At 50.4% G+C, this 115,343-nt stretch carries 100 protein-coding genes, 1 tRNA gene and 2 CRISPR repeat arrays (2 of these 103 only partly in view); of the genes, 53 read left to right on the forward strand and 48 right to left on the reverse strand.

The genetic code is table 11. The features are described from left to right. The 6 genes from ybiO to rhtA form a co-directional block, all read right to left on the reverse strand. Positions 1-496: the 5' end (the start) of a mechanosensitive channel protein gene (gene ybiO / locus FEM44_RS18545; RefSeq protein ID WP_135522964.1), read on the reverse strand. The gene continues 1,730 nt to the left of window position 1, outside the view; only the first 496 of its 2,226 coding nucleotides appear in the window; its start codon is at positions 494-496; its stop codon lies beyond the left edge, outside the window. Between the two features lie 259 nt (positions 497-755). Then, positions 756-1,478 (reverse strand): glutamine ABC transporter ATP-binding protein GlnQ, encoded by a 723-nt coding sequence (glnQ, locus tag FEM44_RS18550; protein ID WP_032302757.1) that lies wholly within the window; start codon positions 1,476-1,478, stop codon positions 756-758. Next, positions 1,475-2,134, reverse strand: a complete 660-nt coding sequence (glnP, locus tag FEM44_RS18555) for a glutamine ABC transporter permease GlnP (protein ID WP_061090926.1) — start codon at positions 2,132-2,134, stop codon at positions 1,475-1,477. The genes glnQ and glnP overlap by 4 nt, the downstream gene beginning before the upstream one ends. 107 nt (positions 2,135-2,241) lie before the next feature. Beyond that, positions 2,242-2,988: a glutamine ABC transporter substrate-binding protein GlnH gene (gene glnH / locus FEM44_RS18560; protein WP_130205139.1), complete on the reverse strand. Its 747-nt coding sequence runs from the start codon at positions 2,986-2,988 to the stop codon at positions 2,242-2,244. A 403-nt stretch (positions 2,989-3,391) separates the two neighbouring features. Next, positions 3,392-3,895: a DNA starvation/stationary phase protection protein Dps gene (gene dps / locus FEM44_RS18570; RefSeq protein ID WP_064530112.1), complete on the reverse strand. Its 504-nt coding sequence runs from the start codon at positions 3,893-3,895 to the stop codon at positions 3,392-3,394. A gap of 298 nt (positions 3,896-4,193) precedes the next feature. Next, entirely contained in the window at positions 4,194-5,081 is an 888-nt protein-coding gene (gene rhtA, locus FEM44_RS18575; RefSeq protein ID WP_135522963.1) for a threonine/homoserine exporter RhtA, read from the reverse strand. A gap of 233 nt (positions 5,082-5,314) precedes the next feature. On the opposite strand from rhtA, the gene FEM44_RS18580 reads away from it, so the two are divergent. Then, positions 5,315-5,380: a protein YliM gene (locus tag FEM44_RS18580; RefSeq protein ID WP_120795379.1), complete on the forward strand. Its 66-nt coding sequence runs from the start codon at positions 5,315-5,317 to the stop codon at positions 5,378-5,380. A 52-nt stretch (positions 5,381-5,432) separates the two neighbouring features. Continuing rightward, positions 5,433-5,948, forward strand: a complete 516-nt coding sequence (gene ompX, locus FEM44_RS18585; protein WP_024212356.1) for an outer membrane protein OmpX — start codon at positions 5,433-5,435, stop codon at positions 5,946-5,948. Positions 5,949-5,997: 49 nt separating this feature from the next. Here the strand turns inward: ompX and opgE are convergent, their stop codons facing one another. Together opgE and mntS are read right to left on the reverse strand one after the other, a co-directional pair. Then, entirely contained in the window at positions 5,998-7,581 is a 1,584-nt protein-coding gene (opgE, locus tag FEM44_RS18590) for a phosphoethanolamine transferase (protein WP_135522962.1), read from the reverse strand. A gap of 270 nt (positions 7,582-7,851) precedes the next feature. Beyond that, positions 7,852-7,980, reverse strand: a complete 129-nt coding sequence (mntS, locus tag FEM44_RS18595; RefSeq protein WP_001001761.1) for a manganase accumulation protein MntS — start codon at positions 7,978-7,980, stop codon at positions 7,852-7,854. Between the two features lie 185 nt (positions 7,981-8,165). Here mntS and mntR point away from each other — a divergent pair, with 185 nt between their 5' ends. After that, positions 8,166-8,633 carry a manganese-binding transcriptional regulator MntR gene (mntR, locus tag FEM44_RS18600; RefSeq protein WP_130214798.1) on the forward strand — a complete coding sequence of 156 codons (468 nt, stop codon included), beginning with the start codon at positions 8,166-8,168 and terminating at the stop codon, positions 8,631-8,633. Beyond that, the gene (locus FEM44_RS18605) at positions 8,630-9,748 is read left to right on the forward strand and encodes an anion transporter (protein ID WP_135522961.1); all 1,119 of its coding nucleotides are present in this window, start codon (positions 8,630-8,632) and stop codon (positions 9,746-9,748) included. Before mntR ends, FEM44_RS18605 begins: the two co-directional genes overlap by 4 nt. Positions 9,749-9,940: 192 nt before the next feature. Here the strand turns inward: FEM44_RS18605 and ldtB are convergent, their stop codons facing one another. Next, on the reverse strand, positions 9,941-10,861 hold the full coding sequence (ldtB, locus tag FEM44_RS18610; protein ID WP_001056379.1) for a L,D-transpeptidase: 921 nt from the start codon (positions 10,859-10,861) through the stop codon (positions 9,941-9,943). A 218-nt stretch (positions 10,862-11,079) separates the two neighbouring features. On the opposite strand from ldtB, the gene FEM44_RS18615 reads away from it, so the two are divergent. Then, positions 11,080-12,672, forward strand: a complete 1,593-nt coding sequence (locus FEM44_RS18615) for an ABC-F family ATPase (RefSeq protein ID WP_130205149.1) — start codon at positions 11,080-11,082, stop codon at positions 12,670-12,672. A gap of 213 nt (positions 12,673-12,885) precedes the next feature. Here the strand turns inward: FEM44_RS18615 and FEM44_RS18620 are convergent, their stop codons facing one another. The 4 genes from FEM44_RS18620 to FEM44_RS18635 all read right to left on the reverse strand — a co-directional run bounded on the left by FEM44_RS18620 (position 12,886) and on the right by FEM44_RS18635 (position 18,594). Then, the gene (locus FEM44_RS18620; protein WP_135522960.1) at positions 12,886-14,145 is read right to left on the reverse strand and encodes a DUF1479 domain-containing protein; all 1,260 of its coding nucleotides are present in this window, start codon (positions 14,143-14,145) and stop codon (positions 12,886-12,888) included. Between the two features lie 151 nt (positions 14,146-14,296). Next, the gene (ybiV, locus tag FEM44_RS18625) at positions 14,297-15,112 is read right to left on the reverse strand and encodes a sugar-phosphatase YbiV (protein WP_135522959.1); all 816 of its coding nucleotides are present in this window, start codon (positions 15,110-15,112) and stop codon (positions 14,297-14,299) included. 144 nt (positions 15,113-15,256) lie between these two features. After that, positions 15,257-17,689, reverse strand: coding sequence for a glycyl radical protein (locus tag FEM44_RS18630; RefSeq protein WP_135522958.1), 2,433 nt, complete (start codon positions 17,687-17,689; stop codon positions 15,257-15,259). Positions 17,690-17,694: 5 nt separating this feature from the next. After that, on the reverse strand, positions 17,695-18,594 hold the full coding sequence (locus tag FEM44_RS18635) for a glycyl-radical enzyme activating protein (RefSeq protein ID WP_135522957.1): 900 nt from the start codon (positions 18,592-18,594) through the stop codon (positions 17,695-17,697). 129 nt (positions 18,595-18,723) lie between these two features. Between FEM44_RS18635 and fsa the strand changes: the two genes are divergently transcribed. Next, the gene (gene fsa, locus FEM44_RS18640) at positions 18,724-19,386 is read left to right on the forward strand and encodes a fructose-6-phosphate aldolase (protein WP_135522956.1); all 663 of its coding nucleotides are present in this window, start codon (positions 18,724-18,726) and stop codon (positions 19,384-19,386) included. A gap of 188 nt (positions 19,387-19,574) precedes the next feature. Here the strand turns inward: fsa and moeB are convergent, their stop codons facing one another. Together moeB and moeA are read right to left on the reverse strand one after the other, a co-directional pair. Continuing rightward, positions 19,575-20,324, reverse strand: coding sequence for a molybdopterin-synthase adenylyltransferase MoeB (moeB, locus tag FEM44_RS18645; RefSeq protein WP_135522955.1), 750 nt, complete (start codon positions 20,322-20,324; stop codon positions 19,575-19,577). After that, positions 20,324-21,559 (reverse strand): molybdopterin molybdotransferase MoeA, encoded by a 1,236-nt coding sequence (gene moeA, locus FEM44_RS18650; protein ID WP_135522954.1) that lies wholly within the window; start codon positions 21,557-21,559, stop codon positions 20,324-20,326. The genes moeB and moeA overlap by 1 nt, the downstream gene beginning before the upstream one ends. Positions 21,560-21,762: 203 nt before the next feature. On the opposite strand from moeA, the gene iaaA reads away from it, so the two are divergent. From iaaA to FEM44_RS18685, 7 genes are all read left to right on the forward strand, one after another. After that, entirely contained in the window at positions 21,763-22,728 is a 966-nt protein-coding gene (gene iaaA / locus FEM44_RS18655) for a beta-aspartyl-peptidase (RefSeq protein ID WP_135522953.1), read from the forward strand. Next, entirely contained in the window at positions 22,715-24,586 is a 1,872-nt protein-coding gene (gsiA, locus tag FEM44_RS18660; RefSeq protein WP_135522952.1) for a glutathione ABC transporter ATP-binding protein GsiA, read from the forward strand. The genes iaaA and gsiA overlap by 14 nt, the downstream gene beginning before the upstream one ends. A gap of 19 nt (positions 24,587-24,605) precedes the next feature. Further along, entirely contained in the window at positions 24,606-26,144 is a 1,539-nt protein-coding gene (gene gsiB, locus FEM44_RS18665) for a glutathione ABC transporter substrate-binding protein GsiB (protein WP_135522951.1), read from the forward strand. Between the two features lie 17 nt (positions 26,145-26,161). Next, positions 26,162-27,082, forward strand: coding sequence for a glutathione ABC transporter permease GsiC (gene gsiC, locus FEM44_RS18670; RefSeq protein ID WP_135522950.1), 921 nt, complete (start codon positions 26,162-26,164; stop codon positions 27,080-27,082). A 2-nt stretch (positions 27,083-27,084) separates the two neighbouring features. Next, positions 27,085-27,996 (forward strand): glutathione ABC transporter permease GsiD, encoded by a 912-nt coding sequence (gsiD, locus tag FEM44_RS18675; RefSeq protein WP_135522949.1) that lies wholly within the window; start codon positions 27,085-27,087, stop codon positions 27,994-27,996. Positions 27,997-28,173: 177 nt separating this feature from the next. Next, on the forward strand, positions 28,174-30,522 hold the full coding sequence (locus tag FEM44_RS18680) for a sensor domain-containing phosphodiesterase (protein ID WP_135522948.1): 2,349 nt from the start codon (positions 28,174-28,176) through the stop codon (positions 30,520-30,522). A 7-nt stretch (positions 30,523-30,529) separates the two neighbouring features. After that, the gene (locus FEM44_RS18685) at positions 30,530-31,858 is read left to right on the forward strand and encodes a GGDEF domain-containing protein (RefSeq protein WP_135522947.1); all 1,329 of its coding nucleotides are present in this window, start codon (positions 30,530-30,532) and stop codon (positions 31,856-31,858) included. 47 nt (positions 31,859-31,905) lie between these two features. On the opposite strand, the gene rimO is transcribed toward FEM44_RS18685, so the two are convergent. The 3 genes from rimO to FEM44_RS18700 all read right to left on the reverse strand — a co-directional run bounded on the left by rimO (position 31,906) and on the right by FEM44_RS18700 (position 35,930). Beyond that, positions 31,906-33,231 (reverse strand): 30S ribosomal protein S12 methylthiotransferase RimO, encoded by a 1,326-nt coding sequence (gene rimO, locus FEM44_RS18690; RefSeq protein ID WP_001558886.1) that lies wholly within the window; start codon positions 33,229-33,231, stop codon positions 31,906-31,908. A 127-nt stretch (positions 33,232-33,358) separates the two neighbouring features. Further along, on the reverse strand, positions 33,359-34,594 hold the full coding sequence (locus FEM44_RS18695) for an oligosaccharide MFS transporter (RefSeq protein WP_135523000.1): 1,236 nt from the start codon (positions 34,592-34,594) through the stop codon (positions 33,359-33,361). Positions 34,595-34,847: 253 nt separating this feature from the next. Continuing rightward, complete coding sequence (locus FEM44_RS18700) at positions 34,848-35,930, reverse strand: LacI family DNA-binding transcriptional regulator (protein ID WP_000849772.1); 1,083 nt, start codon at positions 35,928-35,930, stop codon at positions 34,848-34,850. Positions 35,931-36,164: 234 nt separating this feature from the next. On the opposite strand from FEM44_RS18700, the gene FEM44_RS18705 reads away from it, so the two are divergent. The 3 genes from FEM44_RS18705 to FEM44_RS18715 all read left to right on the forward strand — a co-directional run bounded on the left by FEM44_RS18705 (position 36,165) and on the right by FEM44_RS18715 (position 39,936). Continuing rightward, a complete protein-coding gene (locus FEM44_RS18705; protein WP_135522946.1) occupies positions 36,165-38,219 on the forward strand; it encodes a beta-galactosidase in 2,055 nt (684 codons plus the stop codon). A gap of 104 nt (positions 38,220-38,323) precedes the next feature. Beyond that, a complete protein-coding gene (gene bssR / locus FEM44_RS18710; protein ID WP_135522945.1) occupies positions 38,324-38,707 on the forward strand; it encodes a biofilm formation regulator BssR in 384 nt (127 codons plus the stop codon). A 110-nt stretch (positions 38,708-38,817) separates the two neighbouring features. Beyond that, complete coding sequence (locus FEM44_RS18715; RefSeq protein WP_138159132.1) at positions 38,818-39,936, forward strand: PQQ-dependent sugar dehydrogenase; 1,119 nt, start codon at positions 38,818-38,820, stop codon at positions 39,934-39,936. On the opposite strand, the gene gstB is transcribed toward FEM44_RS18715, so the two are convergent. Continuing rightward, positions 39,933-40,559, reverse strand: coding sequence for a glutathione S-transferase GstB (gene gstB, locus FEM44_RS18720; RefSeq protein ID WP_135522944.1), 627 nt, complete (start codon positions 40,557-40,559; stop codon positions 39,933-39,935). The genes FEM44_RS18715 and gstB overlap by 4 nt on opposite strands. Before the next feature lie 246 nt (positions 40,560-40,805). Here gstB and dacC point away from each other — a divergent pair, with 246 nt between their 5' ends. After that, positions 40,806-42,008 (forward strand): serine-type D-Ala-D-Ala carboxypeptidase, encoded by a 1,203-nt coding sequence (gene dacC / locus FEM44_RS18725; protein WP_135522943.1) that lies wholly within the window; start codon positions 40,806-40,808, stop codon positions 42,006-42,008. Positions 42,009-42,055: 47 nt separating this feature from the next. On the opposite strand, the gene deoR is transcribed toward dacC, so the two are convergent. Then, entirely contained in the window at positions 42,056-42,814 is a 759-nt protein-coding gene (gene deoR / locus FEM44_RS18730; protein ID WP_135522942.1) for a DNA-binding transcriptional repressor DeoR, read from the reverse strand. Between the two features lie 57 nt (positions 42,815-42,871). Continuing rightward, positions 42,872-43,468 carry an undecaprenyl-diphosphate phosphatase gene (gene ybjG, locus FEM44_RS18735; RefSeq protein ID WP_135522999.1) on the reverse strand — a complete coding sequence of 199 codons (597 nt, stop codon included), beginning with the start codon at positions 43,466-43,468 and terminating at the stop codon, positions 42,872-42,874. 274 nt (positions 43,469-43,742) lie between these two features. Between ybjG and mdfA the strand changes: the two genes are divergently transcribed. Further along, positions 43,743-44,975 (forward strand): multidrug efflux MFS transporter MdfA, encoded by a 1,233-nt coding sequence (gene mdfA / locus FEM44_RS18740; RefSeq protein ID WP_130205191.1) that lies wholly within the window; start codon positions 43,743-43,745, stop codon positions 44,973-44,975. Positions 44,976-45,015: 40 nt separating this feature from the next. On the opposite strand, the gene ybjH is transcribed toward mdfA, so the two are convergent. The 3 genes from ybjH to FEM44_RS18755 form a co-directional block, all read right to left on the reverse strand. Then, a complete protein-coding gene (gene ybjH / locus FEM44_RS18745) occupies positions 45,016-45,294 on the reverse strand; it encodes a protein YbjH (RefSeq protein ID WP_135492078.1) in 279 nt (92 codons plus the stop codon). Positions 45,295-45,378: 84 nt separating this feature from the next. Next, positions 45,379-46,194: a 5-amino-6-(5-phospho-D-ribitylamino)uracil phosphatase gene (ybjI, locus tag FEM44_RS18750; protein ID WP_135522941.1), complete on the reverse strand. Its 816-nt coding sequence runs from the start codon at positions 46,192-46,194 to the stop codon at positions 45,379-45,381. After that, the gene (locus tag FEM44_RS18755) at positions 46,194-47,402 is read right to left on the reverse strand and encodes an MFS transporter (protein ID WP_135522940.1); all 1,209 of its coding nucleotides are present in this window, start codon (positions 47,400-47,402) and stop codon (positions 46,194-46,196) included. The genes ybjI and FEM44_RS18755 overlap by 1 nt, the downstream gene beginning before the upstream one ends. 83 nt (positions 47,403-47,485) lie before the next feature. Between FEM44_RS18755 and rcdA the strand changes: the two genes are divergently transcribed. Next, positions 47,486-48,061, forward strand: a complete 576-nt coding sequence (gene rcdA, locus FEM44_RS18760; protein WP_135522939.1) for a DNA-binding transcriptional regulator RcdA — start codon at positions 47,486-47,488, stop codon at positions 48,059-48,061. A gap of 135 nt (positions 48,062-48,196) precedes the next feature. Here rcdA and FEM44_RS18765 read toward each other — a convergent pair whose 3' ends face one another. Further along, the gene (locus FEM44_RS18765) at positions 48,197-49,882 is read right to left on the reverse strand and encodes an aspartate:alanine antiporter (protein WP_130214743.1); all 1,686 of its coding nucleotides are present in this window, start codon (positions 49,880-49,882) and stop codon (positions 48,197-48,199) included. 267 nt (positions 49,883-50,149) lie between these two features. Here FEM44_RS18765 and FEM44_RS18770 point away from each other — a divergent pair, with 267 nt between their 5' ends. After that, positions 50,150-50,527, forward strand: a complete 378-nt coding sequence (locus FEM44_RS18770; RefSeq protein ID WP_130205203.1) for an inner membrane protein YbjM — start codon at positions 50,150-50,152, stop codon at positions 50,525-50,527. 31 nt (positions 50,528-50,558) lie between these two features. On the opposite strand, the gene FEM44_RS18775 is transcribed toward FEM44_RS18770, so the two are convergent. Continuing rightward, positions 50,559-50,816 carry a GrxA family glutaredoxin gene (locus tag FEM44_RS18775; RefSeq protein WP_130205205.1) on the reverse strand — a complete coding sequence of 86 codons (258 nt, stop codon included), beginning with the start codon at positions 50,814-50,816 and terminating at the stop codon, positions 50,559-50,561. Positions 50,817-50,975: 159 nt separating this feature from the next. Here FEM44_RS18775 and FEM44_RS18780 point away from each other — a divergent pair, with 159 nt between their 5' ends. From FEM44_RS18780 to rlmC, 10 genes are all read left to right on the forward strand, one after another. Then, complete coding sequence (locus FEM44_RS18780; RefSeq protein ID WP_135522938.1) at positions 50,976-51,263, forward strand: DUF1418 family protein; 288 nt, start codon at positions 50,976-50,978, stop codon at positions 51,261-51,263. Further along, positions 51,247-51,969 (forward strand): nitroreductase NfsA, encoded by a 723-nt coding sequence (nfsA, locus tag FEM44_RS18785; protein ID WP_130222147.1) that lies wholly within the window; start codon positions 51,247-51,249, stop codon positions 51,967-51,969. The genes FEM44_RS18780 and nfsA overlap by 17 nt, the downstream gene beginning before the upstream one ends. Before the next feature lie 60 nt (positions 51,970-52,029). Then, positions 52,030-52,932, forward strand: coding sequence for a 30S ribosomal protein S6--L-glutamate ligase (gene rimK, locus FEM44_RS18790; RefSeq protein WP_135522937.1), 903 nt, complete (start codon positions 52,030-52,032; stop codon positions 52,930-52,932). 87 nt (positions 52,933-53,019) lie between these two features. Further along, a complete protein-coding gene (locus FEM44_RS18795; RefSeq protein ID WP_000203025.1) occupies positions 53,020-53,496 on the forward strand; it encodes a YbjN domain-containing protein in 477 nt (158 codons plus the stop codon). A gap of 350 nt (positions 53,497-53,846) precedes the next feature. Then, positions 53,847-54,959 (forward strand): spermidine/putrescine ABC transporter substrate-binding protein PotF, encoded by a 1,113-nt coding sequence (gene potF, locus FEM44_RS18800; RefSeq protein ID WP_130205213.1) that lies wholly within the window; start codon positions 53,847-53,849, stop codon positions 54,957-54,959. A 94-nt stretch (positions 54,960-55,053) separates the two neighbouring features. Further along, complete coding sequence (gene potG, locus FEM44_RS18805; RefSeq protein ID WP_130214734.1) at positions 55,054-56,187, forward strand: putrescine ABC transporter ATP-binding subunit PotG; 1,134 nt, start codon at positions 55,054-55,056, stop codon at positions 56,185-56,187. A gap of 9 nt (positions 56,188-56,196) precedes the next feature. Continuing rightward, positions 56,197-57,141: a putrescine ABC transporter permease PotH gene (gene potH, locus FEM44_RS18810; protein WP_130205217.1), complete on the forward strand. Its 945-nt coding sequence runs from the start codon at positions 56,197-56,199 to the stop codon at positions 57,139-57,141. Continuing rightward, positions 57,138-57,983, forward strand: coding sequence for a putrescine ABC transporter permease PotI (gene potI, locus FEM44_RS18815; protein ID WP_001061658.1), 846 nt, complete (start codon positions 57,138-57,140; stop codon positions 57,981-57,983). Before potH ends, potI begins: the two co-directional genes overlap by 4 nt. Positions 57,984-58,042: 59 nt before the next feature. Then, positions 58,043-58,531, forward strand: a complete 489-nt coding sequence (locus tag FEM44_RS18820) for a YbjO family protein (protein ID WP_130205221.1) — start codon at positions 58,043-58,045, stop codon at positions 58,529-58,531. Between the two features lie 40 nt (positions 58,532-58,571). Beyond that, entirely contained in the window at positions 58,572-59,699 is a 1,128-nt protein-coding gene (gene rlmC / locus FEM44_RS18825; RefSeq protein WP_135522936.1) for a 23S rRNA (uracil(747)-C(5))-methyltransferase RlmC, read from the forward strand. A gap of 162 nt (positions 59,700-59,861) precedes the next feature. Here rlmC and artJ read toward each other — a convergent pair whose 3' ends face one another. The 6 genes from artJ to FEM44_RS18855 all read right to left on the reverse strand — a co-directional run bounded on the left by artJ (position 59,862) and on the right by FEM44_RS18855 (position 64,489). Continuing rightward, positions 59,862-60,593 carry an arginine ABC transporter substrate-binding protein ArtJ gene (artJ, locus tag FEM44_RS18830; protein ID WP_135522935.1) on the reverse strand — a complete coding sequence of 244 codons (732 nt, stop codon included), beginning with the start codon at positions 60,591-60,593 and terminating at the stop codon, positions 59,862-59,864. 294 nt (positions 60,594-60,887) lie between these two features. Continuing rightward, complete coding sequence (artM, locus tag FEM44_RS18835; protein WP_000464491.1) at positions 60,888-61,556, reverse strand: arginine ABC transporter permease ArtM; 669 nt, start codon at positions 61,554-61,556, stop codon at positions 60,888-60,890. Next, positions 61,556-62,272: an arginine ABC transporter permease ArtQ gene (artQ, locus tag FEM44_RS18840; protein WP_001612717.1), complete on the reverse strand. Its 717-nt coding sequence runs from the start codon at positions 62,270-62,272 to the stop codon at positions 61,556-61,558. Before artQ ends, artM begins: the two co-directional genes overlap by 1 nt. A 6-nt stretch (positions 62,273-62,278) precedes the next feature. Then, positions 62,279-63,010: an arginine ABC transporter substrate-binding protein ArtI gene (gene artI, locus FEM44_RS18845; RefSeq protein WP_105273391.1), complete on the reverse strand. Its 732-nt coding sequence runs from the start codon at positions 63,008-63,010 to the stop codon at positions 62,279-62,281. A gap of 17 nt (positions 63,011-63,027) precedes the next feature. Next, positions 63,028-63,756, reverse strand: a complete 729-nt coding sequence (artP, locus tag FEM44_RS18850; protein ID WP_000027211.1) for an arginine ABC transporter ATP-binding protein ArtP — start codon at positions 63,754-63,756, stop codon at positions 63,028-63,030. Positions 63,757-63,973: 217 nt separating this feature from the next. Further along, positions 63,974-64,489 carry a lipoprotein gene (locus FEM44_RS18855; protein ID WP_130205231.1) on the reverse strand — a complete coding sequence of 172 codons (516 nt, stop codon included), beginning with the start codon at positions 64,487-64,489 and terminating at the stop codon, positions 63,974-63,976. A gap of 125 nt (positions 64,490-64,614) precedes the next feature. Here FEM44_RS18855 and FEM44_RS18860 point away from each other — a divergent pair, with 125 nt between their 5' ends. Beyond that, positions 64,615-64,938: a heavy metal-binding domain-containing protein gene (locus FEM44_RS18860; protein ID WP_001160732.1), complete on the forward strand. Its 324-nt coding sequence runs from the start codon at positions 64,615-64,617 to the stop codon at positions 64,936-64,938. Then, a complete protein-coding gene (locus tag FEM44_RS18865) occupies positions 64,935-65,765 on the forward strand; it encodes an N-acetylmuramoyl-L-alanine amidase (RefSeq protein WP_130258192.1) in 831 nt (276 codons plus the stop codon). Before FEM44_RS18860 ends, FEM44_RS18865 begins: the two co-directional genes overlap by 4 nt. Here FEM44_RS18865 and FEM44_RS18870 read toward each other — a convergent pair. From FEM44_RS18870 to aqpZ, 8 genes are all read right to left on the reverse strand, one after another. Beyond that, a complete protein-coding gene (locus FEM44_RS18870) occupies positions 65,762-66,775 on the reverse strand; it encodes an NAD-dependent epimerase/dehydratase family protein (protein WP_130260063.1) in 1,014 nt (337 codons plus the stop codon). The two genes, FEM44_RS18865 and FEM44_RS18870, sit on opposite strands and share 4 nt — an antisense overlap. Positions 66,776-66,874: 99 nt before the next feature. Continuing rightward, a complete protein-coding gene (locus FEM44_RS18875; protein ID WP_135522934.1) occupies positions 66,875-68,305 on the reverse strand; it encodes an SDR family oxidoreductase in 1,431 nt (476 codons plus the stop codon). Between the two features lie 10 nt (positions 68,306-68,315). After that, on the reverse strand, positions 68,316-69,317 hold the full coding sequence (gene ltaE / locus FEM44_RS18880; protein WP_135522933.1) for a low-specificity L-threonine aldolase: 1,002 nt from the start codon (positions 69,315-69,317) through the stop codon (positions 68,316-68,318). A gap of 36 nt (positions 69,318-69,353) precedes the next feature. Next, positions 69,354-71,072 (reverse strand): ubiquinone-dependent pyruvate dehydrogenase, encoded by a 1,719-nt coding sequence (gene poxB / locus FEM44_RS18885; protein ID WP_138159134.1) that lies wholly within the window; start codon positions 71,070-71,072, stop codon positions 69,354-69,356. A 132-nt stretch (positions 71,073-71,204) separates the two neighbouring features. Then, positions 71,205-72,173 (reverse strand): NADH oxidoreductase, encoded by a 969-nt coding sequence (gene hcr / locus FEM44_RS18890; protein WP_135522932.1) that lies wholly within the window; start codon positions 72,171-72,173, stop codon positions 71,205-71,207. Positions 72,174-72,184: 11 nt separating this feature from the next. Continuing rightward, positions 72,185-73,837 carry a hydroxylamine reductase gene (hcp, locus tag FEM44_RS18895; protein ID WP_135522931.1) on the reverse strand — a complete coding sequence of 551 codons (1,653 nt, stop codon included), beginning with the start codon at positions 73,835-73,837 and terminating at the stop codon, positions 72,185-72,187. A gap of 143 nt (positions 73,838-73,980) precedes the next feature. Next, positions 73,981-74,880 (reverse strand): L-lysine exporter LysO, encoded by a 900-nt coding sequence (gene lysO, locus FEM44_RS18900; protein WP_138159136.1) that lies wholly within the window; start codon positions 74,878-74,880, stop codon positions 73,981-73,983. A 494-nt stretch (positions 74,881-75,374) separates the two neighbouring features. Further along, positions 75,375-76,070 (reverse strand): aquaporin Z, encoded by a 696-nt coding sequence (gene aqpZ, locus FEM44_RS18905; RefSeq protein ID WP_130215654.1) that lies wholly within the window; start codon positions 76,068-76,070, stop codon positions 75,375-75,377. A 423-nt stretch (positions 76,071-76,493) separates the two neighbouring features. On the opposite strand from aqpZ, the gene FEM44_RS18910 reads away from it, so the two are divergent. After that, positions 76,494-78,152 (forward strand): ATP-dependent endonuclease, encoded by a 1,659-nt coding sequence (locus FEM44_RS18910; RefSeq protein WP_130215656.1) that lies wholly within the window; start codon positions 76,494-76,496, stop codon positions 78,150-78,152. Here FEM44_RS18910 and FEM44_RS18915 read toward each other — a convergent pair. Beyond that, the gene (locus FEM44_RS18915; protein ID WP_135522930.1) at positions 78,149-79,105 is read right to left on the reverse strand and encodes a VirK/YbjX family protein; all 957 of its coding nucleotides are present in this window, start codon (positions 79,103-79,105) and stop codon (positions 78,149-78,151) included. The two genes, FEM44_RS18910 and FEM44_RS18915, sit on opposite strands and share 4 nt — an antisense overlap. Before the next feature lie 150 nt (positions 79,106-79,255). On the opposite strand from FEM44_RS18915, the gene macA reads away from it, so the two are divergent. Both macA and macB read left to right on the forward strand, forming a co-directional pair. Further along, complete coding sequence (macA, locus tag FEM44_RS18920; protein WP_135522929.1) at positions 79,256-80,371, forward strand: macrolide transporter subunit MacA; 1,116 nt, start codon at positions 79,256-79,258, stop codon at positions 80,369-80,371. After that, a complete protein-coding gene (gene macB / locus FEM44_RS18925) occupies positions 80,368-82,314 on the forward strand; it encodes a macrolide ABC transporter ATP-binding protein/permease MacB (protein WP_135522928.1) in 1,947 nt (648 codons plus the stop codon). Before macA ends, macB begins: the two co-directional genes overlap by 4 nt. A gap of 72 nt (positions 82,315-82,386) precedes the next feature. Here macB and cspD read toward each other — a convergent pair whose 3' ends face one another. Beyond that, entirely contained in the window at positions 82,387-82,611 is a 225-nt protein-coding gene (gene cspD / locus FEM44_RS18930; protein ID WP_064530179.1) for a cold shock-like protein CspD, read from the reverse strand. Between the two features lie 149 nt (positions 82,612-82,760). On the opposite strand from cspD, the gene FEM44_RS25315 reads away from it, so the two are divergent. The 13 genes from FEM44_RS25315 to FEM44_RS18995 all read left to right on the forward strand — a co-directional run bounded on the left by FEM44_RS25315 (position 82,761) and on the right by FEM44_RS18995 (position 99,799). Then, positions 82,761-82,835, forward strand: coding sequence for a hypothetical protein (locus FEM44_RS25315; protein WP_214251107.1), 75 nt, complete (start codon positions 82,761-82,763; stop codon positions 82,833-82,835). Between the two features lie 98 nt (positions 82,836-82,933). After that, entirely contained in the window at positions 82,934-83,254 is a 321-nt protein-coding gene (gene clpS, locus FEM44_RS18935; protein ID WP_000520781.1) for an ATP-dependent Clp protease adapter ClpS, read from the forward strand. Between the two features lie 30 nt (positions 83,255-83,284). Then, entirely contained in the window at positions 83,285-85,561 is a 2,277-nt protein-coding gene (gene clpA / locus FEM44_RS18940; protein ID WP_135522927.1) for an ATP-dependent Clp protease ATP-binding subunit ClpA, read from the forward strand. A 212-nt stretch (positions 85,562-85,773) separates the two neighbouring features. Then, positions 85,774-86,401: a CRISPR direct-repeat array (repeat unit 28 nt; unit sequence GTTCACTGCCGTACAGGCAGCTTAGAAA). 171 nt (positions 86,402-86,572) lie between these two features. Beyond that, a complete protein-coding gene (gene cas1f / locus FEM44_RS18950; protein WP_135524103.1) occupies positions 86,573-87,556 on the forward strand; it encodes a type I-F CRISPR-associated endonuclease Cas1f in 984 nt (327 codons plus the stop codon). Next, a complete protein-coding gene (cas3f, locus tag FEM44_RS18955; RefSeq protein WP_138159138.1) occupies positions 87,553-90,786 on the forward strand; it encodes a type I-F CRISPR-associated helicase Cas3f in 3,234 nt (1,077 codons plus the stop codon). Before cas1f ends, cas3f begins: the two co-directional genes overlap by 4 nt. Next, positions 90,783-92,111 carry a type I-F CRISPR-associated protein Csy1 gene (gene csy1 / locus FEM44_RS18960; protein WP_135524101.1) on the forward strand — a complete coding sequence of 443 codons (1,329 nt, stop codon included), beginning with the start codon at positions 90,783-90,785 and terminating at the stop codon, positions 92,109-92,111. Before cas3f ends, csy1 begins: the two co-directional genes overlap by 4 nt. Next, positions 92,108-93,031, forward strand: a complete 924-nt coding sequence (gene csy2 / locus FEM44_RS18965) for a type I-F CRISPR-associated protein Csy2 (protein WP_135524100.1) — start codon at positions 92,108-92,110, stop codon at positions 93,029-93,031. The genes csy1 and csy2 overlap by 4 nt, the downstream gene beginning before the upstream one ends. 10 nt (positions 93,032-93,041) lie before the next feature. Then, on the forward strand, positions 93,042-94,043 hold the full coding sequence (gene csy3, locus FEM44_RS18970) for a type I-F CRISPR-associated protein Csy3 (protein WP_135524099.1): 1,002 nt from the start codon (positions 93,042-93,044) through the stop codon (positions 94,041-94,043). Between the two features lie 10 nt (positions 94,044-94,053). Beyond that, on the forward strand, positions 94,054-94,608 hold the full coding sequence (cas6f, locus tag FEM44_RS18975) for a type I-F CRISPR-associated endoribonuclease Cas6/Csy4 (protein WP_135524098.1): 555 nt from the start codon (positions 94,054-94,056) through the stop codon (positions 94,606-94,608). A 380-nt stretch (positions 94,609-94,988) separates the two neighbouring features. After that, on the forward strand, positions 94,989-95,537 hold the full coding sequence (gene yehD, locus FEM44_RS18980) for a fimbrial protein YehD (protein ID WP_135524097.1): 549 nt from the start codon (positions 94,989-94,991) through the stop codon (positions 95,535-95,537). Between the two features lie 55 nt (positions 95,538-95,592). Next, on the forward strand, positions 95,593-96,273 hold the full coding sequence (locus FEM44_RS18985) for a fimbrial assembly chaperone (protein ID WP_135524096.1): 681 nt from the start codon (positions 95,593-95,595) through the stop codon (positions 96,271-96,273). A 14-nt stretch (positions 96,274-96,287) separates the two neighbouring features. Beyond that, positions 96,288-98,774: a fimbrial biogenesis outer membrane usher protein gene (locus FEM44_RS18990; protein ID WP_135524095.1), complete on the forward strand. Its 2,487-nt coding sequence runs from the start codon at positions 96,288-96,290 to the stop codon at positions 98,772-98,774. 11 nt (positions 98,775-98,785) lie between these two features. After that, entirely contained in the window at positions 98,786-99,799 is a 1,014-nt protein-coding gene (locus tag FEM44_RS18995) for a fimbrial protein (RefSeq protein ID WP_135524094.1), read from the forward strand. Between the two features lie 121 nt (positions 99,800-99,920). Here FEM44_RS18995 and FEM44_RS19000 read toward each other — a convergent pair. The 6 genes from FEM44_RS19000 to trxB form a co-directional block, all read right to left on the reverse strand. Beyond that, a tRNA-Ser gene (locus tag FEM44_RS19000) sits at positions 99,921-100,008 on the reverse strand. 343 nt (positions 100,009-100,351) lie between these two features. After that, positions 100,352-101,222: a CRISPR direct-repeat array (repeat unit 28 nt; unit sequence GTTCACTGCCGTACAGGCAGCTTAGAAA). A 111-nt stretch (positions 101,223-101,333) separates the two neighbouring features. Further along, the gene (gene infA / locus FEM44_RS19005) at positions 101,334-101,552 is read right to left on the reverse strand and encodes a translation initiation factor IF-1 (RefSeq protein ID WP_001040187.1); all 219 of its coding nucleotides are present in this window, start codon (positions 101,550-101,552) and stop codon (positions 101,334-101,336) included. 284 nt (positions 101,553-101,836) lie between these two features. Further along, positions 101,837-102,541: a leucyl/phenylalanyl-tRNA--protein transferase gene (gene aat / locus FEM44_RS19010; RefSeq protein ID WP_135522924.1), complete on the reverse strand. Its 705-nt coding sequence runs from the start codon at positions 102,539-102,541 to the stop codon at positions 101,837-101,839. A gap of 44 nt (positions 102,542-102,585) precedes the next feature. Then, positions 102,586-104,307, reverse strand: coding sequence for a heme ABC transporter ATP-binding protein/permease CydC (gene cydC / locus FEM44_RS19015; protein ID WP_135522923.1), 1,722 nt, complete (start codon positions 104,305-104,307; stop codon positions 102,586-102,588). Continuing rightward, positions 104,308-106,074 carry a heme ABC transporter permease/ATP-binding protein CydD gene (cydD, locus tag FEM44_RS19020; protein WP_138159140.1) on the reverse strand — a complete coding sequence of 589 codons (1,767 nt, stop codon included), beginning with the start codon at positions 106,072-106,074 and terminating at the stop codon, positions 104,308-104,310. 122 nt (positions 106,075-106,196) lie between these two features. Further along, positions 106,197-107,162 carry a thioredoxin-disulfide reductase gene (trxB, locus tag FEM44_RS19025; RefSeq protein WP_130205283.1) on the reverse strand — a complete coding sequence of 322 codons (966 nt, stop codon included), beginning with the start codon at positions 107,160-107,162 and terminating at the stop codon, positions 106,197-106,199. A gap of 544 nt (positions 107,163-107,706) precedes the next feature. On the opposite strand from trxB, the gene lrp reads away from it, so the two are divergent. From lrp to serS, 5 genes are all read left to right on the forward strand, one after another. Further along, entirely contained in the window at positions 107,707-108,201 is a 495-nt protein-coding gene (gene lrp, locus FEM44_RS19030; RefSeq protein ID WP_000228473.1) for a leucine-responsive transcriptional regulator Lrp, read from the forward strand. A gap of 134 nt (positions 108,202-108,335) precedes the next feature. Continuing rightward, positions 108,336-112,277 (forward strand): DNA translocase FtsK, encoded by a 3,942-nt coding sequence (ftsK, locus tag FEM44_RS19035; RefSeq protein WP_138159142.1) that lies wholly within the window; start codon positions 108,336-108,338, stop codon positions 112,275-112,277. A 158-nt stretch (positions 112,278-112,435) separates the two neighbouring features. Continuing rightward, positions 112,436-113,047 (forward strand): outer membrane lipoprotein chaperone LolA, encoded by a 612-nt coding sequence (lolA, locus tag FEM44_RS19040; RefSeq protein ID WP_001295343.1) that lies wholly within the window; start codon positions 112,436-112,438, stop codon positions 113,045-113,047. Between the two features lie 10 nt (positions 113,048-113,057). Then, a complete protein-coding gene (gene rarA, locus FEM44_RS19045; protein ID WP_135522922.1) occupies positions 113,058-114,401 on the forward strand; it encodes a replication-associated recombination protein RarA in 1,344 nt (447 codons plus the stop codon). A gap of 90 nt (positions 114,402-114,491) precedes the next feature. Then, on the forward strand, positions 114,492-115,343 hold the 5' portion of the coding sequence (serS, locus tag FEM44_RS19050) for a serine--tRNA ligase (RefSeq protein WP_135522921.1). The gene runs 441 nt beyond the window's last position; only the first 852 of its 1,293 coding nucleotides appear in the window; its start codon is at positions 114,492-114,494; its stop codon lies beyond the right edge, outside the window.

A 115,343-nucleotide genomic window follows, 5' to 3' on the forward strand; every position in this document is an offset into this window, starting at 1 on the left:
TTTTGCGATACAGCGGCAGCGCGCACAGGCGAATCAGCCAGTAAAAACCAAACACTAAAACCGCTAATATTGAAAAATGGGTCAGCGCATTGCTGAAGGTTTGTGGATTAAACGGCTTATGCGGGGAGCCAGTAATATTGCGATAAAGTTGCCCGAAGCGGGCGGAAAGGGCTTCACCATAATGGCGGCTGACTTCGGTGACTTTTTGCAGCACGGTTTGCTCTTCAACCAGCGTCGGCGGCACGATCTTCGGTACCGGTTCAGCAGGAGGCGTGGCGGCGACGGTGCGCAACTGGTCGATCAACTCTTTACGTGAGGTGTCGTTATCCAGCACATCCGCCAGTGCGCCATAGGCCGCTTTTTTTTGTTCGATATCCGGTTCCGGGGCCGGTTCAGTCGTTGAGTCCGTTGTCGTTGTGGTTGTAACGCCGGGTATGGATACCGCGTGGGCAGGTGCGCCCAGTAGGCAGAAGAGGATGAACAGGATCCACCGCATGACTCCTCCAGTGAGAAAACAGAGCAAAAAGATAAGTATAGATGCTGGGGGAGGGGCGATTTTAAATGAGAGGAATCTGGTGTGCCTCCCTTTCGGGTGAAAGGGAGGAAGGGATATTAAGCAGGTTGCTGACAACGTGCGGGCTTTTTGCCGGATGCGGCGTGAACCCCTTATCCGTCCTACAAGTTCATGCAATTTTAATAAGTTGCCATATATCCTGTAGGCCTGATAGGCGTAGCGCATCAGGCAATGTGTCTTATTAAGAGACGTGCTGTAAAAATTCCTGCAAGCGCTGGCTCGGCGGATTCTTGATCAACGCCTGCGGATCGCCATCTTCCGCAATCCGTCCTTTGTCGATAAAGATCAGGCGCGAAGCTACTTTCTCGGCAAAACCGATTTCGTGGGTCACGATCACCATCGTCATCCCTTCTTCAGCCAGATCCTGCATAACCTTCAGCACTTCATGGCGCAATTCCGGGTCAAGAGCGGAAGTCGGCTCATCAAACAGCATCATTTTCGGCTTCACCGCCAGCGCGCGGGCAATCGCTACACGCTGCTGCTGACCACCAGAAAGTTCGGAAGGGTAGTGGTGTGCACGTTCTGCCAGACCGACTTTCGCCAGCAGTTCACGTGCCAGTTTTTCCGCCTCTTCTTTGTTCGCGCCACGCACGCGTAGCGGACCAAACATGACGTTTTCCAGCGCCGTCAGATGCGGGAAAAGGTAAAACTGCTGGAACACCATACCCGCTTCCTGGCGAATCAGGCGCTCGTCAACTTTCGGATCGTTAACCTTCAGACCATCGACAATCAGATCGCCGGAGGTTATCTCTTCCAGTTTGTTGATGCAGCGCAGCAGAGTCGATTTACCGGAACCGGACGGCCCGATAATCACCACGACTTCGCCCTGGGCAATATTCAAATCGATATTGTGCAGCACCTGGGTTGGGCCAAAGTGCTTGGAGACGTTTTTAAATTCAATCACAGGATTTTCATCCTTCTTTCCAGACGACGCAGAATAAAGCTCAGCACCAGGGTAATAATCAGATAGAACACCGCCACGGCGCTCCAGATCTCAAGGGCGCGGAAGTTACCAGCAATAATTTCTTGCCCCTGACGGGTCAGTTCTGCCACGCCGATAACAATAAACAGCGATGTATCTTTAATGCTGATGATCCACTGGTTACCCAGTGGCGGCAGCATACGACGCAGTGCCAGCGGTAAAATGACGTAGCGAATGGTTTCCCAACGTGAAAGGCCGAGCGCCAGTCCTGCTTCACGAAAACCTTTGTGGATTGACAGCACCGCTCCACGCGTGATTTCCGCAATGTACGCGCCGGAGTTGATCATGATGGTGACCACCGCCGCAGTAAACGGGTCGATGCGTAAGTCGTTAAACGCCATCGGCAGGGCGAAGTAGATAAACATCACCTGGACGACGATAGGTGTGCCGCGGATCACTTCAATAAAGACCAGCGCGACGTGGTTGGCTATCCAACCACCGAAGGTGCGTGCAAAACCTGCCGCCAGTCCGATAACCAGGCCGCCAGCCAGACCGAGGACCGAAATCCACAGGGTCATTTTGGCGCCTTCAATCAGAAGCGGAATGGCAGGCCAGATGGCACTCCAGTCAAACTGCATATGTTGTTCCTGTTACCGTGGTGTAAATACCCGAGCCAGAAGGCTGGCGGGGCGAAACGCTGGCCCGGTATGCAAAAGGCCACCGGGCCATAAATTAAAGGCAATCATTATTTCGGTTCAGTACCGAACCATTTTTTGTAGATTTCGTTGTATGTGCCGTTCTCGCGCAGGGTTTTCAACGCGCCGTTGATTTTGTCACGCAGCTCGTCGCTACCTTTCGGGAACGCAATACCGTATTGCTGTGCTTCCAGAGAGTCACCTACCGCTTTGAACTGACCGTTACCGGCGGTTTTGATGAAGTACAGAATGTTTGGTGTGTCGTGCAGGACGGCGTCTGCGCGGTTGGTACCCAGTTCCATATAGGCGTTATCGATGTTCGGGAACTGACGCAGATCTTTAGTTTTGATGTTTGCTTTTGCGTAATCAACGGAGCCGGTGCCGCTCTTCACAGCAACCACTTTACCATCGAGATCTTTCACGCTTTTCACATCGTTATTGTTGGCTTTCACCATCACTAACAGGCCGCTTTTGTAGTAGCCGTCAGAGAAATCGATCGCTTTTTTACGCTCGTCGGTAATGGTAATGCCCGCCAGCGCCAGATCGATGTTTTTGGTTTGCAGTGCTGGGATGATGCCGCTGAAATCCATTGGTTTCAGTTCGTAATCCAGCTTCAGTTCTTTGGCGATAGCAGCCCACAGATCCACATCAAAACCAACGTATTTGTCGCCCTGTTTAAATTCAAACGGAACGAAGGCGGTATCCGTCGCCACAACCAGTTTTTTATCCGCGGCATGAGAAGAAACCGCAAAAGCCAGGGTCAGTGCAGCCAGTGAAACTTTTAATACAGACTTCATAGCATTTCCTTTTTTCTATCCACGGGACGATCCCCTGCGTGACATTTACGTATATGAAAAAATCGTGCCAGTTTTACAACTCTTTGATTTTTATAGGAGCAGTAAAAACGGGTTGCACAATTTATGGGGCAACATCTCCGGTCTGCACCATATTGGGGCGCCAAAGTGGTGCGCAAAAATAGTGCACTCAACACATAGGTTATTTAGCGTAAATTCTGATGAAAAAACAATCTTTATGTAACGATTGTGTGATGTTGTTGATACAAGTATTTTACTTTGACCGACGGAGAAGGCGATGAGTTGCACTAAAAAAGTGCGTAGAGGCGGGCAGCAATACAAAACGGCCTCCTGTCAGGAAGCCGCTTTTATCGCTTACTTAAGTTTTGCACCATCTGAGATGGATTTATTCGATATTAGATTCGATAAACCACAAGAATTTATCCAGGTCGCGGGAAGCGGCGGTCAGGATATCTGCGGTGTCGTCATCTTTCGCTTCGCCAATCGCTTTGCGCACGTCGTTGGCAACAATCGCGTAACGGTCAGCCAGCTCTTTCAGGTGATCCTGAACGCTGTGGATGTCCAGCGGGTAGCTTTTCAGCGGGGTTTTGCTGTTAATAACTTGAGTGGTACCAAGGGCAACGCCACCCAGCTGCACTGCGCGCTCTGCCATAGTATCCAGGTGATCGGTCAGTGCGGTACGGAAACCATCCAGCATCTCATGTACGGCAATGAAGTTAGCGCCGCGCATGTTCCAGTGCGCTTGTTTGGTAATCAAAGAGAGATCAATAAACTGGATAACCTGGCGATTCAGCAACTCAACTGTCGCTTTCTTCTCGCTATCAGAGACATCGTTGCGGGTATAAAGCAGATTGGTCGCTTTTGCTTTGACTAATTTAGCGGTACTCATAATTTCATATCCTCTTGATGTTGTGTCCCAGTAATTAACGAGACTAAGTATAGCACCGCCCTGGTGTTCCGCTATTCTGGCTGTCCCTATCACACTAATAGCGGTAACAAGCGTGAAAAATAAAAACTATATAAATTCACATAGTTATGTATATTGCTGGAGACGATTCTTATTTTCTTTTTTACGCGAACTATTCACAGAGAATAGGTTTTGGGATAACAAGATATATAAAAAAGGAAGGGATGAGGAGTCGTGTAATATTCTGCATGGTTATGCATAACCATGCAGAAAGGTAGGTTTAATTAATATCTAATTCTTTAATTTTCGTCTCTTTGCGCGCTGTCAGCGTTGAGCCCATTGAGGCGGCAATAATCGCGCCGAGGGCCAGCAGTTGTATTGGCGCCAATGTCTCACCGAGGAAAATCATTCCGGAAACGGCAGCCAGTGCAGGTTCCATACTCATTAGCGTACCAAATGTCCGGGTCGGCAGACGGGTGAGGGCAATCATCTCAAGCGAATAGGGCAGAGCGGTAGAGAGGATAGCGACAGCCAGACCCAATGGAACAACCGACCAGTGCCAGAGCGCCTCTCCAGCCTGGAATGCGCCAATCGGCACGAAAATAAGCGCCGCAATCAGCGAACCGATAGCCACCGTCGCCGGGCCGTGTTCCGCACCGGCGCGTTGCCCACTTAATATGTAGATAGCCCAACAAGCACCGGCACCGAGCGCCAGCGCACAGCCGGTTAGGTCGACATGCGAAACATCCTGCCCCAGCGGCAGCAGGAACCACAGGCCGAGTACCACCAGCACAACCCAAACAAAGTCTACGGGGCGACGAGAAGAGAACAGCGCCACTGCCAGTGGCCCGGTGAACTCCAGCGCCACCGCAATCCCAAGCGGTACGGTCTGAATAGAAAGATAAAAAAGATAGTTCATTCCACCCAGTGAGATGCCGTAAAACAACAGCGGCAAGCGCTGTTCTTTGGCAAACCGCAGTCGCCACGGTTTAAAGAATGCGATAAGAATCAGTGTTCCCAGCGCCAGACGCAGTGCAGTCACGCCCGGTGCGCCAACCAATGGAAAAAGCGACTTTGCTAATGAAGCTCCACCCTGAATAGACGCCATGGCAACGAGCAATATGACTATCGGTAACCAGACCGGCATTTTACGTAATGTCCCTGGCATCCGTTCCCCCATAAATTTGTATAGTCAGGTAAAGCGAGGAGTGTACTGGATATAACTAAAACTGGTTGAGCATTTGTTGAAAATTTTTTCCCCGTTTTGACTAAAATGCGCCAGGATTGATTGATTCATCAGCTTGGTGATTAGGAATAATCTGGATGAACGGCAGTGAAAATATGCGTAATACTTACGCAGTTCACTGAAAAAATGATTTAAATTTAGATGGATAGCGGCATGTGGAAACGTTCTGTTACATGAAATGGCCCGTTAGACATCACAAATCGCGAAGAGTTTCCCATTAATTTTTGATATATTTAAAGCTTAGGACTTATTTGAATCACATTTGAGGTGGTTATGAAAAAAATTGCATGTCTTTCAGCACTGGCCGCAGTTCTGGCTTTCACCGCAGGTACTTCCGTAGCTGCTACTTCTACCGTAACTGGCGGTTACGCTCAGAGTGACGCTCAGGGCAAAATGAACAAAATGGGCGGTTTCAACCTGAAATACCGCTATGAAGAAGACAACAGCCCGCTGGGTGTGATCGGTTCTTTCACTTACACCGAGAAAAGCCGTACTGCAAGCTCTGGTGACTACAACAAAACCCAGTACTACGGCATCACTGCTGGTCCGGCTTACCGTATTAACGACTGGGCAAGCATCTACGGTGTAGTGGGCGTGGGCTATGGTAAATTCCAGACCACTGAATACCCGACCTACAAACATGACACCAGCGACTACGGCTTCTCCTACGGTGCGGGTCTGCAGTTCAACCCAATCGAAAACGTTGCGCTGGACTTCTCTTACGAGCAGAGCCGTATTCGTAACGTTGACGTAGGCACCTGGATTGCCGGTGTTGGTTACCGCTTCTAATCACTTCGGTGATATAAAAAATCCGCCTCTCGGGGCGGATTTTTTTATCTTAAGATTTGGGATCGAATATATCGGTTCCGAGATGGTTGTAATCCACCTTCTGTAACTGGAAGTTGGTGATGTATATTGGCCCGGCTTTCTTCTCGGAAATAAACGGGTAGTTGATGTTGATTTCCTGCGCTTTAATCCCCGTCCACTGTGAGAAAAAACCTAAGAAATCATTGGCTGAACGGCGGGCTTTAATCACCCGATGCGCTTTATCGTCGCTGGAAATGACCATAAAAGGCACCTGGAAATTCTGCTGATATTTATCATCGTGGGCCAGGTATTGCACTTCTTTTCCGCGTTCTTTAAAGGCTAAACCGTGGTCTGAAAAATAAACCATGGAGAAACTGCTGCCGCTGTTGCGTAACTGGTCGTACAGTTTGCGCAGTAAATCGTCCGTTTGCGTCATGGTGTAGAGATAGCACGACGTCTCTTTCGATTGCACAAAGGTTTCGTATTTGCCTTGTGTCCGGTCGCAGGCCTGCGGATGTGAGCCCATCAGATGCAAAACAATCAGTTGCGGCTGCGAGTGTTCTTCCGCCAATACCTGAGCGGTCATTGTCAGTAGTTCTTCGTCTTTAGCGTTCTTATCTGCTTCAAAATTACCGTTTTTCAGGAAGTGCACTTCATCTGCACGTTTAGCGATGCTGGCGATAGCCGTATCGTATTCGCCTATTTGCCCCTGATTAGAAAACCACCAGGTCTGGAATCCTGCTCGGTTTGCCAGGGTCACAAAGTTATCCTGAAACTGTGGTTTGCCATCGACTACGCGGTTAAGCGTTAAGCCAAGCGATTTTTGCGTGGAGCCACTGGCAGCAATGTAATCAGCGAAAATCAGACCGTTAACGCTGCTGGCAAACGGGGTGTTGTTCCAGTGACCGCCAAAGGCACCGAGAGCGTCGCGCCGCGCGCTTTCGCCAATGACCACCACATAAGTGTGATATTTTGGTTTAACCGCAGTGACTGTCCAGGTATCTTTCATTCCGGAAAGTTTCGCCATCCGTTCTTGCTCTTCAATCACCTCGTTATTGTTAACGATGACATCCTTAGCGAAACGAAATACCGGATAGCCAGTATCCTTCAATTTAAATACGCCGCCCCAGGCCAGGTTTTGAACCGGAGCGACAAAAAATGTCACCACGCTGAATACCAGACACAGGCTGTCGAATTTATTCCAGCGTGCTTTTTCATCCTCTTTTTTCCGCCTGATAGCAATCACGCCGAGCGCAAAAATAAATAAGCCGACCAGATAGCTATACCACGGGAAGATCGTAAGAATTTCGGTCGACTCTTCCATATTGGTGGAATGCAGCGCCAGCAATGTATTGAAGTTAGGCGCACCGTACGCCTGAGCAAAAGGAAAATAACAGGCCGCCACCAGCGAACAGACACCTATTAAGGTTTTTTGCACGCGCGGCAACATCCGCCATAGCAAAAGCAAAATGGCAGTAAAAGCGACGGTATAGAGGAAACTAAAGGGATAACCTAAACCAAGGTTAATCAATAGCGACTGTAAAAAGTAGAACGCAGTCCACGGGCTAAAAACCCGGCTACGGGAAACAAGCGATTCTTTAAGGGTTAAGTTCATATGCCACTATCGTAACAAACGCCATGTGCTTACCCTGGCGTCAAGGGTCAATACCTGCAAGAGTGCGTGAAGAGGGGGAAGGGTCCGCATCTGCGAGCCGCAATATACGCAGGGCTGCAAGAAGATAGAGCGAGCTGCCGTTCAGGTCAACTACTGAGGAACAAATCTTTTGCGAAGAGAATAGCAAATCCGATAAAAAGTGGGGTTTTTCAATCCAGAACAATCTATGCCTGCAATAAAGCAGGAGTAAAGCGGCGTACCGCGACGCCGCTATTTATCGGAAGGTTTATCTTGCTGCGGTTTGTTGTTGACCATATCGCACAACATCGAGAGCAGCATTAACCGTACTTTAAAGGGAGAGTGACTAAACACGCGCATACACCTCTTGAACTCATTCATAAGACCTCCTGACTTGCTAATCCCGTCGATCCATGAGGGATGATTGCATTACATACAGATATAGCACAGGCTATATTATATAGCTATTGCTAAAACGTTAAATTTTTGTGCCTTCGCAACTCTGGTTTACAATGTGCGCACGAAATGAGAACGCTATCCATGCGTCACCATAATGAGGAAGCACAATGAGTCGTCGCGCAGGTACGCCAACAGCAAAAAAAGTGACGCAGTTAGTGAACGTCGAAGAGCACGTTGAAGGATTCCGCCAGGTCAGAGAGGCACATCGCCGTGAACTTATCGACGATTACGTTGAGCTGATTTCTGACCTGATGATGGAGGTGGGAGAAGCGCGCCAGGTTGATATGGCCGCCCGTCTGGGAGTCTCTCAACCTACGGTGGCTAAAATGCTTAAGCGACTGGCAACAATGGGATTGATTGAAATGATCCCCTGGCGTGGCGTGTTTTTAACGGCGGAAGGAGAGAAGCTGGCACAGGAAAGCCGCGAGCGGCATCAGATAGTTGAAAACTTCTTGCTGGTATTGGGCGTTAGCCCGGAAATCGCCCGTCGCGACGCGGAAGGCATGGAGCACCATGTCAGTGAAGAGACGCTGGACGCCTTTCGTTTGTTTACCCAGAAACACGGTGCCAAATGAGTCTGCCTTTTTTACGCACGCTGCAAGGCGATCGCTTTTTTCAGTTATTAATTCTCGTTGGCATCGGATTAAGTTTTTTCGTTCCTTTCACACCTAAGTCCTGGCCTGGCGCTATTGACTGGCACACCATCATCACCTTAAGTGGCTTGATGCTGCTGACCAAAGGCGTCGAGTTAAGCGGTTATTTTGATGTGCTTGGGCGCAAAATGGTGCGCCGTTTTGCTACTGAGCGTCGACTGGCGATGTTTATGGTGCTGGCAGCAGCGCTGCTTTCTACCTTTCTGACCAACGACGTCGCGCTGTTTATTGTTGTTCCGCTGACCATCACGCTAAAAAGACTGTGTGAGATCCCGGTTAATCGGCTGATTATTTTCGAGGCACTGGCGGTGAATGCCGGATCGTTGCTGACGCCGATTGGCAATCCGCAAAATATCCTAATCTGGGGACGCTCTGATCTTTCGTTTGTCGGTTTTATTGCCCAAATGGTCCCGCTGGCTGGTGCGATGATGCTGACACTACTGCTGCTGTGTTGGTGTTGTTTCCCTGGAAAGGCGCTGCAATACCATACTGGTTCGCAGATGCCGGAGTGGAAACCTCGGCTGGTATGGAGTTGTCTGGGGCTGTATATCGTCTTCCTTATGGCGCTGGAGTTTAAGCAAGAGCTGTGGGGGCTGGTGATTGTGGCGGCGGGCTTTGCGCTGCTGGCGCGTCGCGTGGTGCTGAGCGTGGACTGGACGTTGCTGCTGGTGTTTATGGCGATGTTTATCGACGTCCATTTACTGACTCAACTTCCGGTATTACAGGGCGTGTTGAGCAACGTGAGTCATTTATCTGAACCTGAATTATGGCTGACGGCGATTGGTTTATCGCAGGTAATCAGTAACGTGCCGGGCACGATTTTGCTGCTGAATTATGTGCCACCGTCTTTACTACTGGCATGGGCGGTAAACGTAGGTGGCTTTGGTTTATTACCCGGATCGCTGGCAAATTTGATTGCGCTACGGATGGCGAACGATCGCCGTATCTGGTGGCGTTTCCATCTCTATTCAATACCAATGCTGTTGTGGGCGGCGCTGGTGGGATATGTTTTGTTGGTTATGATCCCGGCGGGGTAAGGTCTGACGAATAAAAAAGGCGGATTATGAGTCCGCCTCTGATTGTTGGCAATGTGCGCTTTGCTTATGCCGGATGCGGCTTAAACGCCTTATCCGGCCTACAAAATCAATATATCGCAGGTTCCGCGTAGGCCTGATAAGCGTAGCGCATCAGGCGGATTATGAGTCCGCCTTTGCTTTAAGTTTTAAAGATTAATTCAGACGAACCGGCATCCCGGAACGGTTTTGAATAGCCTGATCCAGAACAGCTTGGTCAACATCTGGCTGACCAGTCACTGTCTGCACGCTCTTCGTCAGAGTAATCGGTACAATTTCCTGACCTTCAAACTGGGCTTCGGTGGTAGACAGCGGGTTATGGACTTCAATATAACGGCTGCCGTCTGGCTCGGTAGTCGCTTTTACCGGCTCATCAATAAACTGCACGCGAGTACCGACTGGCACTTTCTCGAACAGGAATTTAATGTCTTCGTTACGCAGACGCACACAGCCGTGGCTTACGCGCAGACCGATACCGAAGTTAGCGTTGGTGCCGTGGATAGCGTACAGGCGACCGATGTACAGTGCATACAGCCCCATCGGGTTATCCGGGCCAGCCGGAACGACAGCCGGAAGCGGTTCGCCTGCTGCGCGGTACTCGGCGTGCATTTTGGCGGTCGGTGTCCAGGTCGGGCCAGCTTTCTTACGCTCTACTTTGGTGGTCCAGTTGATAGGTGTGTCTTTACCTAACTGACCAATCCCGATCGGCAACACGATAACGGTGTTGGTCCCTTTCGGGTAGTAGTACAAACGCATCTCTGCGCTGTTAATGACGATACCTTCATGCACGGTATCTGGCAGGATCAACTGCTGTGGAATGTTCAGTACAGTGCCGCCTTTCGGCAGGAAGGTATCCACACCAGGGTTAGCTTCCATCATGTTGGAAAGACCCATCTGGTACTCGGCAGCAAAATACTCCAGCGGCTGAGTGTTACCTTCAGGGATAGTGATCACCTGATTCTGACCAACCAGGCGACTCCCGTCGGTTGGCAGAGGATAAGTTACCGCAGAGGCGGTACTGCAAAAGCCGACAACAGCGAAGGCCGCTGCGAATAATGTTTTCAATTTCATATTCATGTTAAGCGAGATTTAGTGCCTGGCAGGCCATTAGGTTGAGAATATTAGAGTATTGGAAGCGCATTATATGTTCATTCCAGCTAACAGTGAAATCAGATGTGTACTAAATCACATTTTTTGCCTTTGGGAAGAGTGTAGACCTTAAGCGGGGGGCGGGATCTTCTTTCAGACTTATGGCATAATACGCGGTTTGTCATATCTCTTTTCAGGATACGCCTGTGTTAGTTTCCAGTAACGTCACCATGCAGTTCGGCAGTAAGCCGTTGTTTGAAAACATTTCCGTCAAATTTGGCGGCGGCAACCGTTACGGCCTGATTGGCGCGAACGGTAGTGGTAAATCCACCTTTATGAAAATCCTCGGCGGCGACCTTGAGCCGACGCTGGGCAACGTTTCCCTCGATCCGAATGAGCGCATTGGTAAGCTGCGCCAGGATCAATTTGCCTTTGAAGAGTACACCGTGCTGGATACGGTGATCATGGGGCATAAAGAGTTGTGGGAAGTGAAGCAAGAGCGCGACCGCATCTATGCTTTGCCGGAAATGAGCGAAGAAGATGGCTACAAAGTGGCCGATCTGGAAGTGAAATACGGCGAAATGGACGGTTACTCTGCAGAATCGCGTGCGGGGGAATTGTTGCTTGGCGTCGGTATTCCACTGGAACAACACTACGGCCCGATGAGTGAAGTTGCTCCTGGCTGGAAGCTGCGTGTGCTGCTGGCGCAGGCGCTGTTTGCAGATCCGGACATTCTCCTGCTCGACGAACCGACCAACAACCTGGACATCGACACCATTCGCTGGCTGGAGCAGGTGCTGAACGAGCGTGACAGTACCATGATTATCATTTCGCACGACCGTCACTTCCTCAACATGGTTTGTACCCACATGGCGGATCTGGACTACGGCGAACTGCGCGTTTATCCGGGCAACTACGATGAGTACATGACGGCCGCGACCCAGGCGCGTGAACGTTTGCTGGCCGATAACGCCAAGAAGAAAGCGCAGATTGCTGAGCTGCAATCCTTCGTTAGCCGCTTTAGCGCCAACGCCTCGAAATCTCGCCAGGCGACTTCTCGCGCGCGTCAGATTGATAAAATCAAACTGGAAGAGGTAAAAGCCTCCAGTCGTCAGAACCCGTTCATTCGTTTTGAACAGGATAAGAAACTGTTCCGTAACGCGCTGGAAGTGGAAGGTCTGACTAAAGGTTTTGATAACGGTCCGCTGTTTAAAAATCTCAACCTGCTGCTGGAAGTCGGTGAAAAACTTGCGGTATTGGGTACCAACGGCGTCGGTAAATCAACGCTGCTGAAAACGCTGGTGGGCGATCTGCAACCGGACAGCGGCACCGTAAAATGGTCTGAGAACGCGCGCATTGGTTACTATGCCCAGGACCACGAATATGAGTTCGAAAATGATCTGACCGTGTTCGAATGGATGAGTCAGTGGAAGCAGGAAGGCGATGATGAGCAGGCGGTACGCAGCATTCTTGGTCGTTTACTGTTCAGCCAGGACGACATCAAAAAGCCTGCGAAAGTGCTTTCCGGTGGGGAAAAAGGGCGGATGCTGTTTGGTAAGTTAATGATGCAGAAACCGAACATTCTGATCATGGACGAACCGACCAACCACCTGGATATGGAATCCATCGAGTCACTGAACATGGCGCTGGAACTGTATCAGGGTACGCTGATCTTTGTTTCTCACGACCGTGAGTTTGTAAGCTCCCTGGCGACCCGCATTCTGGAAATCACCCCGGAACGCGTGATCGACTTTAGCGGTAATTACGAAGATTATCTGCGTAGCAGAGGGATCGAGTAAGTTATTGCCCGTCACCCCGATACAGTCGGGGTGACGGGAGCTGATGACAAAGTAAAGTTGCCTGATGCGCTACGCTTATCAGGCCTACGCAGTCCCTGCAATATATTGAATCTGCAAGACTTTGTAGGCCGCATCCGGTATTAACAAAGCGCACTTTGTCAGCAATCTGAGCAACATACTTTCTTAACCTCACTTCCAATAATCCATCAACTCTTACACGTCCATGCCCAGTGCGCGCTTACCGTGAATGTTCAGATCATCCAGTGTGAAGCGGCCTTCCCAGTTTGCTTCATAATCTTCCCGCGGGAAGTCGCCCGGTGATGCGCCTTTTTCCAGCGCCATTTTGACTTTGTGTGCATAAGCCCGATTTTTCTCGCACATTGGCGCAGCAGGGATATACATCACGTTGCCCCAACCCTGTTGATTGTCTACTGGCGCGACGGAGTGAATCACATCGCAGTGCCACCAGACGGAATCCCCTGCTGTTATCGCGGGAATGGATGTCAGCGCTTTAATCAGTAGTGGATGCCATTTCTCTGAAATGGGCAGAACTTTGCCAGGAGCAACCCCGCACAGTTCATCGTCTGGTACGTCATCCAGCAGCGGGCGCAATAAAACATACGCCATCGCTTCCGGGATAGGCACCACATGCAACAATCCCTGACCCGATAACATATCAGAAAGCGCAGTCCAGCCTTGAAACGTGCGGAACACTGAGCACTTGGTCGTGTTATCCACCGTGTACTCTTCGACATCGGTCCGGTGTGCAGCATCCCAGGGATCGTAATCATCGAAATTACCATTGAACACATTGGCAAAAACGCGCTGATAAGCGGGCAATAACCACCGTTCCAGCGCACCAGAATCGGTATGTGCGCCCAGACCTTTAGATGTAGTACCTGGAGGACGGCGACGGATCCTGTCCGGGTAAATCACACTGATATCAGGATCAAACCACTGTTTGCCGTTGCTTTCAGACTTCCACAGGCGGTTCAGGAAAGATTGCACAGCAGCCATATTTTCGCTCTGCCGCGCTTGCATCTGTGCTTGTGACCAGTAAATGGGATAGATTTCGGGACGAGAAGCCTCCAGTGAGCCGAAAAAACTGTCGCCAGGGCCTTTATAAACATCATCAAAATGATTGATATCGAGATAATCGAGCATGGCACGATCCCACGCCAGCGCCTGCTCGCGAGGGAAATGACCTTTTATTACTGCACAGCCGCGACGTTTAATTTCATTGCGAGTGACATCGCTTACTGTACCTGCGGCAATATCGCTATAAGAAACTTCCGGCCAAACCGGCAACCCTTGCGCTTTTAGGGCATCGATTTCAGCAACACGCGTTTCGATTTTTGCAGAGAGTGTATCGAAAACCTGTTGTACATCACCGAGCTGTTCCCGCAGCGCAGCTTTCATTTCTCGGATAGCCGCTTTCGCATCTGTGGGCAGCGTCTCACAGGAAAAAGTCATATCAACCTCTCATCTTTCGTTCGAAAGTAAAATGATTACGATTGATACTTTAGGTTAAAAATAAGTTAACGCAAGATAAAGATCTTGAGTTACCGCACAAAGCGAGCAAAAAGGCGAGAGGCCGAAGTGGTCACTCCGGCCCGGGGGAAGATCAACTATTGAAAGGAGCGATGTTATCCAGCACCGCCTGAATTACATTCAGCGCGCCTTCATGATTATTGTCATCCGTAGCGTAATGAGCGATTTGTTTAATACTTTCAGCAGCATTGCCCATTGCAAAAGAGTAATGCGCCATTTTTAACATTTCGGCGTCGTTACCGCTGTCACCAATTGCCACCACATTTTGCGGCGACAAATCCCAGCGTTTTATCAACCGTGAAATACCGTTCGCTTTATGCAGGCCAGGTATAATCAGGTCAATAAACCCAAAACCACTGGTCACCGGTTTCATAATGCCGTCGAGTGCAATGTGCAGTTTGTCTATCACTAACGGGATTTGTTCATCCGGCAGGTTGAGCGAAAACTTGAACAGTACATCGTCAATGTCCTGGTAATCCTTTACAGGTTTCAGTCGATGGTAGTGTTTTGCCATCAGGGCGACAAAAGCTTCTGGCGCATTCTCGCTGATATAGGCGCTTTGCAGACCACAGGCGACAAAGTTTAGCTGTTTATCTTTCAGCAGTTCACCAATGACAATTTGCGATTCATGCCGGGTCAACTCGCCGTGAAACAACTGTTTGCCATGTTCGTAAACCAGCGCGCCGTTTTCTGCGACAAATGAGATTTCATCCTTTAGCTCAGGAAAGAAGGAAATAAGCTGATAATACTGATTACCACTGGCGACAACGAACTCAATACCGCGTTTTTTAAGTTCCTGATACTGCGCCATAAAACGCTCATGATTGTACGTTTTGGCGTCGTTTAGAAAAGTACCGTCCATGTCTGTGACGATAACTTTTACGCTCATAGAAGTGCTCCTGGCAATGAATGCAAACCGCCACAGTGTAATAACAATGTGACGCAGGGCACAAATTTATTTCGAATGTAATTGAGCGAGAAATTGATACTGTGAATGATATAGCCCGGCGACGGTAGCCGCCGGGCGGAAGAGTTACAGCATATGTTCGGTACGTGCGATGATATCGTCCTGTGCGTCTGGAGAGAGCGCGGTGAAGAAGGCGGAATAACCTGCTACACGCACCACCAGATCGCGGTATTGATCCGGATGTTTTTTCGCTTCCAGCAATGTTTCGCGGGAAACGATGTTGTACTGAATGTGCCAGCCTTTATGCACTTCGAAGAAGGTGCGCAGCAGGATCATCAGTTTCTGCTTGTCAGATTCGTTCTCCAGCGTCGCCGGGTTCAGTTTCTGGTTGAGCAACACACCGCCGAGAATCGCTGCGGTAGGCAGTTTACCCACCGAGCCAATGACCGCCGTTGGGCCGAGATGGTCGGTGCCGGAGGCCGGGCTTGCGCCTTCTGCCAGCGGGGTATGCGCTTTACGTCCGTCCGGCGTTGCCATAGTCTGCGCGCCGAATGGTACGTTGGCGGAAATAGATGATGTACCTGCGTAATAATTGCCGCCGATCGGGCCACGACCGTAGCGCGGGTTATGGTACTGCTTCAGTTCGTCGATATAGGTCTGATAAGCACGAGCCAGCAGCGTATCGACGCTATCGTCATCATTGCCGTACTTCGGCGCGCCGTTAATCAGACGCTGACGCAACTGCTCGTGAGTCAGACCATCGAAATCTTCCGCCAGTGCAGCAGCCAGTTGTTGCTGACCAATCGTGCCCTGTTCAAATACCAGTTTCTTCACTGCCGCCAGGCTGTTGCCGAGGTTAGCAATACCGACCTGCAGGCCAGATACCCAGTCATATTTCGCGCCGCCTTGCTTGATACTTTTCGCTCGCTCAATACAGTCATCCACCAGCGCCGAGCAGAGAATATCGTGCACGTTCTCTTCCAGCATGGTGTCGACGACATATTCGATTTCGATTGATTTGCGGGTGTAGTAACGGATTTGCGTATCCCACGCGTCCATGACTTCATCGAAGTTGTTGAAGTTACCCGCTGACAACGCTTTTTCTTGTGGCAGGAACACTTTGCCGCTGGTGGCATCACGACCACCTTCCAGCGCCGCCAGCATCACGCGGGCGAAGTTGATAAAGCTCATGCCGGTGCAGCGATAGCCCCATTTACCGCCGACTGCGGTTTCGATACAACCAATCGCTGCGTAGTCGTAAGCGTCCTGCGGTTCAATACCGAGTTTAATAAACTCCGGGATGACGATTTCGTCGTTGTTGAACGCAGGCATCCCGAAGCCGCAGCGGATCACCTGCACACAGGCATCGAGGAAATCGTTGCTCATTCCCGCATGGTAGCGCACGCTGAGGTTAGGCTGAGTCGAACGCAGGCGACCGCAGGATTCGAGGATCGCGTAAGAGAGTGGATTCACCGCATCCATCGGCTGACCATCAACCAGGTTTTGCCCACCAATGGTGACGTTCTGATACAGCGGACTTCCCGCAGAGGCTTTTGAGTGTGAGCCGGAGCGGATCTTGTTCACTTCCAGCAGTTTCAGCCAGCAGCTATGCAGCATCTCGATAGCGTGTTCGCGATCCAGCGTCTGGTTGAGTTCAACGTCGCGGCGATAGTACGGATAGAGATACTGATCCATACGACCAAACGACACCGAGTGACCGTTAGATTCGATCTGCAAAATCAACTGGATGAAGTAGCACAGTTGCAGCGCCTGCCAGAAAGTCTGCGGCGGCTGGTGGGCGATGAGGTCGCAGTTTTCTGCCATCGCCAGCAGTTCATCACGACGACTTTCGCGGGATTCGGTGGCGGCCATTTCACGCGCCAGAGCAGCGAAACGTTCAATGTGTTCACTGACTGCCACCAGTACGATATCAATCGCTTTCAGGAACTGCTCGCCGTGCAAATCTTCCAGTACTGTCAGGTTGATACGCGAGCGACGCTCCGCCACTTTCTCGCGCAGACCATCAAGCCCTTTTTCCAACAGCAGCGGGAAATTGACTGCCAGGTGCGCGTCGCCGGAAGTCATATTGCCTTCTGCTTTAATGATGCCGGTCGCCAGCAGGCCTTTTTGCTCATCGGTAAACATGCCATAGCAACGATCCTGCACGGTCTGACCGCGCCACCACGGGCACACTTCATGCAGAACACGTTTGTTCTCTTCGCTCACCGCAAAACCAGCACCCGGACGATCCGCCAGATCATCAATCTCTTTTTCGATCCAGGAGACGGTATATTCCGGGAAGATCGGCGCGGCACGGACTTCACTGGCCTGGTTGCCGATGATTAACTCATCGTGTTTGATCCAGATGGTGCGATTAGCCAGGTGGTGCGCCAGCGCCAGCGCGCGACGTACCGGGATTGGCTTGTCGAGATGTTGTTGATACATCTCAGTATAGTGCTGTGCGCGCTCGGTACAGACCGGCGGTTTCACAATATGCACCAGCGCATTTTTGTGCGCTTTAATGCGGTCGCTGAGCGTGTCCAGTTTCAGTGTTGTCATGATTGTTATCCTCGTAAGGTCGCGGTTAACCCTTTCTGGCAGGCATACTGCTGGGCAAAGTCGAGCAGTTCTGGCGCATCAAGCGGTTTTTCCGGGGCGTCATAGGGCAGATTAAGTAAGTGATATTTGTTGATGCCCAGCGTGTGGTAGGGCAGGAAATGGATTTCGTTAACGTGCAGTTCACTGGCGGCAAAATCAGTAATGGCTTTCACAGCAGCTTCATCGGCATTAAAGCCTTGAATCAGCGGTACGCGAATAATGATTTTTTTACCCGCCGCCGCGAGTTTTTTCAGGTTATCCAGTACTCTCGCGGCATTACCGTCGGTCCACTGTTTAAACGGCACGTCGGCAACGTGTTTTAAATCGGCAAGAAACAGATCGATATAGGGCAGAGAAGGAGCAATATATTTCCACGGCACATGCAGACAGGTTTCTACCGCAGTATGAATTCCGGCCTCGTGGCTGGCTTGCAGTAGCGCCGTCGCCATTTCCGGCTGCATAAAGGGTTCTCCGCCAGAGAGCGTTAAGCCGCCGCCGCTGCGATCGTAAAACGGTTTATCACGCAGAACGATCGCCATGATCTCCTCAACGCTTTTCACTTCACCGCACACGGTTAACGCCTGTGTCGGGCAGCAGTCGGTTAGCGCCGTCAGATGTTCAGGCGTTAACTTTTCCCTGTGAATGACTAAACCATTCAGCGCGCGCTCAATCACTTCTGGAGCGGTTTTTGAGCATAGTTCGCAGCCTTCCAGACACAGACGCGCGTCATATAGCAGGTCCTGCGTGCGGGCGCGGCTTTCCGGGTTCTGACACCAGCGGCAGCCCAGCGAGCACCCTTTAAGGAAAACTACCGTGCGGATACCGGGACCGTCGTGGGTCGAATAGCGCTGAATGTTGAAAATCATAGATGCCCCTCTTTTTCGTTCAAACATTAAAATACTTTCGAATGAAAGTTAGATTGATGTGCATCAACTGTTCAGAGAGTTTTTTCGTGATAGTCTGATTTCATACAAAAGTAGATTTAGAGGATGACTATGGAACTGTATCTGGATACTTCAGACGTCGCCGCAGTGAAGGCACTGGCTCGTGTTTTTCCGTTGGCGGGTGTGACCACTAACCCAAGTATTGTGGCGGCAGGTAAGAAGCCTCTGGAAGTTTTACTTCCTGAGTTACATGAGGCGATGGGCGGACAGGGGCGTTTGTTTGCGCAGGTCATGTCTACTACTGCTGAAGGTATGGTGAATGATGCGCGTAAACTGCGTTCTATTATTGCGGATATCGTGGTTAAAGTACCTGTGACTGCCGAGGGGCTGGCAGCGATTAAGCTATTAAACGCGGAAGGGATTCCGACGCTGGGTACGGCGGTGTATGGCGCGGCGCAAGGGCTGCTGTCGGCGCTGGCGGGTGCTGAGTATGTTGCGCCTTACGTCAACCGAATTGATGCCCAGGGCGGAAGTGGTATTCAGACGGTGACCGACTTACACCAGTTACTGAAAATGCATGCGCCACAGGCGAAAGTGCTGGCAGCGAGTTTCAAAACCCCGCGTCAGGCGCTGGACTGCTTATTGGCAGGATGTGAATCAATCACACTGCCGTTGGATGTCGCGCAACAGATGATTAGCTATCCGGCAGTTGATGCCGCAGTGGCGAAGTTTGAGCAGGACTGGCAGGGGGCGTTTGGCAGAACGTCGATTTAACAGGGCGCTTGTCATCCTCATAAATTGCTGATGACGTGGCAGAGTGCACCGATGCCTGCCGCGTCTTATCAGGCCTGAAAATGTGTGCCCGAACCGTAGGCCAGATAAGGCGTTCACGCCGCATCTGGCGTCAGGAGCAAATGCCTGATGCGACGCTTGCCGCATCTTATCAGGCCTGGAGCTGGCAATTAATGCCCGCACACCTCACACCCTGGATTACGCATCAGTTTCATTTCGCGAAACTGACAGGTCATCGCATCGTACATTACGATTTTACCGCTGGAGGGTTTGCCATAACCTACCAGCAGTTTGATCGCTTCCATTGCCTGCAACGAACCAATCACCCCAATCAACGGTGCCATTACGCCCGCTTCCACGCAGGTTAGCGCGTTCTCGCCAAACAAACGGCTAAGGCAGCGATAGCACGGCTCACCGTCTTGATAAGTAAAGACCGTGATTTGCCCTTCCATACGAATTGCCGCGCCGGAAACCAGCGGCACCTTCGCGGCAAAACAGCCAGCGTTCAGTTGATTACGTACCGCAACGTTATCCGTACAGTCGAGCACCAGATTGTGTTCAGCAATCAACGCAGCCAGTTCAGCATCATCAAGCAACGCGTTTACCGGCGTAATCGCAATATGTGGATTGATCCGCGCCAGTGCGTCACGGGCTGATTCTACCTTCGGTTGCCCGACCGTAGCATCACTGTGCAGCGTCTGACGCTGCAAATTTGAGAGCGAAACCGTGTCGAAGTCGAGCAGCGTCAGGTTACCGACGCCCGCGCTTGCCAGATATTGCGAGGCCGCACAGCCGAGGCCGCCCAAGCCCACTACCAGCACACGAGAATCTTTTAGCGCCTCCTGGCCGTCAAAATCAAAACCACGCAGGATGATTTGCCGATTGTAGCGCAGCATCTCCTGATCGCTGAGTTCCGCCATTACAGGCCTCCGAACAACGCGTTAAATGGCTCGACTTCCACCCATTCGCCCGCTTCAACATTGCCGCGATCGCGCTCCAGCACGATAAAGCAGTTGCCGAGGCTAAAGGAGCTAAATATATGTGAACCCTGATGCCCGGTGGTCGTGACTTCCAGCTCGCCGTCGGCGTTGCGTTGCAGCACGCCGCGCTGGAAATCAAGACGTCCAGGGGATTTCTTGAGATGCGATGCTGTGCGTACGCGCTGGCGCGCGGGCAGGCCACTGGCGGTATTGCCGCTTAATTTGGCCAGCAAAGGTTGCACCAATTGATAGAAGGTCAGCGTTGCAGAAACCGGATTGCCCGGCAGGCCGCAAAACCAGCCATTAGAGAGTTTACCAAACGCGAACGGTTTGCCCGGTTTAATCGCCAGTTTCCAGAAAGCAATTTCGCCCAGTTCTTCGAGAATGGTTTTGGTGTAATCCGCCTCACCAACCGAAACACCACCGGAACTGATCACCACATCCGCCTGGCTGTCGGCTTCAATAAATGCGGCGCGCAGGGCATGCGGATCGTCGCGAATAATCCCTAAGTTGATTACTTCACAACCCAGCTGTTCTAACATCAAATGCACCGCGAGGCGGTTGGTATCGTAAATTTGCCCGTCGCCCAGCGGCTGACCGGGCAACTGGAGTTCATCACCGGTAGAAAAAAGCGCTACACGCACTTTACGAATCACCGGAACTTCGGCAATCCCTAGCGAAGCAATTACTGGCAGTTCAGCGGTAGTCAGGCGAGTCCCCGCCGGGAAAACAACCGCACCTGCAGAGATATCTTCACCGCGACGGCGAATATTTTGCCCGCTGCGCACTTCAGCAGTAAAACGCACGCCATTGTCCGTTTGTTCAGTCTGTTCCTGCATCACCACCGCTTCGCAGCCTTCCGGTACTGGTGCGCCAGTCATAATGCGGATGCAGGTGCCAGCGGGCCACTCGCCATGGTAAGGCTGACCGGCAAACGACTTCCCGGCAACGGGCAGCGGTTGTCCGGAGGTGATATCGGCCAAACGTACCGCGTAACCGTCCATTGCGGAGTTATCAAACCCTGGGACATCCAGCGGCGAAACCACATCGCTCGCCAGAATACGGCCAAAACACTGTACCAGTGGCAGCGTTTCCTGGGCGGTCAGTGGGGTAACGCGAGAAAGCATCTCATTAAGCGCGGTGTCGAGCGACATCAATCCGGTGGTAAATTCCATGAAAACACTCCTGCGGAGGCAAAATCGAATTTGCCTATTATGTCAGAAAAACATCACAGACTGTATGCCACCTCGGTCGTAGAGCAGGCGCTCGCCTTTACATGCCATATACATCTTTCTATATTCAAAAATTGAATGAGTAATTCATAAAAATTCTGATATTTATAGCAAAAGTGGCGAGCCACCCTTAATGGACGAAGACTATGGGCAAAGCAGTCATTGCAATCCACGGCGGCGCAGGCGCAATTAGCCGCGCACAGATGAGTCTGCAACAGGAATTACGCTACATTGAGGCGCTGTCTGCCATTGTTGAAACCGGACAGCAAATGCTCGAAGCGGGTGAAAGCGCGCTGGATGTGGTGACAGAAGCGGTGCGCTTGCTGGAAGAGTGTCCGCTCTTTAACGCCGGAATTGGCGCCGTCTTTACGCGTGATGAAACGCATGAACTGGACGCCTGCGTGATGGATGGCAACACACTGAAAGCGGGGGCGGTGGCGGGCATTAGCCATCTGCGCAACCCAATTCTTGCTGCTCGTCTGGTGATGGAGCAAAGCCCGCATGTGATGATGATTGGCGAGGGCGCAGAAAACTTTGCTTTTGCTCATGGCATGGAGCGCGTCTCGCCGGATATTTTCTCCACGCCTTTGCGTTATGAACAGCTGCTGGCGGCGCGTGAGGAAGGGGAAACCGTCCTCGACCATAGCGGCGCTCCGCTGGATGAAAAACAAAAAATGGGTACGGTGGGGGCCGTGGCTTTGGATTTACACGGCAATCTGGCGGCAGCCACGTCCACGGGCGGAATGACCAATAAATTACCCGGACGAGTGGGCGATAGTCCCTTAGTGGGTGCCGGATGCTACGCCAATAACGCCAGTGTGGCGGTTTCTTGTACCGGTACGGGCGAAGTCTTCATCCGCGCGCTGGCGGCGTATGACATCGGCGCGTTAATGGATTATGGCGGTCTAAGCCTCGCGGAAGCCTGCGAGCGGGTGGTGATGGAAAAACTCCCTGCGCTTGGCGGCAGCGGTGGCTTAATCGCTATCGACCACGAAGGTAACGTCGCACTACCGTTTAACACAGAAGGAATGTATCGCGCCTGGGGCTACGCAGGCGATACACCAACCACTGGTATCTACCGCGAAAAAGGGGACACCGTTGCCACACAGTGATGAACTTGATGCCGGTGATGTCCTGGCGGTCGATAATCTTAACATTGCCTTTATGCAGGACCAGCAGAAAGTGGCTGCGGTTCGTGGTCTCTCTTTCGCCCTGCGACGTGGCGAGACGCTGGCAATTGTTGGAGAATCCGGTTCCGGCAAGTCAGTCACAGCACTGGCGTTGATGCGTCTGTTAGAACAGGCGGGGGGGCTGGTGCAGTGCGATAAAATGCTGTTGCGGCGCCGCAGTCGTGAGGTGATTGAGCTTAGTGAGCAGAACTCCCGGCAAATGCAGCATATACGCGGTGCGGATATGGCGATGATTTTCCAGGAGCCAATGACGTCGCTAAATCCGGTATTTACCGTGGGTGAACAGATTGCTGAGTCTATCCGTCTGCATCAGAACGCCAGTCGTGAACAGGCGATGGTAGAGGCGAAGCGGATGCTGGATCAGGTTCGCATCCCGGAAGCCCAAACCATTCTTTCCCGTTATCCGCATCAACTCTCTGGTGGGATGCGCCAGCGGGTGATGATTGCCATGGCGCTGTCATGTCGCCCTGCGGTGCTGATAGCCGATGAACCGACCACCGCACTGGATGTTACGATTCAGGCGCAGATCCTGCAATTAATCAAAGTATTGCAAAAAGAGATGTCGATGGGCGTCATTTTTATCACTCACGACATGGGCGTGGTGGCAGAGATTGCCGATCGGGTGCTGGTGATGTATCAGGGCGAAGCGGTCGAAACGGGCAGCGTTGAACAGATTTTTCATGCGCCACAGCATCCTTATACCCGCGCGCTGTTGGCTGCCGTGCCGCAGTTGGGGGCGATGAAAGGGCAAGATTATCCTCTCCGTTTCCCGCTGATATCGCTTGAACATCCGGCTAAACAGGAACGACCTGTCGAGCAGAAAACGGTGGTTGATGGTGACCCTGTTTTACAGGTGCGTAATCTGGTGACCCGTTTCCCTTTACGTAGTGGCTTACTGAATCGCGTTACGCGAGAAGTGCATGCGGTTGAGAAGGTCAGTTTTGATCTCTGGCCGGGCGAAACGTTGTCGCTGGTGGGAGAGTCCGGGAGTGGCAAATCCACCACCGGACGGGCGCTGTTGCGCCTGGTTGAAAGCCAGGGCGGCGAAATTATCTTCAACGGTCAGCGAATCGATACTCTGTCACCCGGCAAACTCCAGGCATTGCGCCGCGATATTCAGTTTATTTTTCAGGACCCCTACGCCTCTCTGGACCCGCGTCAGACCATCGGTGATTCGATTATCGAACCGCTGCGTGTTCATGGTTTATTGCAGGGTAACGAAGCCGCTGCACGCGTTGCGTGGCTACTGGAACGCGTTGGTCTGTTACCCGAACATGCGTGGCGCTACCCGCATGAGTTTTCCGGCGGCCAGCGTCAGCGTATCTGTATTGCCCGTGCGCTGGCGTTGAATCCCAAAGTCATTATTGCCGATGAAGCCGTGTCGGCGCTGGATGTTTCTATTCGCGGGCAGATTATCAACTTGTTGCTCGACCTCCAGCGTGATTTCGGTATTGCGTATCTGTTTATCTCTCACGATATGGCCGTGGTTGAGCGGATCAGTCATCGTGTGGCGGTGATGTATCTCGGGCAAATCGTTGAAATTGGTCCACGGCGCGCGGTCTTTGAAAATCCGCAGCACCCTTATACGCGTAAATTACTGGCGGCAGTTCCGGTTGCTGAACCGTCCCGACTGCGGCCACAGCGCGTACTGCTATCGGACGATCTTCCCAGCAATATTCATCAGCGTGGCGAAGAAGTTGCAGCCGTCTCGTTGCAATGCGTCGGGCCGGGGCATTACGTCGCACAACCACAATCAGAATACGCATTCATGCGTAGATAACATTCAGGCGGAGAATCAAATGGCAAGAGCTGTACACCGTAGTGGGTTAGTGGCGCTGGGTATTGCCGCAGCGTTGATGGCACCTTGTGCATTCGCTGCCAAAGATGTGGTTGTGGCGGTGGGATCGAACTTCACCACCCTCGACCCGTATGACGCGAATGACACGTTGTCACAGGCCGTGGCGAAATCGTTTTACCAGGGGCTGTTCGGTCTGGATAAAGAGATGAAGCTGAAAAATGTGCTGGCGGAGAGTTATACCGTCTCCAGTGACGGCCTCATTTATACCGTGAAATTGCGTGAAGGGATTAAGTTTCAGGACGGCACCGACTTCAACGCGGCGGCGGTAAAAGCGAATCTGGACCGAGCCAGCGATCCGGCAAATCATCTAAAACGCTATAACCTGTACAAAAATATTGCCAAAACTGATGCGGTCGATCCGACAACGGTGAAGATTACGCTCAAGCAACCGTTCTCCGCGTTTATTAACATCCTCGCTCACCCGGCGACCGCGATGATTTCATCGGCGGCGCTGGAAAAATATGGCAAGGAGATTGGTTTTCATCCGGTCGGAACTGGACCGTATGAACTGGATACCTGGAACCAGACCGATTTTGTGAAGGTTAAAAAATTCGCGGGTTACTGGCAGCCAGGCTTGCCCAAACTGGACAGCATCACCTGGCGTCCGGTGGCGGATAACAACACCCGCGCGGCAATGCTGCAAACCGGTGAAGCGCAGTTTGCTTTCCCTATCCCTTATGAACAAGCTGCGCTACTGGACAAGAACAAAAATATCGAGCTGATGGCCAGCCCGTCGATTATGCAGCGTTATATCAGTATGAACGTGACGCAGAAACCATTCGATAACCCAAAAGTGCGTGAGGCGCTGAATTACGCCATCAATCGTCAGGCACTGGTGAAAGTGGCCTTCGCGGGGTATGCAGTTCCTGCCACTGGTGTGGTGCCACCGAGTATTGCCTACGCGCAAAGTTATAAACCGTGGCCTTACGATCCGGCTAAAGCGCGCGAACTATTAAAAGAGGCGGGATATCCCAACGGTTTCAGTACCACATTGTGGTCATCACATAATCACAGTACCGCGCAGAAAGTGCTGCAATTTACTCAGCAACAGCTAGCGCAGGTGGGGATTAAAGCCCAGGTGACGGCGATGGATGCCGGGCAGCGGGCGGCTGAAGTTGAAGGTAAAGGGCAAAAAGAGAGCGGCGTGCGAATGTTCTATACTGGCTGGTCGGCCTCGACCGGTGAAGCTGACTGGGCGCTCTCGCCGCTGTTCGCCTCGCAGAACTGGCCACCGACGCTGTTTAATACTGCGTTTTACAGCAATAAGCAGGTGGATGACGAGCTTGCCAAGGCGCTGAAAACCAACGATCCGGCGGAAAAGGCGCGCTTGTATAAGGCGGCGCAGGATACCATCTGGCAAGAGTCGCCGTGGATCCCGCTGGTGGTAGAAAAACTGGTGTCGGCACACAGCAAAAAACTGAGCGGTTTTTGGATTATGCCAGACACTGGCTTTAGCTTTGAAGATGCGGATTTGCAATAAGCAATGCAGGGAGAGGAATGCTTAATTACGTTATCAAACGCTTGCTGGGGCTGATTCCGACACTGTTTATCGTCTCGGTGCTGGTGTTTTTGTTTGTCCATATGCTACCCGGCGACCCGGCGCGATTGATTGCCGGTCCAGAAGCCGATGCGCAGGTCATCGAACTGGTGCGTCAGCAACTGGGTCTGGATCAGCCGCTGTATCAGCAGTTCTGGCACTATATCAGCAATGCTGTGCAGGGGGATTTTGGTCTGTCGATGGTGTCGCGTCGTCCGGTTGCCGAGGAGATCGCCAGCCGTTTCATGCCTACGCTGTGGTTGACCATTACCAGTATGACATGGGCGGTGCTGTTCGGCATGGCGGCGGGTATTATCGCTGCCGTCTGGCGTAACCGTTGGCCGGATCGATTAAGTATGACCATCGCGGTATCAGGGATTTCATTTCCGGCATTTGCGCTCGGAATACTGCTGATTCAGGTTTTCTCTGTTGAACTTGGCTGGTTGCCTACCGTAGGTGCAGACAGTTGGCAGCACTACATATTACCTTCTCTGACGCTCGGCGCGGCGGTGGCGGCAGTGATGGCGCGTTTTACCCGCGCCTCGTTTGTTGACGTTTTAAATGAAGATTATATGCGTACCGCGAGGGCGAAAGGGGTAAGCGAAACCTGGGTTGTCCTCAAGCATGGTTTACGCAACGCCATGATCCCTGTGGTCACCATGATGGGATTGCAGTTTGGCTTTTTGCTCGGTGGCTCTATCGTGGTGGAGAAAGTATTTAACTGGCCCGGACTTGGGCGTTTACTGGTCGATTCGGTAGAAATGCGTGATTACCCGGTGATTCAGGCAGAAATTCTGCTCTTCTCGCTGGAGTTTATTCTTATCAACTTAGTGGTGGATGTGCTTTATGCCGCCATTAACCCGGCTATCAGGTACAAGTAAGGATGCGACTATTTAACTGGCGACGCCAGGCAGTGTTAAACGCTATGCCACTGATAAAACCTGACCAGGTACGTACACCGTGGCATGAGTTCTGGCGACGTTTTCGCCGTCAGCATATGGCGATGGCCGCCGCACTGTTCGTCATTTTGCTGATTGTGGTGGCAATTTTTGCCCGTTGGATCGCCCCCTATGATGCCGAAAATTATTTCGATTATGACAACCTGAATAACGGACCTTCTTTGCAACACTGGTTTGGTGTCGACTCGCTGGGGCGTGATATTTTCAGCCGTGTCCTGGTCGGCGCGCAAATCTCGCTGGCGGCGGGTGTGTTTGCTGTCTTTATTGGCGCGGCGATCGGTACGCTATTGGGTTTACTGGCGGGATATTACGAAGGCTGGTGGGACCGATTGATTATGCGTATTTGCGATGTGCTGTTTGCCTTCCCTGGCATATTACTGGCGATTGCTGTCGTTGCGGTGTTAGGAAGCGGTATTGCCAACGTAATTATCGCAGTCGCCATCTTTTCCATTCCGGCTTTTGCCCGTCTGGTTCGTGGCAACACGCTGGTGTTGAAACAGCAAACTTTTATTGAATCGGCGCGCAGTATTGGTGCCAGCGACATGACCATCTTGTTGCGCCATATCTTGCCCGGGACTGTCTCTTCCATTGTCGTCTTTTTCACAATGCGTATTGGCACTTCGATCATCTCGGCTGCCAGCCTTTCATTTCTTGGCCTGGGGGCGCAGCCGCCGACACCAGAATGGGGGGCTATGCTCAATGAAGCGCGAGCGGATATGGTCATCGCGCCGCATGTGGCGGTTTTCCCGGCACTCGCTATCTTCCTGACCGTGTTAGCTTTCAACTTGCTGGGCGATGGCTTACGCGACGCGCTGGACCCGAAAATTAAAGCATAGCCACGGCAGAATATTGCTTAAAAATGTAATGGCGTCATAGGAAATTATTGCTATACGCAAATGTTGTAACTTTCTGCCGATTTTGTAGAATCAGGTAATTGGGTAAATATGCTGCTGTAAAAGTCTATTTATGCAGCGAAGTAGCGTACTGATAGTTATTTTGTTACGTGTATTAACATGCTTAGTTTATACGAAAAAATAAAGATAAGACTGATTATTTTATTTTTGTTGGCTACGCTGTCATTTATTGGTCTTTTTTTCATCATTAACTATCAGTTGGTATCGGAAAGGGCGGTAAAACGTGCCGATAGCCGCTTTGAACTTATTCAAAAAAATGTAGGTTATTTTTTTAAAGATATTGAGCGTGCTGCCTTAACGTTAAAGGATTCGCTGTATTTATTGAAAAACAGTGAGGAGATTAAACGTGCCGTCATTCTGAAAATGGAAATGATGCCATTTCTGGATACGGTAGGATTGGTGCTGGATGATGAAAAATATTATCTCTTTACCCGTCGGGCGAATGATAAAATCCTTGTTTACCATCAGGAAAAAGTAAATGGGCCACTTGTCGATGAGGCAGGACGCGTCATCTTTGCCGACTTTAACCCGTCCCAGCGGCCCTGGTCGGCGGCATCAGACGACTCGGGTAGTAGCTGGAATCCGGCCTACAACTGCTTTGATCGCCCTGGGAAAAAGTGTATCTCTTTTACCCTACGAATTAATGGCAAAGACCGTGACTTACTGGCGGTTAATAAGATTCATGTCGACTTAAACTGGCGCTATCTGAATGAATATCTTGATCAAATCAGTTCGAATGATGAAGTGCTGTTTTTGAAACAAGGCCATGAGATCATCGCCAAAAACCAACTCGCTCGCGAAAAACTGATTATTTACAATAGCGAAGGTAATTATAATATTATTGATTCTATCGACACGGAATATATTGCAAGAACATCGGAAGTTCCAAATAACGCGTTGTTCGAAATATATTTTTATTATCCTACGGGGAATTTATTTAACGCATCAGATAAATTCTTTTATCTACCATTTGTGTTTATTATTATCGTATTGCTGCTGGTTTATTTAATGACCACGCGTGTGTTTCGTCGACAATTTTCCGAAATGACAGAACTGGTCAATACGCTGGAATTTTTGCCCGATTCTTCTGAACAAATGCAGGCATTGAAAATCCGTGAAGGCGATGCGAAAGAGATTATCAGCATCAAAAATTCCATAGCGGAAATGAAAGACGCCGAAGTTGAACGTTCGAATAAACTGCTCTCGCTAATCTCCTACGATCAGGAGAGTGGATTTATCAAAAACATGGCGATTATTGAATCTAATAATAGCCAGTATCTGGCTGTCGGGATCATCAAACTGTGCGGGCTGGAAGCCGTCGAAGCTGTGTTTGGCGTCGAGGAACGCAATAAAATCGTCAGGAAACTGTGTCAGCGAATTGCCGAGAAATATGCGCAATGCTGCGATATAGTGACATTCAATGCCGATCTCTATTTATTATTATGCCGGGAAAATGTACAGACCTTTACCCGCAAAATAGCGATGGTAAATGATTTCGACAGCAGCTTTGGTTATCGCAATCTGCGCATACACAAATCTGCCATTTGTGAACCGTTGAAGGGTGAAAACGCCTGGAGTTATGCCGAAAAGCTGAAACTGGCGATTTCCAGTGTCCGTGACCATATGTTCTCTGAGTTTATTTTCTGTGATGACGCGAAACTCAACGAAATTGAAGAGAATATCTGGATTGCGCGTAATATTCGCCATGCAATGGAAATAGGCGAACTATTTTTAGTCTATCAACCGATTGTTGATATGAAAACCAGAGACATTGTCGGCGCAGAAGCATTATGCCGCTGGATCTCTGCGGAACGAGGAATAATCTCACCGCTGAAGTTTGTTACGATTGCTGAAGATATTGGGTTTATCAATGAGCTTGGCTATCAAATTATTAAAACCGCGATGGGTGAATTCAAGCATTTTAGCCAGCGTGCGGCCCTGAAGGACGGTTTCTTACTGCATATTAATGTTTCGCCCTGGCAGCTAAACGAACCACACTTTCATGAGCATTTTACAACTATCATGAAAGAGCATGATCTGCAGGCGAATAGTATCTGTATTGAGATCACTGAAACAGTGATCGAACGAATTAATGAACATTTTTATCTCAATATTGCACAACTGCGTAAACAAGGGGTAGGGATATCGATTGATGACTTTGGCACAGGGCTGTCAAACCTGAAACGTTTTTATGAAATTAACCCTGACAGCATAAAAGTAGATTCACAATTTACCGGCGATATTTTCGGCACCGCGGGAAAAATTGTACGCATTATCTTCGACCTGGCACGCTATAACCAGATTCCGGTGATTGCAGAAGGTGTTGAGAGCGAAGAGGTTGCGCGTGAATTAATGAAATTAGGCTGTGTTCAGGCCCAAGGGTATCTGTACCAGAAGCCTATGCCATTCTCTGCCTGGGATAAAAGTGGAAAGTTAGTAAAAGAGTAGTTTAGGTATGTCCAGAATCAATAAATTCGTACTTACAGTCAGTCTGCTGATTTTTATTATGATTTCGGCAGTTGCCTGCGGGATCTACACTCAAATGGTGAAAGAACGGGTGTATGGCCTGAAACAGTCCGTTATTGATACTGCTTTTGCGGTGGCAAATATTGCTGAATATCGGCGTAGTGTGGCAATTGATCTCATCAATACGCTAAATCCTACGGAAGAACAATTGCTGGTTGGCTTACGCACAGCCTATGCCGATTCGATTTCTCCTTCTTATTTGTATGATGTTGGTCCTTATCTGATTTCCAGTGATGAATGTATTCAGGTAAAGGAATACGAGAATAACTATTGTGCAAATATTATGCAGGTGGTTAAGTATCGGCATGTTAAGAATACGGGGTTTATCTCTTTTGACGGTAAAACCTTCGTCTATTATCTCTACCCGGTTAGCCATAATCGCAGTCTGATATTTTTGCTTGGGCTGGAGCGCTTTTCTTTACTGTCAAAATCACTGGCAATGGACAGCGATAACCTGATGTTCTCACTTTTTAAGAATGGCAAACCAGTTACTGGTGATGAATATAACGCCAAAAATGCCATCTTCACTGTTTCGGAAGCGATGGAGCACTTCTCCTATTTACCGACAGGATTGTATGTGTTTGCCTATAAAAAAGACGTTTATTTTCAGGTATGTACGTTGATCATCTTCTTTGCAGCATTGGTGGCAGCTATATCAGGGGCCAGCTGTCTCTATCTGGTACGCAGAGTGATCAATCGGGGCATTGTTGAAAAAGAAGCCATTATTAATAACCATTTTGACCGCGTGCTGGACGGTGGGCTTTTCTTCTCGGCGGCGGATGTCAAAAAACTCTACAGTATGTATAACTCAGCGTTTCTTGACGACCTGACCAAAGCGATGGGTAGAAAATCCTTTGACGAAGACTTAAAAGCCTTGCCGGAAAAAGGCGGATATTTGTGCTTGTTTGACGTCGATAAATTCAAGAACATTAACGACACCTTTGGCCATTTGTTGGGCGATGAAGTGTTGATTAAGGTTGTGAAAATCCTTAAATCACAAATTCCGGTGGATAAAGGTAAAGTCTATCGTTTTGGCGGCGACGAATTTGCGGTGATTTATACTGGCGGAACGCTGGAAGAGTTGCTATCGATCTTAAAAGAAATCGTTCATTTCCAGGTGGGGAGCATTAATTTAAGCACCAGCATCGGCGTAGCGCATTCAAATGAATGTACCACCGTTGAACGGCTGAAAATGCTGGCAGATGAGCGACTGTATAAGAGCAAGAAAAACGGCAGGGCGCAGATTAGCTGGCAATAATGTTTATTCGCAGGCCGGGAAAATAAATTTGCCCGGCCTGGCATTAATTAAACCCGACTACCCCACAAATCGTACTCATCGGCATGCTCGACTTTCACACGCAGGATGTCGCCCGGCTTAACGTTGGTTTCACCGTTGAGATAGACCGCGCCGTCGATTTCTGGCGCATCAGCCATACTGCGGCCAATCGCGCCTTCTTCATCCACTTCGTCGATGATCACCAGAATTTCACGGCCAACTTTCTCCTGCAGGCGCTCGGCGGAAATCTGTTGTTGCAGTTGCATGAAGCGATTCCAGCGTTCTTCTTTCACTTCTTCCGGGACCTGGTCCGGCAGAGCATTGGCATCTGCGCCTTCAACCGGGCTGTATTTAAAGCAGCCAACGCGATCCAGACGTGCTTCTTTCAGGAAGTCGAGCAGCATCTGGAAATCTTCTTCCGTCTCGCCAGGGAAGCCGACAATAAAGGTTGAACGCAGGGTCAGTTCTGGGCAGATTTCACGCCATTTTTTGATACGTGCCAGTTGGCGATCCACCGAACCCGGGCGCTTCATCAGTTTGAGAATACGTGGGCTGGCATGCTGCAGCGGAATATCCAGATATGGCAGGATTTTGCCTTCAGCCATCAGCGGGATGACGTCGTCCACGTGCGGATAAGGGTAAACGTAGTGCAGACGTGTCCAGATCCCCAGTTTCGATAACTGTTCGCACAGGCTGACCATGCTGGTTTTTACCGGCTCGCCGTTGTGGAAGCCAGTACGGTGTTTAACATCTACGCCATAGGCGGAAGTATCCTGGGAAATCACCAGAATCTCTTTAACGCCCGCATCAACCAGACGTTTCGCTTCGCTTAATACTTCGCCAATCGGGCGGCTCACCAGATCGCCGCGCATTGAAGGAATAATGCAGAAGGTGCAGCGGTGGTTACAACCTTCGGAAATCTTCAGATAGGCATAATGACGTGGGGTCAACTTAACACCCTGTTCCGGCACCAGGCTCAGGAACGGATTGTGTTTCGGTTTTGGCACGTAGTGATGAACGTGCTCCAGAACCTGCTCGTAGCTATGAGGCCCGGTGATTTCCAGCACTTTCGGGTGGACTTCGCGGATCTGATCTTCTTTTGCCCCCAGGCAACCAGTCACAATCACCTTGCCGTTTTCATTCAACGCTTCGCCAATGGCTTCCAGAGATTCTTGCACCGCGCTGTCAATAAAGCCGCAGGTGTTAACGATCACCATATCCGCGTCGTCATAGCTCGGTACTACGTCATAACCTTCAGTTCGCAGTTCGGTCAGAATGCGCTCCGAATCGACAAGGTTTTTCGGGCAGCCGAGGGAAACAAAGCCGATTTTCGGCTGGGGAGTTACTTTGCTCATAGCTTAAAAAATATTCAGTTACAGGAAAGGTCAGGGCAGGGATTCTACAGAGTTCTGGATAAAATTTGTATCGTAATCTGGTTAACAGGCGAGGAAAACGCCCCAAATATCGGGGCGTAAATGGTTATTATGCTACTGGGTTTTCAGTTAGCGACTTCGCAGGCTGGCTGCTGGATTTGTCCCGCAGCGTAAAGACCGAAATAAGCGTGAAGCAACCGGCAATCGCCCCCAGGATTAGATAGGTTTCAGCAAAGCCAATGGTGTCATACAGATAGCCGGCAATGGGGGAATAGATTGCCGTGGCGATGGATGCCACAAAAAGCACCAGCAGGTATACCGTCGAAGAGAGTTTATGATCAAAGTTAGCCGCGATAAATTTAAACACAGACACCAGGATCAGTGGTTTTTCGATGGCGTGCATCATTTTAACGGCCGCAATCCACACAGGTCCTAGTTGGATTGCAGAACCAGCAATGCGTAACGACATAATGGTTCCGGCAATCACTAATGCCCATTTTGCGCCAGTGCGGTTAACAAACCACGGCATCAGACAGAGAAATAAGGTTTCTCCACAGACCTGGACAGAAGCCAGAATCCCGTACCAGCGATTGCCTTCTTCTGGCGTCGGAAATTGCAGCGAAAAATATTGTGCGAATTGTTGATCGTAGGTGTCATAAATTTGCGTTACGAACAGAGTGAACATCAATAAAAACCAGAACTGACTATTTTTCGCCAGTTCAAGCGCATGGATAGCTTTCAGCGAATTGGTTTTTTCAATTTCCGCCTCGGTCAGTTCAATTTTGGTAAACATAAAGCAGATTGCGGCGATCACAATGGCACAGCTTGCCAGCCAGAAAGAGAGATTAGGGCTGGTATCAATGTATTTACCCACAATCCACGCGGCGGCAGCCCATCCCAGAGAGCCCCACATTCTTACGCGACCATATTCAAAATGATAACGGCGCGAAACTTTATCTATCCAGGAATCCAGAACGCCACAGCCAGAATTAAAAATGATCCCCAGGTAAACGCCACCCAAAACAGCGCCCAGCCAGAAGTTATGAACCAGAAGCGGGGCATACACATAAATAAAGAATGGGCCTACGGGAAGTAATAATGCGACGAGGATCCAGATGAGTTGTTTCTTAAGACCAAATTTATCGGAGATGAAACCGAAGAACGGCTGCATTAATAACGCAATGAAAGCATTAACGGAATAAAGCAATCCTGTGCGTGTGGCGGTAATTTCCAGATGCTGTGTCGTCCATATGACAAAAAATGCCATCGTTGCCGACCAGGCGAAGAGGTACAGAAAATCGAAAATACTGAGCAAAATATAATTACGTTTACCGGGCAATAACATAGCCATATCCTCAATCACTGGCGTTGGGTCATTTACCGTTGGCACAGGCATTCGCTGTGCTTACTGGTTATTGTTTTGGTATGCATCTCCGGAAATGTCATACGTTAACAATTTCATTTTTACTCTGACCCTGACCGCGATGATTAGGCAATGTGTTAAATGAATGTTTGAGATTTACATCACAATTATTGCTAATAATAAAAAAGATTTAGCGAAACAGATCACTAAATCTTTTTATGAGAACGTATTACTTTTATGCCTTTCGTGTTAGCTCATCTGCCAGTGTGCGAAGGTGTTCAGCAATATTCATCAGATCAGTCTGTGGTGAGTGCAGGGGACCAGCAGAGTTACGCACGACCAGGCGACTGGGAAGGATGGTTGAAGAGCGGAGCATCGCGTGTTCATCGTCCGGCTGTAAAATTTGTTGAACGGCAATTTTCCCTTGTAAATCAAAGTCGATTGCGACGGTCGTTAGCGAAGGTTCAAAAAACGCACTCTCATAGGTGTCGTCATAGCCAATGACAGAAATATCTTGCGGGATTTTACGTTTTTGTTGATGTAAGGCGCTTAACGCTCCCAACGCCATCTGGTCGTTCGCTATCAGAAGAGCAGTCGCCTGTGGCGTTTCACGTAGCATCTGTAACGTCGCCAGATAGCCGCTTTGAGCGTCCCAACTACCGTAATGAATGGCCAGCGGCGTCAGTTGGAGTGAGGCTAGGGTATCGCGCCAGGTATTGAGCCGTAGCCGCGCGGGTACTGAGTTTTCTGGGCCAGAGATCAGGCAAAATTGACGATGCCCCAAATCGTAAAGATATTTCACGCTGGCGCGTGCACCTTCTGCGGGATTAAAGGTGACGTTAAATACCGGGCTATAAGGGTCCACGTCGAGAAACAAACATAATACATCGCTGTTTTCAGCAACCAGTGTTTCAGCCAATGCCGTTTCCAGCGGTGCGTTGATAATGATCTTTGTTACCCGTTGTGCTTTTAAGTCATTAATTGCAGCCTGAATACCTTTAATATCAACATCGTCAATCATGGATATCAGCACCTGATATCCCTGTTCTCCGGCATATTTTTTCACTGCTGCCGCAATTTGCGAGGGGGCATGTAGGGCAAGTGAAGTTGTAACCAGCCCGACCGTTTTGCTCTCTTTCCCTACCAACTGTTGAGCTACGCGATTTGGAACGTACTTCAGTTCGGCAATGGCTTGTTCAATTTTTTGACGTGTTTTAGCAGACACGTTCGCTGAATTGTTAAGCACCCTCGACACTGTCTGATAGGAAACATTGGCATGACGAGCAACATCGGCAAGGGTTGCAGCTTTGGTTTTCATATTCGCCCCGGCTAAAAGATTTGTCACAGTATACCGCAGTGAATGTCATACGTATCACGCTCTCCTGTCTCAGTGCCGGTAAGTTGAACCGACGAACTTGTTTGAAGGGAAAAAACGCGTACTTGATCACATTCCTGCCGGACATTCCTTGCATAACGAAGCAATAAATTACTAGATGACAGTATTGTGAACGAATAACATTTTTTGTCTGTTTAAAACAATTCAGGAGCCAGCATGGACAAGTACCCACCGATCATCCCCAGAGCCCCATGGTTACTTCATGGAGCTGATTACAATCCGGAGCAATGGTTACATGTCCCTGGGATTCTGGAGAAAGATATCGCCATGATGCAACAGGCTGGTTGTAACACCATGTCGGTGGGCATTTTTAGCTGGTCAATACTGGAACCCACAGAGGGTGAGTATCGCTTTGACTGGCTGGATGAGGTGCTGGATAAACTTCATGCTGGTGGGATCTCTGTCTTCCTCGCAACACCAAGCGGAGCCAAACCCGCCTGGCTTGCTGCTCGTTATCCAGAGGTTCTGAGAGTTAGCGCCTCACGCGAGAAAATGCTTCACGGTGGTCGCCATAATCACTGCCTTTCTTCGCCAGTGTATAAAGATAAAGTGACGCAAATTAACCGTAAGCTGGCGCAGCGATACGCCAATCATCCGGCGGTTCTGGGATGGCATATCAGTAATGAGTATGGCGGAGAGTGTCATTGTAATGGATGCCAACAGGCGTTTCGCCGTTGGTTGCAGACGCGTTACACCACTCTTGAGGCGCTTAATCAGGCATGGTGGACTGGCTTCTGGAGCCATACATACAGTGACTGGTCACAAATTGAATCTCCTTCCCCAATAGGTGAAATGTCCAACCACGGTTTGAATCTTGACTGGCGGCGCTTTGTCACATCGCAGGTAAAAGAGTTCTATCAAATGGAAATCGCGCCGTTAAAAGCTGAACGCCCTGATTTACCTGCGACGACCAATTTTATGTGGTATTTCAATGACTACAACTACTGGGCATTAGCCGAAGTGGTTGATTTTGTGAGTTGGGATAGCTACCCCATGTGGCACAAACAGGAAGATGAACGCGCTGTAGCCTGTAAAACAGCGATGTATCACGACCTGATGCGTACCTTGAAAAATAAACCGTTTATTCTGATGGAATCCACGCCCAGCCAGACAAGCTGGCAGCCAACCAGCAAATTGAAAAAGCCGGGAATGAATATTCTTTCTTCCTTACAGGCCGTCGCTCACGGCGCAGACGGCGTGCACTATTTTCAGTGGCGTAAGAGTCGTGGTGCCGTGGAGAAGTTTCATGGTGCGGTGGTTGATCACGTCGGTCATCTGGAGACGCGTACCGGGCGCGAAGTCATACAACTGGGGCAACGGCTGGCTCATCTTAAACAATTGGTTGGGACGAAAACGCAGGCAAAAGTTGCCATTATTTTCGACTGGGAGAACCGCTGGGCGGTCAATGATGCTGCCGGACCGCGCAATTGCGGTATCCACTACGAACAAACGGTAGTGGAGCATTACCGACCTTTCTGGGAGCAGGGCGTGGCGGTCGATATTATCAATGCTGATTGTGATCTTACGGGTTATCAGCTAGTTATCGCCCCAATGCTCTATATGGTTCGCGATGGATTTGCTGCTCGTGCTCGTGCCTATGTCGAAGCTGGTGGCAATTTTGTCACCACTTACTGGTCCGGGATTGTCAATGAAACCGATTTATGTCACCTGGGGGGGTTCCCTGGCCCGTTGCGTGACCTGATGGGCGTATGGGCTGAAGAGATTGATAGTCTTAATGATTATCAGCATAACAAAGTTATCTGCGAGCCGAATGCATATGGACTGCAGGGGCAATGGCAGGCACGGGAATTATGTGCGGTTATTCACGCCGAAGGTGCTCAGGTTCTGGCGCGCTATGGTGAGGATTTTTATGCGGGTACACCTGCGTTAACGGTAAATCACGTCGGACAAGGTCGTGCTTTCTATGTGGCTTCGCGTAATGATGCGTCATTTCATCAAGCGTTTGCCGCGATGTTGATCAACACACTTCATCTCCCAAAAGCACTTGCTACTGAACTTCCTGCTGGCGTTATTGCAACGCGTCGGACAGACGGCAATCAGGAATGGATTTTTGTACAAAACTACACTGCTCATGTACAAAATGTTGTGCTTCCTGGAGCGTGGCGAGTGGCAGAAACGGGCAAGGCTTGTTCACAAGACTTAGAACTGGCGCCGTGGGGATGTGAGGTGCTGGAAAGAGCAATAATGTAAATTCTTATTAATAAGATGTGAAGTATTGATCCCTGACAGCATTTTGTACAAAAAGTAGCCATACTATTTAATTGCACAAAGGCTGCAAAGAGGAGGATCGAAGTATGTTCGTTGACAGACAGCGAAGCGATCTGCTTAACCGGTTGATCGATGCAAGAGTTGACCTCGCCGCATATGTGCAACTGAGGAAGGCCAAAGGATACATGTCCGTCAGCGAAAGCAATCATCTACGAGATAACTTTTTTAAACTGAATCGCGAACTGCACGATAAATCGCTGCGGTTGAATCTTCATCTGGATCAGGAAGAGTGGAGTGCTCTTCATCATGCTGAAGAAGCATTAGCGACAGCCGCAGTATGTTTGATGAGCGGGCATCATGATTGCCCGACTGTTATTACCGTCAACGCCGATAAGCTTGAAAATTGTCTGATGAGCTTAACGCTGAGTATCCAGAGCCTTGAAAAGCACACCATGCTTGAGCAGGCCTGAAAACTAAGGGGGAGAAAGCATCTCCCCCTTCATGTTTAAGTTTTTGTAAAAATGAATTTGTCATCTCCTCCACTGACTACGCTTTAAGCCAGAGTCAATCCGGAGGCGTTATGCATCGACAATCCCTTTTCCTTGTGCCCTTTCTCTGTGTTTCTTCCGCTCTCTGGGCGGCGCCTGCAACGGTAAATGTCGAAGTATTGCAAGATAAACTCGACCATCCCTGGGCGCTGACCTTTTTACCCGATAATCACGGTATGTTAATCACGCTGCGCGGTGGCGAGTTACGCCACTGGCAAGAAGGAAAAGGATTATCTTCGTCGCTGGCTGGTGTGCCGGAAGTCTGGGCGCACGGGCAGGGAGGTTTGTTGGATGTAGCTTTAGCGCCTGATTTTGCCCAGTCTCGCCGCATCTGGTTAAGTTATTCAGAACAGGGAGATGATGACAAAGTCGGTACTGCCGTAGGTTATGGCCGTTTGAGCGATGATCTGACAAAAATAACGGATTTCCGCACCGTTTTTCGTCAGATGCCTAAGCTTTCTACCGGTAACCATTTTGGTGGACGGTTGGTGTTTGACGGCAAAGGTTATTTGTTTATTGGTCTGGGGGAAAACAATCAGCGCCCGACGGCGCAGGATCTGGATAAATTGCAGGGTAAATTAGTGCGCCTGACCGACCAGGGCGAGATTCCAGATGATAATCCTTTTGTAAATGAATCCGGTGCGCGCGCCGAGATCTGGTCTTACGGCATTCGTAATCCGCAAGGGATGGCGATGAATCCGTGGAGCAATGCGCTGTGGCTGAATGAGCATGGTCCGCGCGGTGGTGATGAAATTAATATCCCGGAAAAAGGCAAAAACTACGGTTGGCCGCTGGCTACCTGGGGCATCAATTACTCGGGACTTAAAATACCGGAAGCGAAAGGGGAAATCGTTGCCGGAACCGAACAACCGATTTTCTACTGGAAAGATTCGCCTGCCGTGAGCGGTATGGCCTTCTATAACAGCGACAAATTCCCCCAGTGGCAGCAAAAATTATTTATTGGCGCGTTAAAAGACAAAGATGTCATCGTGATGAGCGTCAACGGTAACAAAGTGACAGAAGATGGCCGCATATTAACGGACAGAGGGCAGCGAATTCGTGATGTTCGCACTGGGCCCGACGGTTATTTGTACGTATTGACCGACGAGTCCAATGGCGAATTACTGAAAGTAAGTCCACGTAATAATTAGCTAACGGGGATCATCACCACTTTACGCACTGCGGGGCGTTCGGTGAGCTGTTGATACCAGCGTTCCAGATTTGGACGCGGTGTCCAGGTCAGACCGACGTTAAACAAATTGTAGATAAACGGTGCAATAGCGATATCACCCACGCCAAATTTATCACCAGAGAACCATTTCACTTTTGCCAATTCCGCATCAAGAAGGGCAAACAGAGCGTCGCATTCCTTGCAACTGGCATCAATGGCGGCCTGGTCGCGCTCTTCCGGTGGTGTTCTGACCAATCCCATCAGGATCCCGCGATGGGCATTACTGAACGTCTGGTTTGCCCAGTCCATCCATTTTTCCGCTTCTGCACGACGTGCTGGCGAGTCGATCCACAAGCGGTTTTGCCCGTACTGTGCAGCCAGGTAGCGGACAATGGCGTTCGATTCCCAGAGAATTAAATCACTTTCGTCGTCGCGCAACAGTGGCACCAGCCCGTTGGGATTCATCGCCAGAAAGTCGGCATCGTGGTTTACTCCAAACTCACGGCCCGCGAGAATTTGCTCATAAGGTAGATCCAGTTCTTCGAGCGTCAGCAACACTTTTTTTACGTTGGTTGAATTATTCCGGCCCCACAGCGTAATCATACTCACCCCTTTTTGCACAGGCAGCCACAGGCTGAACAGGACTCTGATGGTGGAGTAAAGTTAACTTTTAAGCAACAGTTGGCAAAAAAATGACGCCAGAAGCAGCGAAGCGGCAGGATATTGCATAAACTTTAAAAACTTTACCAACTTACGGTTTCTTTAAGTTTGTGTGTGCGTTATTAATCACCGAACTTATCATACGGCGATATAACGTATTTATTTTGAATGGATACTCGGGTGGCATTTATGACGCAATACTCCTCTCTCCTTCGTGGTCTTGCAGCGGGTTCTGCATTTTTATTCCTTTTTGCCCCAACGGCATTCGCGGCGGAACAAACCGTTGACGCGCCGAGCGTGGATGCGCGTGCATGGATTTTAATGGATTACGCCAGCGGAAAAGTGCTGGCTGAAGGTAATGCGGATGAGAAACTGGACCCAGCCAGTCTGACCAAAATCATGACCAGTTATGTGGTTGGGCAGGCGCTCAAGGCCGATAAGATCAAACTCACCGATATGGTGACGGTCGGTAAAGATGCCTGGGCAACGGGCAATCCGGCGCTGCGCGGTTCATCGGTGATGTTCCTCAAACCGGGCGATCAGGTTTCGGTGGCGGATTTAAACAAAGGTGTGATTATTCAGTCCGGTAATGATGCCTGTATTGCACTGGCAGATTACGTCGCGGGCAGTCAGGAGTCATTTATTGGCTTGATGAATGGTTACGCTAAAAAATTGGGCCTGACCAACACCACCTTCCAGACGGTGCACGGCCTCGACGCACCGGGGCAGTTCAGTACCGCACGCGATATGGCCTTGCTGGGCAAAGCGTTAATCCACGATGTACCGGAAGAGTACGCCATTCATAAAGAGAAGGAATTTACCTTCAACAAGATTCGCCAGCCTAACCGTAACCGTCTGCTGTGGAGTAGTAATGTCAATGTCGATGGCATGAAGACCGGTACTACGGCAGGAGCCGGTTACAACCTGGTGGCCTCCGCGACCCAGGGCGACATGCGTTTGATCTCCGTGGTGCTGGGGGCAAAAACTGACCGCATCCGTTTTAATGAGTCTGAGAAATTACTGACCTGGGGCTTCCGCTTCTTTGAAACCGTGACACCAATTAAACCTGATGCCACCTTTGTGACCCAGCGCGTCTGGTTCGGTGATAAGAGTGAAGTGAATCTCGGCGCAGGCGAAGGGGGATCAGTGACCATTCCTCGCGGGCAACTGAAAAACCTGAAAGCGAGTTATACGTTAACGGAACCGCAGCTCACCGCGCCGCTGAAAAAAGGTCAGGTTGTCGGCACCATTGATTTCCAGCTTAATGGTAAATCTATTGAACAGCGCCCGTTGATCGTGATGGAAAATGTGGAAGAAGGCGGGTTCTTTGGTCGGATATGGGACTTCGTGATGATGAAATTCCATCAGTGGTTCGGTAGCTGGTTCTCTTAATCTTCTGATGACCGGATGGCGCGGAAACGTCATCCGGTTATGCGTCATTAATACATCAACTTAATACGCTGCGTCTGCGCATACTTCACATACTCATCTTCCGGGCAACGATCGCTTACCACAATATCAAAGCGTTTCAGGTCGCTCATGCGTGCCGGACGTACCTTGCCAAACTTACTGTGGTCGACAACCAGAACATGCTTTTGCGCCATCGACATAGCCCAGTGTTTTACCGGCAGTTCCTCAAGATTAAAACAGGTAGCACCTTTACTGATATGCACTCCGGCAGCGGAATAAAAAGCGATATCTGGACAGAAATTATTCAACGTCAACTGAAAATCGATGGGTTTGAAGATGGCGTTGCTGGCGTGAAATTCTCCACCACTAAGAAACGCCCGGCAATGTGGTTTCTCTTGCAGCGCCAGAAAGGTATTTAGTGAATAACAAACGGCGGTGAAAGGGATTTCATTATCAATCGCTTCAATAATCCAGGGCGTAGTGGTGCCGCAGTCAAAAAAGAGGGTCTGACCGGGTTCTACCAACGTTGCGGCCAGTTTCGCAGCGCGGCGTTTTTCTTCCACCAGACGGGATTTTTGGTCGCTTAGCAGGTAATGGCTGGCGCTGCGTGGTTCGAGAACGATATAGCCGCCGAGTAATACGACGGGGGCGCTGTTGTTATTCAGGTCGCGACGAATCGTCATCTCTGAAACCCCAAGTAGGGCGGCGGCGTCCTTCAGATGTAACTTATCGCTGCGTTTTAATTCCTGGAGTAATTGCCCGATGCGCTCTTCGCGACGTGTTTCCATATTCCCTCTGAATAGTTATTGAAGCGAGCCGCCTGATATTACACTTTTTATCCGAAATCAGCCACGCACCCAGCCTTTACGGATCGGTAAGGCGAAACAGAAGCGATACCACAATTGCAGTCGCTGGTAGAGCATCGCCCCCGCAGCTTGCCAGATAATCTGGGCGCTAAGGCAACCAATCATTCCCGCCAACAATCCACCGAGCATGTCCAGCGGCCAGTGGACGCCAAGGTAGACCCGCGACCAGGCAATAATTACGGCCAGCACCATGAGAAGCGATCCGGACCACAAACGATGCCAGATTAAAAATGCCAGAGCGAAGGTGAAGATCACCGTGCCGTGATCGCTCGGGAAAGAGTCATCCGCCGCATGGTGCAGGAAGTTATAGCCGATATTCTCGACAAACGGGCGGTCATGCGGAAATAAATGACCCATCCCCCAGGAAACAAACAGACTTACAGCCAGTGCGATCGCTATTTTTATCACTATCTGCCGTTGCGCCGTACGTCCCCACAGCCAAAGTACCCCGGCCAGTAGCGGCACCACAGTAATCAAATCTTTGGCAATAAAAATCGCCAACGAGATCATCCACGGAGAAGAATCTGGCGTGGCATTAATTAGAGAGAATAATGAGTAATTGAGATTTTCCAGCATAACTTCCAGACTCATAAGGTGTTTAATGGGGAGCCGTCAGGCAAGGCGGTGAGAATAAGGTGCATGGTAAACAGGGTAAAGCGGCATCGTCTTATTTCTCATAAGCGGCCCGTATTCCGTGAAGTAATGGTAACGCGCGGTAGTTAAATAAAGCTTAAAAAAAGAGAGTCTAATCGCCGATTAATGTAAGAATGTGCTTAAGGGGCAAAAATTGCTTTCTCGTTAGCCGCGCTTTTATTAAACTTTGCGCGATTATTATTGGCGAAGAAATTGCATGCAAAATAGATTAGCTAATGGTGCCAGACTTGGACGTCAGGCATTACTTTTCCCTCTCTGTCTGGTGCTCTACGAATTCTCAACCTATATCGGTAACGATATGATTCAGCCCGGTATGTTGGCCGTGGTGGAACAGTACCAGGCGGGCATTGATTGGGTTCCTACCTCGATGACCGCGTACCTTGCGGGTGGGATGTTTTTACAGTGGCTGCTGGGGCCATTGTCGGATCGTATTGGTCGCCGTCCGGTGATGCTGGCGGGCGTAGTGTGGTTTATCATCACTTGTCTGGCGATATTACTGGCGCAAAACATTGAACAATTCACGCTGTTGCGCTTCTTGCAGGGCATAAGCCTCTGTTTCATTGGCGCTGTTGGTTACGCCGCAATTCAGGAGTCCTTCGAAGAGGCGGTTTGTATCAAGATCACCGCGCTGATGGCGAACGTGGCGCTGATTGCTCCGCTACTCGGCCCGTTGGTGGGCGCGGCGTGGATCCATGTGCTGCCCTGGGAAGGGATGTTTGTATTATTTGCCGCATTGGCAACGATCTCCTTCTTCGGCCTGCAACGTGCCATGCCAGAAACCGCCACGCGTATAGGCGAGAAACTGTCGCTGAAAGAGCTCGGTCGTGACTACAAGCTGGTGCTGAAGAATGGTCGCTTTGTTGCGGGGGCGCTGGCACTGGGGTTTGTTAGTCTGCCGTTGCTGGCGTGGATTGCCCAGTCGCCGATTATTATCATAACCGGCGAGCAGTTGAGCAGCTATGAATATGGTTTGCTGCAAGTTCCCATTTTCGGCGCATTAATTGCGGGGAACCTACTGTTGGCGCGACTGACCTCGCGTCGCACCGTACGTTCGCTGATCATTATGGGCGGTTGGCCGATTATGATTGGTCTGTTGGTCGCCGCTGCGGCAACGGTCATCTCATCGCACGCGTATTTATGGATGACCGCCGGGTTAAGTATTTATGCTTTCGGTATTGGTCTGGCGAATGCGGGACTGGTGCGATTAACCCTGTTTGCCAGCGATATGAGTAAAGGTACTGTCTCGGCGGCGATGGGGATGTTGCAAATGCTGATTTTCACTGTCGGTATTGAGATCAGTAAACACGCGTATCTGAACGGCGGCAACGGTCTGTTTAATCTCTTCAACCTTGCTAACGGAATTTTGTGGCTGCTGCTGATGTTTATCTTTTTAAAAGATAAACAGGTAGGAAATTCACACGAAGGGTAAAAAAATGCCTGATTGCACAACGCAATCAGGCATTTTCGAATTAATGGTGATGGTCATCGATCTGATGTTCGATAACCATCCCTTCGCCAACGCTGGCAAGGTGACGAACATACGGATGTGGACGGTAAGCTGGAGCAGGAGCCACATAGACGGTTTGCGGCACAGTAGCGACACTGACAGCTTGTGGAACGCTGACAGAATCAGGGACCACTACCACTTTGTATCCACTCGGCACATCGACGGTAACGCTTTGCGCCATCGTTGCACCGGTAAAGCTCATGAGAAACGCGCCCAGCAAAACATAATTCTTCATAATCATTTCGCCTGAAATAATCCGGTGGGTTAATTTCTGCGAATTATGCAGCCTTCATTCAGGCGTTGTGTTGCCGGGCGTGCTGCCGTTTTATTGATTAAATGGCGCTTCGTGTTTAAGAACTTTATCAATCACGTCCAGTACGCCTTCACGGTTATTGGAACCTGCACGATATTTCGCCGCTGCAACAACCGCGCTGCCGGCATTTTCCATTGCGAAGCTGTACCCTGCCTGACGCAGCATCTCAATATCATTACCGCCATCGCCAAAGACCACGACTTCGCTGTCGTCTATTCCCCATAATTTCTGGAGTTGACGCAGGCCATTGGCTTTATGCACGCCGGGGATGATTAAATCGATGCTGCCGTTGCCGGTATGCACTGGCACCATAACATCGCCGATGGCTTCATGTAATGCTTTCTGCACTTGTGGAATCAGTTCATCGGAAAGATTCAGGCCAAACTTGAAGAAGATATCTTCTAAGTTGTCAAAGTTATCGACGTATTCCAGACGGTGATAATACATTTCCGCCACAGTTTTCATGGCATCGTCATATTTTTTGAGGGTATAGGCGCTATTTTTACCGCAGGCAATAATCTCCACTTCCGGGCGCGTCAGCAAATGCGCCACGACAGTGGCAAAAGCATCTTTCGATAGCTCGCCATTAAAAACATCTTTGCCTTCGCTCACTACCCAGCCGCCATTTTCCGCCACAAAAGCAATTTCATCAGCAATTTCGGGGAAGAATGAGATCAACTGATAATATTGATTCCCGCTGGCAACCACAAAGCGAATACCTTGTGCTTTCATCTGCTGATATTGGGCCATAAACCGCTCGCGGTTATAGGTTTTTTGATCGCTTAAGAAAGTACCGTCCATGTCTACCGCAATTAATTTAATGCCCATCAACTATTCTCCATCGCAGTCTGCGTTTTTGTATCGGGTTTGGCGACGGCTTTTGCGACGATAGCCGCGAGAATAACCAGCGCCAGTACAACCAGCATTGCACTACGTAATCCATAATGTTCGCCGAGATAGCCCAGAAGAGGCGGCCCGACGAGGAAAGCCAGATAACCGGTCGTGGCCACTACGCTGACACGGGTTGGCGCATCGGGGCCGGTATCACTGGCGGCTGAAATGGTCAGCGGGAAGCCCAGCGAGGCACCCAGTCCCCAAAGAACGACAGATACCCCGGCGACCCAGGCGCTATCAACAAAAATAATCAGCCCGATACCCAACGCACCCATTAGTGCACTGGCACGTACCACGGCAACGCGGCTGTAGCGATCAATAAACCAGCCGCCGGTAAAACGTCCAACGGTCATCCCCAATGTGAAACCTGCGTATATCAATGAGCCGGACGTTGGGCTAAATCCGTGGCCATCAACCATTAATAAGGGTAACCAGTCGTTGGCAGATCCTTCTGCAAAAGCCATTGCCAGCACCACGACACCAATTAATAGCAACTGAATATCGCGATAAAAAGGAACCCCTTTTTCACTATGCTGCGTGCCATCGGCAGCATTTTTTCCCGTACCGTCAGGGATTGCCTGAATAGCGATATAAATAGGCGCGATGCCCACCAGCGCCGCCAGCAAAATGTGAACAGTTGCCGGAACTCCAAAGGCCGTCAGCGCCATCCCTACACCAGCCCCCGCCAGCGTACCGAGACTGTAGAAGCCATGCATCATCGGCAAAACCGTTTTATTCATTTCTCGCTCAACGGCAGCACCTTCAACGTTTATCGCAACTTCAGCGGAACCAAAACTGGCGCCAAAAACGCCAAGACCAACGGCAAAGAGCAGGGGCGATGTCAGCCAGAGTGCCAGACTTAGTATCATCATCCCGATCAATGCGCAGGACATGGTGACCAGGATGACATTACGCGTCCCAAAGCGTTTTACTAACCACGCCGAGCAGAGAATTCCGCTCATTGAACCAATCGACAGGCCAAAGAGTACACCGCCCATTTCAGCAGTCGAGACAGAAAGAATGTCGCGAATAGCTGGCGTACGGGTTGCCCAGGACGCCATTAGCAGCCCCGGTAAAAAGAAGAACATAAACAACGCCCAGGTACGGCGTTTCAAGGCATTACGTGAAGAATTTGCGGCCATAGATCACGTCAAAAAAAGAAGATGAAAGACAACCTTAGCAAGGTTGTGTACATTTGTACACAATTGTAAAAAGAGGAAATGACATGCGTCGCGCTAACGATCCACAACGGCGAGAAAAAATCATCCAGGCCACTCTCGAGGCGGTGAAACTTTACGGAATACATGCCGTGACGCACCGTAAAATAGCTACCCTTGCCGGGGTACCGTTAGGGTCGATGACCTACTATTTTTCAGGAATTGATGAGCTATTGCTGGAGGCGTTCAGCAGTTTTACTGAGATCATGTCCCGGCAATATCAGGCATTTTTTAGCGATGTTAGTGATGCTCCAGGCGCATGCCAGGCTATCACCGATATGATCTACAGCTCACAGGTTGCAACGCCGGACAACATGGAACTGATGTATCAACTCTACGCGCTGGCCAGTCGAAAACCGCTATTAAAAACGGTAATGCAAAACTGGATGCAGCGCAGTCAGCAAACGCTCGAACAATGGTTTGAACCCGGAACTGCCCGGGCTCTGGATGCTTTTATTGAAGGGATGACGCTGCATTTTGTCACTGACCGTAAGCCGCTATCGCGCGAGGAGATTTTACGGATGGTGGCACGAGTGGCAGGGCTGGAGATAAATTTCAGGCAACAAAAAACCCATCAACCTTGAACCGAAATGGCGGGGTTGATGGGCTCCACAAAATGGGGACATCAAAGAAAAGCAGTGGCACTAATTAAGACTGATGCCCCAAAGAAAAGTTCGCCGATTGTACAAAAAAATTTCATTTTCAGGGCAACTTCAGTTTTATCCGAGTCCTGGCCATACCATGACAATGATTGTCCCGGCCAGCGTTAGCAGTACGTTAGCTATTGCATAAGTACCCGCATAACCTAAGGCTGGGATGTTACTGCGTGCGGTGTCGCTGATGATCTCCATTGCCGGAGCACAAGTACGTGCCCCCATCATCGCGCCGAACAGGAGTGCGCGGTTCATACGCAGTACATAAGCGCCGAACAGGAAGCAGATAACCACCGGCACCAGACTGACAATCAATCCGGCAATTAACATCTGACCACCGATCGCGCCCAGGCCGTTATTAATGCCGCTACCGGCGCTTAAACCAACGCCTGCCATAAACACCATCAAGCCGAATTCTTTCACCATGCTTAACGCCCCCTGCGGAATGTAACCGAAGGTCGGGTGGTTAGCGCGCATAAAGCCCAACATAATGCCGGCGAATAACAAGCCAGCAGCGTTACCCATGCCGAAGCTAAATGTACTGAACTGGAAGGTGATCATCCCGATCATCAGGCCAATAACAAAGAACGCGCAGAATGCCAGCAGGTCTGTGACCTGGCTGTGAATCGAGATAAAGCCGATGCGGTCAGCAATGGTTTTCACGCGACGGGCATCGCCGCTCACCTGCAAAACATCACCTTTATTAAGCACAACGTTGTCATCAATTGGCATCTCAATCTGGCTGCGGATGACGCGGTTAAGGAAGCAACCGTGATCGGTCAACTTCAGTTGTGCCAGACGTTTACCTACCGCGTTATGGTTTTTGACGACGACCTCTTCAGTGACGATACGCATGTCGAGAAGGTCACGATCAAAAACTTCTTTACCGTTACGGAAGCTGGGATCGAGGCGGGCATGGGCGTCTGGATATCCCACTAACGCTATCTCATCGCCCATTTGCAGCACGGCGTCGCCATCCGGATTTGCCAGAATCCCGTTACGACGAATACGTTCAATGTAGCAACCAGTTTGACGATAAATACCCAATTCACGCAGATTTTTGCCGTCGGTCCAGGCCACCAGCTCCGGGCCGACACGGTAGGCGCGGATCACCGGCAAATAAACTTTTCGGCTGGCATCGGTGTCCAGGCCACGTTCGCGAGCGATTTGTTGGGCGCTGGTCTGTAAATCCTGATGTTGCAACTTCGGTAAATAACGTGCACCGACAATTAAACTCACCAGGCCAATTAAATAAGTTAACGCATACCCAAGGCTTAGATTATCCAGTGCTGTGGAGAGCTGTCCGCTTTCCATACCAGAATGGCGTAATGTGTCGCCAGCACCGACCAGAACCGGTGTCGATGTCATGGAGCCAGCCAACATACCGGCCGTCAGACCGATATCCCAGCCAAACAGCTTACCCAACCCTAAGGCGATCACCAGCGCACTGCTAACCATCACCAGAGCTAACATTAGGTAATTTTTCCCATCGCGGAAAAAAATGGAAAAAAAGTTGGGTCCGGCTTCGACCCCGACGCAGAAAATAAACAACATAAAGCCAAGATTAAGCGCGTCGGTGTTAATGCTGAAATGTTGTTGCCCTAATAGTAACGATACGACTAAAACGCCAATGGAATTACCCAGTTGGATTGAACCAAGTCGTAATTTTCCTAGACATAGTCCAAGCGCAAGGACTACAAATAATAACAGAATGTAATTCCCATTTAACAATTCGGCGACGTTTATATTCACGGAGACTAACTTCTTGTTTACGAGTAAGCTGTTGAAAGAAATGGTAATTTAAGATAATGTTTTTACCTGAAATCAGGGCGCGGATTCATTCAGCGCACATAAGCAATAGTAAAGAAACAATATATTTTACTAGTGTAATCACATTAAGTACCAACGGCTATAAAAATTGCGTTGGCCTATATTAGCATGGAATGCGAAGCGGCTTTATCTTACTGAACGCCATAGTGGCGAAAATGTGTTCGATAGAGGCAGTGTCAGGAGGAGCGAGTGAAACATAAACAACGTTGGGCGGGGGCAATCTGCTGTTTTGTCCTCTTCATTGTAGTGTGCCTGTTCCTGGCGACGCAAATGAAAGGCGCTTTTCGGGCTGCCGGGCATCCTGAAATCGGCTTGCTGTTTTTCATTCTTCCTGGGGCGGTTGCCAGCTTTTTTTCGCAGCGTAGAGAAGTTCTTAAACCGCTGTTTGGCGCAATGCTGGCGGCACCGTGTTCTATGTTAATTATGCGTCTGTTTTTTTCACCAACACGCTCATTCTGGCAAGAGCTGGCGTGGTTATTGAGCGCCGTCTTCTGGTGTGCGTTGGGGGCGTTGTGTTTCTTGTTTATTAGTAGTTTGTTCAAGTCACAGCACAGAAAAAATCAATAAAGCCCTCAAACAGAGAGGGCTTATCCGGCAATCAGGCTTCAAGATTCTCTTTCACCCAGGCAGCAAAATCGGTATAGCCGCCGATGTGTTGCTGATCGACAAAAATCTGCGGTACGGTTTCTACTGGTTTACCCGCTTTCTGTTGTAAATCTTCTTTGCTAATCCCTTCTGCACGAATATCAACATACTGATATTCAAAGTCATCGCGTTCATTACTCAGTTTGTCTGCCAACTCTTTAGCACGCACGCAGTAAGGGCAACCCGGACGACCAAAAATAACGGTTTGCATTGTTTCTCTCCTCATCTGTTTATGTCCGCCATGATTACGCCAAAATTTATTCGCTGAAAGTAGGTTTAACCTGTTGCATTGATTGCTTAAAGCTATAACTGTTAAGCACAACGCAACGAAAGGTTTTAAAATAGCAATTCACTTTGCAGAGGGAAGCTTATGCGCGCGATCGGTAAATTACCTAAAAGCGTGTTGATACTGGAATTCATCGGCATGATGTTACTGGTGACGGTGCTGCTGTCGTTAAGCCATTACCTTTCGCTTCCGGTGCCGTTTTCGATGCCAGAGATACAAATTCTGATGATTTTTCTCGGTGTTTTGCTCATGCTTCCCGCTGCGGTGGTGGTTATTCTTCAGGTGGCAAAACGGCTTGCCCCACAACTGATGAACCGCCCACTGGAATCTTCACGTTCAGAAAGAGAAAAAGATAATGACGCCAACCATTGAACTTATTTGTGGCCATCGCTCCATTCGCCATTTCACTGATGACCCCATTTCTGAGGCGCAGCGTGAGGCGATTATCAACAGCGCCCGAGCGACTTCCAGTTCTAGTTTTTTGCAATGCAGTAGCATTATTCGCATTACCGATAGAACGCTGCGTGAAGAACTGGTAACGCTGACCGGCGGGCAAAAACATGTGGCGCAAGCGGCGGAGTTCTGGGTGTTCTGTGCCGACTTTAACCGTCATTTACAGATCTGTCCGGATGCACAACTTGGCCTGGCGGAACAACTGTTGCTCGGTGTCGTTGATACGGCAATGATGGCGCAAAATGCGTTAACTGCAGCGGAATCGCTGGGGTTGGGCGGAGTATATATTGGTGGACTGCGCAATAATATCGAAGCAGTGACAGAACTGCTGAAGTTACCAAAGCATGTTCTGCCGCTGTTCGGGCTGTGCCTTGGCTGGCCTGCGGATAATCCGGATCTCAAGCCGCGTTTACCGGCCTCTATTGTAGTGCATGAAAACAGCTATCAACCGCTGGATAAAGACGCTCTGGCGCAGTATGACGAGCAACTGGCGGAATATTATCTCACCCGTGGCAGCAATAATCGTCGGGATACCTGGAGCGACCATATTCGTCGGACAATCATTAAAGAAAGCCGTCCTTTTATTCTCGATTATTTGCATAAACAAGGTTGGGCGACGCGCTAAAACCGTAACGCCGATGTATTATACGCGGGCTTTTGACCAGGTCTGACAGAGAGGTGCAGGGTGAAAATTGCCATATTGTCCCGGGATGGAACGCTCTATTCGTGTAAGCGGCTGCGTGAAGCCGCTATACAGCGTGGTCACCTGGTTGAAATTCTCGATCCGCTTTCTTGCTACATGAACATTAATCCAGCGGCGTCTTCCATTCACTATAAAGGCCGCAAACTCCCCCATTTTGACGCAGTGATCCCGCGTATTGGCACCGCCATTACCTTTTATGGGACGGCGGCGCTACGCCAGTTCGAAATGCTGGGGAGTTATCCGCTCAATGAGTCGGTCGCGATTGCCCGAGCGCGTGACAAATTGCGCTCCATGCAACTGTTAGCGCGACAGGGCATTGACCTGCCTGTAACAGGCATGGCGCATTCGCCGGATGATACCAGCGACTTAATCGAGATGGTCGGTGGTGCGCCGCTGGTGGTCAAGTTGGTCGAAGGCACGCAGGGGATTGGAGTGGTGCTTGCGGAGACGCGTCAGGCAGCAGAAAGCGTAATTGACGCTTTTCGCGGTCTTAATGCGCATATTCTGGTGCAGGAATATATAAAAGAAGCAAGAGGCCGCGACATCCGTTGTCTGGTCGTTGGCGATGAAGTGGTCGCGGCAATTGAACGGCAGGCGAAAGAGGGCGATTTTCGTTCCAATTTGCATCGCGGTGGTGCGGCAAGCATTGCCAGTATTACCCCGCAGGAGCGTGAAATTGCCATAAAAGCCGCGCGAACGATGGCGCTGGATGTTGCTGGTGTGGATATTCTGCGTGCAAATCGCGGACCGTTAGTGATGGAGGTGAATGCGTCGCCCGGTCTGGAAGGAATAGAGAAAACCACCGGTATCGACATCGCGGGTAAAATGATCCGTTGGATTGAGCGCCACGCCACGGCAGAATATTGCTTAAAAACTGGTGGTTAGTCGCAATAACGTGACTGATCATGGTTTTGCCTGCGCTTTTTGCGTAAGCTGTGCCAGTCTTTTTATCGGAAGAGGTTGTACAAAATTATGACATCGCTGGTCGTTCCTGGTCTGGATACGTTGCGTCAATGGCTCGATGACCTGGGGATGAGTTTTTTTGAATGTGATAACTGTCAGGCGCTACATCTGCCGCATATGCAGAATTTCGACGGTGTCTTTGATGCCAAAATCGACCTGATTGATAACACGATCCTGTTTTCTGCCATGGCGGAAGTCAGACCTTCAGCCGTGTTGCCGCTGGCGGCGGATTTGTCGGCCATCAATGCCAGTTCGCTGACTGTGAAAGCATTTCTTGATATGCAGGATGATAATCTGCCAAAGCTGGTGGTTTGCCAGTCTTTATCCGTTATGCAGGGCGTAACCTATGAACAGTTTGCATGGTTTGTACGCCAGAGTGAAGAGCAGATTTCGATGGTCATCCTTGAAGCCAATGCCCATCAACTACTGTTGCCGACTGACGATGAAGGGCAAAATAACGTTACCGAAAACTATTTCCTTCATTGATAACTCTTTTTGAGCACGCAGTCGCTGCCGCAGTGACTGCGCATTATAATATTTCCTGCTAAATTTAACCTTCCATTAAAGATTTTTTCACTTGTCTTATGCCGAATTTGCTTTATCACATAGAGCAAATGCGCATAAAAATTTGTTAAATACTGTTTTTTAATTACAGCTATAGTTTCAAACCCTGGCTAAAGTTATTCTTGCAAGGCTTTTATATAGCGAGCAATGCTGGCCGGGAGAGAGTTCTCTTTTCTTGCGCCGCGCCGATAAAAAATATGCACGTTTATTGCATATCTTTCAGTGTGACAACTTTTGTTCGTTTGTTAACGAACTTTCAGAAGGAAAGAGATATGACCGCCTTAAATAAAAAATGGCTATCGGGTCTGGTTGCAGGTGCTCTGATGGCCGTCTCTGTCGGCACGCTCGCGGCTGAACAAAAAACACTCCACATCTATAACTGGTCTGATTATATCGCTCCAGATACAGTGGCAAATTTTGAAAAAGAGACGGGTATAAAAGTCGTCTACGATGTTTTCGATTCCAACGAAGTATTGGAAGGCAAGTTAATGGCGGGGAGCACCGGCTTTGATCTTGTCGTTCCATCAGCCAGTTTTCTTGAACGCCAGCTGACTGCTGGTGTATTCCAGCCGTTGGATAAAAGCAAATTGCCAGAATGGAAGAATCTCGATCCAGAACTGCTGAAGCTGGTGGCAAAACACGATCCCGACAATAAATTTGCCATGCCGTATATGTGGGCGACCACCGGGATTGGCTATAACGTCGATAAAGTCAAAGCGGTACTGGGCGAAAACGCGCCAGTCGATAGCTGGGACTTGATCCTCAAACCTGAAAATCTGGAAAAACTGAAAAGCTGCGGAGTCTCGTTCCTCGATGCGCCGGAAGAAGTGTTTGCCACCGTGCTGAATTATCTCGGCAAAGATCCCAACAGCACCAAAGCGGATGATTACACTGGCCCGGCAACCGATCTGCTGTTAAAGCTGCGTCCAAATATTCGTTATTTCCATTCATCTCAATACATTAACGATCTGGCAAACGGCGATATTTGCGTCGCTATTGGCTGGGCGGGCGATGTGTGGCAGGCGTCTAACCGCGCGAAAGAAGCGAAAAACGGTGTGAATGTCTCTTTCTCGATTCCGAAAGAAGGGGCGATGGCATTCTTTGATGTATTCGCCATGCCTGCGGATGCCAAAAATAAAGACGAAGCGTATCAGTTCCTGAATTACCTGCTGCGTCCGGATGTAGTAGCGCATATCTCCGACCATGTGTTCTATGCTAACGCCAATAAAGCAGCCACGCCGCTGGTGAGTGCGGAAGTCCGTGATAACCCAGGAATTTACCCGCCTGCGGACGTTCGCGCCAAAATGTTCACACTACAAGTGCAGGATCCAAAAATCGATCGAGTGCGCACTCGCGCCTGGACCAAAGTGAAGAGCGGAAAATAATCTGCTGTTGTAGATGCCGGACGGGTGCACCACACCCGCCGGCAATTCGCACCATCATGGTGCGCTTGCTCACATTCAATGCCGGAGAGCAGCCGTGAATGACGCTATCCCTCGCCCGCAGGCGAAAAGTCGTAAGTCGCTGACACCACTATTAGAAATCCGCAATTTGACTAAATCTTACGATGGTCAACATGCGGTCGATGATGTCAGTCTGACCATTTATAAAGGCGAAATCTTTGCACTGCTGGGCGCATCCGGCTGTGGCAAGTCCACACTGCTACGTATGCTGGCAGGTTTTGAACAACCTTCTGCCGGGCAGATTATGCTTGATGGCGTCGACCTGTCACGGGTTCCTCCTTATCTACGCCCCATCAATATGATGTTTCAGTCTTACGCGTTGTTTCCGCATATGACCGTGGAACAGAACATCGCCTTTGGCCTGAAGCAGGACAAATTGCCAAAAGCGGAAATTGCCAGCCGGGTCAACGAGATGCTCGGGCTGGTACATATGCAGGAGTTCGCCAAACGCAAACCGCATCAGCTTTCCGGTGGCCAACGCCAGCGTGTGGCCCTGGCCCGAAGCCTCGCCAAACGCCCGAAACTATTACTGCTCGATGAGCCGATGGGCGCGCTGGATAAAAAATTGCGTGACCGGATGCAGCTTGAAGTGGTGGATATTCTGGAGCGTGTCGGCGTGACCTGCGTAATGGTTACTCACGATCAGGAAGAGGCGATGACTATGGCGGGGCGTATCGCCATTATGAATCGCGGGAAATTTGTTCAGATTGGCGAGCCGGAAGAGATTTACGAGCATCCGACTACCCGCTACAGCGCCGAGTTTATTGGTTCAGTCAACGTCTTTGAAGGGCTACTAAAAGAGCGTCAGGAAGACGGCCTGTTGCTCGATTCACCGGGGCTGGTCCATCCGCTGAAAGTCGATCCGCTGGCGTCAGTGGTCGATAACGTGCCGGTACATGTGGCGCTGCGACCGGAAAAAATCATGCTTTGCGAGGAGCCGCCCGCCAATGGTTGTAACTTCGCGGTGGGGGAGGTGATACACATTGCCTATCTCGGCGATCTTTCGGTGTATCACGTTCGTCTGAAAAGCGGGCAGATGATTAGCGCCCAGCTACAAAACGCGCATCGTCACCGCAAAGGGCTACCGACCTGGGGTGATGAAGTTCGTTTATGTTGGGAAGTGGACAGTTGTGTGGTGCTGACGGTTTAAGGAGCAAAGATGAGTACACTTGAACCTCCTGTCCAGCCGGGCGGGTTAAAACAGTGGCTTACGCAGTGGCAGATGAAGCACGGGCGCAAACTGGTGATTGCGCTGCCGTATATCTGGTTAATTTTGCTATTCCTGCTGCCATTTCTGATTGTCTTTAAAATAAGCCTTGCAGAGATGGCGCGAGCCATTCCGCCTTATACCGAACTGATGGAGTGGGCCGACGGGCAACTGTCAATCACCCTCAATCTTGGTAATTTCCTGCAATTGACCGACGATCCGCTCTATTTCGATGCTTATCTCCAGTCGTTACAGGTGGCGGCGATTTCGACCATCTGCTGCTTATTGCTTGGCTACCCGCTGGCGTGGGCGGTGGCGCACAGTAAACCCTCAACCCGCAATATCTTATTGCTGCTGGTGATCCTGCCGTCGTGGACCTCGTTTCTGATCCGCGTTTATGCCTGGATGGGAATATTAAAAAACAATGGCGTACTGAATAACTTCCTGCTGTGGCTGGGCGTTATCGATCAACCGCTGACCATTCTGCATACCAACCTGGCGGTCTATATTGGCATTGTTTACGCCTATGTGCCGTTTATGGTGCTGCCGATCTACACCGCGTTGATGCGTATTGATTATTCGCTGGTGGAAGCGGCACTGGATCTCGGTGCACGACCGCTGAAAACGTTCTTTACTGTGATCGTGCCGCTGACTAAAGGTGGGATTATTGCCGGGTCGATGCTGGTGTTTATCCCGGCTGTGGGCGAGTTTGTGATCCCGGAACTGCTCGGCGGTCCGGATAGCATCATGATCGGGCGCGTGCTGTGGCAGGAGTTCTTCAATAACCGTGACTGGCCAGTAGCCTCTGCAGTGGCGATTATCATGCTGTTGTTGCTAATCGTGCCTATTATGTGGTTCCACAAGTATCAGCAAAAAAGTGTGGGAGAACACGGATGAATAATTTACCGGTCGTTCGTTCGCCCTGGCGGATTGTGATTTTGCTGCTGGGCTTCACCTTTCTTTATGCGCCAATGCTGATGCTGGTTATCTATTCATTTAACAGCTCGAAGCTGGTGACGGTGTGGGCGGGCTGGTCAACGCGTTGGTACGGTGAGTTATTGCGCGATGACGCAATGATGAGTGCGGTTGGTTTAAGCCTGACAATTGCGGCCTGTGCGGCGACGGCGGCGGCGATCCTCGGGACAATTGCGGCGGTGGTGCTGGTGCGCTTTGGCAGGTTTCGCGGATCAAATGGTTTTGCCTTTATGATCACCGCGCCGCTGGTAATGCCTGATGTGATCACGGGCTTGTCGCTGTTGTTGTTATTCGTCGCGCTTGCTCATGCCATTGGCTGGCCTGCGGACCGCGGTATGCTCACCATCTGGCTTGCGCATGTCACTTTCTGTACGGCTTATGTGGCAGTCGTTATTTCGTCGCGCCTGCGGGAACTTGATCGCTCGATAGAAGAAGCGGCGATGGATCTCGGTGCGACGCCGCTGAAAGTGTTTTTCGTCATTACGCTACCGATGATCATGCCCGCGATCATTTCTGGCTGGTTACTGGCTTTTACTTTGTCGCTTGATGATCTGGTGATTGCCAGCTTTGTTTCCGGGCCGGGAGCCACCACATTACCGATGCTGGTCTTCTCCAGCGTGCGGATGGGGGTGAATCCAGAAATTAACGCCCTTGCAACGTTAATTCTCGGTGCGGTCGGAATTGTCGGATTTATCGCCTGGTATCTGATGGCGCGTGCAGAAAAGCAGCGGATACGCGATATCCAGCGTGCAAGACGTGGCTGAAGACACTAAAATTTGCCAACCTGGCTACATAATGCCGCGCATGTCGCGGCATTGTTTTCATGGAAGACGAACCGTTGGGATTTTTTAAGAAAACATCTTCATCACATGCTCGCCTGAATGTGCCTGCGCTGGTGCAGGTGGCGGCGCTCGCCATTATTATGATCCGTGGCCTCGACGTGTTGATGATTTTCAATACATTAGGCGTGCGCGGTATTGGCGAGTTCATTCATCGCAGCGTACAAACCTGGAGTTTAACGCTGGTCTTTTTAAGCAGTCTGGCGCTGGTTTTTATTGAGATCTGGTGTGCGTTTTCGCTGGTGAAAGGGCGTCGCTGGGCGCGCTGGCTGTATCTGCTGACACAAATCACGGCTGCCAGTTACTTGTGGGCTGCTTCGCTGGGTTATGGTTATCCGGAGTTGTTCAGCATTCCCGGTGAATCAAAACGTGAAATCTTCCATAGCCTGATGCTGCAGAAGCTGCCGGATATGCTCATCCTGATGCTGCTGTTCGTTCCCTCGACCAGTCGGCGGTTCTTCCAGTTGCAATAATGTGTATAATCGTCGCCCCTGATGATGTGAAGGTCAATGTATGCAGTGCGCACTTTACGACGCGGGTCGCTGTCGTTCCTGTCAGTGGATAACGCAGCCGATTCCACAGCAACTCTCCGCTAAAACCGCCGATCTTAAAAATCTGCTGGCCGATTTTCCGGTTGAGGAATGGTGCGCGCCGATGTCTGGCCCGGAACAAGGGTTTCGTAATAAAGCCAAAATGGTGGTGAGTGGCAGCGTTGAAAAACCACTGCTCGGAATGCTGCATCGCGACGGCACGCCGGAAGATCTTTGCGATTGCCCGCTTTATCCTGCCTCATTTGCGCCCGTTTTTGCGGCGCTAAAACCGTTTATCGCCCGTGCGGGGCTAACGCCCTACAACGTGGCGCGTAAGCGTGGCGAACTGAAATACATTCTGCTGACCGAAAGTCAGAGCGATGGCGGCATGATGCTGCGCTTTGTGTTGCGTTCCGAAACCAAACTGGCACAACTGCGTAAGGCATTGCCGTGGTTACAGGCACAATTGCCGCAGCTGAAAGTCATTACCGTCAACATTCAGCCGGTACATATGGCGATTATGGAAGGGGAGACGGAGATCTACCTGACGGAACAACAGTCGCTGGCAGAGCGTTTTAACGATGTGCCGCTGTGGATCCGCCCGCAAAGTTTCTTCCAGACTAATCCGGCGGTCGCCAGCCAGCTGTACGCTACCGCGCGCGACTGGGTACGGCAGCTGCCGGTTAAACATATGTGGGATCTGTTCTGTGGCGTGGGGGGCTTTGGTTTACACTGCGCGACGCCTGACATGCAGTTAACCGGGATCGAAATTGCGCCAGAAGCCATTGCCTGTGCGAAGCAATCAGCCGCTGAACTGGGCTTAACGCGTCTGCAATTTCAGGCGCTGGATTCCACTCAGTTTGCCACCGCTCAGGGCGAAGTGCCGGAGCTGGTACTGGTTAATCCACCGCGTCGCGGCATTGGTAAACCGCTGTGTGATTATCTCGCAACGATGGCACCACGTTTTATTATCTACTCCAGCTGTAACGCTCAAACGATGGCGAAAGATATCCGCGAACTGCCAGGATATCGCATTGAGCGGGTACAGCTTTTCGATATGTTCCCCCACACCGCGCATTATGAAGTGCTGACGCTGCTGGTGAAGCAATAAAAAAGCCTCAACGGCGGTTCACATTGCCTGATGCGCTACGCTTATCAGGCCTACATGAAGTTGCAATATATTGAGTTTTAACGTATTTGTAGGCCGGATAAGGCGTTTACGCCGCATCCGGCATGAACAACGAGCACGCAGTCAGTAATCTGACGCTGCGGCTTATTGTTGGAACCACTGGTCATTGATTTTCTGATATGTACCGTCAGCTTTAATTGCTGCCAGCGCGTTATTCAGTTTTTCCAGCAGAGCTTTGTTATCCGGACGAACAGCGATACCCAGGCCGGTGCCGAAGTACTGCGGATCGGTCACTTTCTCAGTCGCAACGCCCAGTTGCGGATTGGTTTTCAGCCATTCGTTTACCACCGCTGTGTCACCAAATACCCCATCAATACGGCCATTTTTCAGGTCGATAAAGGCATTCTGATAACTGTCATAGGAGACAGTTTTCACTTCCGGATGCTGATCCTGAATATATTTCTGGTGGGTGGTGCCGTTTTCCATCCCAATGCGTTTACCTTTCAGGTCGGCAAAAGTCTTATAGGTATCTTTTTTGGCAATCACGACGGCTGAGTTTTCATAGTAGGGCGTGGTAAACGATACCTGCTTGCTACGCTCCGGCGTGATATCCATACCGGAGATAACGGCGTCATATTTTCTGAATTTCAGTGACGGGATCAGGCTGTCGAAAGCGTGATTAGTAAAAGTACATTCTGCCTGCATTTGTTTGCATAACGCCTTTGCCAGATCGATATCAAAGCCGACGATCTGGTTGTTTGCATCCATCGATTCGAATGGCGGATAAGTGGCAGAGACGCCGAAGTTGATCTTCTCTGCGGCAGAAGCACCGAAAGTAAAGGAAGCAAGTAAAGCGGCAAGAACTAACTTTTTCATGATGGAACTCCCGTCTGTCAATCTTATGATTTTTGGCCGTGTCTGCGGCATGGGATAACAATGCCATTAAGTGAATTTATATGCAATAAATATGATTAAATAATTTAAATAGAATAAAAAAAGACGGATAACTTAGTGGGTTGCCCGTCTTCATTATAAGAATTTATGCACTATGTGTGTTCTGTGCTGGTGTCTGATGCGACGCTGGCGCGTCTTATCAGACCTACAAATCATCCAGCTAATGTAGGCCGGATAAGGCATTTACGCCGCATCCGGCATCAGCACGAAGCCATATTAATTCCGTCGCTCAAACGCCAGCGCTTTACGCTCGATCAAACGCATCATCAACGTCAGCAGGCCGTTAACGACGAGGTAAATAATCCCCGCCGCGCCAAATACCATCACATCGTAGGTGCGTCCGTACAGCAACTGGCTGTAACCCATCACTTCCATCAACGTAATGGTGTATGCCAGAGAGGTACTTTTGAACACCAGCACCACTTCGTTGGAATAAGAAGAGAGCGAGCGTTTAAAGGCATACGGCAGCAGGATCGCCAGCGTGTCTTTTTTGCTCATCCCCAGGGCGCTACAGGATTGCCATTGACCTTCCGGGATCGCACGAATTGCACCGTAAAACAGCTGCGTGGTATAAGCCGCACTGTTCAGCGACAACGCAATCAGCGCGCATAACCACGGTTCTGACAGCAAATGCCACAGCGCCGGATACTCCTGCAACGTCGGGAACTGGCCCGGCCCGTAATAAATCAGGAAGATCTGCACCAGCAGCGGCGTACCGGTAAACAGCGTGATATAACCACGCACCAGCCACACCAGCACCGGCGTTTTTAGCGTCAGGATGATGGTAAAAATCAACGCCAGAATCAGCGCCACAATCAGCGAGGCAACCGTCAGCGTCAGGCTGGTGTGCAGCCCTTTCATCAGTTCGGGTAAATACTCAAACATTAGCTGGGCCTCCGCTCAAAACGTGTCGCGCGCAGGTCAATGCGTTTGAGAATGTACTGACTCAACAGAGTAATCACCAGGTAAATCGCCGCCGCCACAATGTACCAGGTAAACGGTTCCTGGGTACGGGTGGCGATGCTTTTGGTTTGCAGCATTAAATCATTCACACTAATCAAACTGACCAGCGCGGTATCTTTCAGCAGTACCAGCCACTGGTTGCCGAGACCGGGCAGCGCATGACGCCACATCTGCGGCATCACCAGACGGAAAAAGATAGCCGATTTCGACAGCCCCAGCGCCTGACCCGATTCCCACTGACCCACCGGCACTGCTTTCAGTGCGCCACGCAGAGTTTGCGAAGCATAGGCGGCATACAGCAGCGACAGAGCGATAACACCACAAAGGAACGGGCTAACGTCGAAGTTCTCAATGTCCATCTGCACCGGGATCTGCACGAACCCAAGATTGATGGTGAAGCCATCCGCAAGCGTCAGCAGTAACTGCGAGGAGCCAAAATAGATAAACAGCACCACCAGAATTTCTGGCAGGCCGCGCAGAATCGTCACCAGCGCCGAGCCCGCCCACGCGACAGGACGCCATTTTGCTGACTCCCATACCGCAAAGAACATCGCCAGCGCCAGTCCGACAATCAATGCACAAACGGCAAGGCCGACAGTCATCCCGGCGGCGCTTGCTAAAGGAAAAAATTCATTCATCAGGAATTACTTCTGGAACCATTTGTTGTAGATGGTTTCGTAAGTGCCATCTTTCTTCACTTTTTCCAGCGCAGTGTTGAATTTCTGCTGCAGTTCAGTGTTGCCCTGACGTACCGCAATGCCGAGGCCAGTACCGAAGTAATCTTTGTCGGTCACTTTGTCGCCCACTGCCGCCAGTTTCGGGTTATCTTTCAGCCATTCGGTGACCACAGCGGTGTCACCGAATACGCTGTCGATACGACCGTTTTGCAGATCCAGTTTTGCGTTCTGGTAGCTGTCATACGGAACTGTGGTGATTTCCGGATGCTTATCCATAATGAACTTCTGGTGCGTCGTCCCGTTCTGAACGCCGACTTTTTTGCCTTTCAGTTGATCAACGCTGGTGTATTTACCCTGCTGACCCACAAACAGTGCGGAGTTGTCATAGTACGGGGTGGTAAACAGCACCTGCTTTTCACGCTCCGGGGTGATATCCATCCCGGCCATCACCGCTTCTACGCGACGGAATTTCAGGCTTGGGATCAGGCTGTCAAACGCCTGGTTAGAGAAAGTGCAGGTCGCATCAATTTCTTTACACAGCGCCTGCGCCAGGTCGACGTCAAAACCGACGATCTGGTTATTCGCATCCATCGATTCAAACGGAGGATAAGAGGCTTCGGTAGCAAAACGAATGGTTTCGGCAGCTGTGGCGGAAAGACTAAAACCTGCAATTAGCGCGGCAATCAGAACTTTTTTCATTGTTGTTATCCCGAATCTTAGTGAGAGAGATAGTTTTTAAATGCTTCGGTTTGCGGCTCGGTAAAGCAGCTCGCGTCGCCTTGTTCTACGATGTGACCGTTTTCCATATACACCACACGGCTGGCGGTTTTACGCGCCACTTCAACTTCGTGGGTGACGATCACCTGGGTAATATTCGTTTCTGCCAGCTCACGAATAATGCTGACGATTTGTGCAGTAATTTCCGGATCCAGCGCGGCGGTCGGTTCATCAAACAGCAGTACCTGCGGTTCCATCATCAGCGCGCGGGCGATAGCGACACGTTGCTGCTGACCACCAGAAAGGTGCAGCGGGTAACGATCGCTATAAGGTTTGAGACGCAGACGTTCCAGCAGTTTTTCTGCACGGGCCAGCGCCTGATCTTTACTCAACCCCAGCACGCGGCAGGGCGCTTCAATCAGGTTTTGCTGTACCGTCAGATGCGGCCATAGATTGTATTGCTGAAACACCATCCCGACGTTACGACGCAGCTCGCGGATCGCTTTGTCAGATGGCGTTTTAGTGAAATCGAAATGGTTGCCTGCGATGTTGAGCGTACCGGAGCGCGGCATCTCTAGCAGATTGAGTACACGCAGCAGCGAGCTTTTCCCCGCGCCGCTGGGGCCAAGTAACACCAGCGTTTCGCCTTGCGGGCAATCCAGCGTGATATCGAACAGCGCCTGATGCGCGCCGTAGAAGCAATTAATGCCGTTTAATTGAATACTCATTGACACTCGTATACTGGCAGTCGGATAGCTATTGAAGTCGAAGATAGTACCTTTGACAGAATAATTATGCAATATTTCTGCTTTAAAAGTTAAAAGCAAAGCGCATTATTCAATAAACATAGCACAAAATAACGGCGACGAAGGGCGGCGAGCATAAATGTCGGCATTCTTCACAGAATGCCAGACAATTCATGGGGGTTATCGTTTAATCAAGGTTTTAGCGGTTCTCAACGGACTGGCGCAGAGTGCCGGCAGGTGCGTGTACGCTGCCACCTAAATAGCGCACATCGTCGATCACCCAACACTGTCCTTCCTGAATCATCAACACTTCATCCTGCCAGCTCTGGTCGCCTTGTTTCAGATTCACCCGCAGCGGAATATTGCGCGCATCGCGATTTGGGATGGTCGAGGCGCTGGCAACTTGTGCGCTGTCAGGCAAAGTGGTGCGACTGGAGAACGGATCGCTGCTTAATAATTCACGATGGCTGTTATCGCGGCTGGCATTACTCAGCAACGTTGCCAGTTTGTCACTTAAATATGGACGCAGAGCGGTAATGTCGTTACTGCGGTGCGAAATGCGGTAGTCATAAAACTGCTGGGCCACGCTGTCAGGTCCGCCCTGAACGCAAGATCCCGTACGGGGGCCATTATCTTTATAGGCAGGCGTGACGGTGGTGCAAGCACTGAGTAACAGTGCGCAAGGGATAAGCATAGTCAATTTGCTGTAGCGCATAATGATTTCCTTATAAGCGAACACCTTGAAAGCGTTCTACGATAATAATGATATCCTTTCAATAATAGCGTATCAGTCCGATAATGCTTTGAAGATCGAAGGCTTAGCAAACAAGGAGATCGATCATGCAATTTTCCACAACCCCAACACTTGAAGGCCAGACCATCGTTGAATATTGCGGCGTGGTGACCGGCGAAGCGATTTTAGGTGCTAACATTTTTCGCGATTTCTTTGCGGGGATCCGCGATATTGTTGGCGGACGTTCCGGTGCGTATGAAAAAGAACTGCGTAAAGCGCGGGAGATAGCCTTTGAGGAGCTTGGCGAGCAGGCGCGAGCGCTGGGGGCTGACGCCGTGGTCGGCATTGATATCGACTACGAAACGGTCGGGCAAAACGGCAGTATGCTGATGGTTAGCGTCAGCGGAACGGCGGTGAAAACGCGTCGATGAGCAGAGTCTTCTGGCTGGTTGCCGCCGCTTTGTTCCTGGCTGGGTGTGCAGGCGAAAAAGGCATTGTCGAGAAAGGGGGATACCAGCTTGATACCCGACGCCAGGCGCAGGCGGCGTATCCGCGCATTAAAGTGCTGGTGATCCACTACACGGCAGAGGACTTTGATACGTCACTGGCGACACTGACCGATAAGCACGTAAGTTCGCATTATCTGGTTCCTGCCGAGCCACCACTTTACAACGGCAAGCCGCGTATCTGGCAACTGGTACCGGAACAGGAACTGGCCTGGCATGCGGGGATTAGCGCCTGGCGCGGGGCAACGCGCCTTAACGACACCTCTATTGGCATTGAGCTGGAAAATCGCGGCTGGAAAACATCAGCGGGGGTGAAATATTTTGCGCCATTTGAACCGACACAAATTCAGGCGCTCATTCCACTGGCGAAGGATATTATCGCCCGCTATCACATCAAACCGGAAAACGTAGTGGCTCATGCAGATATTGCGCCGCAGCGCAAAGATGATCCAGGGCCATTATTTCCGTGGCAGCAACTGGCACAAGAGGGGATTGGTGCCTGGCCTGATGCGCAGCGGGTGAACTTTTATCTTGCCGGGCGCGCGCCGCACACACCGGTAGATACCGCCTCATTGCTGGAACTGTTGGCCCGTTACGGCTATGACGTGAAACCAGAAATGACTCCTGGCGAACAGCAACGAGTGATTATGGCTTTCCAGATGCACTTCCGCCCGACGTTATATAACGGCGAAGCGGATGCTGAAACTCTGGCAATTGCACAAGCGTTGCTGGAGAAATACGGTCAGGATTAGCGCGGCAGTTTTCCGTGGTCGCGTAACCAGGCGGCAGTTTTCTCGATCCCTTCATCCAGCGTGATGACAGGCTGATAACCTAACTCTTCCTGTGCACGCGTAATATCCAGCGTAAAGTCAAAATTCAACTTGGAGACGCCGTAGTGGGTTAGCGGCGGCTCTTTCGCTGACTTGCGGCCTAAACGCTCCATGCTGCGGGCGATCATATCCAGCATCGGGTAGGGAATTGAACGAATACGGCAATCAATATTCAGTTCGTCGATGAGCTTCTGCACGATGCTGCGCAGTGTACGATGCTCACCATTGGTAATGTTGTATGCCCTGCCGGAAGGCAGTTTGTCGCAGTTTTCCTGGCTCGCCAGCCACATGGCATGCACGGCATTTTCGTAGTAGGTCATATCGACCAGCGCACTGCCGCCGTGCGGTAACAGAATGCTGCCGTAGTGGTGCATCATATGCGCCAGGCGGGGGATGAACACTTTATCGTGCGGTCCGAACAGACTTTGTGGGCGCAGAATAGTAAAACGCGTTTGTGGATTCGCCTGCGAAAGCATATTAATCACTTCTTCGCTGGCAGCTTTGCTGCGGGCAAACTCGTTAGCGAAGCGGTGAGGGCGAAAATCTTCTTTAATATCGCGATGATGGTGATAATCGAAGTACAGGGAGGGGGAAGAGATATGAATAAAGTTACGCACTCCCCAGGCAACAGCCCATTCGCCCAGGCGACGCGTAGCGCGAACATTGGCCAGGTCGAAAGCCTGCTGCGTTCCCCACGGCGAAGTAAAGCTGGAGCAGTGCCACAGCGTATCAATGCCTGCGAGCATCACTTTAGCCTGCGATGAGACTAGTTCGGTCAGATCCGCCCGGACAAACTCTGCGCCCATTTTTTCCAGCAATTTGCCCATCGCTTCGTTGCGACCGGTCGCTCTCACGCTGATGCCTTTCTGGCATAAAAATTCAACCGCGTTTCGACCTAAGCCGCTGGTAGCGCCGGTAACCAGTACCTTCATATCATTCCACTGTTGTTGATAAGACGACGTGCGCATTCTTTCGTGATTTCCCCCTTGATGCAATGGGAAACATGAAAGAATCACGCAGGTTTTTTTCGATTAATCTGTGATTTGTTCTGCAAGTCTGGCGATTCGTTTTGCCATGCCGCGAAAAATAAACAGATGTGCAGGGATCATGAAAAGCCAGTAAAACAGGCCTGGCATGCCGTGCGGATGCCAGAAAGCGCGAACGTCTATGGTGCGGTAGTTGCCTTTATCCTCCAGCGTAAAACAAAGCCGCCCCAGTCCCGGTGCTTTCATACCAAATAACAACGTAAGTTGTTTTTCCGCTTCAACGACAATCACTTTCCAGCTATCTACCGCATCGCCCGTCTGCAAATATTCCCGCTCAGGGCGACCTTTCGCCAGTTTATGACCGATCGCGCGGTCCATCAGCGCGCGGGTCTGCCACAAAATATTGCCAAAGAAATAACGTTCTTTACCGCCGATTTGATTGACAACCCGCCATAGCGCCTGAAGGCTGGCGGACGTTTTAACCGTAAAACCGGCTTGTTTAGCGAAGTAACCGTATTCTGGTCGCCAGCGAGCAAAAGCCTGTGCGTCGTATCCCCAGTCGCTGGAGTTGACCAGTTTTTCTTCCTCTTTCAATGTGCTACGTACCGCATCATCGAAAGCGATCAGCGGTTGTGGAATGAGTGCACGTAACGCGGTGTCATCAGCCAGCAGATCGTGTTTCAGCCCCTGAATCAACGCTTTGGCGGTGGTGGGTGGTACGGAAGTAATCACATTGAGAAACCACACCGAAATCCAGCGGGTCGGAAAGGGGATGGGGATCAACCAGCGGCGCTTACCGCTCACGGTCATAAAATGTTCAAATTGTTGTTGGTAACTGAGCACCTCTGGCCCGGCGGCTTCGAAGACCCGATGTTCGCAGGCCGGATGATCTAACAGTGCCACCAGATAGTGCAGCAGGTTTTCCAGCGCAATAGGCGTGGTGCGTGAACGGACCCAGCGTGGCGGTGTTAACACTGGCAGGTTGTAAACCATATCGCGCATCACTTCAAACGCCGCAGAACCTGCACCAACGATAATTCCGGCCCGCAGTTCGGTCACTGGTACATTCGCTTCACGAAGAATGTCCGCCGTGGCCTGACGAGCACGCAGATGGTCCGACTGCTCATGTGGCGGAGCCTGCAACGAACTGAGAAAGATGACTTGCTTAACTGGCACTTCGCGTAGCGCATCGCGGACGTTGAGAGCCACCTGGCGCTCCTGAGCGATAAAATCGCCGCCTTCGCCCATGCTATGCACCAGAAAATAGACTGTATCGATATCCTGCAACAGGGCCGGAAGATTATCCGGCCAGCTGAGATCGACTTTATGGCAACTGACGTTTGCCAGTTGCAGCTTTGCAAGCCTGTCGACATGACGTGCCGCCGCCAGGATCTGATGCCCTTGCTGGCTGAGTATGCGCACCAGATGCTGACCAATGTAGCCACTGGCACCGAGAACTAAAATGCGTTGCGGCACGTCTCTCTCCTTAACGCGCCAGGAATGCGCGCCAGTGGGCAGCGACTTCAGCCAGTTGCTCGCGGGAGACGTCGAGATGCGTCACCAGGCGGACAATCGGCGAGGCGTTAATCAGTACGTTTCTCGCTTTCATGTATTCGCCTAACGCGGCAGCATTTTCTTCCCCGATGCGGACAAACAGCATATTGGTGTCCTGGCGCATCACATCCGCGCCTGCTTCACGCAGCTGCTCCGCCATCCAGGCGGCGTTGTCGTGGTCTTCCTGCAAGCGTGCGACGTTATTTTTCAGCGCATACATCCCGGCGGCTGCCAGAATGCCGGACTGGCGCATCCCGCCACCTGTCATTTTCCGCCAGCGGATGGCACGTTTAATGTAGTCACGGTTACCGACCAGTAACGAACCGACTGGCGTACCAAGACCTTTCGACAGACAAATGGTGAACGAATCACAATATTGCGTGATCTCTTTCAATTCGCAGCCGTAAGCCACCACGGCATTAAAGATGCGCGCACCGTCAACATGCAGCGCCAGATTGCGCTCGCGGGTAAATTCCCAAGCTTCTTTCAGGTATTCATGCGGCAGCACTTTGCCGTTGTGGGTGTTTTCGAGACTGAGCAATTTGGTGCGGGCGAAGTGAATATCGTCGGGTTTGATTTTCATCGCCACTTTATCCAGCGGTAACGTGCCGTTGGCGTCAGCATCGATGGGTTGCGGTTGAATACTGCCCAGCACTGCTGCGCCACCGGCTTCAAACAGATAGTTATGTGCGGCCTGACCGACAATATACTCTTCGCCACGTTCGCAGTGACTGAGCAGAGCGACCAGGTTGGCCTGAGTGCCGGTAGGCAGAAAAATGGCGGCTTCTTTACCGGAAAGCTCTGCCGCATAGTCCTGCAGAGCATTAACGGTAGGGTCGTCTCCGTAAACGTCGTCCCCAACCGGGGCGGCCATCATCGCTTCGAGCATGGCGCGGCTCGGTCGGGTAACGGTATCACTGCGTAAATCAATCATGGCATGTCCTTATTATGACGGGAAATGCCCCCCTTTTTACCTTAGCCAGTTTGTTTTCGCCAGTTCGATTACTTCATCGCCGCGTCCACTGATGATTGCGCGCAGCATATACAGACTAAAACCTTTTGCCTGTTCGAGTTTGATCTGCGGCGGAATGGCTAATTCTTCTTTGGCAACCACCACATCCACCAGCACCGGACCGTCGATGGAGAAAGCGCGTTGCAGGGCTTCATCGACTTCAGCGGCTTTTTCCACGCGAATACCCGTAATGCCGCACGCTTCGGCAATGCGGGCAAAGTTGGTGTCGTGTAGTTCGGTGCCGTCAGTCAAATAGCCACCAGCTTTCATCTCCATCGCCACAAAGCCCAGTACGCTGTTGTTAAAGACGATAATTTTCACTGGTAGCTTCATCTGCACTACCGAGAGGAAATCGCCCATCAACATGCTAAAACCGCCATCGCCGCACATGGCGACCACCTGGCGTTCTGGCTCGCTTGCCTGCGCGCCCAGCGCCTGCGGCATGGCGTTAGCCATCGAACCGTGGTTAAACGAACCTAACAGACGACGCTTGCCGTTCATTTTCAGATAACGCGCAGCCCACACCGTAGGTGTGCCAACGTCACAGGTAAAGATGGCGTCATCGGCGGCAAAATGGCTAATTTGCTGCGCCAGATATTGCGGGTGAATCGCTTTCTCGCTCGGTTTAGCTAAATCGTCCAGCCCTTTACGGGCATCGCGGTAATCTTCCAGCGCTTTATCCAGAAACTTGCGATCGGTTTTTTCTTCCACCAGTGGCAGCAATGCGCGCAGGGTTGATTTGATATCGCCGACCAGCGCCATATCTACCTTGCTATGCGCACCGATGCTGGCTGGGTTGATATCAATCTGAATAATTTTGGCATCGGTCGGGTAGAAGGCGCGGTAGGGGAACTGAGTGCCGAGCAGTACTAAGGTGTCGGCGTTCATCATAGTGTGAAAACCTGACGAGAAGCCGATTAATCCCGTCATTCCGACATCATACGGATTATCGTATTCGACATGTTCTTTACCGCGCAGGGCATGAATAATAGGCGCTTTAATTTTCCCGGCAAACTCAACTAACTCTTTATGCGCCCCCGCGCAGCCGCTACCACACATCAGGGCGATATTGCTGGAATAACGCAGCAATTGTGCCAGTTTGCGTAACTCTTCTTCTTCCGGTGTGACTACCGGCTGTGGCGCATGATACCAGTGCGTGGTTGCCCCTTCTGGCGCAGGTTTTAACGCCACGTCGCCCGGTAAAACGACAACGGAAACGCCACGGTTAAGTACCGCTTTGCGCATGGCAATCGCCAGCACTTGTGGGATTTGCTCTGGGCTGGAAACCAGCTCGCAATAGTGACTACATTCGCGGAATAACTCTTGCGGGTGGGTTTCCTGGAAATAGCCGCTGCCAATTTCGCTGGAAGGAATATGGGCGGCAATCGCCAGTACCGGAACATGATTACGGTGGCAATCGAACAGGCCGTTGATTAAGTGCAGGTTGCCGGGGCCACACGATCCGGCACAGACCGCCAGTTCTCCTGAAAGTTGTGCTTCAGCGCCAGCGGCAAAGGCAGCCACTTCTTCATGGCGGGTTGGCATCCACTCGATTGTACCCATGCGATTAAGACTGTCACTCAGACCGTTCAGAGAGTCGCCCGTGACTCCCCAGATGCGTTTCACGCCTGCTGATTCGAGTGTTTTGGCGATATAAGCTGCAACCGTTTGTTTCATGGTTTTCCGTCTCCTGAATGTGATAACGGTAACAAGTTTAGTTCATCTGACGGAGGGGGAAGGGATGGGAGAAAAAGGAGGCACTAACGGTTAAACAGCCCGATGACAGGAATATCATCGGGCATAAGGTGATTACGCGAGAACCATATCCCCCTGCGGATGGCAGGAGCAGGCCAGTACGTAACCTTCGGCGATTTCGGCGTCGGTCAGCGTCATTGTGCTGCTTACCGTATATTCACCAGAAACCACTTTCGTCTTACAGCAACCGCAAACACCCGCACGGCAGGCGGCGACAACCGGAACTTTATTGCTTTCCAGCGCCTCCAGCAGCGTGGTGCCAACCGGAGCGTAAAATTCTTGCGCCGGTTGCAGTTTGGTGAATTTCAGACCGCTGGTCGCCGCTTCCGCCACTGGCGTAAAGAATTTCTCTTTAAAGAAACGCGTCACGCCGAGCGCCTTCACTTCCTGTTCCACCCAATCCATATACGGTGCCGGACCACAAGTCATCACGGTACGTGAGGCTAAATCAGGAACGCTTGCCAGCAGTTCACGAGTCAGGCGTCCGGCAACGAACCCCTCGGTAACGTTATTTTCCGCCACCAGTGTTACCGGATAATGACGCCACTCATCGGCGAAAATTACATCCTGCGGCGTACGCACGTTGTAGATCACCTGAACATCGGCCTGCGGACGGTTCTTCGCCAGCCAGCGACGCATCGACATAATCGGTGTTACGCCGCAGCCTGCCGCCAGCAACAGGAATTTATCTTCTGCTTTATCGTCGCAGGTAAATTCCCCCATCGCGTCCGAAAGCCAGAGATAGTCACCGCGTTTCACATCGCGGGTCAGCCACTGGGAGCCGACACCGTCATCAATCCGCCGCACGGTCAGGGTGATGTATTCACTCACGCCTGGCGTGGAGGAAATGGTGTAAGCACGCAGCGTTTCCGCTGAGTTTCGCACGCTGACCAGCGCATATTGCCCGGCGCGATATGGGTAGTAATCGTGGCAAAGCAAGGAAATCGTCCACACATCCGGCGTTTCTTGCGTAATGTGATGAACCTGCATCCGCCACGGGCATTGATTCGTTGGCATCGTCATCGACAAACTCCTTACGCGCTCAACAGTTGCTTCATGTCTTCTTCAACAGTGGTGATAGAACGCAGGCCGAATTTCTCGTTCAGCACCGCCAGCAGGTCTGGTGTCAGGAAACCAGGTGCAGTCGGGCCGGTGACGATATTTTTCACGCCCAGAGAAAGCAGTGTCAGCAGAATGACAATTGCTTTCTGTTCAAACCAGGAGAGCACCAGCGACAACGGCAGATCGTTCACCCCACAGCCCAGTTTTTCTGCCAGAGTGACAGCCAGAATAATCGCTGAGTAAGCATCGTTACACTGACCGGCATCCACCAGACGCGGCAGACCTTCGATATCGCCAAACTCGAGTTTGTTAAAGCGATATTTACCACAGGCGAGAGTCAGGATCAGGCAGTCATCCGGCACGCTGGTGGCGAAATCGGTGAAGTAGTGACGCTCGCCGCGTGCGCCGTCACAGCCACCAAGCAGGAAGATATGACGCAGTTTTTCACGGCTCACCAGATCAATCAGCGTATCGGCTGCGCCAAGCAGCGTCTGGCGGCCAAAGCCTACGGTGATCAGGTGCGGAATTTCGCTGTACGGGAAGCCCGCCATTTGTTGTGCCTGGGCGATGACCGCAGAGAAATCTTCGCCATCCAGATGGCGCACGCCCGGCCAGCCAACAATGCTGCGGGTCCAGATACGATCGTCATAAGCGCCTACGGTTGGGTCGATGATGCAGTTCGAGGTCATCACGATGGGGCCAGGGAAACGAGCGAACTCCACTTGCTGATTCTGCCAGCCGCTACCGTAGTTACCGACCAGATGCTTGAATTTACGCAGCTCCGGGTAGCCGTGGGCAGGCAGCATTTCGCCGTGGGTGTAGACATTAACGCCCGTGCCTTCGGTCTGTTCCAGCAAGTTGTAGAGATCTTTGAGATCGTGACCGGAAATCAGGATGCATTTGCCCGCCGTCGCTTTCACGTTGACCTGAGTTGGCGTCGGGTGACCGTATTTACCGGTTTCGCCTGCATCCAGAATGCTCATCACTTTGAAGTTCATCTGGCCGATTTCCATAGAACACTCAAGAAGTGCGTTCATATCGGAAGGCCAGGTTCCCAGCCATGCCATGATTTTATGGTACTGGGCATAAATATCGTTGTCGTATTGACCGAGAACGTGCGCGTGTTCCATATAGGCCGCTGCACCTTTCAGGCCATACAGGCAGAGCAGACGCAGGCCGAGAATGTTTTCGCCAATCGCCGCTTTATCTTTGTTAGGGGTAAATTCTGCTGCCTGACGTTGCAGTTCGCCGAGATCGTCGCTCACCAGTTGCAGGTCAGCCATCGGATTATCGACGCGGGCGTTGGCATCTACAGCCAGGCATTGTGCTTTCAGCGCCTCGCGCAGGGCAATCGCTTCACGAGCGTAGCCGACAATACGCGGAGAATCGAAGTTAACGTTGGTCAGGGTTGAGAAAAATGCGCGAGGCGCGAAGCTGTCTACATCGTGGTTGATGATGCCGTATTCACGCGCTTTTACCGCCCACGCAGAAAGCCCCTGCAGCGCCGCGATGAGTAAATCCTGAAGGTCAGAGGTTTCCGCCGTTTTACCACACATCCCCTGCGCGTATGAGCAGCCGTTTCCTGCCGGAGTACGGATAGTTTGTTCACATTGCACACAAAACATGATCACACCTTTTAAAGTTATATTTAATATACATGTTTAAGGTTAAGACGCTTAACGCGGGGATAAAAGGGATTTTTCATGCAACTTTAAGGGAGATTGATTTAGCGCAATTTTGGCGGCAGGGATCTACCGCCAGAGAGGTATTATGCGGAAAAAAAGGCGATGAGGATCGGCACTAACAGGCTGAGAATAAAACCGTGAACAATCGCTGCAGGGACCATATCCAGCCCACCTGTACGCTGAAGAACGGGCAGGGTGAAATCCATTGATGTAGCACCGCATAAGCCCAGTGCAGTAGAGCGGCTACGGCGAATCAGGCCAGGGATCAACATAATGGCGATTAACTCACGCGCTAAATCATTGAAGAAGGCCGCGCTCCCGATTACCGGACCAAAAGATTCGGTCAACAAAATACCGGAAAGAGAATACCAGCCGAAACCGGAGGCCATTGCCAGCGCGGTATTGATGGGGAGATCAAGAATAAAGGCGTTAATTAAACCGCCAATTAAAGAACTGGCAACCACCACCACGGCGACAATCATTCCCCGGCGATTAAGGACAATCTGCTTTAAGGTCATGCCATTGTTACGCAGCTGAATACCGACGAGGAAAAGTAACAGAATTAACGTGTATTCGCTGGCTTCAGTGGCGTGTTGTAAGAAACCTAATCCGCTAAGGCCAATAGCAAAACCAATCACCACGACGCCACACAGTTTCAGCGATTCCAGTGCCATCGCAATACGCGACGGGAGTTTTTCTTGCTGATGGTGATTACGCCACGGTAGACCGCGCTCCAGCCACAGCAAGGCGACAATATTGCACAGTAAAATAATGGTAATACTGACAGCGGAATAATGCAGAATCGCCAACAGGTTACTGGCGAGATTATCGAGAAACGCCAGACTGATACCCATAAAAAAGAGAATGAGATAAACCATCCAGCTTAATAGCTGATTAATGCGTTTTAACGCAGCTTTTTGGCGAAGTGGAATGAGGTAACCCACAATCAGGGGAACCAGAATGATTAACAGCCCAGAAAACATGAAAACCCAGTCCTTGCAAAGAAGAAGTCGAAATGCGCGATGACACACTACTGAAAGCGGAAGGACGAGTAAAGTTGCAATTAAAAGGAAATGTTATTCATCAGAAACAGTAGGGTATTCCTTTTCATTTAAAGATATTCTTGCGCTTTAATTACAAACCGCACCGGTGTTGGTGGCGTCAAAATCGCTGAGGCGTTCCCTGAAGGCAGGGGCAGCCCACATGGATGTGGGCTGAGGGCGCGTTTTACAGGGATGTTACCTCGCGCCCGACCCGTTAGCCGCAAGGGATAAGCCGAGGGTACCGCGCAGCGGCGATTTTGTTCGCCAGAGCCCGGGGGTGCAGGGGGCGGCGGCGATTGGCCGCCCCCTGCGTGCTCCTTGCGCCAGTGGCAAAATGTGGCTTAACTCATGAAAGGAGCGCAACAAGATGATGAATCAACATATAACAACATCTTAAAAAAAGGCCTGACATTGCGTCAGGCCTTTTGCGCTAATTAATCGCGTTTTTCCAGCAGGGTCCGGTAAATCAGACCACCGATAATACCGCCGACAATTGGCACTACCCAGAAGAACCACAGTTGTTCTAACGCCCAGCCGCCCTGGAAGATGGCAACCGCGGTGCTGCGCGCCGGGTTAACGGAAGTGTTAGTCACCGGAATACTGATTAAGTGAATCAAGGTTAACGCCAGACCAATCGCGATCGGCGCAAAGCCTGCCGGCGCGTATTTGTCAGTTGCACCGTGGATCACCAGCAAGAAACCAGCACTCAATACCAGTTCAACCACCAGTGCAGAAAGCATGGAATAGCCGCCCGGTGAATGCTCGCCATAACCGTTAGAAGCAAAGCCGCTGGCCGCTGCGTCAAACCCAGCTTTACCGCTGGCGATTAAATACAGCAGTGCCGCCGCAACAATACCGCCGACAACCTGGGCTACCACGTAACCAACGACTTCTTTTGCCGGGAAACGGCCACCAGCCCATAAACCAATAGTGACCGCCGGGTTAAAGTGGCCACCGGAGATATGACCGACAGCGAAGGCCATCGTCAGTACAGTCAAACCAAACGCCAGCGCGACACCGGCAAAGCCAATGCCTAATTCCGGGAACGCTGCCGCCAGCACGGCGCTACCGCAGCCACCAAATACAAGCCAGAAAGTACCAAAACATTCAGCTGCTAATTTTCTGAACATATCCACCTCAATTAAAAATTGACCCTGTGAAAAATATGGTCGTTTTATAGGGTCGTCGTAAAAAATGACGACAGAAATAATGCATTGGTATTTTAAAAACGAAGGCGAGCCATTCGCCAGATAAATAAATCCAGTAATTTTGATTTAGGGCAACAGTAAGTTCCCCCATATAGTCATTTGCCTGATTGACAGTGTAGTGCAAACGGCTGAAATAAGCCTTTAGAGGTAATAAAAATAATTTACAAGGTTAATTATTTGATTTTATTGTTTTTTAATGAGAGACAACATGAAGACGTATAACACAATTATTCGCTCATTTTTCAGACATTTGCCATGCTTAATTGTGATGTCGTCACGTATTGTCTCGGCCTTTCCCGTTATACTGCCAGAGTAAAGGATGAGTAACATATTTCTGGAGGGGATATGATTCTTGAGCGCGTTGAAATTGTGGGCTTTCGCGGTATCAACCGATTGTCATTGATGCTGGAGCAAAACAACGTCCTGATTGGGGAGAACGCGTGGGGTAAATCCAGCTTGCTGGACGCCTTAACCCTGCTGTTATCACCAGAGTCAGATCTCTACCATTTTGAACGCGATGATTTCTGGTTTCCGCCAGGTGATATTAATGGTCGGGAACACCATCTGCATATCATTCTGACCTTTCGCGAATCGCTGCCTGGACGGCATCGTGTACGCCGTTATCGCCCGCTTGAAGCATGCTGGACGCCCTGTACTGATGGTTATCACCGCATTTTTTATCGCCTGGAAGGGGAAAGTGCGGAAGACGGTAGCGTGATGACGTTACGCAGCTTTCTTGATAAAGACGGTCATCCGATTGATGTCGAAGATATTAACGATCAGGCGCGTCATCTGGTGCGTTTAATGCCGGTTCTGCGTTTGCGCGACGCCCGTTTTATGCGCCGCATTCGCAATGGAACTGTACCAAATGTACCCAATGTGGAAGTCACCGCGCGCCAGTTGGATTTTCTCGCCCGCGAGTTATCCTCACACCCGCAAAATCTCTCCGATGGGCAGATTCGCCAGGGGCTTTCGGCAATGGTGCAACTGCTTGAGCATTATTTCTCGGAGCAAGGCGCCGGGCAGGCGAGATATCGCTTAATGCGTCGGCGAGCCAGCAATGAGCAACGGAGCTGGCGTTACCTCGATATCATCAACCGGATGATTGACAGACCAGGGGGGCGTTCGTATCGGGTCATTTTACTCGGCCTGTTTGCCACTTTATTGCAGGCAAAAGGGACATTGCGACTGGATAAAGACGCGCGTCCGTTATTGCTAATTGAAGATCCAGAAACCCGCCTGCATCCGATTATGCTTTCCGTTGCCTGGCATCTGTTGAATCTTTTGCCTTTACAACGTATTGCTACCACCAACTCTGGCGAGCTGCTTTCGTTAACTCCAGTGGAACATGTTTGCCGCCTGGTGCGTGAATCTTCTCGTGTTGCCGCCTGGCGTCTGGGGCCAAGTGGCTTGAGCACCGAAGACAGCCGCCGCATCTCTTTTCACATTCGTTTTAATCGTCCGTCATCGCTGTTTGCTCGCTGCTGGTTGCTGGTGGAAGGGGAAACAGAAACCTGGGTTATCAACGAACTGGCGCGCCAGTGTGGACACCATTTCGATGCCGAAGGGATTAAGGTCATTGAGTTTGCCCAGTCCGGGCTAAAACCACTGGTGAAATTTGCCCGGCGGATGGGGATTGAGTGGCATGTGCTGGTCGATGGCGATGAAGCCGGGAAGAAATATGCCGCAACGGTGCGCAGCCTGCTGAATAACGATCGCGAAGCTGAACGTGAACATTTGACAACATTACCGGCGCTGGATATGGAACATTTTATGTATCGCCAGGGGTTTTCCGACGTGTTCCATCGCGTGGCGCAGATCCCGGAAAACGTGCCGATGAATTTGCGCAAAATTATTTCAAAAGCGATCCATCGCTCTTCCAAGCCCGACCTTGCCATTGAAGTGGCAATGGAGGCCGGACGTCGTGGTGTGGACTCCGTACCGACGCTGCTGAAAAAAATGTTCTCGCGCGTGCTATGGCTGGCTCGCGGTCGGGCTGATTAAGCGCAAAACATCCTTGCCATCTGCGGCTGAATAGCGTCAAGCATCTCGTAGCGTCGACGGTATTCAGCTCGCTTTTTGCTGGCGATATCCGCAATCTCTTTTCGCGCTATTCGATTGGGAAGCCGATAATGCCGCTCGGCATCGCATTCGCCGCCAACCGATTCCCAGAACGCGTTATAGTCAGCATGGATTTTTCCTTCCTTATCGCGATAACGCAGGCTGCGGTAAATATGCGTTTCATTACTGACGGCAATGATCTGCTCTACCTGTAAACGTTGGGCAAACAGGCAGGCCGCTTCCATCACGAGGCGTTTTGGAAATAGTCCGTGACAGGCTTTCGTCGCATTCTGGATTTCCTGATGCGGAATTTCCCATTTCGCACCTTGCAGTCCGCCAATAAACATCGTTCTTTTCCCCTGATATTCACACAGGGTAAAAGTGATCTCCGCCAGAGGAATACCCTCACTGTTACGGAACAGGATTGTGCTGTCACCTTCTTTATCCATTGAGATCATCATGGTCAGCTCAAGCGTGAACTGCTCGCCGTTTTTTCCTTCCAGCTTCGCCAGTTGCAGCCCGGGGGTATTCAAATATAAGCTGAATTCTTCTGCCGACATACACGCACGCAGCAATGCATAATGGTAACGTAGTGCCTCGAGTAATTGCTTACGGTTAAGATTGGCGGCAAGGTAAGGGCGATGCAGACGAACAGGCAGTCGCGGCTGGCGTGTTAACAACGTATTGAGATTAGGCCAGTGGGATAGTTCGTTCATCCACTCAACGCTTAAGCGCGGCATAATCAACGAGCGCAGCAAAAATTTCTGACGAAAGCTACGTCGGTGCCAGAATTTACCTGGTCGACACTGTCCGCGTGCCAGACTAAGAAAAAGAGACAGGCTGCTGAGAGAATCAGATGGCGTAAAGGAGCGTTCAGTTAGCTGCGACATATTCATGAAATCAATGGTTATACATGACGCCGATTTCACCATTGCGTATCTTAACCAAACATCAATAGTGTGATTACTAACGTAAATTTTAGGGTTTTGTTGATATTTCGTTGAAGTTGATGACCCGGATTGGCATATGGAGTATTCAGAATATTTATGAAAAATCGGAGAACCGTGAAGAAGCGTTACGTTATTGCGCTGGTGATAGTCATCGCCGGGCTGATTGCGTTATGGAGAATTCTCAACGCGCCCGTGCCGACTTATCAGACACTGATTGTTCGCCCCGGTGATTTGCAGCAAAGCGTACTGGCGACCGGAAAGCTGGACGCGCTGCGTAAGGTTGACGTGGGCGCGCAGGTCAGCGGTCAGTTGAAAACGCTGTCGGTGGCGATTGGCGATAAAGTAAAAAAAGACCAGCTTTTAGGGGTTATTGATCCTGAACAGGCAGAAAACCAGATCAAGGAAGTGGAAGCGACACTGATGGAGCTGCGTGCGCAAAGGCAACAGGCAGAAGCAGAACTAAAACTGGCACGGGTGACATACTCACGCCAGCAACGACTGGCGCAAACGCAGGCGGTTTCGCAACAGGATCTCGACACCGCCGCGACGGAGATGGCAGTTAAACAGGCGCAAATAGGGACTATCGATGCGCAAATCAAACGGAATCAGGCGTCACTCGACACCGCTAAAACGAATCTCGATTACACCCGCATCGTTGCCCCGATGGCAGGTGAAGTTACGCAAATCACCACTCTGCAAGGGCAGACGGTAATTGCCGCACAACAAGCGCCAAACATTCTGACGCTGGCAGATATGAGTACCATGCTGGTAAAAGCGCAAGTGTCGGAAGCGGATGTCATTCACCTGAAACCCGGTCAAAAAGCCTGGTTCACCGTGCTTGGCGATCCGCTGACGCGCTACGAGGGGCAGATTAAAGATGTGCTGCCGACGCCAGAAAAGGTCAACGACGCCATTTTCTACTACGCCCGTTTTGAAGTGCCAAACCCCAATGGTTTACTGCGCCTGGATATGACCGCGCAGGTCCACATTCAACTCACTGATGTGAAAAACGTACTCACCATTCCGTTGTCGGCACTGGGGGAGTCGGTTGGCGATAACCGTTATAAAATCAAACTGCTGCGTAATGGCGAAATACGCGAGCGCGAAGTGACGATTGGCGCGCGCAATGACACCGATGTTGAGATTGTCAAAGGACTGGAAGCGGGCGATGAAGTGGTGATTGGTGAGGCCAAACCAGGAGCGGCACAATGACGCCCTTGCTCGAACTAAAGGATATTCGCCGTAGCTATCCTGCTGGAGACGAGCAGGTTGAGGTGCTAAAGGGCATCAGCCTGGATATTTATGCAGGTGAGATGGTGGCCATTGTCGGTGCTTCGGGCTCCGGTAAATCGACCCTGATGAATATTCTCGGCTGCCTGGATAAAGCGACCAGTGGAACCTATCGCGTTGCCGGCCAGGATGTTGCCACGCTGGACGCCGATGCGCTGGCGCAGCTTCGTCGTGAGCATTTCGGCTTTATTTTCCAGCGTTACCACTTGCTTTCGCACTTAACCGCCGAGCAGAACGTTGAAGTACCCGCCGTCTATGCCGGACTTGAGCGTAAACAGCGATTGCTGCGCGCTCAGGAGTTGCTGCAACGACTGGGACTGGAAGAACGGCTAGATTATTACCCCGCCCAGCTTTCCGGTGGCCAGCAACAGCGTGTCAGTATCGCGCGGGCATTGATGAACGGTGGGCAGGTGATCCTCGCCGATGAACCTACCGGCGCACTGGACAGCCATTCTGGCGAAGAGGTGATGGCGATATTGCATCAGTTGCGCGATCGCGGGCACACGGTGATTATCGTTACCCACGATCCGCTGGTTGCGGCTCAGGCGGAGCGGGTAATCGAAATTCGTGACGGCGAAATTGTGCGTAATCCCCCCGCCATTGAAAAGGTGAATGCTGCTGGCGGGACGGAGCCTGTAGTCAAAACGGCGTCTGGCTGGCGGCAGTTTGTCAGTGGTTTTAATGAGGCGCTGACGATGGCGTGGCGGGCGCTGGCAGCGAATAAAATGCGTACTTTACTGACCATGCTGGGGATTATTATCGGTATTGCGTCGGTGGTTTCTATCGTCGTGGTGGGCGACGCCGCCAAACAAATGGTGCTGGCGGATATTCGTTCTATTGGCACGAATACTATTGATGTCTATCCCGGGAAAGATTTTGGCGATGACGATCCGCAATATCAACAGGCGCTGAAATACGACGACTTAATCGCTATTCAAAAACAACCGTGGGTCGCCTCTGCCACGCCCGCCGTCTCGCAAAACCTGCGCCTGCGTTATAACAATGTTGATGTTGCCGCCAGCGCCAACGGTGTGAGCGGCGATTATTTCAATGTCTACGGCATGACCTTCAGCGAAGGGAACACCTTTAATCAGGAGCAACTTAACGGTCGCGCGCAGGTCGTCGTTCTCGACAGTAACACCCGCCGCCAGCTTTTCCCGCTTAAGGCCGATGTGGTTGGTGAGGTCATTCTGGTTGGTAATATGCCTGCGAGAGTCATCGGCGTGGCGGAAGAGAAACAGTCGATGTTTGGTAGCAGTAAAGTGCTGCGCGTGTGGTTGCCTTACAGCACCATGTCCGGGCGGGTTATGGGCCAGTCGTGGCTGAACTCCATCACTGTAAGAGTAAAAGAAGGCTATGACAGCACCGAAGCGGAACAACAGCTCACCCGTTTGTTGTCGCTGCGCCACGGCAAAAAAGACTTCTTTACCTGGAACATGGACGGCGTCTTGAAAACAGTCGAAAAAACCACACGTACTTTACAACTGTTTCTGACGCTGGTGGCGGTGATTTCGCTGGTAGTAGGCGGCATTGGCGTTATGAATATTATGCTGGTGTCAGTAACGGAGCGGACGCGGGAAATTGGTATTCGCATGGCTGTTGGCGCGCGTGCCAGCGATGTTCTGCAACAATTTCTGATTGAAGCAGTGCTGGTTTGCCTGGTGGGCGGCGCGATGGGGATAATGCTGTCGCTGTTAATTGCCTTCACCCTACAGCTTTTTTTACCCGGCTGGGAGATAGGCTTTTCTCCACTGGCGTTGCTGCTGGCGTTTTTATGCTCAACCGTTACGGGCATTTTATTTGGCTGGCTACCTGCACGAAATGCGGCACGGCTGGATCCAGTGGATGCTTTGGCGCGAGAGTGATTTTTGAGATAAAAATGCCAGCCGATCGGGCTGGCATTTTGCCTTTAGGATGTACACAATGAGACAGAAGAGCTATGCGACTGCTACTTCTACTTCGACGGGCACAATAACACTGGCGTGATTGCCTTTTGGCCCTTGGTGGACATCAAACTGAACGGGTTGTCCAGCTTTTAGCGTTCTGTAACCATCCATTTGGATGGTGGAATAATGAGCGAAAATATCTTCGCCACCGCCTTCAGGGCAGATGAAACCGAACCCTTTGGCATTGTTGAACCACTTAACAGTACCCTTTTCCATGCTTCGACATCCTTCGCAAATCTTATACAAGTAAGATGGAATAAACCGGGGTCAGAGAGGGGGCAGTTCAAAACCTCGCCAACTCTTGAAATACAATTTAGAGAAATGGGGCGAGTCGTCAAGCGTTTGACAGGGGCCAGGGGGTAGGTATGCATCAAAAATTTGAAGCAGTTAACGCTATTGACAGTAATGTCACTGATGTCGCTTATACCAACGATAGATGATAATTATCTATCATGTGGAGTAGATTGGTCAGGCAAATACGCTCTTGTCAGCGGCAGAGCGTTCTGCCGGTAACCGTAACCGAAGATGATAACTGACAATGGGTAAAACGAACGACTGGCTGGACTTTGATCAACTGGCGGAAGAAAAAGTTCGCGACGCGCTAAAACCGCCATCTATGTATAAAGTGATATTAGTCAATGATGATTACACTCCAATGGAGTTTGTTATTGACGTGTTACAAAAATTCTTTTCTTATGATGTAGAACGTGCAACGCAATTGATGCTTGCTGTTCACTACCAGGGGAAGGCCATTTGCGGAGTCTTTACCGCTGAGGTTGCAGAAACCAAAGTGGCGATGGTGAACAAGTACGCAAGGGAGAACGAGCATCCATTGCTGTGTACGCTGGAAAAAGCCTGAATGCAGGTATAAAAATTGGGGGAGGTGCCTATGCTCAATCAAGAACTGGAACTCAGTTTAAACATGGCTTTCGCCAGAGCGCGCGAGCACCGTCATGAGTTTATGACCGTCGAGCACTTGTTACTGGCATTGCTCAGTAACCCATCGGCCCGGGAGGCGCTGGAAGCGTGTTCCGTGGACCTGGTTGCGCTCCGTCAGGAACTGGAAGCCTTTATTGAACAAACCACACCTGTTCTGCCCGCCAGTGAAGAGGAGCGCGACACGCAGCCGACCTTGAGTTTTCAGCGTGTATTGCAGCGTGCGGTCTTCCATGTTCAGTCCTCCGGTCGCAGTGAGGTTACCGGTGCGAATGTTCTGGTCGCTATCTTTAGCGAACAGGAGTCGCAGGCGGCGTATCTGTTGCGCAAACATGAAGTCAGCCGTCTTGATGTGGTGAACTTTATTTCTCATGGCACGCGTAAAGACGAGCCATCTCAGTCTTCTGAACCAGGAAACCAGCCGAGCAGTGAAGAACAAGCTGGTGGGGAGGACCGTATGGAGAATTTCACGACTAACCTGAACCAGCTTGCACGCGTGGGCGGAATTGACCCGCTGATTGGTCGTGAGAAGGAACTGGAGCGCGCCATTCAGGTTCTCTGCCGCCGCCGTAAAAACAACCCGCTGCTGGTTGGGGAGTCTGGCGTCGGTAAAACGGCGATTGCTGAAGGTCTTGCCTGGCGAATTGTTCAGGGCGATGTGCCAGAAATCATGGCTGACTGTACGATTTACTCTCTCGATATCGGCTCCCTGTTAGCAGGCACCAAATATCGCGGCGACTTTGAAAAACGGTTTAAAGCGTTGCTCAAGCAGCTGGAACAGGATACTAACAGCATCCTGTTTATCGATGAGATCCATACCATCATTGGAGCGGGCGCAGCGTCTGGCGGGCAGGTAGATGCAGCCAACCTGATCAAACCGTTGCTCTCCAGCGGTAAAATTCGCGTGATTGGATCGACGACCTATCAGGAGTTCAGCAACATTTTCGAGAAAGACCGTGCTCTGGCGCGTCGCTTCCAGAAAATCGATATTACTGAACCGTCGGTCGAAGAAACTGTTCAAATCATCAATGGCCTGAAACCGAAGTACGAAGCGCACCACGATGTGCGTTATACCGCGAAAGCGGTGCGTGCGGCGGTGGAGCTGGCGGTGAAATACATTAACGATCGTCATCTGCCGGACAAAGCGATTGACGTTATCGACGAAGCGGGCGCTCGCGCACGTTTGATGCCGGTAAGCAAGCGCAAGAAAACGGTGAATGTGGCGGATATCGAGTCCGTGGTAGCCCGTATTGCACGTATCCCTGAGAAGAGCGTTTCTCAGAGTGACCGCGATACGCTGAAAAACCTTGGCGATCGCCTGAAAATGCTGGTCTTCGGTCAGGATAAAGCCATTGAAGCGCTTACCGAGGCCATTAAGATGGCGCGTGCGGGTTTAGGTCACGAACATAAACCAGTTGGTTCATTCCTGTTTGCTGGTCCAACCGGGGTCGGGAAAACCGAGGTGACGGTACAGCTTTCCAAAGCACTGGGTATTGAGCTTCTGCGCTTTGATATGTCCGAATATATGGAACGTCATACTGTCAGCCGCCTGATTGGTGCGCCTCCAGGATACGTTGGTTTTGATCAGGGCGGCTTGCTGACCGATGCGGTCATCAAGCATCCGCACGCGGTGCTGTTGCTGGACGAAATCGAGAAAGCGCATCCGGACGTATTCAACATTCTGCTGCAGGTGATGGACAACGGCACGCTGACCGATAACAACGGGCGCAAAGCGGACTTCCGTAACGTGGTACTGGTGATGACCACCAATGCCGGGGTACGTGAAACCGAGCGCAAATCGATTGGTCTTATCCACCAGGATAACAGCACCGATGCGATGGAAGAGATCAAGAAGATCTTTACGCCGGAGTTCCGTAACCGTCTCGACAACATTATCTGGTTCGATCATCTCTCTACAGACGTGATCCACCAGGTGGTTGATAAGTTTATCGTCGAGTTGCAGGTTCAGTTGGATCAGAAAGGTGTTTCTCTGGAAGTGAGCCAGGAAGCGCGTAACTGGCTGGCTGAGAAAGGTTACGACCGGGCGATGGGCGCACGTCCGATGGCACGTGTGATTCAGGATAACCTGAAAAAACCGCTCGCCAACGAACTGCTGTTTGGCTCGCTGGTGGATGGTGGCCAGGTGACAGTCGCGCTGGATAAAGAGAAAAATGAGCTGACCTACGGGTTCCAGAGTGCACAAAAGCATAAACCGGAAGCCGCGCATTAATCAGATTGTTAAGTAGGTTGGTGAAGTCCGTAATCTCGTCAGGGGTTACGGACTTTTTGTTTATGGGGGGCGGAGGTTCAGACCCTTTTTTTGATGATGATGGTAAGTTGTTGATAATTAGTGCTGCTGGAAGGTAAGGATAAAAAAGGGTGGCAGCAGGAAAATGAGATGGTTTTGCTTTATTAACAACGGGCTAAACGTGTAGTATTTGAGTTCACTGCCGTACAGGCAGCTTAGAAAAAATTTGATGGGCGGCAGAAGTAGTTTTACCTGTTCACTGCCGTACAGGCAGCTTAGAAATTTATAAAAATGGTTGTATTTAGTCTTGTTTTGTTCACTGCCGTACAGGCAGCTTAGAAATAAAAGAAACTCTCACTTCGTTCGAGAGAGCTGTTCACTGCCGTACAGGCAGCTTAGAAAGCGCGTAACCGCGCCCACTGCATTTATCGCATGTTCACTGCCGTACAGGCAGCTTAGAAAAGTTAATACACGGGCGGGAGTGTCTGCAATTGGTTCACTGCCGTACAGGCAGCTTAGAAAGTGCCGGGTGATGCCCCGCTGATATTTAGTCAGTTCACTGCCGTACAGGCAGCTTAGAAATATAATGACTACATCAGCAGGACGCTGAAACGGTTCACTGCCGTACAGGCAGCTTAGAAACCTTGTCAATTACCTAACGTGTAGAAAATTTCGTTCACTGCCGTACAGGCAGCTTAGAAAAGAACCGAGATCTTCCCACACTTTAAGAAGGGGTTCACTGCCGTACAGGCAGCTTAGAAATGCTTTCTGCCCAGGATTGTAGTCAGGCGAGTGTTCACTGCCGTACAGGCAGTTTCACAAATACGATGATGGCAGAAATTTAGCTGTGTTAAGGCGTTCTCAACTCCGAACCATTAGCCACAACGCACAATAACAATTGTGATAATTGCGATGGAAATCAATTTCTCGCACAGAAATCAATGCTGTACTAATCCTAATTCCTTCAAATAAAAATAATCACAGGATGTGTTTATGTCTTCCAATTACCTTACTCCATCTGACCTCAAAACCATTCTCCACTCTAAACGCGCCAATATTTATTATCTGGAAAAATGCCGGGTGCAGGTGAATGGTGGGCGAGTGGAATATGTTACCAGTGAAGGTAAGGAGTCGTACTACTGGAATATCCCCATTGCGAATACCACGGCATTGATGTTGGGGATGGGAACATCCGTTACTCAGGCGGCGATGCGTGAATTTGCCCATGCCGGGGTGATGGTGGGCTTTTGTGGTACGGATGGCACGCCGCTGTATTCGGCAAATGAAGTTGATGTTGATGTCTCCTGGCTCAGTCCGCAAAGCGAATATCGTCCTACTGAATATCTTCAGCAGTGGGTTTCTTTTTGGTTTGCTGAAGATAAACGACTTGCCGCCGCGAAACGTTTTCAGTTAATCCGCCTGACACATATCGATAAGCACTGGACCAGCGCGAAAATGCAGCGTGAACACGCCTTTCAGCCTGATGCTAATGCACTGCAGACCCTACTAAATCGTACTCGTGAAGAAATAGACGCGGCAGAAAACCATACGCAGCTTATGCTCGTAGAGGCCAAATTGACCAAAGCACTCTACAAAATGATGAGCCAAACCGTGGGCTATGGCGACTTTACCCGCGCAAAACGGGGCGGTGGGATTGATATGGCTAACCGCTTTCTCGATCAGGGGAATTATCTGGCTTATGGGCTGGCGGCAGTGGCGGCGTGGGTAACCGGGATCCCGCATGGTTTAGCAGTAATGCACGGTAAAACACGTCGCGGCGGCCTCGTTTTTGACCTTGCCGATCTGATTAAAGATGCCCTGGTTATGCCACAAGCATTTATTGCCGCAATGGCGGGAGAAGATGCTCAGGAGTTTCGTCAACGCTGCATTAATATCTTTCAACAAGCAGATGCTCTGGATGTCATGATCACCTCTTTGCAAGATACGGCCCAGGCACTGGCTAAGGCTGATCAATGAATGTTCTGATTATCTCGCGCTGTACAAAAAACGCCCGCGTGGAAAGCTGCCGTATTATTGATCAGTTTGCTGAACGTACAGGTGATGCCGCATGGCAAACGGTGATTACTCTGGAAGGCGTTAATACACTCCGCCGTTTACTGCGCAAAACTGCCAGGCGAAATACCGCAGTGGCATGTCACTGGCTGAAAAAGAACGGGCAAATGGAGTTGATGTGGATTGTGGGTAATATTCGTCGCTTTAATGCTCAAGGCCGCGTTCCCACGAATCGAACAACCCAAACCAGCCTGGTGAACAAGGAAGAAAATCGCTGGCAATGCGCGGAGAGCATTGCGCTGCTGGCGGCTATCGCCGGGTTGTTTCATGATTTTGGTAAAGCAGGACGCAGCTTTCAGCAAAGCCTGACCCATAAGAGCGCACGCAGTTATCAACCTTACCGACATGAATGGATCTCACTGCGGCTCTTTCAGGCGTTTGTTGGTGAACAGCCAGACGATGTGTGGCTGGAGAAACTCGGGGAATTAACGGCAGATGATGAAGTTGCGATTCTTGAAATTCTGCAAAAAGACACGCCTCATTTTTCAAATAGCCCATTCAGTTCGCTGCAACCGCTAGCCAGGACGGTAGGTTGGCTGATCCTTTCCCATCATCGAATGCCGGAGAATCTTTCGCCACAACCAGAACAATCATGCAAAGGCTGTGAAAGTTGGCTGGAGAAGCAACTCAATGCTGACTGGAATGCCGTTAACCACCGCAAGAATGACTGGACGCAACAGGATTTTGAGCAAGTCTGGCAGTTTCCGGCAGGAACGCCGCTTCAAAGCGCGAGCTGGCGGGAAAAAGCGCGTCAGATTTCTCGCCGGGCAAGCAACGCGCTCGGTTTAAAGACATACGGGCAGATGGAACAGTTGTTCCCCTTACATATGGCGCGTTTTTGCCTGATGCTTGCCGATCACTACTATTCATCTAATGACGCGCAGCAAAAATGGCAGGACCCGGAATATATCGTCTGGGCAAATAGCGATCGCCAAAGCGGCACGCTCAAACAACGGGTAGACGAACATCTTGTTGGCGTCGCGCATCATGCGTATTTGCTTGGGCGGCAACTGATGCACACACGGGCATCGCTTCCGGCAATTGCCCGACATAAAGGTTTTAGCCAGCGGGCCACAGATGTGAAATATCGCTGGCAAGATAAAGCCTGGGATGTGGCGCGAGCGTTACGTGAACGAAGTCGTGAAGAGGGATTTTTCGGCGTCAATATGGCCTCGACGGGGTGTGGTAAAACCTTTGCGAACGCCCGCATTATGTATGCACTTGCCGACGAGCGAGAAGGGTGTCGTTTTACCATAGCATTGGGATTACGTACGCTGACTTTACAAACGGGTGACGCTCTGCGCAGTCGGCTTGGATTGGGTGAGGATGAGCTGGCGGTACTGATTGGTTCGGCGGCAGTTAAGCAACTGTGGCAGCAGGAAAAAATAGACAATGATTGTGGAAGTGCTTCGCAAGAGTCGCCAACAGAGGAGCAACAGTTCGTTAAGTACGAAGGCTGCCTGCATACCGGGGCGCTGGAAAAATGGTTGAAGGATGACTGCAAACTTAAGGAGTTAGTGAGCGCGCCGATTCTGGTCGCGACGATTGATCATCTTATTTCCGCGACCGAGGGTGTGCGAGGCGGGAAACAGCTTCCGGCGATGTTGCGCCTGTTAACCAGTGATTTAGTGCTCGACGAACCTGATGACTTTGATATTGCCGATCTCCATGCAGTATGTCGTCTGATGAACTGGGCTGGAATGCTGGGTACGCGGGTATTACTTTCTTCCGCGACGTTGCCGCCAGATTTGATTCAGGCTCTGTTCGCGGCTTATCTTGCCGGGCGCAAAATGTGGCAGGCGTCATGCGGTACCAACGGCAGGCCCGTCAATATCTGCTGTGCCTGGTTTGATGAAAAAGATGCCGATGCCACACAAATTGGTGATGGCGCTACTTTTCGTGAGACGCACAAAAATTTTGTTGCGCGACGAGCGTTAATGTTGGCTGAAAAAGAACGACTGCATTTCGGGCGTATTGCTTCGATTTCATCCCCATCAAGCGCGATTCAGGATGTTATCGAAAGCATGGCTCAGACGGTACATGAGCAATGCTTGAAGTTGCATCAGGCGCATCGCCAGCTACACGAAAGCGGTAAAACCGTTTCGCTGGGCCTGGTGCGCTTCGCCAATATCAACCCACTGGTTGCGGTGACCAAAGCCCTGATTGCCATTCCTTCACCAGAAGATGTCTGCATTCATTACTGTGTTTACCACTCCCGACATCCGCTGGCGGTGCGTTCAGATATTGAGAAGCGACTGGATCGCGCTTTTACTCGTCATAACGAACTCGATTTCTGGAACAACGAAGATATCGCAGATGCCTTACATAACCGTCCGGAATCGCACCATCTGTTTGTGGTGTTGGGGACATCGGTTATCGAAGTGGGGCGTGACTGGGATGCGGACTGGGGAATTATCGAACCAAGCTCCATGCGCTCGATTATTCAATTTGCCGGACGTATTCAGCGCCACCGTAGAAATGTGCCGACCAGTGAGAATCTGGTTATTTTGCGTAGCAATATCAAATCATTGCAGAAAAAAGCCCCCGCATTTTGTAAGCCTGGTTTCGAAACAAAAGAACACTTGCTGAATAGCCACGATATTTGCGAACTGATTCCGATCGCGGACTACCGGACGATTAACGCCTTGCCGCGGATCCTGTCTGCCAATAATGCCAACAAACTGGCGGAGCTTGAACACAGTCGTTTATCCGCCGAATTGATGAGCAGTAAAAGCAAACATGTGGTGGCGGCGCAATGGTGGCGTGCACCGCTAAGCTGGAACGGCTGGATGCAGCGCCAGACGCCATTTCGTTATTCCCCTTTGCCGGAGGCGGTGTTTTTTCTGCATATGGATGACGAAGAAAGCGAAGCGCGTTTCTATTCCCGTACGGGTGACAACGATCGTAAAGCGCAAGGGAATTTCAGGCGAGAAGAGGTGAGATGCGCCAGCGGCGTCGCTTGCTGGGGCGTGATGGATTACCAACAAGTTTTGTTGAATTTAGCTGATAAGCAAAGTTGTGAAATACAGCGTGTTGGAGAAATGTTTGCTGAAGTGAGAGTACCGGCCAGTGAAGAAGATGCGGTCGATGACTGGTGTTATCACCCCTGGTTAGGTGTGTTTCGCGCCCCATGAAGGCGCAAGGAGGGAATCTTTTGAACAATAATTTAGTGGATTTTATAACCGACTACATCGCTTCGCGAAGGCAACCCAAAATAGATGCCTTTGAAAAAGAAGCAGCAAAGCGGTTGGAACAGGGCGAGGACGCCAGCATCATCGCTCTGGAGCGACAGGAACTCGAAGCACGCTATCTGCCACGTAACTGGTTAACGGATGCGGCGAAGCGTGCCGGGCAAATCAAATTAGTCACTCATGGTGCTAAATTCAGTCATGGTGATTCTAAAGCCAGTAGCTTTTATCTGGAAACCTCCGCTAACGAAAGCTATTTAAACACAGCATCGTTGGCGAATGTCGCTACTGACGCGATTGGTAACGCCGCCGCACTTGACGTCGCAAAGTTGCTACAAACCGATGTGAACGGAAATTCACTGCTTGCCAGCCTGAAGCGTGGCGATTATCAGGCATTAAGTACGTTTGCAGAGGATAAAGCGCAACTGGAGCAGTGGGTAGCTGGGTTTAGCCAGGCATGGACAACTGGACGGCCTGCCAGCCATAAACTGGCGAAACAAATCTATTTCCCAGTTGCGGATGGTTATCGCCTGTTATGCCCACTGTTTTCCAGTTCGCTGGCACAGGCGATGTATGAAAAGCTTACTGCCGTGCGTTTTAGTGAGGAATCGAAAGCCATTCGCGATGCCCGCAAGGCGGGTAAATGGCACTCACAGCCAGAAATTCGTTTCCCCAATCTTGCCGAAATGCATTTTGGCGGCACAAAACCGCAGAATATTTCTCTGCTCAACAGTGTTCGTGGTGGTCGTATTTGGTTGCTGCCATCAATGCCGCCCACCTGGGCGACGCTGGATCACGCGCCACAAAACATGCGCAGTATTTTTGCCTTACGCGGCGATTTCAATCGGGCGGCTTCAGGCATCATAGCCCGGATGACTTACCTGCTGAAGGTTGACATAAACAATGTTCATATCCGAACTGCGCGGGCGAAATATATTGATGAGTTGATTGATCTGCTGTTCATGCAGGCGTCTTCATTTCAGCAAGAAAAATGGCAGGGATGGTCCGCGCAATCACCAGACTTACCTCGCCACCAACAATTTTGGCTGGACCCGTGGCGAAGCCTCTCAGATGAGACTTTCAAACAGGAGCGTGAGAAAAACGACTGGCAAGAGACGGTGGCCGATGATTTCGCGCGCTGGCTGAACTATCGCCTGAAAAAAGCCCGTTTCGATGTCGGTGCTGTCGAGCAAAGGGAGTGGCGCAGTCAGTCCCTGTTTACTCAACGGATGCGTGAAATGGAAGCCGTTTTGCAGGAGGCGCTGAAATGAGTTATCTGCTCTTGTTACCCCATGTACGCATCGAAAACGCTAACGCCGTCTCCGGGTTGACCTGGGGATTCCCGGCGATGACCCATTTTCTCGGCTATGTTCATGCGCTTTCTCGAAAAGTCGTGGATGAATTTGGCGTAAGTTTTGACGGTTGCGGGGTCGTAAGCCATGAACAGCATATTCAGGCGTACAGTTCCGGGCGCGATTTTCAATTCGCTCTCACCCGTAACCCATTAACCAGAGAAGGTAAAACCGCCTCGTTCAATGAAGAGGGCCGTATGCACCTGACGGTTTCCCTGCTGATTGAATGTAATGGCGAAATTACCAATGGTGAATATGGCAGAAAAGCCCTTTGCGACCATCTGAAAATCCTCTGCCAGAGCCACAAACTGGCGGGCGGCAGCATTGTTGACATGCGCGATCCGCAGCTTTTTCATGCACCTGAAGATGAAAAGCAACTGCGTAAAATCATCTGGCGTTTAATGCCTGGCTATGCGCTTTACGATCGCAGCGAATGGCTGGCTGAACATCACCAACAACATCCCGATATATCGTTGCTTGATGCCTGGCTTGATTTTGCTGCCATTAAATATCAGGCCGAATCTCCGGCAGAAGACAACAGCGCACAATGGGTATACCAGCCGAAGCCAATGCCTGGTTTCCTGGTACCGTTAATGTGTGGCTACCAGCGCATTTCTCCTGTTTACGCACCCGGTGAAGTTGAAAATGCGCGCGATACCTCAACACCATTTGCCTTTGCCGAAGCCGTTTATGGCATAGGCGAATGGCGCGGATTACATCGTATTACTGGCTTGCAACCGCTGATGTGGCGTTACCGTACAACGGACACTGGCTACTATTGCTCGGCAATACCAGTTGTTGACGACCCTACTACTAATGAAGATGACGATACAGAATAAGGACATAATTATGGCAAAGGCCCCTGTAGCAGTAAAAACGGCGTCAGTACTGGCATTTGAGCGCAAACTGGCAACATCTGACGCGGTGATGTATGCAGGTAACTGGCAAGGAAATAAATGGCAACCTATTGAGATTCAGGAGAAAGCCGTTCGCGGAACCATCTCTAATCGCCTGAAAAATACGATTGCCAGCGACCCCACCAAACTGGATGCAGAAATCCAAAAAGCCAACTTGCAGCGGGTAGATGTAGCCTCGCTTCCGGTTGATGCGGATACGCTAAAAGTGGTGTTTACGCTGCGAGTGCTGGGCAATCTATCCTCACCTTCAGTATGTAATGATATGGCTTACCAGGAGGCACTTTCAGCGGTTATTGAAGGTTATATCAGCGAACATGGATTTAAAGAGCTGGCGTTACGCTATGCGCTGAATCTGGCAAATGGTCGTTTTCTGTGGCGCAACCGCATTGGCGCTGAGCAGATCCAGGTGAAAGTTACTGCTAACGATACTTCATGGACTTTTAATAGCCATGACTTCTCTTTACGTCAATTTGATCAAGGCCAGAGTAGCGTCACAGAACTGGCTGCAACGATTGAACAAGGGTTAAGCGGAAAAGAGTGGGTGATGCTTACCGTTGAAGCGCAGGTTCGCCTCGGTGCCGGGCAAGAAGTTTTCCCGTCGCAGGAGCTGGTACTCGACAGCAACAGTAGCAAAAGTCGCGTGTTATACCAGGTGGCTGGCATTGCCGGTATCCACTCTCAGAAGATTGGTAATGCTTTACGTACCATCGATACCTGGCATCCAAAAGTTGATGAATTGGGGGCTATCGCCGTGGAACCTTACGGTTCTGTAACCAGTCGCGGTGTGGCATGCCGCCAACCGAAAGAAAAACTCGACTTTTATACCTTACTGGACAATTGGGTGACTAAAGGGATGAAACCCGAAGTTGAGCAGCAGCACTACGTGATGGCTGTGCTGATCCGCGGCGGTGTCTTTGGTGAGAAATCGGAATAAGGAGCTGCCAATGGATCACTACCTTGAGATCCGCGTTCTGCCAGATCCTGAATTTTCGAGCGAAATGTTGATGGCGGCGTTATTTGCCAAACTGCATCGGGCATTAGGTGCAAGAGGGCAAGGCGATATCGGCGTAAGTTTCCCGGACGTAAATGTTATGCCTGGAGCGCGTTTACGCTTGCATGGTAGCGCTCAGGCATTGCAGGCGCTTGAAGCCTCAGCGTGGCGTAAAGGACTAACGGACTATTGCCAATGTTCACCTGTCACTCCCGCTCCAGAAATAAAGGGCTGGCGAGTAGTAAGCCGTGTGCAGGTTAAAAGTAACCCCCAGCGTCTGTTAAGGCGTTCAGTGAAAAAAGGCTGGTTTACTGAAGAACAGGCGATTGAGCGACTGGCGACGCAAGCTGAACAGCGGACCGACTTACCTTTTCTTAATATGAAGAGTTTGTCGAGTCAGAAACAGTTCAAGTTGTTTATCCGACACGGGGATTTGCGTACAGAACCGGTTAAAGGGGTATTCAGTAGTTATGGATTAAGCGTAACCGCTACTATTCCCTGGTTTTGATTGGTTAGTTGTAATGTATAAAAGACCTGGCCTTACCGTCAGGTCTTTTTGTCTATTGAAAAGCCGATTTCTGGCTGGAAATAGAATAAAGAATTCAATGCCCTACACTTTCATCAGTATATGGATATTTATTTAAAACAAGCAATCCGCAATTAATTATACGTATTAATCTACCTTGCAATGACATCAAATAATGACGAATAGTAAACAATGGAAATATTCTTATAGGTATTTTTTGTTTGTTATGTATTTTTTATAATTTGACTTAAATCACGAAAACAACTTGTTTACATTGCGATAAAAAATGTAATTTGCGAAATTCATTTCCGAGAGGACAGAGACTCTTAATCACCTGGAATAAATTAGTTAAGGAATAGACTATGAAACGTTCAATTATTGCAGTTGCAGTATTATCTTCTCTTTTTATGAGCGCTGGGGCTTTTGCAGAGGAGGGGAGTGAACAGGGTGAGTTAGTTATTACTGGTAATATAGTTGGAACTACATGCCAATTTATCGGAAATAGCCAGGCTACTATTGCTATGAACGATATTGGTGCTGATCAATTTGATGGTAAGAGCGCTGGTTATATTTATGATGGTTATTCAAATAAAACAACTGTACCGCTGACGGTCAAATGTACAGGAGATGAGACTCCCAGAATTACGTTTTCCAGAAGTCAGTTTGATGCAAATCGTAGCGATATCACCATTAATACTGTGGCAAACCCAAATGGTGCTGGTTTTGCTGTCTACTATGAGAGTGCAGATGGGCAATCACAACAGATTGACGGTGATAAAAGTATTGAGTTAGAAAAAAACAGCTCTAATGAATATACACTAAATTTCAGTGCAAAATACGCGCAATCAGGTGATGCGGTGACTGCTGGCCCGGTTAACTCTGCTCTGACAATGACTGTCGTGACAGATTAATATCGTGTTTATCGGCGGCTTCGGTCGCCGATTTTCAATAACAAGGATTGTTATCATGAAAAAATTAATAGCCTTCTTGCTGGCCAGCATGGTCACGCCTGCGTGGGGTGGTGTCTATATCTACGGCACTCGTGTTATTTATCCAGAACAGAAAAAAGAGATTACCGTTCAGTTAATGAATGAAGGTAATCGTAGCGCCCTGGTTCAGTCATGGATTGATGATGGCGATACCAGCCAGCCTCCAGAAAAAATTCACGTCCCGTTCGTGTTGACGCCACCGGTCGCTCATGTAAAAGGGGGGGAAGGGCAACAACTCAAAATCAAAAAATTGGCGAATACACTACCTAAAGATCGCGAAAGCCTGTTCTTCCTTAATGTGCTCGACATCCCACCTAATCGCCCCGAATTAGAAGGTAAAAATGGGATCAAATTCGCCATGCAAAATCGCATTAAATTTATCTACCGCCCAGAGGGACTTACAGGCGTGGATAAAGAAAGTTTTCGTCGTCTGAGCATTAAACATGCCAATGGCGGTATTAATATCAAAAACAACTCCGCAAACTGGATAACTATTCCTGAGTTGACCGGGAATGCAAAAATAAACAAGGAAACGTTGTTACTAGCTCCCTGGTCAGATAAGACTATCACCACAGCCTCAGCCATCAATCAATATACAATTACACTTATTGATGATAATGGAAACTATTTGAGTGAAAAAGTAAAAACCGTCAAATAGATCAGGGATTGATTATGTCTAAACTTAATTCTATTACGCTGGCTATCCTGTCGGTGTTGGCAACTTCGTCTGCATGGGCGGAAGATGAAACATTTGACACCCATTTTATGATTGGCGGATTAAATGGGGAAAAAATTTCTGACTATCATATTGATAGTGATAAGCCGATGCCTGGTATCTATGATATGGATGTTTACCTGAATAATCAGTGGCGCGGACACTATAATGTCGATATTAAAGACGATCCGGATGCAACATGTTTATCCTGGGAGCAGTTAAAGCAAATAGGTATCCTCACTGAAGGCATTAATATCGATAAAAGCGTAGAATGCGTACCACTTCGGGAAGCGGTACAGGGCGGCAGCGTTGACTATGATATTGGGCATTTTAACCTGAAGTTAAGTGTACCCCAGGCCTATGTCGTTGAGTATGAACGCGGATATGTCCCGCCTGAGGCATGGGATCGCGGGATTAACGCATTATATACGTCTTATTATGCCAGTCAGTATTACAGTAATTATAAGCACGGAGGAGATAATAAAAGTAGCTATTTAAATCTGAATAGTGGTTTGAATCTTCTGGGCTGGCAGTTGCATTCAAATGCCAATTATACGAAAAGTGACGAGAGCAGCGGTAAATGGAAGAGTAACACGTTATATCTGGAGCGCGGAATTCCACAAATTCTTGGCACATTGCGTGCTGGTGAAATGTATACCGGTTCTGATGTTTTTGACTCCGTGCGTTTTCGCGGTGTACGCCTTTGGCGCGATATGCAGATGTTGCCGAACTCTAAACAGAATTTTACTCCTGTGGTGCGTGGTGTTGCCCAAAGTAACGCACTTGTCACTATTGAACAAAATGGCTTTGTGGTTTACCAGAAAGAGGTTCCGCCAGGTCCATTCGCCATTGATGATTTGCAACTTGCTGGTGGTGGTGCAGATCTGGAAGTAACCGTTAAAGAAGCTGACGGTTCGGTGTCGCGTTATCGTGTACCTTATTCATCTGTACCAAATATGTTGCAACCGGGCGTTTCGAAATATGAATTTGCTGCCGGACGTAGTCGTATTGAGGGCGCCAGCGATCAGTCAGATTTTATTCAGGGAAGCTATCAGTATGGTCTTAATAATTTGCTGACTCTCTATGCTGGCACGCAGTTGTCTGATAATTACTCATCGTTTGTTCTCGGCACGGGATGGAATACACCGATTGGTGCTGTATCGGTTGATTTTACCCATTCCCATAGTGAACAAGATAACGGTGATGTGTTTAATGGTCAAAGTTATCAGATTGCCTGGAACAAATATCTCTCTCAAAGTGGAACGCAATTTTCGCTGGCGGCCTGGCGTTATTCTTCTCGGGATTATCGTACTTTTAACGATCACGTGTGGGCAAATAACAGGAAAAGTTATAATCGAGAAGATGACTCAGTTTATGATATCGCTGACTATTATCAGTACGATTTTGGTCGTAAGAACAGCTTTTCTGTAAATATAAACCAGTCATTACCAGAAAATTGGGGATATCTGTCGGTCAGCGGTCAATGGCGGGATTATTGGGAACGCAGCGGGACAGGGAAAGATTATCAACTCAGCTATTCGAACTCCTGGGAACGCCTTAGTTATACTTTGTCTGTTAGCCAGACTTACGATGAAGATAACCGCGAAGATAGACGCATTAACTTATATTTCTCAATTCCCTTCTCGTGGGGCGATGGAATCACTGAAAAACGACGAGATTTATTTGTTTCTAACTCAACCACTTTTGATAAAGACGGCTATCGGTCGAATAATACCAGCCTCAGCGGTGTGGCGGGGAGTCGCGATCAGTTCAGCTACGGGGCTAACTTAAGCCATCAACACCAGGGCAGCGAAACAACAGCAGGTGGAAACCTGACCTGGCGTGCGCCACTGGCGACTATTGGTGGCAGCTATAGCCAGTCGAAAAGATATCAACAGGTTAGTGGTAATATTCAAGGCGGTTTAGTCGCGTGGTCGGACGGGGTGGCACTGGCTCCCAGACTTTCCGATACGTTCGCCATCGTCAAAGCGCCGGGACTGGAGGGAGCGGCGGTGCAGGGATATCGTTACCTGACCACGGATAGCAGAGGCTACGCTATTTATGACAATCTGACGCCGTATCGTGAAAATACGTTGATGTTGGATATTGCCGACAGTAAAAGCGATGTGGCGCTACTGGGTAACCGTAAAAACACCGTTCCTTATCGTGGTGCGGTAGTGATGACGCAGTTTGAGACTGATAAACGCAAGCCCTGGTATTTCATCTCCCAACGCCCTGATGGCTCTCCGTTGCCGTTTGGTTATGAGGTTGAAGATGAAAGCGGCAACAATGTGGGCTTAGTAGGACAAGGAAGTCGGATATTTATTCGCACCAATGATGTTCCCGCGTCGATTCGCGTCTCGGTTAATAAACAGCAGGAACAATTCTGCACTATTACCTTTGATAACGTTATTGATGAGAATAAAGTTTATATTTGTCGTTAAAGGATTTGTTTATGAAGAAATATTGGTTTTTGTTTCTACTGGCTTTGCCATTTTGGGGGCAGGCTAAATGTACTTTGGGGCCGAATACAACAGCAAGCCAAACGATAGAACTAGATATGGCACAGGAAACGGTAACGGCTGTAATTAATACAAACTTAGTTGATACGTTCACATGTAATGCAACAAGCGATAAAATGTATTATGCAACACCGTTAAAAGATTATATTGTTGAACTTAAAGAGTCTGATTCGCAGAAATCAATCTTTATGAAATTTAATCTTGAGAGTAGTGCATTCCCTGTTTCTACTGGAATCGATTCCTGGAATGCTTCTCCAAAAGAATATAACACTCAGGATGTTATAAATACCAAGCCGTTCACTCTTAAGGCAGAATATGTTGGGCCAACGAGTAAAGTAGACCATACAATAACCACCAATATCGACAAGATAACCATCCCGCGTCCTGCCATTAGCATACTAACAGATAACTCTTGCAATGATAGTATCATAAAATGGTTTTTATGTTGGATTAGTGGGCGATTAGATAGTGATGTTTCTTATACTCAGAATATAGAATTTAGCATCAAACACAAACCCACAACCTGTAGTTTCTCGCAACCGATTTACGAAATAAGAATGCCAGAAACAACGATAAGTGAGATGCAATCTGCCAATAACACAAAATCAGCTTCTATAGATCTGGTTTTAAATTGTGACAGTGTTTATAACGTCACGACTAATCCAGTAACTTTTAAAGTTGCGCGCGGTGAATGGGATGATAGTGGAACCATTCTGAAAAACACATCGCTTAATGGTGCTAAGGGGGTTGGGTTCCAGATTTATAATGGTAACGCAACGACACCGCTAAAGCTGGGTGATACTTTGATGAACAAACTAACTAAAATGGCGGCCATTGAGAATCAGTACACCTTCCCGATTACCGCGAAATATGTCCGCGTGAAGGAGGAAGCACTACAGCCTGGAGAAGTCCAAAGCAAAGCCATATTTGCCGTATCCTACGACTAGTGGGTATGGTAATAAGCCACGTGATTTTCACGTACTTTCGAAGAGGAAGTACGTGTTTTTTATTTAAGGTGCATCAATGCGAAAAAAAGCTCGTACTTTCGTACGAGCTCTTCTTAAAATATGGCGGTGAGGCGGGGATTCGAACCCCGGATACGTTGCCGTATACACACTTTCCAGGCGTGCTCCTTCAGCCACTCGGACACCTCACCAAATTGTTTTGCTGCCTGACCTCATGGGTGGCAACGGGGCGCTACTATAGGGAGTTAGAGTAAAACGGTCAAGAAGAATTTATAGAGATTGATTCGTTTGGTTACGCAATGAACACGCTGTTTGCGTGACGGAGATTATGATCGTATGTGTTCTGTTCAATTGTTTATCAAAAGCTATGCATAAAATATGAGATTGAAGAAGTACCAAATCGACCCTTTTTTTAGGTTGAAATGTAACTCATTGATTTTGTTTATTGCTTTTTTGAAGTCTGGAAAAAGGGTTCGAATCTGCGATTTTGTAAGTTTTAACAGTAAATCAATCGGATAGTCTGCTATTATTCCAGTTCACTGCCGTACAGGCAGCTTAGAAAAGTGCTGCCTGCTGAACGCCTGCATCCCTTGCCGTTCACTGCCGTACAGGCAGCTTAGAAAACGTAACAGGGCGACATCATGAGGCGACAAAGGTTCACTGCCGTACAGGCAGCTTAGAAACGCTTGTGATCCGCTCTCTTGAGGGTGAGAAAGTTCACTGCCGTACAGGCAGCTTAGAAAGAGGCGGTAGCGAAGCTTTTCGCGGGCTTCTGGTTCACTGCCGTACAGGCAGCTTAGAAATCCAAGCAGACGCAGGAAGTTAACATTACGCATGTTCACTGCCGTACAGGCAGCTTAGAAAGACAGGTGGGCGTCGTGGTTATGGCCTTCCCCGTTCACTGCCGTACAGGCAGCTTAGAAAGAGGCGGTAGCGAAGCTTTTCGCGGGCTTCTGGTTCACTGCCGTACAGGCAGCTTAGAAATCCAAGCAGACGCAGGAAGTTAACATTACGCATGTTCACTGCCGTACAGGCAGCTTAGAAAGACAGGTGGGCGTCGTGGTTATGGCCTTCCCCGTTCACTGCCGTACAGGCAGCTTAGAAAACATCGTGCAGGCTTTATTTGCCATTCTGATTGTTCACTGCCGTACAGGCAGCTTAGAAAATCAGAACTAGACACGCTCTCAGATGACGAACGTTCACTGCCGTACAGGCAGCTTAGAAAGTATCAGCCAGCAAGTCGCCGTTGTCCTGATAGTTCACTGCCGTACAGGCAGCTTAGAAAATTCCGTAGTATTTCTGTTTCCCCACATTAATGTTCACTGCCGTACAGGCAGCTTAGAAAGCAAAATCGGTTGCCGGGATTGGCGTCCCGGAGTTCACTGCCGTACAGGCAGTTTTCAAACTTAACACATCATCCTCCAGTATTTATTCCCCATGACTCCAAACGCAAAAAAGGCCGGTTAAACCGACCTTTTACTCGTTCTTTCTCTTCGCCCATCAGGCGGCAAAACAATCAGCGACTACGGAAGACAATGCGGCCTTTGCTCAGGTCGTACGGGGTCAGTTCAACAGTCACTTTGTCGCCCGTCAGGATGCGGATGTAGTTTTTGCGCATTTTACCGGAGATGTGTGCAGTAACCACGTGACCGTTTTCTAACTCTACGCGGAACATGGTATTAGGCAACGTTTCAAGAACGGTACCTTGCATTTCAATATTGTCTTCTTTGGCCATCTAATCCTCTGGGGTATCACTACCGTAATTTGAACCGGCAAGATAATGCCGAAGTTCTGTAAATAAGTAAAGATTTGTGCGCTAATTCGCAACAAACAGGTTTGGCACATAACTCCGAAAACACACGGCTAAGCCGCACTATAAGCGCAACGTATAAGGGAGCGGTGAGATAAACGGTGGGCGTTACCTGACGCGAAAAATTCCTTATCGGCAGCGGAGTAATGAGCATAACCAACTCTGCGACCGCAATTATAACACTCTGGGGAGAAATGTGCCGAAAACATTCATTCTTGTGGTGAAAACAATCGCCGTGGTACCCAGAAATTATTTGGTAACCGTTCGGGGCGCAGTTGATTGAGATAATTGAGGTAATCCCGGCGAGGGATTTCGCAGGCACCAAGCGAGGCCGTATGGTCATTTAATACCTGGCAGTCGATAAGCTTGCCGCCGTGGTGGATAAATTCGTCACAAAAAACCAGGAGCGCCGTTTTCGAGGCATTCTCCATGCGGCTGAACATCGACTCGCCACAAAATAGTGTTCCCTGCGCCACGCCGTACATGCCGCCGACAAGTTCGCCTTCACGCCACACTTCTATGGAATGAGCATGGCCCAACTCGTGAAGACGATGGTAGGCTTCGACGACGTCACGCGTAATCCAGGTCCCTTCTTCGCGATCGCTGGCGCAGCCTTCAATGACCTGACCAAACGCGTAATTCAGCGTGACGCGATAGGGAGAGCGCTTATGAAAACGTTTCATGCTGCGGCTGATATGCAGTGATTCTGGCCATAAAACCGCACGTGGATCAGGCGACCACCAGAGAATAGGATCGCCCGGAGAAAACCACGGGAAAATACCGCGCTGATAAGCCATGAGTAGCCGAGCAGGGCTAAGATCGCCTCCCAGCGCCAGCAGACCGTTAGGCTCACGTAATGCGCCTTCCGGGGAAGGGAAGGCTATTGAATGGCGAGAAAGCTGAACCAGGCGCATGACTGCAAAACTCCACTACGCAAGTCGGATCGTTCAATAATAGCTTACAAACCCTGCTTAAACTGGTAATAACGCCCCTGTCTGGCAAGCAGTTCTGCATGGGTACCTTGTTCAATAATTTGCCCGTTGTCCATCACTATTATTTGCTGAAAATGTGAAAGTCCACGCAGCCGATGTGTAACCGTCAATAGCGTTTTCTCACGCATCATTTCAGCCAGTAATTCGAGGATCTGACTTTCAGTCGTGGCATCTAAGCCTTCGGTTGGTTCATCCAGCAATACTAACGGCGCATCGTGCAATAGCGCACGGGCGATAGCCAGACGACGCAGTTCGCCGCCGGAAAGCTGACGCCCGCCTTCTCCCAACCAACTGTTGAGCCCTGTGTCTTCGAGTAGTTTCTCCAGACCGACGCGACGGAGAATTTCAGCAAGAGTCTCATCAGTAGCGCCAGGTGCGGCGAGTAACAGATTATCGCGCAGTGTGGCGCTAAACAGATGCACTCGCTGTGGCACAACGCTGATGGTCTGGCGCAATGTCGATTCATTCAGGTCAGAGATCGGGCTGCCGTTAAGCAAAATCTCACCCTGTTGCGGGTCCCATGCGCGGGTTAGCAGTTGTAACAACGTTGATTTTCCGCATCCGGTTCGCCCGAGAATCGCAATATGTTCGCCGGCATTTGCCTGAAGAGAAATCCCTTTAAGCGCTTGTTGGGATTGTTCCGGATAAGTGAACGCAACATCCCGTAACGTCAGGCAAACCTGCTCAGGAACGGCGGACTGAATATCCGGGAAGGTCACTTCTGGTTTTTGGTCCGTTAAGTCAGTGATACGCACGGCAGAAGCAATAACTTGCCCCAGATGTTGAAATGCACCTGTCACCGGAGCCAGGGCTTCGAATGCAGCCAATGCACAGAAGACAAACAGCGCAATCAATGCGCCTGGCTGGCTATTACCGGCAACGCCGCCGGAGGCCATCCATAGCATCAGAATCACCGCCAGCGCGCCAATCAACAGCATAATTGCCTGCGAGAGCGCGGTCAGTTCGGACTGACGACGCTGCGCTTCCAGCCACTGAATTTCGGTGTTCTCTAACTGCGTACGATAACGATCGCTGGCACCAAAAATGGTCAGTTCAGCTTGCCCTTGCAGCCAGGCGGTTAACTGTTGGCGATACTGACCGCGAAGATGGGTAAGGTTTTGCCCGGTGCTTTTTCCCGCTCGATAAAACAGCGGCGGCATCAGGAAAAGCGTCAGCAACATAATGCCGCCCAGCGTGAAGGCGAGGGTGAAATCAAGAAAACTTAACCCGACAGTCACCACCATAATTACCACAAAAGCCCCTACCAGCGGTGAGATAACGCGCAAGTAAAGATGATCGAGCGTATCAACATCGGCGACGACGCGGTTGAGCAATTCGCCCTGGCGATAGCGGGCCAGCCCGGCAGGGGAGAGAGGCAACAGCTTGCTGAAGGTGTAAATGCGCAAATGCTGCAACACGCGGAAAGTCGCGTCGTGACTCACCAGACGTTCAAAATAACGCCCGGCAGTGCGGGTGATTGCCGCGCCACGTACACCTGCGGCAGGCAGCATGTAGTTAAAGCTGTACAGCCCTGCAACTCCCGCCACTGCCGAAGCGGAGAGGAACCAACCAGAAAGCGTCAACAAGCCGATACTGGCGAGCAGTGTGACAATTGCCAGCACAATACCAAGGCTTAACATCCACTTATGACGCTTATATAGAGCCAGATAAGGAAGTAACGCGCGCATTTAAATCTCCTCCTGACGGTGGGCCAGCAACGTGGCGAATGGACCGTTAGCCACGCTTAAATCAGCGTAACAACCTTGCTCGATAATTTGGCCATCCTGCATCACCCAAATGACATCCCAGTCAGCGAGATCTTCTAACTGGTGGGTGACCATCAGCGTTGTCTGGCGCTGCGAGGCAGCGTTTAGCGCCTGCATCACACGCTGCTCGCTATGTGCATCGAGGCTGGCTGCAGGTTCATCCAGTAATAACAGTGAGCAGGGATGAAGTAATGCACGTGCTACAGCCACACGTTGTGCCTGACCTACGGAAAGGCGGGCTGCCTGATCACCCACGGGAGTATCGACGCCTTGCGGCAGGAGCGGCAGAAACTCACTGACCCAGGCGTTATCCAGGGCCGTTTGTAACTCTTGCTCGCTGGCATCCGGTCGTGCCAGCAGCACATTGTCTCGTACTGTTGCCGCGGGTAATTGCGGATTCTGGCCAACCCATGAGAGATGTTTTCGCCATGATTCCGGAGATAAATCCCGCAATTCAATGCCGTTGATCTGCAGCGAGCCTTGATAAGAGAGAAAACCGGAAAGCGCATTTAATAGTGAACTTTTCCCGGATCCGCTTCGTCCTACCAGTACCGCACGTTTGCCTGCAGGTAGTGTAAAGTTCAGCGGGCCAGCCAGCGTTTTACCTTCAGGCGATGTGATGAACAGATCTTTGGCTTCAATGGTCACTGGTTCGGTAGACGTTAACTCAACATCACCACGTTGTGGATGGGCGAGCGGTGTTTCCATAAATGTTTTCAGGCTATCAGCCGCGCCAACAGCCTGGGCTTTGGCATGATAAAATGTGCCGAGATCACGTAACGGCTGGAAAAACTCGGGGGCGAGGATCAACGCAAGGAAGCCCGCAGCCAACGTCACGCCCGTGCTGTAGTGACCGAAATCCAGCTCACCAAGATAAGAGAAACCAAAGTACACCGCGACCAGGGCAATCGACAGCGAGGTAAAGAATTCAAGAATACCGGAGGATAAAAACGCCAGGCGTAATACTTCCATCGTCCGTTGGCGAAAATCTTCCGAAGCAGAACGGATACTTTCAATTTCAGCCTCGCCACGACCAAAAATACGCAGGGTTTCCATGCCGCGCAGACGATCGAGAAAATGCCCACTTAAGCGAGCAAGCGCGAGAAAGTTGCGTCGGTTAGCATCGGCAGCCCCCATCCCAACTAAAGCCATAAACAACGGAATTAACGGTGCAGTGCCGAGTAAAATAAGTGCCGCGGCCCAGTTAGAAGGGAAAATTGCGACGACAATCAGTAGTGGCACTGAGACTGCCAGCGCCATTTGCGGTAGGTAGCGAGCGTAGTAATCATGCATATCGTCAATTTGCTCGAGCACCAGCGTCGCCCAGCTCCCCGCAGGTTTGCCCTGAATCCAGGCAGGCCCCGCCTGCTGCAAACGGTCAAGAACCTGGCGGCGGATGGCAAAACGAATATGTTGCCCGGCGTGATAGCCCACCCGTTCGCGTAACCAGACCACCCATGCACGCAGCACAAAGGTCATCACCAGCAAGGTAAAGGGAAGTAGCAAGGCTTCTCGGGGGATGTTCTCCATGATCATATGTTGCAGAATTCGCGCCATAAACCAGGCCTGGGCAATTATTAATATGCCGCTCACAAAGCCCAGCAGACGAGAAATATTCAGCCAACGTTGGGAGATGACGCTTTGCTGTTTTAACCAGCGGGTTAACTCTTTTTGACGGGATTTATTCATTGCACGCTTAGCAGGTGAGTTATCAGAATTATTTGCAGAGCAATGTTACAACGGGGAAAAAATAAAGGCGACCCATAGTCGCATGGTGTCGCCTTCTTTACTTTTGTTACTGATTTGTAAAATTATTTTGCGTCAGCTAAACCGTCGAGGTAGCGTTCCGCATCAAGTGCTGCCATGCAGCCTGTACCGGCAGAAGTAATGGCCTGGCGATAAATATGATCCATCACGTCACCTGCGGCAAAGACACCCGGAATGCTGGTCTGGGTGGCATTACCATGAATACCCGACTGCACTTTGATGTAGCCGTTTTCCAGTTCCAGTTGTCCTTCAAAAATAGCCGTGTTCGGACTGTGACCGATAGCAACAAACAGACCAGCAACGTCGAGAGACTCGATATTATCGCTGTTTTGCGTATCGCGCAGACGAACGCCAGTGACGCCCATCTGATCGCCGATCACTTCTTCCAGCGTACGGTTGGTGTGCAGAATGATGTTGCCGTTCTCCACTTTGTCCATAAGACGCTTAATGAGGATTTTTTCCGCACGGAAACCATCGCGGCGGTGGATCAAATGTACTTCGGAAGCGATGTTAGACAGATACAGCGCCTCTTCAACAGCAGTATTGCCGCCGCCGATAACCGCCACTTTTTGGTTACGATAGAAGAATCCATCGCAGGTCGCACAGGCAGAGACACCACGACCTTTAAAAGCCTCTTCAGAGGGCAGGCCGAGATAGCGTGCAGAAGCCCCGGTGGCAATAATCAGCGCATCGCAGGTATATTCGCCGTTATCGCCAGTCAGGCGGAACGGACGATTCTGCAAATCCACTTTATTGATGTGGTCAAAAATAATTTCAGTTTCAAACTTGGTAGCATGTTCATGCATGCGTTCCATGAGCAACGGGCCGGTCAGATCATTTGGATCTCCTGGCCAGTTTTCTACTTCAGTGGTCGTCGTCAGCTGGCCGCCTTTTTCCATGCCGGTAATCAGCACCGGTTGCAGGTTGGCGCGTGCCGCGTAGACAGCCGCGGTATATCCTGCCGGGCCTGAGCCCAGGATAAGCAGTTTACTGTGTTTGGTCGTGCCCATGAGATCCCCATAGTTGTTGGCAGACAATGGGCAGGATTGTAGGGAATTTACAGACGTAAAAAAAGAGTATGACGATTTTGTTAACGATTTGTGCAATCGTCAAAAGCGATAATCGTGTCAAATTCTCCCGTCATTATCACGTCTGCTACTTAATTTTTCCGGTTTATAAGCCGATTAAATGATGATTAAACGTCACTGTTAATGAATAACTGGCATGTTGTACTAAAAAACGATGTTTTGCTTTGACAATCACCTGGTGTTTTGCGAAAACATTCGAGGAAGAAAAAAACAGTATTGTTATGTGCGCATAATCATGCATGTAAATACCATGTTTACCGTGCTAGTGAAATCTACGCATGGCGTGGACAGACGCCATTCGTGATGTCGATAGCTGCCTCAAGGCAACGGTCTTCTCACCGTAGACCCAGGCATTGCGAGCCGTGAATCTTAATGATTTCGGTCTATCGTGACAGGTAGCGACTCTGAACAGTGATGTCTTCAGGGTCAGACAGGAGTAGGGAAGGAATACAGAGAGACAATAATAATGGTAGATAGCAAGAAGCGCCCTGGCAAAGATCTCGACCGTATCGATCGTAACATTCTTAATGAGTTGCAAAAGGATGGGCGTATTTCTAACGTCGAGCTTTCTAAACGTGTGGGACTTTCCCCAACGCCGTGCCTTGAGCGTGTGCGTCGGCTGGAAAGACAAGGGTTTATTCAGGGCTATACGGCGCTGTTGAACCCGCATTATCTGGATGCATCACTTCTGGTATTCGTTGAGATTACTCTGAATCGTGGCGCTCCGGATGTGTTTGAACAATTCAATACTGCTGTGCAAAAACTTGAAGAAATTCAGGAGTGTCATTTAGTATCCGGTGATTTCGACTACCTGTTGAAAACACGCGTGCCGGATATGTCAGCTTATCGTAAGCTGCTAGGGGAAACCCTGCTGCGTCTGCCTGGCGTCAATGACACACGGACATACGTTGTTATGGAAGAAGTCAAGCAGAGTAATCGTCTGGTTATTAAGACGCGCTAACACGGAACAGGTGCAAAATAAGCGTATTTTGATTACACTCCTGTTAATCCATACAGCAACAGTACTGGGGTAACCTGGTGCTGTTGTCCGTTTTAGCATCGGGCAGGAAAAGCCTGTAACCTGGAGAGCCTTTCTTGAGCCAGGAATACACTGAAGACAAAGAAGTCACATTGACAAAGTTAAGCAGCGGGCGCCGACTTCTGGAGGCGTTGCTGATTCTTATTGTCCTGTTTGCCGTCTGGTTGATGGCAGCCTTATTAAGCTTTAACCCTTCGGACCCCAGCTGGTCGCAAACGGCCTGGCATGAGCCTATCCATAATTTAGGCGGGACGCCTGGCGCGTGGCTGGCAGATACGCTGTTCTTCATTTTTGGCGTGATGGCTTACACCATCCCGGTCATTATTGTTGGCGGCTGTTGGTTTGCCTGGCGTCATCAGTCCAGCGATGAGTACGTTGACTATTTCGCCGTTTCGCTAAGAATTATTGGCGTGCTGGCGCTTATCCTTACGTCCTGTGGCCTTGCGGCAATCAACGCGGACGACATCTGGTATTTTGCCTCCGGTGGTGTAATCGGTAGTTTATTAAGCACTACGCTGCAGCCGCTGTTGCACAGCAGTGGTGGGACCATTGCGCTGCTCTGTGTTTGGGCGGCTGGCCTGACGCTGTTTACCGGCTGGTCCTGGGTGACCATTGCCGAAAAACTGGGGGGCTGGATTTTAAACATCCTCACTTTCGCCAGTAACCGCACTCGTCGCGATGATACCTGGGTTGATGAAGAAGAGTATGAAGACGACGAAGAGTATGAAGACGAAAAAAACGGCAAACAGCATGAATCGCGCCGTGCTCGTATTCTTCGTGGCGCGTTAGCGCGTCGTAAACGTCTGGCGGAAAAATTCATTAATCCGATGGGGCGGCAAACAGACGCTGCATTGTTCTCGGGTAAGCGGATGGATGATGAAGACGACATTACCTACACTGCGCGCGGCGTGGTCGCTGATCCTGATGATGTCCTCTTTTCGGGCAACCGTGCAACGCAGCCAGAATATGACGAATACGATCCATTATTAAACGGTGCACCAATCACCGAACCTGTTGCTGCGGCAGCTGCTGCTACCACGGCGACGCAAAGCTGGGCAGCTCCGGTTGAACCTGTTACTCAGACGCCGCCTGTTGCGTCGGTTGATGTTCCACCTGCTCAACCTGCTGTTGCCTGGCAGCCTGCGCCAGGGCCGCAAACGGGCGAGCCGGTCATTGCCCCTGCGCCGGAAGGTTATCCGCAACAACCTGTGCAGTCACAGCAGCCATATTATGCGCCTGCTGCGGAACAACCTGTTCAACAACCATATTACGCACCAGTGCCTGAACAGTCGATTCAGCAGCCATATTATGCACCAGTGCCTGAACAGCCAGTGGCTAATAACGCGTGGCAAGCCGAAGGGGCGCAATCCACTTTTGCGGCGCAGTCTACATACCAGCCTGAGCAAAATTACCAGCAGCCAGCCGTTCAGGAGACGTTGCGTCAACAGCCGCACCCGGTTGAGCAGCCGCCTATTGTGGAGCCTGAACCGGTTGCTGAAGAAACAAAACCTGCGCGTCCGCCGCTTTACTATTTTGAAGAAGTTGAAGAGAAGCGTGCGCGCGAACGTGAACAGCTCGCCGCCTGGTATCAGCCTATTCCTGAACCAGTTAAAGAACCTGAGCCTGTTAGACCTGTTCAGTCAGCTAAATCTGTTCAGTCATCGCCGACTGCTGCTGCAGTCCCTCCGGTAGAAGCCGTGGCTGCTGTTTCGCCGCTGGCATCGGGCGTGAAGAAAGCGACTCTGGCGACGGGGGCCGCCGCAACGGTTGCTGCACCTGTTTTTAGCCTGGCAAATAGCGGTGGACCTCGACCACAAGTGAAAGAGGGGATAGGCCCGCAGTTGCCACGACCAAAGCGTATTCGTGTTCCGACTCGTCGTGAACTGGCATCGTATGGCATTAAACTACCTTCACAACGAGCCGCCGAAGAGAAAGCTCGCGAAGCACAGCGCAATCAATACGATTCTGGCGAACAGTATAACGATGATGAAATCGATGCGATGCAGCAAGATGAGTTGGCACGTCAGTTTGCCCAGGCACAGCAGCAACGCTATGGTGAACAGTATCAGCATGATGCGCCAGTTAACCCTGAAGATGCAGCGGCAGAGGCTGAACTGGCTCGTCAGTTTGCCCAGACTCAGCAGCAACGTTATTCCGGTGAACAACCTGCGGGAGCAAATCCATTCTCGCTGAATGATTTTGAATTTTCACCGATGAAAGCGTTGGTGGATGATGGCCCACACGAGCCACTGTTTACGCCCATTGTTGAACCGCAACAACCGGTGGCGCCGCAGCAGCAATATCAGCAGCCGCAACAACCGGTGGCGCCGCAGCCGCAGTATCAGCAGCCGCAACAACCGGTGGCGCCGCAGCAGCAGTATCAGCAGCCACAGCAGCCAGTAGCGCCGCAGCCGCAATATCAGCCGCCGCAGCAACCGGTAGCGCCACAGCCGCAGGATACCCTGCTTCATCCGTTGTTAATGCGCAACGGTGATAGCCGTCCGTTGCATAAACCAACGACGCCACTACCTTCGCTGGATTTGCTGACACCACCGCCAAGCGAAGTTGAGCCAGTAGATACCTTTGCGCTTGAGCAAATGGCGCGTCTGGTAGAAGCACGGCTGGCCGATTTCCGCATTAAAGCTGATGTGGTCAATTATTCACCAGGACCTGTAATCACCCGTTTTGAGTTGAACCTGGCGCCGGGCGTAAAAGCCGCACGTATTTCTAACCTGTCACGCGACCTTGCCCGTTCATTGTCGACCGTGGCGGTGCGTGTGGTTGAAGTCATTCCTGGCAAACCTTACGTAGGTCTGGAGTTGCCGAACAAAAAACGACAAACCGTTTATCTGCGCGAAGTGCTGGATAACGCGAAGTTCCGTGATAACCCATCGCCGCTGACGATTGTTTTGGGTAAAGATATCGCAGGCGATCCGGTCGTAGCCGATCTGGCTAAAATGCCTCACTTGCTGGTTGCGGGGACCACTGGTTCCGGTAAGTCGGTGGGAGTAAACGCCATGATCCTGAGCATGCTCTATAAAGCGCAGCCGGAAGATGTTCGTTTCATTATGATCGACCCGAAAATGCTGGAGCTTTCGGTTTATGAAGGCATCCCGCATCTGTTAACGGAAGTCGTTACCGACATGAAAGATGCTGCCAACGCTCTGCGCTGGTGCGTAAATGAAATGGAACGCCGTTATAAGCTGATGTCGGCCCTGGGGGTGCGTAATCTTGCGGGGTATAACGAAAAAATTGCTGAAGCGGACCGAATGATGCGTCCGATTCCAGACCCGTACTGGAAGCCAGGTGACAGTATGGATGCCCAGCATCCAGTGCTGAAAAAAGAGCCGTACATTGTAGTTCTGGTGGATGAATTTGCCGACCTGATGATGACGGTAGGTAAAAAAGTGGAAGAGTTGATTGCGCGTCTGGCGCAAAAAGCCCGTGCCGCAGGTATTCACCTCGTGCTGGCAACGCAGCGCCCTTCGGTGGATGTTATTACGGGGCTGATTAAAGCGAACATTCCAACCCGTATCGCCTTTACTGTATCCAGCAAGATCGACTCACGTACCATTCTTGATCAGGCTGGTGCGGAATCACTGCTCGGTATGGGGGATATGCTTTACTCCGGGCCGAACTCAACCATGCCGGTACGTGTCCATGGTGCTTTTGTTCGCGATCAGGAAGTTCATGCCGTGGTGCAGGACTGGAAAGCGCGTGGTCGTCCGCAGTATGTAGATGGCATCACCTCCGACAGCGAAAGCGAAGGCGGTGCTGGTGGTTTCGACGGTGCTGAAGAACTGGATCCGCTGTTCGATCAGGCGGTGGCGTTTGTCACTGAAAAACGCAAAGCGTCTATTTCTGGTGTTCAGCGTCAGTTCCGCATCGGTTACAACCGTGCTGCACGCATTGTTGAACAGATGGAAGCGCAAGGGATCGTCAGCGAACAGGGTCACAACGGTAATCGTGAAGTGCTGGCCCCGCCACCGTTTGACTAATTAGTGCATCGTAGGCCGGATAAGACGCGATAGCGTCGCATCCGGCACTCTATCAACTGAAAATTCAGTATTTTCTTCTTTCCTCAAGCTGATTATTAGCCTGGAATAGAGAGTAGAGGGAACTCCCGATCGGGAGTGACGTAATTTGAGGAACAATGATGAAAAAAATTGCCATCACCTGTGCATTACTCTCAAGTTTAGTGGCGTCCAGTGTTTGGGCTGATGCCGCAAGCGATCTGAAAAGCCGTCTGGATAAAGTCAGCAGCTTCCACGCCAGCTTCACACAAAAAGTGACTGACGGTAGCGGCGCGGCGGTGCAGGAAGGTCAGGGCGATCTGTGGGTGAAACGTCCAAACTTATTCAACTGGCATATGACGCAACCTGATGAAAGCATTCTGGTTTCCGACGGTAAAACATTGTGGTTCTATAACCCGTTTGTTGAACAGGCTACGGCGACCTGGCTGAAAGATGCCACCGGGAATACGCCATTTATGCTGATCGCACGTAACCAGTCCAGCGACTGGCAGCAGTACAACATCAAACAGAACGGTGATGATTTTGTTCTGACGCCGAAAGCCAGCAATGGCAATCTGAAGCAGTTCACTATTAACGTGGGCCGTGATGGCACCATCCATCAATTCAGCGCGGTGGAACAGGACGATCAACGCAGCAGTTATCAGCTGAAATCCCAGCAAAACGGTGCTGTGGATGCAGCGAAATTTACCTTCACCCCGCCGCAAGGCGTAACGGTAGATGATCAACGTAAGTAGAGGCACTTGAGTGAGCAATTTGTCGCTCGATTTTTCGGATAATACTTTTCAACCTCTGGCCGCACGTATGCGGCCAGAAAATTTAGCACAGTATATCGGTCAGCAACATTTGCTGGCTGCGGGGAAGCCGTTGCCGCGCGCTATCGAAGCCGGACATCTGCATTCCATGATCCTCTGGGGGCCGCCGGGAACCGGTAAAACGACCCTTGCGGAAGTGATCGCCCGCTATGCAAATGCTGATGTGGAACGTATTTCTGCTGTCACCTCTGGCGTGAAAGAAATTCGCGAAGCGATAGAGCGCGCGCGGCAAAACCGCAATGCCGGTCGCCGTACCATTTTGTTTGTCGATGAAGTGCATCGCTTTAATAAAAGCCAACAGGACGCGTTTCTGCCGCACATTGAAGATGGCACCATCACGTTTATTGGCGCAACCACTGAAAACCCGTCGTTTGAGCTTAATTCGGCGCTGCTTTCCCGTGCTCGTGTCTATTTGCTCAAATCCCTGACCACCGAGGATATAGAGCAAGTACTGACTCAGGCGATGGAAGACAAAACCCGCGGCTACGGTGGGCAGGATATTGTTCTGCCAGATGAAACACGCCGCGCGATTGCTGAACTGGTGAATGGCGACGCGCGCCGGGCGTTAAATACGCTGGAAATGATGGCGGATATGGCCGAAGTCGATGACAGCGGCAAACGTGTCCTGAAGCGTGAGTTACTCACCGAAATTGCTGGTGAGCGTAGCGCTCGTTTTGATAACAAAGGTGATCGCTTTTACGATCTGATTTCCGCGCTGCATAAATCGGTACGCGGTAGCGCACCCGATGCAGCGCTGTACTGGTATGCGCGGATTATTACTGCGGGCGGTGATCCGTTATATGTCGCACGTCGCTGCCTGGCGATTGCTTCAGAAGATATCGGTAATGCCGATCCGCGGGCAATGCAGGTGGCGATTGCTGCCTGGGATTGCTTTACCCGCGTAGGCCCGGCAGAAGGTGAACGTGCCATTGCCCAGGCGATTGTTTATCTCGCTTGTGCGCCAAAAAGTAACGCTGTCTACACCGCGTTTAAAGCCGCGTTAGCTGATGCCCGCGAACGTCCGGATTATGACGTGCCGGTACACCTGCGTAATGCGCCAACCAAACTGATGAAGGAAATGGGCTACGGGCAGGAATATCGTTACGCCCACGATGAAGCAAACGCTTATGCTGCCGGTGAGGTTTACTTCCCGCCGGAAATAGCACAAACGCGCTATTATTTCCCGACAAACAGAGGCCTTGAAGGCAAGATTGGCGAAAAGCTCGCCTGGCTGGCTGAACAGGATCAAAATAGCCCCATAAAACGCTACCGTTAATGTTATCGTTGCGGTAATGTTGTTACTGTATCCCTGTGGTCGCAGGCTGTGGCCACATCTCCCATTTAATTCGATAAGCACAGGATAAGCATGCTCGATCCCAATCTGCTGCGTAATGCGCCAGACGCAGTCGCTGAAAAACTGGCACGCCGGGGCTTTAAGCTGGATGTAGATAAGCTGGGCGCTCTCGAAGAGCGTCGTAAAGTATTGCAGGTCAAAACGGAAAACCTGCAAGCAGAGCGTAACTCTCGATCGAAATCCATCGGCCAGGCGAAAGCGCGCGGGGAAGATATCGAGCCTTTACGTCTGGAAGTGAACAAACTGGGCGAAGAGCTGGATGCAGCAAAAGCCGAGCTGGATGCTTTACAGGCTGAAATTCGCGATATCGCGCTGACAATCCCTAACCTGCCTGCAGATGAAGTGCCGGTTGGTAAAGATGAAAATGACAACGTTGAAGTCAGCCGCTGGGGTACCCCGCGTGAATTTGACTTCGAAGTTCGTGACCACGTGACGCTGGGTGAAATGCACTCCGGCCTCGACTTTGCGGCAGCGGTTAAGCTGACAGGTTCGCGCTTTGTGGTGATGAAAGGGCAGATCGCTCGCATGCACCGCGCACTGTCGCAGTTTATGCTGGACCTGCACACCGAGCAGCATGGCTATAGCGAAAACTATGTCCCGTACCTGGTTAACCAGGATACGCTGTACGGTACGGGTCAGTTGCCGAAGTTTGCTGGCGATCTGTTCCATACTCGTCCGCTGGAAGAAGAAGCTGATACCAGTAACTACGCGCTGATCCCAACTGCAGAAGTTCCGCTGACCAACCTGGTTCGCGGTGAAATCATCGATGAAGATGATCTGCCGATCAAAATGACCGCTCATACCCCATGCTTCCGTTCTGAAGCCGGTTCTTATGGTCGTGATACCCGTGGTCTGATTCGTATG

The organism is Escherichia sp. E4742 (assembly GCF_005843885.1).
Taxonomy (GTDB): domain Bacteria; phylum Pseudomonadota; class Gammaproteobacteria; order Enterobacterales; family Enterobacteriaceae; genus Escherichia.

Excerpts from the sequence above, each read along its gene's own strand:
- glnP (WP_061090926.1), bottom strand. The coding sequence starts at position 2,134 with ATGCAGTTTGACTGGAGTGCCATCTGGCCTGCCATTCCGCTTCTGATT.
- glnH (WP_130205139.1), bottom strand. The coding sequence starts at position 2,988 with ATGAAGTCTGTATTAAAAGTTTCACTGGCTGCACTGACCCTGGCTTTT.
- dps (WP_064530112.1), bottom strand. The coding sequence starts at position 3,895 with ATGAGTACCGCTAAATTAGTCAAAGCAAAAGCGACCAATCTGCTTTAT.
- rhtA (WP_135522963.1), bottom strand. The coding sequence starts at position 5,081 with ATGCCAGGGACATTACGTAAAATGCCGGTCTGGTTACCGATAGTCATA.
- ompX (WP_024212356.1), top strand. The coding sequence starts at position 5,433 with ATGAAAAAAATTGCATGTCTTTCAGCACTGGCCGCAGTTCTGGCTTTC.
- opgE (WP_135522962.1), bottom strand. The coding sequence starts at position 7,581 with ATGAACTTAACCCTTAAAGAATCGCTTGTTTCCCGTAGCCGGGTTTTT.
- mntS (WP_001001761.1), bottom strand. The coding sequence starts at position 7,980 with ATGAATGAGTTCAAGAGGTGTATGCGCGTGTTTAGTCACTCTCCCTTT.
- mntR (WP_130214798.1), top strand. The coding sequence starts at position 8,166 with ATGAGTCGTCGCGCAGGTACGCCAACAGCAAAAAAAGTGACGCAGTTA.
- FEM44_RS18605 (WP_135522961.1), top strand. The coding sequence starts at position 8,630 with ATGAGTCTGCCTTTTTTACGCACGCTGCAAGGCGATCGCTTTTTTCAG.
- ldtB (WP_001056379.1), bottom strand. The coding sequence starts at position 10,861 with ATGAATATGAAATTGAAAACATTATTCGCAGCGGCCTTCGCTGTTGTC.
- FEM44_RS18620 (WP_135522960.1), bottom strand. The coding sequence starts at position 14,145 with ATGACTTTTTCCTGTGAGACGCTGCCCACAGATGCGAAAGCGGCTATC.
- ybiV (WP_135522959.1), bottom strand. The coding sequence starts at position 15,112 with ATGAGCGTAAAAGTTATCGTCACAGACATGGACGGTACTTTTCTAAAC.
- FEM44_RS18630 (WP_135522958.1), bottom strand. The coding sequence starts at position 17,689 with ATGACAACACTGAAACTGGACACGCTCAGCGACCGCATTAAAGCGCAC.
- FEM44_RS18635 (WP_135522957.1), bottom strand. The coding sequence starts at position 18,594 with ATGATTTTCAACATTCAGCGCTATTCGACCCACGACGGTCCCGGTATC.
- fsa (WP_135522956.1), top strand. The coding sequence starts at position 18,724 with ATGGAACTGTATCTGGATACTTCAGACGTCGCCGCAGTGAAGGCACTG.
- moeB (WP_135522955.1), bottom strand. The coding sequence starts at position 20,324 with ATGGCGGAACTCAGCGATCAGGAGATGCTGCGCTACAATCGGCAAATC.
- moeA (WP_135522954.1), bottom strand. The coding sequence starts at position 21,559 with ATGGAATTTACCACCGGATTGATGTCGCTCGACACCGCGCTTAATGAG.
- iaaA (WP_135522953.1), top strand. The coding sequence starts at position 21,763 with ATGGGCAAAGCAGTCATTGCAATCCACGGCGGCGCAGGCGCAATTAGC.
- gsiB (WP_135522951.1), top strand. The coding sequence starts at position 24,606 with ATGGCAAGAGCTGTACACCGTAGTGGGTTAGTGGCGCTGGGTATTGCC.
- gsiC (WP_135522950.1), top strand. The coding sequence starts at position 26,162 with ATGCTTAATTACGTTATCAAACGCTTGCTGGGGCTGATTCCGACACTG.
- gsiD (WP_135522949.1), top strand. The coding sequence starts at position 27,085 with ATGCGACTATTTAACTGGCGACGCCAGGCAGTGTTAAACGCTATGCCA.
- FEM44_RS18680 (WP_135522948.1), top strand. The coding sequence starts at position 28,174 with ATGCTTAGTTTATACGAAAAAATAAAGATAAGACTGATTATTTTATTT.
- FEM44_RS18685 (WP_135522947.1), top strand. The coding sequence starts at position 30,530 with ATGTCCAGAATCAATAAATTCGTACTTACAGTCAGTCTGCTGATTTTT.
- rimO (WP_001558886.1), bottom strand. The coding sequence starts at position 33,231 with ATGAGCAAAGTAACTCCCCAGCCGAAAATCGGCTTTGTTTCCCTCGGC.
- FEM44_RS18695 (WP_135523000.1), bottom strand. The coding sequence starts at position 34,594 with ATGTTATTGCCCGGTAAACGTAATTATATTTTGCTCAGTATTTTCGAT.
- FEM44_RS18700 (WP_000849772.1), bottom strand. The coding sequence starts at position 35,930 with ATGAAAACCAAAGCTGCAACCCTTGCCGATGTTGCTCGTCATGCCAAT.
- FEM44_RS18705 (WP_135522946.1), top strand. The coding sequence starts at position 36,165 with ATGGACAAGTACCCACCGATCATCCCCAGAGCCCCATGGTTACTTCAT.
- bssR (WP_135522945.1), top strand. The coding sequence starts at position 38,324 with ATGTTCGTTGACAGACAGCGAAGCGATCTGCTTAACCGGTTGATCGAT.
- FEM44_RS18715 (WP_138159132.1), top strand. The coding sequence starts at position 38,818 with ATGCATCGACAATCCCTTTTCCTTGTGCCCTTTCTCTGTGTTTCTTCC.
- gstB (WP_135522944.1), bottom strand. The coding sequence starts at position 40,559 with ATGATTACGCTGTGGGGCCGGAATAATTCAACCAACGTAAAAAAAGTG.
- dacC (WP_135522943.1), top strand. The coding sequence starts at position 40,806 with ATGACGCAATACTCCTCTCTCCTTCGTGGTCTTGCAGCGGGTTCTGCA.
- deoR (WP_135522942.1), bottom strand. The coding sequence starts at position 42,814 with ATGGAAACACGTCGCGAAGAGCGCATCGGGCAATTACTCCAGGAATTA.
- ybjG (WP_135522999.1), bottom strand. The coding sequence starts at position 43,468 with ATGCTGGAAAATCTCAATTACTCATTATTCTCTCTAATTAATGCCACG.
- mdfA (WP_130205191.1), top strand. The coding sequence starts at position 43,743 with ATGCAAAATAGATTAGCTAATGGTGCCAGACTTGGACGTCAGGCATTA.
- ybjH (WP_135492078.1), bottom strand. The coding sequence starts at position 45,294 with ATGATTATGAAGAATTATGTTTTGCTGGGCGCGTTTCTCATGAGCTTT.
- ybjI (WP_135522941.1), bottom strand. The coding sequence starts at position 46,194 with ATGGGCATTAAATTAATTGCGGTAGACATGGACGGTACTTTCTTAAGC.
- FEM44_RS18755 (WP_135522940.1), bottom strand. The coding sequence starts at position 47,402 with ATGGCCGCAAATTCTTCACGTAATGCCTTGAAACGCCGTACCTGGGCG.
- rcdA (WP_135522939.1), top strand. The coding sequence starts at position 47,486 with ATGCGTCGCGCTAACGATCCACAACGGCGAGAAAAAATCATCCAGGCC.
- FEM44_RS18775 (WP_130205205.1), bottom strand. The coding sequence starts at position 50,816 with ATGCAAACCGTTATTTTTGGTCGTCCGGGTTGCCCTTACTGCGTGCGT.
- FEM44_RS18780 (WP_135522938.1), top strand. The coding sequence starts at position 50,976 with ATGCGCGCGATCGGTAAATTACCTAAAAGCGTGTTGATACTGGAATTC.
- nfsA (WP_130222147.1), top strand. The coding sequence starts at position 51,247 with ATGACGCCAACCATTGAACTTATTTGTGGCCATCGCTCCATTCGCCAT.
- FEM44_RS18795 (WP_000203025.1), top strand. The coding sequence starts at position 53,020 with ATGACATCGCTGGTCGTTCCTGGTCTGGATACGTTGCGTCAATGGCTC.
- potF (WP_130205213.1), top strand. The coding sequence starts at position 53,847 with ATGACCGCCTTAAATAAAAAATGGCTATCGGGTCTGGTTGCAGGTGCT.
- potH (WP_130205217.1), top strand. The coding sequence starts at position 56,197 with ATGAGTACACTTGAACCTCCTGTCCAGCCGGGCGGGTTAAAACAGTGG.
- potI (WP_001061658.1), top strand. The coding sequence starts at position 57,138 with ATGAATAATTTACCGGTCGTTCGTTCGCCCTGGCGGATTGTGATTTTG.
- FEM44_RS18820 (WP_130205221.1), top strand. The coding sequence starts at position 58,043 with ATGGAAGACGAACCGTTGGGATTTTTTAAGAAAACATCTTCATCACAT.
- rlmC (WP_135522936.1), top strand. The coding sequence starts at position 58,572 with ATGCAGTGCGCACTTTACGACGCGGGTCGCTGTCGTTCCTGTCAGTGG.
- artJ (WP_135522935.1), bottom strand. The coding sequence starts at position 60,593 with ATGAAAAAGTTAGTTCTTGCCGCTTTACTTGCTTCCTTTACTTTCGGT.
- artM (WP_000464491.1), bottom strand. The coding sequence starts at position 61,556 with ATGTTTGAGTATTTACCCGAACTGATGAAAGGGCTGCACACCAGCCTG.
- artQ (WP_001612717.1), bottom strand. The coding sequence starts at position 62,272 with ATGAATGAATTTTTTCCTTTAGCAAGCGCCGCCGGGATGACTGTCGGC.
- artI (WP_105273391.1), bottom strand. The coding sequence starts at position 63,010 with ATGAAAAAAGTTCTGATTGCCGCGCTAATTGCAGGTTTTAGTCTTTCC.
- artP (WP_000027211.1), bottom strand. The coding sequence starts at position 63,756 with ATGAGTATTCAATTAAACGGCATTAATTGCTTCTACGGCGCGCATCAG.
- FEM44_RS18855 (WP_130205231.1), bottom strand. The coding sequence starts at position 64,489 with ATGCGCTACAGCAAATTGACTATGCTTATCCCTTGCGCACTGTTACTC.
- FEM44_RS18860 (WP_001160732.1), top strand. The coding sequence starts at position 64,615 with ATGCAATTTTCCACAACCCCAACACTTGAAGGCCAGACCATCGTTGAA.
- FEM44_RS18865 (WP_130258192.1), top strand. The coding sequence starts at position 64,935 with ATGAGCAGAGTCTTCTGGCTGGTTGCCGCCGCTTTGTTCCTGGCTGGG.
- FEM44_RS18870 (WP_130260063.1), bottom strand. The coding sequence starts at position 66,775 with ATGAAGGTACTGGTTACCGGCGCTACCAGCGGCTTAGGTCGAAACGCG.
- ltaE (WP_135522933.1), bottom strand. The coding sequence starts at position 69,317 with ATGATTGATTTACGCAGTGATACCGTTACCCGACCGAGCCGCGCCATG.
- poxB (WP_138159134.1), bottom strand. The coding sequence starts at position 71,072 with ATGAAACAAACGGTTGCAGCTTATATCGCCAAAACACTCGAATCAGCA.
- hcr (WP_135522932.1), bottom strand. The coding sequence starts at position 72,173 with ATGACGATGCCAACGAATCAATGCCCGTGGCGGATGCAGGTTCATCAC.
- hcp (WP_135522931.1), bottom strand. The coding sequence starts at position 73,837 with ATGTTTTGTGTGCAATGTGAACAAACTATCCGTACTCCGGCAGGAAAC.
- lysO (WP_138159136.1), bottom strand. The coding sequence starts at position 74,880 with ATGTTTTCTGGGCTGTTAATCATTCTGGTTCCCCTGATTGTGGGTTAC.
- aqpZ (WP_130215654.1), bottom strand. The coding sequence starts at position 76,070 with ATGTTCAGAAAATTAGCAGCTGAATGTTTTGGTACTTTCTGGCTTGTA.
- FEM44_RS18910 (WP_130215656.1), top strand. The coding sequence starts at position 76,494 with ATGATTCTTGAGCGCGTTGAAATTGTGGGCTTTCGCGGTATCAACCGA.
- FEM44_RS18915 (WP_135522930.1), bottom strand. The coding sequence starts at position 79,105 with ATGAATATGTCGCAGCTAACTGAACGCTCCTTTACGCCATCTGATTCT.
- macA (WP_135522929.1), top strand. The coding sequence starts at position 79,256 with ATGAAAAATCGGAGAACCGTGAAGAAGCGTTACGTTATTGCGCTGGTG.
- macB (WP_135522928.1), top strand. The coding sequence starts at position 80,368 with ATGACGCCCTTGCTCGAACTAAAGGATATTCGCCGTAGCTATCCTGCT.
- cspD (WP_064530179.1), bottom strand. The coding sequence starts at position 82,611 with ATGGAAAAGGGTACTGTTAAGTGGTTCAACAATGCCAAAGGGTTCGGT.
- clpS (WP_000520781.1), top strand. The coding sequence starts at position 82,934 with ATGGGTAAAACGAACGACTGGCTGGACTTTGATCAACTGGCGGAAGAA.
- clpA (WP_135522927.1), top strand. The coding sequence starts at position 83,285 with ATGCTCAATCAAGAACTGGAACTCAGTTTAAACATGGCTTTCGCCAGA.
- cas1f (WP_135524103.1), top strand. The coding sequence starts at position 86,573 with ATGTCTTCCAATTACCTTACTCCATCTGACCTCAAAACCATTCTCCAC.
- cas3f (WP_138159138.1), top strand. The coding sequence starts at position 87,553 with ATGAATGTTCTGATTATCTCGCGCTGTACAAAAAACGCCCGCGTGGAA.
- csy1 (WP_135524101.1), top strand. The coding sequence starts at position 90,783 with ATGAAGGCGCAAGGAGGGAATCTTTTGAACAATAATTTAGTGGATTTT.
- csy2 (WP_135524100.1), top strand. The coding sequence starts at position 92,108 with ATGAGTTATCTGCTCTTGTTACCCCATGTACGCATCGAAAACGCTAAC.
- csy3 (WP_135524099.1), top strand. The coding sequence starts at position 93,042 with ATGGCAAAGGCCCCTGTAGCAGTAAAAACGGCGTCAGTACTGGCATTT.
- cas6f (WP_135524098.1), top strand. The coding sequence starts at position 94,054 with ATGGATCACTACCTTGAGATCCGCGTTCTGCCAGATCCTGAATTTTCG.
- yehD (WP_135524097.1), top strand. The coding sequence starts at position 94,989 with ATGAAACGTTCAATTATTGCAGTTGCAGTATTATCTTCTCTTTTTATG.
- FEM44_RS18985 (WP_135524096.1), top strand. The coding sequence starts at position 95,593 with ATGAAAAAATTAATAGCCTTCTTGCTGGCCAGCATGGTCACGCCTGCG.
- FEM44_RS18990 (WP_135524095.1), top strand. The coding sequence starts at position 96,288 with ATGTCTAAACTTAATTCTATTACGCTGGCTATCCTGTCGGTGTTGGCA.
- FEM44_RS18995 (WP_135524094.1), top strand. The coding sequence starts at position 98,786 with ATGAAGAAATATTGGTTTTTGTTTCTACTGGCTTTGCCATTTTGGGGG.
- infA (WP_001040187.1), bottom strand. The coding sequence starts at position 101,552 with ATGGCCAAAGAAGACAATATTGAAATGCAAGGTACCGTTCTTGAAACG.
- aat (WP_135522924.1), bottom strand. The coding sequence starts at position 102,541 with ATGCGCCTGGTTCAGCTTTCTCGCCATTCAATAGCCTTCCCTTCCCCG.
- cydC (WP_135522923.1), bottom strand. The coding sequence starts at position 104,307 with ATGCGCGCGTTACTTCCTTATCTGGCTCTATATAAGCGTCATAAGTGG.
- cydD (WP_138159140.1), bottom strand. The coding sequence starts at position 106,074 with ATGAATAAATCCCGTCAAAAAGAGTTAACCCGCTGGTTAAAACAGCAA.
- trxB (WP_130205283.1), bottom strand. The coding sequence starts at position 107,162 with ATGGGCACGACCAAACACAGTAAACTGCTTATCCTGGGCTCAGGCCCG.
- lrp (WP_000228473.1), top strand. The coding sequence starts at position 107,707 with ATGGTAGATAGCAAGAAGCGCCCTGGCAAAGATCTCGACCGTATCGAT.
- lolA (WP_001295343.1), top strand. The coding sequence starts at position 112,436 with ATGAAAAAAATTGCCATCACCTGTGCATTACTCTCAAGTTTAGTGGCG.